At 69.7% G+C, this 115,343-nt stretch carries 91 protein-coding genes and 2 pseudogenes (2 of these 93 running past the window's edge); 65 read left to right on the top strand and 28 right to left on the bottom strand.

Going from position 1 to position 115,343, the window contains the following annotated elements; translation table 11 throughout:
• Positions 1 to 860: the 3' portion of an FAD-dependent oxidoreductase gene (locus OG266_RS40535; RefSeq protein ID WP_371551927.1), read on the top strand. 358 nt of this gene lie to the left of the window's left edge; the window shows 860 of its 1,218 coding nt (coding positions 359–1,218); its start codon lies off the left edge, out of view; it ends in the stop codon at positions 858 to 860.
• 69 nt (positions 861 to 929) lie between these two features.
• Here the strand turns inward: OG266_RS40535 and OG266_RS40530 are convergent, their stop codons facing one another.
• The 4 genes from OG266_RS40530 to OG266_RS40515 form a co-directional block, all read right to left on the bottom strand.
• Positions 930 to 2,480 carry a long-chain fatty acid--CoA ligase gene (locus OG266_RS40530; RefSeq protein ID WP_371551926.1) on the bottom strand — a complete coding sequence of 517 codons (1,551 nt, stop codon included), beginning with the start codon at positions 2,478 to 2,480 and terminating at the stop codon, positions 930 to 932.
• Between the two features lie 75 nt (positions 2,481 to 2,555).
• A complete protein-coding gene (hemA, locus tag OG266_RS40525; RefSeq protein ID WP_266469240.1) occupies positions 2,556 to 3,785 on the bottom strand; it encodes a 5-aminolevulinate synthase in 1,230 nt (409 codons plus the stop codon).
• A gap of 79 nt (positions 3,786 to 3,864) precedes the next feature.
• A complete protein-coding gene (locus OG266_RS40520) occupies positions 3,865 to 5,418 on the bottom strand; it encodes a class I adenylate-forming enzyme family protein (protein ID WP_371551925.1) in 1,554 nt (517 codons plus the stop codon).
• A gap of 281 nt (positions 5,419 to 5,699) precedes the next feature.
• Positions 5,700 to 6,275, bottom strand: a complete 576-nt coding sequence (locus OG266_RS40515) for a TetR/AcrR family transcriptional regulator (RefSeq protein ID WP_371551924.1) — start codon at positions 6,273 to 6,275, stop codon at positions 5,700 to 5,702.
• 161 nt (positions 6,276 to 6,436) lie between these two features.
• On the opposite strand from OG266_RS40515, the gene OG266_RS40510 reads away from it, so the two are divergent.
• Entirely contained in the window at positions 6,437 to 7,075 is a 639-nt protein-coding gene (locus OG266_RS40510; protein ID WP_371551923.1) for a DUF2218 domain-containing protein, read from the top strand.
• Between the two features lie 49 nt (positions 7,076 to 7,124).
• Here OG266_RS40510 and OG266_RS40505 read toward each other — a convergent pair whose 3' ends face one another.
• Entirely contained in the window at positions 7,125 to 7,856 is a 732-nt protein-coding gene (locus tag OG266_RS40505) for a hypothetical protein (RefSeq protein WP_371551922.1), read from the bottom strand.
• Between the two features lie 584 nt (positions 7,857 to 8,440).
• Between OG266_RS40505 and OG266_RS40500 the strand changes: the two genes are divergently transcribed.
• From OG266_RS40500 to OG266_RS40405, 20 genes and pseudogenes are all read left to right on the top strand, one after another.
• A complete protein-coding gene (locus OG266_RS40500; protein ID WP_371551921.1) occupies positions 8,441 to 10,309 on the top strand; it encodes a phage tail sheath family protein in 1,869 nt (622 codons plus the stop codon).
• Between the two features lie 54 nt (positions 10,310 to 10,363).
• Positions 10,364 to 10,888, top strand: coding sequence for a phage tail protein (locus tag OG266_RS40495; protein WP_266469221.1), 525 nt, complete (start codon positions 10,364 to 10,366; stop codon positions 10,886 to 10,888).
• Positions 10,889 to 10,987: 99 nt separating this feature from the next.
• A complete protein-coding gene (locus OG266_RS40490; RefSeq protein WP_371551920.1) occupies positions 10,988 to 11,809 on the top strand; it encodes a hypothetical protein in 822 nt (273 codons plus the stop codon).
• Entirely contained in the window at positions 11,802 to 12,554 is a 753-nt protein-coding gene (locus OG266_RS40485) for a hypothetical protein (protein WP_371551919.1), read from the top strand. Before OG266_RS40490 ends, OG266_RS40485 begins: the two co-directional genes overlap by 8 nt.
• Positions 12,555 to 12,720: 166 nt before the next feature.
• Positions 12,721 to 13,617, top strand: coding sequence for a Pvc16 family protein (locus tag OG266_RS40480; RefSeq protein WP_371551918.1), 897 nt, complete (start codon positions 12,721 to 12,723; stop codon positions 13,615 to 13,617).
• A gap of 33 nt (positions 13,618 to 13,650) precedes the next feature.
• Positions 13,651 to 16,011, top strand: coding sequence for an ATP-binding protein (locus OG266_RS40475; RefSeq protein ID WP_371551917.1), 2,361 nt, complete (start codon positions 13,651 to 13,653; stop codon positions 16,009 to 16,011).
• Positions 16,002 to 16,313 (top strand): hypothetical protein, encoded by a 312-nt coding sequence (locus OG266_RS40470; protein ID WP_371551916.1) that lies wholly within the window; start codon positions 16,002 to 16,004, stop codon positions 16,311 to 16,313. The genes OG266_RS40475 and OG266_RS40470 overlap by 10 nt, the downstream gene beginning before the upstream one ends.
• Positions 16,310 to 22,762: a DUF4157 domain-containing protein gene (locus OG266_RS40465; RefSeq protein ID WP_371551915.1), complete on the top strand. Its 6,453-nt coding sequence runs from the start codon at positions 16,310 to 16,312 to the stop codon at positions 22,760 to 22,762. The genes OG266_RS40470 and OG266_RS40465 overlap by 4 nt, the downstream gene beginning before the upstream one ends.
• A 30-nt stretch (positions 22,763 to 22,792) precedes the next feature.
• Positions 22,793 to 23,509 (top strand): hypothetical protein, encoded by a 717-nt coding sequence (locus OG266_RS40460; RefSeq protein ID WP_266469208.1) that lies wholly within the window; start codon positions 22,793 to 22,795, stop codon positions 23,507 to 23,509.
• Entirely contained in the window at positions 23,506 to 24,186 is a 681-nt protein-coding gene (locus OG266_RS40455; RefSeq protein WP_371551914.1) for a hypothetical protein, read from the top strand. The genes OG266_RS40460 and OG266_RS40455 overlap by 4 nt, the downstream gene beginning before the upstream one ends.
• A gap of 9 nt (positions 24,187 to 24,195) precedes the next feature.
• Positions 24,196 to 24,567, top strand: a complete 372-nt coding sequence (locus tag OG266_RS40450; protein ID WP_266469205.1) for a hypothetical protein — start codon at positions 24,196 to 24,198, stop codon at positions 24,565 to 24,567.
• The gene (locus tag OG266_RS40445; protein WP_371551913.1) at positions 24,560 to 25,699 is read left to right on the top strand and encodes a hypothetical protein; all 1,140 of its coding nucleotides are present in this window, start codon (positions 24,560 to 24,562) and stop codon (positions 25,697 to 25,699) included. Before OG266_RS40450 ends, OG266_RS40445 begins: the two co-directional genes overlap by 8 nt.
• 52 nt (positions 25,700 to 25,751) lie before the next feature.
• A complete protein-coding gene (locus tag OG266_RS40440) occupies positions 25,752 to 26,282 on the top strand; it encodes a phage baseplate assembly protein V (RefSeq protein WP_266469200.1) in 531 nt (176 codons plus the stop codon).
• A gap of 20 nt (positions 26,283 to 26,302) precedes the next feature.
• Complete coding sequence (locus OG266_RS40435) at positions 26,303 to 26,662, top strand: hypothetical protein (protein ID WP_326724787.1); 360 nt, start codon at positions 26,303 to 26,305, stop codon at positions 26,660 to 26,662.
• Entirely contained in the window at positions 26,659 to 27,045 is a 387-nt protein-coding gene (locus tag OG266_RS40430) for a GPW/gp25 family protein (protein WP_371551912.1), read from the top strand. The genes OG266_RS40435 and OG266_RS40430 overlap by 4 nt, the downstream gene beginning before the upstream one ends.
• Positions 27,042 to 30,185 carry a putative baseplate assembly protein gene (locus OG266_RS40425; RefSeq protein WP_371551911.1) on the top strand — a complete coding sequence of 1,048 codons (3,144 nt, stop codon included), beginning with the start codon at positions 27,042 to 27,044 and terminating at the stop codon, positions 30,183 to 30,185. Before OG266_RS40430 ends, OG266_RS40425 begins: the two co-directional genes overlap by 4 nt.
• Positions 30,182 to 34,000, top strand: coding sequence for a putative baseplate assembly protein (locus tag OG266_RS40420; RefSeq protein ID WP_371551910.1), 3,819 nt, complete (start codon positions 30,182 to 30,184; stop codon positions 33,998 to 34,000). Before OG266_RS40425 ends, OG266_RS40420 begins: the two co-directional genes overlap by 4 nt.
• Positions 34,000 to 36,141: pseudogene (locus tag OG266_RS40415) on the top strand (hypothetical protein). Before OG266_RS40420 ends, OG266_RS40415 begins: the two are co-directional and overlap by 1 nt.
• A gap of 72 nt (positions 36,142 to 36,213) precedes the next feature.
• Positions 36,214 to 37,773 carry a DUF6519 domain-containing protein gene (locus OG266_RS40410; RefSeq protein WP_371551909.1) on the top strand — a complete coding sequence of 520 codons (1,560 nt, stop codon included), beginning with the start codon at positions 36,214 to 36,216 and terminating at the stop codon, positions 37,771 to 37,773.
• Positions 37,773 to 38,660 carry a peptidoglycan-binding protein gene (locus tag OG266_RS40405; protein WP_371551908.1) on the top strand — a complete coding sequence of 296 codons (888 nt, stop codon included), beginning with the start codon at positions 37,773 to 37,775 and terminating at the stop codon, positions 38,658 to 38,660. Before OG266_RS40410 ends, OG266_RS40405 begins: the two co-directional genes overlap by 1 nt.
• Positions 38,661 to 38,711: 51 nt before the next feature.
• Here the strand turns inward: OG266_RS40405 and OG266_RS40400 are convergent, their stop codons facing one another.
• Both OG266_RS40400 and OG266_RS40395 read right to left on the bottom strand, forming a co-directional pair.
• The gene (locus OG266_RS40400; protein ID WP_371551907.1) at positions 38,712 to 39,953 is read right to left on the bottom strand and encodes a helix-turn-helix domain-containing protein; all 1,242 of its coding nucleotides are present in this window, start codon (positions 39,951 to 39,953) and stop codon (positions 38,712 to 38,714) included.
• A gap of 122 nt (positions 39,954 to 40,075) precedes the next feature.
• Positions 40,076 to 40,237, bottom strand: a complete 162-nt coding sequence (locus tag OG266_RS40395) for a hypothetical protein (RefSeq protein WP_371551906.1) — start codon at positions 40,235 to 40,237, stop codon at positions 40,076 to 40,078.
• Between the two features lie 214 nt (positions 40,238 to 40,451).
• Between OG266_RS40395 and OG266_RS40390 the strand changes: the two genes are divergently transcribed.
• The 12 genes from OG266_RS40390 (at position 40,452) to OG266_RS40335 (ending at position 56,825) form a co-directional block, all read left to right on the top strand.
• The gene (locus OG266_RS40390) at positions 40,452 to 41,633 is read left to right on the top strand and encodes an NADP-dependent malic enzyme (protein ID WP_371551905.1); all 1,182 of its coding nucleotides are present in this window, start codon (positions 40,452 to 40,454) and stop codon (positions 41,631 to 41,633) included.
• 49 nt (positions 41,634 to 41,682) lie between these two features.
• Complete coding sequence (locus OG266_RS40385; protein ID WP_266469181.1) at positions 41,683 to 42,969, top strand: adenylosuccinate synthase; 1,287 nt, start codon at positions 41,683 to 41,685, stop codon at positions 42,967 to 42,969.
• 104 nt (positions 42,970 to 43,073) lie between these two features.
• Positions 43,074 to 44,549: an FAD/NAD(P)-binding protein gene (locus OG266_RS40380; protein ID WP_371551904.1), complete on the top strand. Its 1,476-nt coding sequence runs from the start codon at positions 43,074 to 43,076 to the stop codon at positions 44,547 to 44,549.
• A gap of 50 nt (positions 44,550 to 44,599) precedes the next feature.
• A complete protein-coding gene (locus OG266_RS40375) occupies positions 44,600 to 45,511 on the top strand; it encodes a formyltransferase family protein (protein WP_371551903.1) in 912 nt (303 codons plus the stop codon).
• A 73-nt stretch (positions 45,512 to 45,584) separates the two neighbouring features.
• Entirely contained in the window at positions 45,585 to 46,667 is a 1,083-nt protein-coding gene (locus OG266_RS40370; RefSeq protein ID WP_371551902.1) for a thioesterase domain-containing protein, read from the top strand.
• Positions 46,668 to 46,724: 57 nt separating this feature from the next.
• A complete protein-coding gene (locus tag OG266_RS40365) occupies positions 46,725 to 48,026 on the top strand; it encodes an MFS transporter (RefSeq protein WP_371551901.1) in 1,302 nt (433 codons plus the stop codon).
• A gap of 49 nt (positions 48,027 to 48,075) precedes the next feature.
• On the top strand, positions 48,076 to 51,186 hold the full coding sequence (locus OG266_RS40360; protein ID WP_371551900.1) for an amino acid adenylation domain-containing protein: 3,111 nt from the start codon (positions 48,076 to 48,078) through the stop codon (positions 51,184 to 51,186).
• A gap of 54 nt (positions 51,187 to 51,240) precedes the next feature.
• On the top strand, positions 51,241 to 52,839 hold the full coding sequence (locus tag OG266_RS40355; protein ID WP_371551899.1) for an amino acid adenylation domain-containing protein: 1,599 nt from the start codon (positions 51,241 to 51,243) through the stop codon (positions 52,837 to 52,839).
• Positions 52,840 to 52,922: 83 nt separating this feature from the next.
• Positions 52,923 to 54,206 (top strand): FAD-binding protein, encoded by a 1,284-nt coding sequence (locus OG266_RS40350; protein WP_371551898.1) that lies wholly within the window; start codon positions 52,923 to 52,925, stop codon positions 54,204 to 54,206.
• Positions 54,203 to 54,691 (top strand): NUDIX hydrolase, encoded by a 489-nt coding sequence (locus OG266_RS40345; protein ID WP_371551897.1) that lies wholly within the window; start codon positions 54,203 to 54,205, stop codon positions 54,689 to 54,691. Before OG266_RS40350 ends, OG266_RS40345 begins: the two co-directional genes overlap by 4 nt.
• Positions 54,688 to 55,416, top strand: a complete 729-nt coding sequence (locus OG266_RS40340) for an HAD family hydrolase (protein WP_371551896.1) — start codon at positions 54,688 to 54,690, stop codon at positions 55,414 to 55,416. The genes OG266_RS40345 and OG266_RS40340 overlap by 4 nt, the downstream gene beginning before the upstream one ends.
• Complete coding sequence (locus OG266_RS40335; RefSeq protein WP_371551895.1) at positions 55,413 to 56,825, top strand: MFS transporter; 1,413 nt, start codon at positions 55,413 to 55,415, stop codon at positions 56,823 to 56,825. Before OG266_RS40340 ends, OG266_RS40335 begins: the two co-directional genes overlap by 4 nt.
• A gap of 77 nt (positions 56,826 to 56,902) precedes the next feature.
• Here OG266_RS40335 and OG266_RS40330 read toward each other — a convergent pair whose 3' ends face one another.
• From OG266_RS40330 to OG266_RS40310, 5 genes are all read right to left on the bottom strand, one after another.
• Positions 56,903 to 58,330, bottom strand: a complete 1,428-nt coding sequence (locus OG266_RS40330) for a cellulose binding domain-containing protein (RefSeq protein ID WP_371551894.1) — start codon at positions 58,328 to 58,330, stop codon at positions 56,903 to 56,905.
• An 81-nt stretch (positions 58,331 to 58,411) separates the two neighbouring features.
• The gene (locus tag OG266_RS40325) at positions 58,412 to 59,944 is read right to left on the bottom strand and encodes a beta-N-acetylhexosaminidase (protein WP_371551893.1); all 1,533 of its coding nucleotides are present in this window, start codon (positions 59,942 to 59,944) and stop codon (positions 58,412 to 58,414) included.
• A 41-nt stretch (positions 59,945 to 59,985) separates the two neighbouring features.
• Entirely contained in the window at positions 59,986 to 60,855 is an 870-nt protein-coding gene (locus tag OG266_RS40320; protein ID WP_371551892.1) for a carbohydrate ABC transporter permease, read from the bottom strand.
• Complete coding sequence (locus OG266_RS40315; RefSeq protein ID WP_371551891.1) at positions 60,852 to 61,844, bottom strand: carbohydrate ABC transporter permease; 993 nt, start codon at positions 61,842 to 61,844, stop codon at positions 60,852 to 60,854. The genes OG266_RS40320 and OG266_RS40315 overlap by 4 nt, the downstream gene beginning before the upstream one ends.
• A gap of 35 nt (positions 61,845 to 61,879) precedes the next feature.
• Positions 61,880 to 63,151 (bottom strand): extracellular solute-binding protein, encoded by a 1,272-nt coding sequence (locus OG266_RS40310; RefSeq protein WP_371551890.1) that lies wholly within the window; start codon positions 63,149 to 63,151, stop codon positions 61,880 to 61,882.
• Positions 63,152 to 63,414: 263 nt separating this feature from the next.
• Here OG266_RS40310 and OG266_RS40305 point away from each other — a divergent pair, with 263 nt between their 5' ends.
• Entirely contained in the window at positions 63,415 to 64,254 is an 840-nt protein-coding gene (locus OG266_RS40305) for a GntR family transcriptional regulator (RefSeq protein ID WP_371551889.1), read from the top strand.
• A gap of 120 nt (positions 64,255 to 64,374) precedes the next feature.
• Here the strand turns inward: OG266_RS40305 and OG266_RS40300 are convergent, their stop codons facing one another.
• From OG266_RS40300 to OG266_RS40285, 4 genes are all read right to left on the bottom strand, one after another.
• The gene (locus OG266_RS40300) at positions 64,375 to 68,124 is read right to left on the bottom strand and encodes an AAA family ATPase (RefSeq protein ID WP_371551888.1); all 3,750 of its coding nucleotides are present in this window, start codon (positions 68,122 to 68,124) and stop codon (positions 64,375 to 64,377) included.
• A gap of 299 nt (positions 68,125 to 68,423) precedes the next feature.
• Positions 68,424 to 68,765 carry a hypothetical protein gene (locus OG266_RS40295; RefSeq protein WP_371551887.1) on the bottom strand — a complete coding sequence of 114 codons (342 nt, stop codon included), beginning with the start codon at positions 68,763 to 68,765 and terminating at the stop codon, positions 68,424 to 68,426.
• A gap of 958 nt (positions 68,766 to 69,723) precedes the next feature.
• Positions 69,724 to 71,139 (bottom strand): DUF1254 domain-containing protein, encoded by a 1,416-nt coding sequence (locus tag OG266_RS40290; RefSeq protein WP_371551886.1) that lies wholly within the window; start codon positions 71,137 to 71,139, stop codon positions 69,724 to 69,726.
• Positions 71,140 to 71,404: 265 nt separating this feature from the next.
• A complete protein-coding gene (locus OG266_RS40285; RefSeq protein ID WP_371551885.1) occupies positions 71,405 to 71,911 on the bottom strand; it encodes a cupin domain-containing protein in 507 nt (168 codons plus the stop codon).
• 177 nt (positions 71,912 to 72,088) lie between these two features.
• On the opposite strand from OG266_RS40285, the gene OG266_RS40280 reads away from it, so the two are divergent.
• Positions 72,089 to 72,499, top strand: a complete 411-nt coding sequence (locus tag OG266_RS40280) for a helix-turn-helix domain-containing protein (RefSeq protein ID WP_266470942.1) — start codon at positions 72,089 to 72,091, stop codon at positions 72,497 to 72,499.
• Between the two features lie 297 nt (positions 72,500 to 72,796).
• Here OG266_RS40280 and OG266_RS40275 read toward each other — a convergent pair whose 3' ends face one another.
• Entirely contained in the window at positions 72,797 to 73,666 is an 870-nt protein-coding gene (locus OG266_RS40275; protein ID WP_371551884.1) for a LuxR C-terminal-related transcriptional regulator, read from the bottom strand.
• Positions 73,667 to 73,795: 129 nt separating this feature from the next.
• On the opposite strand from OG266_RS40275, the gene OG266_RS40270 reads away from it, so the two are divergent.
• From OG266_RS40270 to OG266_RS40245, 6 genes are all read left to right on the top strand, one after another.
• Positions 73,796 to 75,439, top strand: a complete 1,644-nt coding sequence (locus tag OG266_RS40270; protein WP_371551883.1) for an AMP-binding protein — start codon at positions 73,796 to 73,798, stop codon at positions 75,437 to 75,439.
• A gap of 18 nt (positions 75,440 to 75,457) precedes the next feature.
• Entirely contained in the window at positions 75,458 to 76,807 is a 1,350-nt protein-coding gene (locus tag OG266_RS40265; protein ID WP_371553134.1) for an alpha-L-fucosidase, read from the top strand.
• Between the two features lie 21 nt (positions 76,808 to 76,828).
• A complete protein-coding gene (locus tag OG266_RS40260; RefSeq protein ID WP_371551882.1) occupies positions 76,829 to 77,782 on the top strand; it encodes an alpha/beta hydrolase in 954 nt (317 codons plus the stop codon).
• Positions 77,783 to 77,991: 209 nt separating this feature from the next.
• Positions 77,992 to 79,464, top strand: a complete 1,473-nt coding sequence (locus tag OG266_RS40255; protein ID WP_371551881.1) for an FAD-dependent monooxygenase — start codon at positions 77,992 to 77,994, stop codon at positions 79,462 to 79,464.
• A gap of 38 nt (positions 79,465 to 79,502) precedes the next feature.
• Positions 79,503 to 80,765 carry an amidohydrolase family protein gene (locus tag OG266_RS40250; protein WP_371551880.1) on the top strand — a complete coding sequence of 421 codons (1,263 nt, stop codon included), beginning with the start codon at positions 79,503 to 79,505 and terminating at the stop codon, positions 80,763 to 80,765.
• Between the two features lie 2 nt (positions 80,766 to 80,767).
• Complete coding sequence (locus tag OG266_RS40245; protein ID WP_371551879.1) at positions 80,768 to 81,250, top strand: VOC family protein; 483 nt, start codon at positions 80,768 to 80,770, stop codon at positions 81,248 to 81,250.
• 8 nt (positions 81,251 to 81,258) lie between these two features.
• Here OG266_RS40245 and OG266_RS40240 read toward each other — a convergent pair whose 3' ends face one another.
• From OG266_RS40240 to OG266_RS40230, 3 genes and pseudogenes are all read right to left on the bottom strand, one after another.
• Entirely contained in the window at positions 81,259 to 81,873 is a 615-nt protein-coding gene (locus OG266_RS40240) for a TetR/AcrR family transcriptional regulator (RefSeq protein ID WP_371551878.1), read from the bottom strand.
• A 32-nt stretch (positions 81,874 to 81,905) separates the two neighbouring features.
• A complete protein-coding gene (locus OG266_RS40235; RefSeq protein ID WP_371551877.1) occupies positions 81,906 to 82,634 on the bottom strand; it encodes a transcriptional regulator in 729 nt (242 codons plus the stop codon).
• Positions 82,635 to 82,653: 19 nt separating this feature from the next.
• Positions 82,654 to 82,815: pseudogene (locus tag OG266_RS40230) on the bottom strand (AbfB domain-containing protein); the annotation flags it as partial.
• Between OG266_RS40230 and OG266_RS40225 the strand changes: the two are divergent.
• The 4 genes from OG266_RS40225 (at position 82,796) to OG266_RS40210 (ending at position 86,623) form a co-directional block, all read left to right on the top strand.
• On the top strand, positions 82,796 to 83,119 hold the full coding sequence (locus OG266_RS40225) for a hypothetical protein (protein WP_371551876.1): 324 nt from the start codon (positions 82,796 to 82,798) through the stop codon (positions 83,117 to 83,119). The pseudogene OG266_RS40230 and the gene OG266_RS40225 overlap by 20 nt on opposite strands.
• 530 nt (positions 83,120 to 83,649) lie before the next feature.
• The gene (locus tag OG266_RS40220; protein WP_266469121.1) at positions 83,650 to 84,654 is read left to right on the top strand and encodes a sugar ABC transporter substrate-binding protein; all 1,005 of its coding nucleotides are present in this window, start codon (positions 83,650 to 83,652) and stop codon (positions 84,652 to 84,654) included.
• The gene (locus OG266_RS40215) at positions 84,654 to 85,730 is read left to right on the top strand and encodes an ABC transporter permease (RefSeq protein ID WP_266469119.1); all 1,077 of its coding nucleotides are present in this window, start codon (positions 84,654 to 84,656) and stop codon (positions 85,728 to 85,730) included. Before OG266_RS40220 ends, OG266_RS40215 begins: the two co-directional genes overlap by 1 nt.
• A gap of 5 nt (positions 85,731 to 85,735) precedes the next feature.
• On the top strand, positions 85,736 to 86,623 hold the full coding sequence (locus OG266_RS40210; protein ID WP_371551875.1) for an ATP-binding cassette domain-containing protein: 888 nt from the start codon (positions 85,736 to 85,738) through the stop codon (positions 86,621 to 86,623).
• Between the two features lie 67 nt (positions 86,624 to 86,690).
• Here OG266_RS40210 and OG266_RS40205 read toward each other — a convergent pair whose 3' ends face one another.
• Complete coding sequence (locus tag OG266_RS40205; RefSeq protein WP_266470936.1) at positions 86,691 to 87,692, bottom strand: LacI family DNA-binding transcriptional regulator; 1,002 nt, start codon at positions 87,690 to 87,692, stop codon at positions 86,691 to 86,693.
• A gap of 208 nt (positions 87,693 to 87,900) precedes the next feature.
• Between OG266_RS40205 and iolC the strand changes: the two genes are divergently transcribed.
• The 10 genes from iolC to OG266_RS40155 all read left to right on the top strand — a co-directional run bounded on the left by iolC (position 87,901) and on the right by OG266_RS40155 (position 99,062).
• On the top strand, positions 87,901 to 88,884 hold the full coding sequence (gene iolC, locus OG266_RS40200; RefSeq protein WP_371553132.1) for a 5-dehydro-2-deoxygluconokinase: 984 nt from the start codon (positions 87,901 to 87,903) through the stop codon (positions 88,882 to 88,884).
• A gap of 4 nt (positions 88,885 to 88,888) precedes the next feature.
• Complete coding sequence (locus OG266_RS40195) at positions 88,889 to 89,761, top strand: aldolase (protein ID WP_266469115.1); 873 nt, start codon at positions 88,889 to 88,891, stop codon at positions 89,759 to 89,761.
• A complete protein-coding gene (gene iolB, locus OG266_RS40190) occupies positions 89,758 to 90,633 on the top strand; it encodes a 5-deoxy-glucuronate isomerase (protein ID WP_266469113.1) in 876 nt (291 codons plus the stop codon). Before OG266_RS40195 ends, iolB begins: the two co-directional genes overlap by 4 nt.
• A complete protein-coding gene (gene iolD / locus OG266_RS40185) occupies positions 90,633 to 92,510 on the top strand; it encodes a 3D-(3,5/4)-trihydroxycyclohexane-1,2-dione acylhydrolase (decyclizing) (RefSeq protein ID WP_266469111.1) in 1,878 nt (625 codons plus the stop codon). Before iolB ends, iolD begins: the two co-directional genes overlap by 1 nt.
• A 13-nt stretch (positions 92,511 to 92,523) precedes the next feature.
• Positions 92,524 to 94,014 carry a CoA-acylating methylmalonate-semialdehyde dehydrogenase gene (locus tag OG266_RS40180; protein WP_266469109.1) on the top strand — a complete coding sequence of 497 codons (1,491 nt, stop codon included), beginning with the start codon at positions 92,524 to 92,526 and terminating at the stop codon, positions 94,012 to 94,014.
• A 40-nt stretch (positions 94,015 to 94,054) separates the two neighbouring features.
• A complete protein-coding gene (locus OG266_RS40175; protein ID WP_371551874.1) occupies positions 94,055 to 95,005 on the top strand; it encodes a TIM barrel protein in 951 nt (316 codons plus the stop codon).
• 12 nt (positions 95,006 to 95,017) lie between these two features.
• Complete coding sequence (locus OG266_RS40170; RefSeq protein ID WP_371551873.1) at positions 95,018 to 96,445, top strand: sugar porter family MFS transporter; 1,428 nt, start codon at positions 95,018 to 95,020, stop codon at positions 96,443 to 96,445.
• Positions 96,446 to 96,468: 23 nt separating this feature from the next.
• A complete protein-coding gene (locus OG266_RS40165; RefSeq protein ID WP_266866314.1) occupies positions 96,469 to 97,485 on the top strand; it encodes a Gfo/Idh/MocA family oxidoreductase in 1,017 nt (338 codons plus the stop codon).
• Positions 97,482 to 98,348, top strand: coding sequence for a sugar phosphate isomerase/epimerase family protein (locus tag OG266_RS40160; RefSeq protein WP_371551872.1), 867 nt, complete (start codon positions 97,482 to 97,484; stop codon positions 98,346 to 98,348). Before OG266_RS40165 ends, OG266_RS40160 begins: the two co-directional genes overlap by 4 nt.
• 177 nt (positions 98,349 to 98,525) lie before the next feature.
• Positions 98,526 to 99,062 (top strand): hypothetical protein, encoded by a 537-nt coding sequence (locus tag OG266_RS40155; RefSeq protein ID WP_371551871.1) that lies wholly within the window; start codon positions 98,526 to 98,528, stop codon positions 99,060 to 99,062.
• A gap of 91 nt (positions 99,063 to 99,153) precedes the next feature.
• Here the strand turns inward: OG266_RS40155 and OG266_RS40150 are convergent, their stop codons facing one another.
• Positions 99,154 to 99,834, bottom strand: coding sequence for a TetR/AcrR family transcriptional regulator (locus OG266_RS40150; protein ID WP_371551869.1), 681 nt, complete (start codon positions 99,832 to 99,834; stop codon positions 99,154 to 99,156).
• Between the two features lie 326 nt (positions 99,835 to 100,160).
• Between OG266_RS40150 and OG266_RS40145 the strand changes: the two genes are divergently transcribed.
• Both OG266_RS40145 and OG266_RS40140 read left to right on the top strand, forming a co-directional pair.
• Positions 100,161 to 101,582 carry an MFS transporter gene (locus OG266_RS40145; protein ID WP_371553130.1) on the top strand — a complete coding sequence of 474 codons (1,422 nt, stop codon included), beginning with the start codon at positions 100,161 to 100,163 and terminating at the stop codon, positions 101,580 to 101,582.
• A 183-nt stretch (positions 101,583 to 101,765) separates the two neighbouring features.
• A complete protein-coding gene (locus tag OG266_RS40140) occupies positions 101,766 to 102,602 on the top strand; it encodes an SDR family oxidoreductase (protein WP_371551866.1) in 837 nt (278 codons plus the stop codon).
• Positions 102,603 to 102,628: 26 nt separating this feature from the next.
• On the opposite strand, the gene OG266_RS40135 is transcribed toward OG266_RS40140, so the two are convergent.
• Together OG266_RS40135 and OG266_RS40130 are read right to left on the bottom strand one after the other, a co-directional pair.
• On the bottom strand, positions 102,629 to 103,186 hold the full coding sequence (locus OG266_RS40135) for a hypothetical protein (RefSeq protein WP_371551864.1): 558 nt from the start codon (positions 103,184 to 103,186) through the stop codon (positions 102,629 to 102,631).
• Between the two features lie 63 nt (positions 103,187 to 103,249).
• The gene (locus OG266_RS40130) at positions 103,250 to 103,672 is read right to left on the bottom strand and encodes a secondary thiamine-phosphate synthase enzyme YjbQ (protein WP_266469096.1); all 423 of its coding nucleotides are present in this window, start codon (positions 103,670 to 103,672) and stop codon (positions 103,250 to 103,252) included.
• 122 nt (positions 103,673 to 103,794) lie between these two features.
• Here OG266_RS40130 and OG266_RS40125 point away from each other — a divergent pair, with 122 nt between their 5' ends.
• The 5 genes from OG266_RS40125 (at position 103,795) to OG266_RS40105 (ending at position 107,844) form a co-directional block, all read left to right on the top strand.
• The gene (locus OG266_RS40125; RefSeq protein ID WP_353962413.1) at positions 103,795 to 103,878 is read left to right on the top strand and encodes a putative leader peptide; all 84 of its coding nucleotides are present in this window, start codon (positions 103,795 to 103,797) and stop codon (positions 103,876 to 103,878) included.
• A gap of 126 nt (positions 103,879 to 104,004) precedes the next feature.
• On the top strand, positions 104,005 to 104,883 hold the full coding sequence (locus OG266_RS40120) for an ABC transporter permease (RefSeq protein ID WP_371551862.1): 879 nt from the start codon (positions 104,005 to 104,007) through the stop codon (positions 104,881 to 104,883).
• Positions 104,856 to 105,599 (top strand): ABC transporter ATP-binding protein, encoded by a 744-nt coding sequence (locus tag OG266_RS40115; protein WP_371551860.1) that lies wholly within the window; start codon positions 104,856 to 104,858, stop codon positions 105,597 to 105,599. Before OG266_RS40120 ends, OG266_RS40115 begins: the two co-directional genes overlap by 28 nt.
• A 53-nt stretch (positions 105,600 to 105,652) precedes the next feature.
• Positions 105,653 to 106,678 carry an ABC transporter substrate-binding protein gene (locus OG266_RS40110; protein WP_371551858.1) on the top strand — a complete coding sequence of 342 codons (1,026 nt, stop codon included), beginning with the start codon at positions 105,653 to 105,655 and terminating at the stop codon, positions 106,676 to 106,678.
• Positions 106,679 to 106,746: 68 nt separating this feature from the next.
• Positions 106,747 to 107,844: an FAD-dependent oxidoreductase gene (locus OG266_RS40105; protein ID WP_371551855.1), complete on the top strand. Its 1,098-nt coding sequence runs from the start codon at positions 106,747 to 106,749 to the stop codon at positions 107,842 to 107,844.
• Positions 107,845 to 107,860: 16 nt separating this feature from the next.
• On the opposite strand, the gene mltG is transcribed toward OG266_RS40105, so the two are convergent.
• Positions 107,861 to 108,703: an endolytic transglycosylase MltG gene (gene mltG / locus OG266_RS40100; protein WP_371551853.1), complete on the bottom strand. Its 843-nt coding sequence runs from the start codon at positions 108,701 to 108,703 to the stop codon at positions 107,861 to 107,863.
• Between the two features lie 43 nt (positions 108,704 to 108,746).
• On the bottom strand, positions 108,747 to 110,546 hold the full coding sequence (locus tag OG266_RS40095) for an ABC transporter ATP-binding protein (protein WP_371551852.1): 1,800 nt from the start codon (positions 110,544 to 110,546) through the stop codon (positions 108,747 to 108,749).
• 137 nt (positions 110,547 to 110,683) lie between these two features.
• Here OG266_RS40095 and OG266_RS40090 point away from each other — a divergent pair, with 137 nt between their 5' ends.
• Positions 110,684 to 111,139, top strand: coding sequence for a MarR family winged helix-turn-helix transcriptional regulator (locus OG266_RS40090; protein WP_266469088.1), 456 nt, complete (start codon positions 110,684 to 110,686; stop codon positions 111,137 to 111,139).
• A gap of 124 nt (positions 111,140 to 111,263) precedes the next feature.
• On the opposite strand, the gene OG266_RS40085 is transcribed toward OG266_RS40090, so the two are convergent.
• The gene (locus OG266_RS40085) at positions 111,264 to 112,721 is read right to left on the bottom strand and encodes a cation:dicarboxylate symporter family transporter (protein ID WP_371551849.1); all 1,458 of its coding nucleotides are present in this window, start codon (positions 112,719 to 112,721) and stop codon (positions 111,264 to 111,266) included.
• A 160-nt stretch (positions 112,722 to 112,881) separates the two neighbouring features.
• Positions 112,882 to 114,498, bottom strand: coding sequence for a peptide-N4-asparagine amidase (locus tag OG266_RS40080; RefSeq protein WP_371551847.1), 1,617 nt, complete (start codon positions 114,496 to 114,498; stop codon positions 112,882 to 112,884).
• Between the two features lie 268 nt (positions 114,499 to 114,766).
• Here OG266_RS40080 and OG266_RS40075 point away from each other — a divergent pair, with 268 nt between their 5' ends.
• Positions 114,767 to 115,343: the start of an ABC transporter transmembrane domain-containing protein gene (locus OG266_RS40075; RefSeq protein WP_371551845.1), read on the top strand. 1,256 nt of this gene lie beyond the right edge of the window; the window shows 577 of its 1,833 coding nt (coding positions 1–577); the start codon lies at positions 114,767 to 114,769; its stop codon lies beyond the right edge, outside the window.

Here is a 115,343-nt window from a genome sequence, read left to right as displayed (position 1 = left end):
AGGCGGCTCTCGCCGGGCTGCGGGGTGAACCGCGCGCGACCGTACGGACCGGCGAGGGTGTGGTCGCCGTCGAGCAGGACGACTCCGGAGTGCTGCTCACCGTCGCCCGCACGGACGGCTCCGACGCGGCCACGCCCGTCCGTGTCCGGGCCGCATACGCCGTCGCCGCCGACGGACGGAATTCCGCGCTGCGCGATCTCGTCGGAATCCCCCTCGACGTCTCGGCCTTCGACCGGCCCGCGTGGCTCGTCGTCACACCCGCCGTACCCGGCCGCGAACCCGTGCTGCTGGTACGGCACAAGGCGCCCAGCGCGCTCTTCACCATTCCCATCCCGACCCGGTCGCTCGCCGTGGTCTGGTCGCCCGACCGGGACCAGGAGGAGGCACTGGACCAGGGCGGGCCCGCCGCGCTGGCCGAACAGCTGCGGCAGATCGACCCGGAACTGTCCGGCTGGCTGGACGAGGCCGAGGACCGTGTCTCCCCGCTGATCAGGCTCAACTTCTCCCTCTGGCGGGCCGCCTCGTGGCGGGCGGGCAGGGTCCTGCTGCTCGGGGAGACCGCGCACGGCCTGCACACGCTCGGCGGGCAGGGGCTCAACCAGTCCCTGCAGAGCGGTGCCTCGCTCGCCCGGGCCGTCCACGACTCGCTCAGGTCCGGCGACCCGAGCCGGATCGACGACTACGAGCGGATCCGCCGCCCCCATGTGGAACAGCTCCAGGACTTCCAGTGGAACCTCCAGGCGCTCCGCTCCTACAGCGCCACCCCGCCCGAGCGTGGCGCGCACGAGGACTTCATCGACGTGATGACCGCCCTGCAGCCCGAACTCGCCGCCCAGCTCGCGCTCGCCAACTCCCGTTGAGACAAAGCGACTCCTGGTGGTACGGATGGCCCGAGCGGCGATCCGTACCACCAGGAGTTTCGCGTGCGGTCAGCGCCCGGCGGACGCTGCGGACGCTGCGGACGCTGCGGAGAAGAGTGTCACCAGCTCCCGCTTGAGGACCTTTCCGCTGGGGCCGAGCGGGAACGCGTCGACGAACTCCACCCGCCGCGGGTACTTGTACGCGGCGAGCCGCTCCCTGCTCCAGGCGGTGATCTCGGCACCGAGCGCCGGACCGGGTGCGAGACCCGGCCTGGTGAGCACCACGGCGCAGACCTCCTCGCCGTGCAGGGCGTGCGGGACACCGATGACGGCGACCTGGGCGATCGCCGGGTGGTGCACCAGTACGTCCTCGACCTCCCGCGGGTAGACGTTGTAGCCGCCGCGCAGCACGAGGTCCTTCTTCCGGTCGACGATGGACAGATACCCCTCACCGTCCTTCACCCCGAGATCGCCCGAGCGGAACCAGCCGTCGACCATCACCTCGGCGGTCGCCTCGGGCCGGTTGAGATAGCCGGCCATCACGTTGTGCCCCCGGATGACGATCTCCCCCACCTCACCGGTGGGCAGCAGCTCGATCCGGCCCTCCAGATCGGCTCTGGCGATCTCCACGTCGACACCCCAGACCGGCCGTCCCACGGTGCCCGGCCGGCAGGGCCACGCCCGCTGGTTGTAGGCGACCACGGGCGAGGTCTCCGTCAGCCCGTACCCCTCGTAGATCTGGCAGCCGAACGTCTCCTGGAACTCCTCGAGGACCGTGACCGGCAGCGCCGATCCTCCGGAGAAGGCGCGGTCGAGGGGTGGCCGTCGCGCGTCGGCGGCGGCCGCGTCCAGGAGGGCGAGATACATCGTCGGTACGCCCATGAGCACGGTGCACCCATGGGTCACCATGAGGTCGAGTGCCCGCGCGGCGTCGAACCTCTCCATCAGGACCATGGTGGCGCCGGCCCGGAAGCAGGTCCCCATCCCGCAGATCTGGCCGAAGGTGTGGAACAGCGGGAGACAGCCGAGCAGCACGTCATCGGGCCGGAAGTCGAACGGGGAGTCCATCCCGACCTGGATGTTCATCGTGATGTTGAGCTGGGTGAGCATCGCGCCCTTGGGCCGGCCCGTGGTGCCGGAGGTGTAGAGGATCACCGCGATGTCACCGGGCTCGCTCGGCGCGCAGCCGCTGACCGGTTCGGCCCGGGCGGCGAGCGCATCGACCCCGTCCGCGCCCGTGGTGAGTACCGGAACCCCAGTGGCCTCGGCTGCCTTGCCTCCCTCGCCGATCAACGGAGCGGCGCAGACCAGCAGTTGGGCGCCGGAGTCGCTCAGGACGTGCTCGATCTCCGCCGCCCGGAGCAGCGCGTTCACGGGCACCACGACCGCGCCGAGGGCCAGCACCCCGAAATAGGCGGCCGGGAACTCGAGCCCGTTGGGCAGCAGCAGCGCGACCCGGTCACCGGGGCTGATCCCCTGCTCGCGGAACACGGTCGCGTACTGCCGTGCCCGGAACCAGAGTTCGCTGTACGTCACCCGTTCCGTGCCGAAGACGATCGCCGGGTGGTCCGGGCGCCGTGCCGCGGATTCGGCGAGTACCGCCGCTACCGAGAGAGTCATCAGATCTCCACCTCCGCTGGGAACGGCCGACGGCGGCCGGACGCCAGAGCGCGTCCGACCGCCGACGACTCCGTGTCAGTTGCCGCGCGTGTGCTCGGTGCGGGGGATGTCGAGCTCCTGCCAGATGCCGTCGAGCGCCTCGGCGAACTTCTCGACGTCGCTGGACGTGTGCGTGGCGGAGGGTGCGACCCGCAGGATCTCTTCGCCGGCCTTGACGCTGGGGGCGTTGATGGCCTGCACGTAGATGCCGTGCCGCTGCAGGAGGAACTCGGAGGCCTTCCGGCAGAGGCTGTCGTCGCCGACGAAGACGGAGACGATGTGGGACATGGGCGAGACGAAGGGGATGTTCCGCTCGTCGAGAAGCCGGTGGAGCAGCTGCGCGTTGTCCCGGAGCCGGTCGCGCTCCTCGTCGGAGGACCTCAGGTGCCTGACCCCGGCGAGCGCGCCGGCGGCGATGGCCGGCGGCAGGGAGGTGGTGAAGATGAACGAGCGGGAGAAGCTGCGTACCGCGTCGACCAGGGCGGCGGGCCCGGCGATGTAGCCGCCCGCGGTGCCGAATCCCTTGGCGAGGGTGCCCATGATGACGGTGAAGTCGTCGGCGATGCCCTCCCGGGCGGCGATGCCCGCTCCTTCGGGACCGTACATGCCGACCGCGTGCACCTCGTCGAGGAAGGTGCTGGCGCCGTACCGCTTGGCTATGTCGGCGATCTCGGCGAGCGGTGCGATGTCGCCGGACATGGAGTACACCGACTCGAGCACGATCAGCTTGGGCCGGTCGGCGGGGTCGGCGGCGATCAGTTCCTCGAGGTGCGCGACGTCGTTGTGCCGGAAGATGCGCTTCTGGGCGCCGCTGTGGCGCAGGCCGTCGATGATCGACGCGTGATTCAGCGCGTCCGAGTAGACGATGGTGCCGGGCATCCGGCCGGCCAGGACGGACAGTGCGCCGTCGTTGGCGGTGTATCCGGAGCTGAAGAGCAGCGCGGCTTCCTTGCCGTGGAACGCCGCGAGTTCCTTCTCGAGGAGTACGTGGTAGTGGTTGGTCCCGCCGATGTTGCGGGAGCCGCCGGAGCCCGCTCCGAACGCGTCGATGGCTTCCTTCATGGCCTCTATCACGGAGGGGTTCTGTCCCATGCCGAGGTAGTCGTTGCTGCACCAGACGCTGATCTCCACGTCGGTACCGTCGTGCCCTTGTCGTGCGACGGCGCTGGGAAACCGTCCGGCGTTCCGTCCGATCTCCAGAAACTGCCGCTTGTGGTGGGCGAATTCCTTCATCTCTTGCGAGAAGAGGTCCACGTGAAGAGTCATTGCGTCAACTCGCTCTCTGGTGACTGTCGTTCGGGTTTGCCAGGTATTCGGCGGACCGGGGCCGGGCTCGTGGGTCCCGTCACGCTGCGGCGGAGCCGAGGGAACGCAGCCGGCGCTTGTCCGGCTTGCCGGAGTCGTTGAGCGGAAGCTCGTCGAGCAGCAGGATCACTTCGGGCGCGTGCTGGGCGGAGAGCGCGGCGGCGATCCTCGACCGGATGTCGTCGGGGCTGATCCGCGCTCCTGGCCGTGCGACGATCGCGGCGTTCAGGCGTTCGATGTTGTCGGCGTCGCGGACGCCGTAGACAGCGGCCTGTCCGACACCGGGCAGCGCGAGGATCTCCCGCTCCACCACCGCCGGATAGACCTTGACGCCCTGGGTCTTGACCACATCGGCGATGCGGTCGAGGAGACGCAGATACCCCTTCTCGTCGAGGCAGCCGATGTCGCCCGTGCGGTACCACCCGTCGCGCAGCACCTGCGCCGTCAGCTCGGGGTCCGCCCAGTACCCGTCCATCACATGCGGCGAGCGGAGCCACACCTCGCCGGTCCCGCCGACCGCCAGCTCCTGGCCGGAGTCGGGGTCACACACCTTGAGTTCGACTTCGGGAAACGGTCGCCCCACCGTGGACAGCAGCCGCGCGTCCTGATGGTCCCCGGGATCGAGAAGGGTGACGCGGCCGCCTTCGGTGGTCCCGTAGCCCTGCACCAGCGCGAACCCGAAGACGCTCACCGCCTCCGCGATTCTGGCGGGCGCGGCGGCGCAGCCGGTGTAGATCAGCTGCCGCAGGGAGGACAGTCGGGTCGTCGCGATGCTGTCGTGGTCGAGGAGCTGGTACAGGTGCGGAGTCGCCACGAGCGTCCGGGTGATCCGGTGTTCCTCGATGGCTCTCAGTGTCTCGGAGGGGTCGAACTCCTCGTGCAGGAAGACGGTTCCGCCGGAGGCGAGGACCGCGTCCGCCATCGGTCCGACCGTGTGGCTGAGGGGGGTGGTGACGAGCATCCGTGCGTGGTCCGGCTCGGTGATCGCGGTCATCGTGGTCCGTACGATGCTGTCCCAGATCCGTCCTGACTGACGAATCCCTTTGGGCCTCCCGGTGCTGCCGCTCGTGAACGCGATCACGGCGAGGGCCTGCGGATCCCAGACCCCGAACTCTTCGGCCCCCTCGACCTCCTCGGAGCCGCGGTCGTGGAAGCCGGCGAGCTCGAAGCCGCCCGGCGCGAGACCGGCCAACTCCTTTGCGCGTACGGCGTTTTCGTCGTCGGCATAGAGAACATCGGCCGACGTGTCGAGCAGGATCGTCAACTGGGCTTCCAGGGGCAGCACTTCCGCCGAGGATCCCGGGTTCGTGGACCGGAGATAGCAGACGGCCGCGCCGAGCTCGTGGGCCGCGTAGCGCACATAGAACATCTCGGGACTGTTGGGCGCCACCAGAATGCCGACCACGCTGCCGGCCCCGACCCCGAGACCACGCAGCTTGCGGGCCACGCCGTTCACCGAGTCGGTGAACTCTCCCGCCGTCACCTCCCGACCCCGCCAGTGCAGCACGGCCCGTTCCAGGCCGGTTGCCAGCACCGACATCACCTGGGCGACGTAGCCGCCCTCTTCCGCCTGCCGGTCGTCCGGATCCGCCATGCTCACCTCGATTCAGTGCGCGACGCTCCCGAACAGGGGCCGCTGTCCTCCACCGACGCACGCCAGCTTCCCCATGGCTGAAGAGACCAACAACCTGCGAACGGCGTGCCTGAAGGGCCGACTGACTCAGGCACCGATCAGGAGTGACCGATCAAGCACGCCGGGGACACCCCTGACCGGCCACCCCGAATGGAGCGCGGCAAGGCTTCCTCTGAACGGAGGGTCTGTTCGCACCGAGGTTCTGACGATGCATCAGGACCGCGACACCATCCCGCGAGAGGTCAGCTCGGGCGGCGCAGCCCGGCCACGGTGACCGCGACGAGCCGCCGGACCGCGGCCTCGGAGGGCAGACCGCCCGCCGCCGCAAGGGCGTGCAGGCAGTAGGTGGCCAGCTCGTCCGGCGCGACGTCGTCCCGGACCTCCCCCGCCGCCGCGGCTTCGGCGAGCAGATCCCGTACGAAGCCGTGGAGATGCCGCTCGGCGTGCAGGACGTGCTCACCGCGGTGCAGCAGGGCCGAGAGCTCCGCGCCGTGGCCGTGCCGCCGGTGCTGGATGAACGCGTACGTGTCCAATACCGCCGCCAGCCGTTCGCCCGCACCCCCGGGGCCGTCCTGGAGTTCGGCAAGCTGATGCAGGTGCCCGGTGATCTGCCGCTCGTGCCAGGCCAGCAGGATCGACTCGACGTCCGGGAAGTACTTGTACAGCGTGGCCCGGCCGATCCCGGTCTCCTCGGCGATCCGCGACATCGTCACGCCGCGCAACCCCTGCTCGGCCACCAGCGCCACCGTGGCTTCCAGCACCGCGTCGCGCACCGAGCGCCGGTGCTCCTCGATGGTCTCGTTCCACAGCTTCGGCACCGTCCAAGCATACAACGTGCCGATGACGATACAGAGTGGATTGACAGAGACACTGTGTATCGATAAAGCTGATTCCGTCATGAGGAGCCGGACAGCCACACGCGACGGGAAGCCCTCTCGTGAACGACCGGCCCTCTCCGACTCCCGAACCGGGGAACCCCATGCCGATCACCGAAGCCCAAGTCGAGACCGACCGTCCCGGCCGCTACCTCGTCCAGCTCTGCCGCCATTTCAGCAACAAGGGCCGCCACTTGGGCCACCGTCCACGCACCCGCCACGGCGGCGACGGATCCGCCGGAACCGACCCGAGCCCGGGGTTCCGCCCGGACGAGATCACCGTCGAGTGGTCGGAGACGCACGGCGTGCTGGACCTCCCCTGGGGGCGGTGCGCCATGCAGGCCGGCCCGGGCGTGCTGACGCTGCGCATCGACGCCGCGGACGAGGAGAACCTGCGGCGATTCCAAGACCTCCTCACAGCGCACCTCGACAGGTTCAGCAGGCGCGCCCCCTTGACCGTGGAGTGGCAGCGGCCGGAGGAGCCCGACGGTCAGCTCGAGACCGCTCGCCCAGTTCCTGGGACAGCCGTGGCGCGTCGTCGATGGCACCGTGGCTGGACTGGCTTCGGAGCTGCCTGCGCGGTGATCGTCGCCGTGGCCGTGCACTTGGGGCTCGGCGGAGCCGTTCTGGCTGACGCACGGTGGACCGGTTGGGCCATCGGCTTCATCGTGACGGCCGTCGTCGTGAAGGTCGCCGTCCTGGGCGTCTTCGCCGTACGTCACGGTCCGCGGCGCACGGACTAGGAGGTCGAGCCCTGCGACGGCGGGCTCACGCCGGGCGGGCGCGGTCCCTCTACTGGCCCGACCCGTCCGGGCGGTCCAGGAGGAAGACCGTCACCCAGTCGGCGTCCGCCGCGTGATAGCCCAGGCCGACCAGGGCATCGGCCGCGGCGCGCATGTGCTCGGCGCCGTAGACGACACCGATGGTGAAGGAACCGGGCCTGTCCGCGGAGGCGCGGTGGTAGTCCGTCAGCGCCCGCACGAGCAGCCGGTCGCGGCGCCGCATGACCAGATCGTCCAGGCCCGGCCAGAAGTCCGCCGCCGCCTCCTCGGCATCGCTCAGCAGGTCCTCGGTCGCCAGGTGCCGGGCGAGGTAGCGGCGGGTGCCGAACAGCCGCATGCCCGCTGTGACGGCGGGCACCACCGTGGCCAGCACCGCCCGTTCCCTCAGCGGCAGCCGGCGGAAGCCCTTCTCGAACTCCTCCCCGCCCATGTCGGGGCACACCACCTGCACTCCGAGCGTGTCGAAGTCGATGTCCTGCACGACGAGCCCCAGTTGCTCGTGCCCGTCCAGCCGCGCGTAGGACGCCACGAGCGCGTCGGCACCGGCCGATCCCTCGCCGACCCCCTCCGCGATCACCAGGCCGCAGCGGCGCCGCAGTTGGGCCGCCACCTCCTGGTAGAAGCCCGCCTCGCCCAGGTGGATCATCGGGAAGAGCAGGAACTCGAGCCCCGTCCCCGGCTTGCGAAACCGTATGACCGCCGAGCGCACCCCCGCCAGCTCGGTCACCTCGATGAACTGCATGCGACCCCCGTCGCCGCCCGGCCGAGGAATCGGCCCGAGACGGCATGTCGACCGTACCCGCAGCCCCACGCCCAATACCCCGTTACGGCAATCAGCTCGGTCCTGTGGTGGTCACTGCGGCGCGTACGCCGACGTAAAGGGACTACATCCGACCGACTCGGTGTCAAGCCTGAATTCAGCCCCGGCGCGGGCCAGTTGACCCGATCGCCGTCACAGCAGCTCCACAGCTCCATACGAACGCAAACTTTGCATTTGACGAACATCCCCTTCACAGAACCTCCCCCCGTGCTGTCCAGAACAGGCCTTGCCTTGTCAACTATGCGCACTCCAGAGTGTGTTGAGCACACACGCATCAGGAGTCACAAGCACTTTGCTTGACCCGGGTGGCCAACCGCCCGGGGACTGACGGGGGAAAACTGATGAAGCGTGGGCGATCGGCGTGCCCCTTGGACCTAGGGGCCCACACCACGGTCGCGCACGCCGTTTCGGGGCGGCCTGGCGACAGGACGACCCGCTGACGAGCCGCCTTCCTCTGCTGTCTCTTGGTGCCTTCAACTGGTGCCTGAGAAGGGATAGGAGGGGGAATGCCGACGAATGCAGTGAGCGCTGCCAAGCCGACGTATCCCGGCGTCTACGTCGAAGAGCTTCCCAGCAGTGTCCGCACGATCTCGACCGTGACCACCTCGGTGACCGCCTTCGTGGGTCACACTCGACGCGGCCCGCTCAACGAGCCGGTGCGCGTCACGAGCTTCACCGAGTTCGAGCGCCGCTTCGGGGGCCTCAGCGCGCAGAGCGCCGTCGGCTACGCGGTGCACCAGTTCTTCGGCAACGGCGGCACCGTCGCCGTGATCGTCCGGGTCGCGAAAGCGAACACCGGCAAGGCCGCCTGCGTGACACTGGAGTCCACCGAGGGCCACAGCGAGAGCGCGGTCCTCGAAGTACACGCCAAGGAGCCCGGCGTGTGGGGCAACGGCCTGCGCGTCGCCGTCGACTACGACACCCCGCATCCGGACGACACGTTCAACCTGCGGGTGTACGACGCCAGGGGCCAGGCCCGCGAGTCCTTCACCGGCCTCTCCCTGGACCCGGCCAGCGGCCGTTACGCCCCGACCCTGGTCAACACCGGCTCACGGCTGATCCGCGTGGACGTCGTCGGCGAGGGCCGCCCCGACCCGTCGGGTACCGTCTCCAAGCCGTTCGGGCATGAACTGCCGGACCTCGCGGTCGACTTGACCGTGAAGATCGGCGAGGTCGAGCGCGAGTTCACGCTGTACGACCCCGAGTGCGACGGCGAGGCTCCGCGCACCGTCACCGAGCTGGCGCTGCTCCTCGAGCGCAAGCTGCGCGCACTGCCCGACGCGCCCGGCAAGCATGCCTTCGCCGGCGCTGAGGTGACCGCGTTCGGCCGGCGGCTCCAGGTCGTCGCCGGGTCCACCGACCCCGAGGACGTCGTCCGCTTCGTCGGCGAGTGCGCCAACGACCTGGGCCTGGAGGCCTCGGTCAACCCGCCGGTGTTCCCGCTGGACGGCGGCCAGGACGGCGAGGCACCGGGCCCGCGCGACCTGATCGGCAGCGAGACGGACAAGACCGGCATCCAGTCACTGCGCGACGTCGCCGACGTCAACCTGCTCGCCCTGCCGGAACTCGCGGCGTACGAGTCGACCGACGACATGGTGACGGTCGTCTCGGCGGCGCAACGCCTGTGCGAGCAGCAGCGGATCTTCCTCCTGGTCGACGCCCCGGGCTCCTGGGGCAGTGTCGACGCGGCACGGGCAGGTCTGTCCGCGTTCGACGCGGTGCGCGGCAATCACGCGGGGCTGTACTTCCCGCATCTGCAGCTCACGGATCCGCTCACCGGGCGGCTCCGTTCCTTCCCGCCGTCGGGTGCGGTGGCGGGTGTGTTCGCCCGCACGGACTCCGAGCGCGGCGTGTGGAAGGCACCGGCCGGGACCGAGGCGCGCCTCGCGGGCGTGCACTCGCTGACGGTCCAGCTGACCGACCGCGAGAACGGGCTGCTCAACCCGCTGGGCGTGAACTGCCTGCGCACCTTCCCGATGGTGGGCCCGCTGGTCTGGGGAGCGCGCACCCTTGAGGGTTCCGACGCCCTCGACGGCGACTGGAAGTACGTGCCGGTGCGGCGGCTCGCCCTGCATGTGGAGGAGAGCCTGCAACGCGGCCTGCAGTGGGTGGTGTTCGAGCCGAACGACGAGAACCTGTGGCAGCAGATCCGCCTCAGCGCCTCCTCGTACCTCCACACGCTGTTCCGTCAGGGCGCCTTCAAGGGCAGCACGCCGCGCGAGGCGTACTTCGTCAAGTGCGACAAGGACACCACGACGGACGAGGACATCGCGAACGGCGTCGTGAACGTGCTGGTCGGCATCGCGCCGGTCAGGCCCGCCGAGTTCGTGATCGTCAAGATCCAGCAGACGTCCGGGCAGTTCGAGCTCCAGTGAAGCCGCGGCTGAGGAATCTGCAAGGAATCCACGGAATACCGAGGAAGTAATTCGATGGCTGAGTTCACGGTCAACGCCCATCGTTTCGATCCGTACAAGAACTTCAAGTTCCTGGTCCTGTGGGACGGTCGTACGGTCGCGGGCATCAGCAAGGTCAGTCCGCTCAAGCGGACCACCGAAGTCGTCAAGCACCGGCACGGAGGCGATCCGAGCTCCCCGCGCAAGTCGCCGGGACGCTCCGAGTTCGAGGGCATCACGCTGGAGCGCGGTGTGACGCACGACCCCGAGTTCGACCGCTGGGCCAACAAGGTCTGGCAGGTCGGCGCGGGGCTCGGCTCCGAGGTGTCGCTCGCCGACTTCCGCAAGGACATCGTCATCCAGGTCCTCAACGAGGCCGGCCAGGTGGCCGTCTCGCACAAGCTCTACCGGACCTGGCCGAGCGAGTACCAGGTCCTCGGCGAGCTGGACGCGAACGCCAACGCGGTGGCGATCCAGAGCCTGAAGCTCGAGTGCGAGGGCTGGGAGCGGGACTACGAGATTCCGGAGCCGGAGGAGCCGTCGTTCCTCAACCCGTCCTGAACACCGACGAGTTGAGCCGCGCGCACGTCGCATCACACGCAAGTTGAACCATCGGCCCGCACGGGAGCGGGTCGCGAACGGACAGGGGCGGGGGTACACATGGCGATCACTCAGGCCACTGAGCTGCTGGCCACCTGGGAGGCCGGGCTCGACCGGACCTTCGACGGGCGTGCCCTGCTGCTCCATCACGCGGCGCGCCCGGACACCGGTGGCGACAGCGAAGCACTGCTGTCGCTGCCGGTGGGCGCACGCGAGGCCGATCTGTTCGCGCTGCGCAGGTCCCTGTTCGGCGAGCGGATGCAGGTGCGCCTGCAGTGCGAGTCGTGCGGTGCGGACATGGAATTCGACCTGGACGCCGGGGAGTTCGCCCGGTCGCTGCGCGTGCCCGACGCGGCTCCGGTGCGGATCGCCGAGGACGGCTGGGTGGTCGAGTTCCGGGTGCCGAACGTCGCCGACCTCACCGCGGCGGCCCGGCACGCCGATGCCCGCCGGGCGCTGCTCGCGCGGTGTGTCGTGTCGGTGGTCCGTGACGGGGAGGTCGCGCCCGGCGGTGTTTCCAACGGCGTGGTCGATGGTGTGCCCCACGGTGTGGCCGATGGCGTGCCCACTGGCGTACCTGGTGGGGGCGCCCTCGTCGACGTACTGCCGCCGTCCGTCCAGCGGCGGATCGCCGAGGCCGCTGAGGCGGCCGATCCGGCCGCCGACGTGACGCTCAACATCAACTGTCCCGAGTGCGGCACGGCGACCCGAGCCGAACTGGACATCGCCTCCTACCTCTGGACCGAACTGGACGCATGGGCAAGGGACTTGCTGCTCGACGTCCATCTGCTCGCCACCGCGTACGGGTGGAGCGAGCCCGAGATCCTGGCGCTCAGCCCGCTGCGGCGCCGCTACTACCTGGAGCTGTGTGCGGATGTCTGACTCCTCCGGGCGCACGCCCGAGGGCCTCGGGGCCCCGGACTTCCTCGACCGGCTGATCGCCCGTCATGCCCTGGGCGCTGCACCGCGTCCAGGGGTGGTGCGGGTACGGCCGCGCCTCGCGGGCCCCTTCGAGCGCGTCGAGGCGGTACGGACCGGGGTTTCGGACGCGGAGGAGCCCGTATGGCCGACCGCGCCCCAAGTCCCGTCGGACAACGACGGGTTGGCGGTTCGGCCCACCTCCCGTGAGGTCCACTTCCGCACGGAGAGGGAGCAGACCGTCGTACGGACCGAGCGTGCGCCCGGGCCCACGCCGTCCACCTCTCGCCAGGCGGAGCGGGAAGCCCCTGTGGTGCCGCTGTTGCGGCCCGCCGCCACGGTGACGCCCGGGCTGAGGCCCGCCCCCGAGGCGGGACGCCGTTCGGCGCGTACCCGAGCGGGCGTTCCCGCCGCCCAGAGCGCGGCGTCCGTACCCACCCCCCCGGGTACGGACGTCGCTTCCACCGCCGTGTCCTCTCCGCTGCGGCCCAGCGCCGCCGACACGGCTGCAGCGCGGGATGCCGTGCGGCAGGTGGCGGGCAGGCGGGCGGGGCGGGGCGCTGAGCAGGTGGTGCAGGTGCAGATCGGACGGCTCGAGGTGACGGCGGCGCCGTCACCTTCTGCGGGCGGCCGGACGCAGTCGCCCGCGGTACGGCGGCCGGGGGCGGCCGTGAGCCTGGAGGAGTACCTGGCTCGGGGGCGCGAGTGAACGACGTGAGGGATGCGAGGGCGGCTGAGCGGTTCGCAAGGGGACCGGGGCCGTGGGATCGACCAGGGACTACGGGATCAGGGATATGGGGTCGATCGGGGATTACGGCATCTGGGATATGGGATCGACCGCGGATTACGGGATCAGGGACTGAGGAACCGACGCCATGAGCAACGCACTCGCCATCGCCCACGTCACCCAGGCCCTCGCCCTGTTGATCGAGGCCAATCTGCAGCCCGAGATCGACATGGCCGTCAAGGTCGAGACGCGCAAGCCGCCGGCCGATCCGCCCACCGATCCCACCATCACCGTGTTCCTGTACCAGGTCACGCCCAACACCTCGCAGCGCAACAACGACCTGGCCACACGCGCACCGGACGGCACGCTGCTCAAGCGGCCCGCCGCGGCCCTCGACCTGAACTTCGTGATCAGCGCGTACGGCGAGGAGACGGACCTCGTCGGACAGCGGCTCATCGGAACCGTGGTGCGCACGCTCCACGAGATCCCCGTGCTGCCCCAGGACATCATCGAACAGGCCGGTGAGCGGCCCTACTTGGCCGACAGCGATCTGGCTGAGGCGGCGCAGCGGGTGCGGTTCGTGCCGACGGTCATGGACATCGACGAGACGTCGAAGCTCTGGGGGATGCTCAACCAGACGCCGTACGCGCTGTCCGTGACCTACCAGGCGGCGCTGGTGCTGATCGAGGGTCGCGAGACACCGGTGCCGGCGAAGCCGGTGGAGCGCAGCACGGTTCGGGTGCTGCCGTTCGGGGCGCCGGGGGCGCCGGTTCCGCCGTCCCCGGCCGGGGACGGCGCCGGGCAGTCCCCCGGCAAGGCCCTCGCGGTTCCCGACACGAAGCCCGACGCGAACGGGCAGACCAAGGCGGACGCCCGGCCTGTCACGAAGGCCGTCGCCAAGAAGCCCGCGCGGGCCGTCACGAAGGCGCCCGGCAAGACCACGGCGCCCGCCCGCACCCGCAAGTCGACGACCGGTACCGCCAAGCGCACCTCTTCCGACGCTCCCGCCACCGAGACGGGCAGCGCCGAGAACGACGGGAGCTGAGGCGCGGTGCGGGAGACGGGGGCGGGTCAGGACATGGGTACGCGGGAGAGGGGCGCGCGGGCCGCGTCGGGTGACGCGTTGACGCTGTACACGGAGATTCGGCGTGTCCTCGCTCTGCTCGACGTGCACTCGGCCCGAGTGACACGGGTTGGCGCTGCGGCGTCGGAGGCGAGGGCGGGCACGGGGCGGGGCTCCGGCCACGGGCTCGGTGACGCACCGAGTGACCCGCCGGGGAGCGGCTCCGGCAGCGGCCTCGTCGGCGATTCCGCTGCCGGGGTCGACGGCGGTCCCGATGCGAGGCTCGATGGCGGCCTCAATGCCGGGGCCGATGACGGCCTCGACAGCAGTGCCGGGGCCGGCCTCGACGGCAGCCTCAACGCCGGGACCGATGACGGCCTCGGCAGCAGTGCCAACGGCGGCCTCGACCTCGGTTCAGATACCGGCCTCGACGGCGATCCCGAACCCGGCCTCGACGGCAGCCTCGACAACGCCCCCGAAGGTGCATCCCCCGCCGCAACTCCCACCACCGCGCCCACCCCCCACAGCACCACCCCTGCCCCCACCCCCAAGGGCTCAGCGATCAACGGTCCAAGCGTCGCTCCCCTGGACGCCCTCACCGCCTGTTTCGGGCTCACCCCGTTCGAGCGGGACCTCGTCCTGCTCACCGCCGCCTACGAGCTGGACCCCACCACGGCCGCCCGCTGCGCCGCCGCAGGTGGAGATCCCGAGCGTGCGCACCCCACCTTCTCCCTCGCCCTCGCCGCGCTGGACGGGGCCCACTGGAGTGCGCTGACGCCGGTCGCACCGCTGCGCCGGTGGCGGCTGGTCGACCTGGACGACGAGACGCGGCTGACCCGGTCCCGGCTGCGGCTCGACGAGCGCATCCTGCACTTCCTGCTCGGCTCGCCGTATCTGGACGCCAGGCTGCACGGTCAGTTGCGGCGCGCCCCGGTGCCGGACGAGCTTCCGGCGTCGTACGACCTCGCGGCGGGCCGCGTCACGGCGGGCTGGACGACGACAGCACGGCCGGGCGCGCCGCTGCTCGTCGAGGTCGTCGGCGGGGATCTGCGCAGCCGGGCCGACATCGCCGCCGCGGCGGCCGCGCGCTCGGGCCTCGGCCTGTACGAGATGAGCGCGGAGGACATCCCCACCGACCCCGCACAGCGCGATCTCCTCGCACGGTTGTGGCAGCGGGAGGCGATCCTGCTGCCCGCCGCGCTGCTGGTCGAGGTCGGCGAACTGGACCGCGATCAGCGTGCGGCAACGGAGGCGTTCCTGGCCGGTGCCGCCGTCCCCGTCGTCGTGTCGAGTGCCGATCCACGGCCGACAGAGCGGTCGCGCGGTGAGCGAGTGAACGTGCCGCGCCTGGACGACGAGGAGCAGTTCGGGCTCTGGGCGGGCGCGTTCGAGGACGTGGCCGACATCGACGAGGGTCAACTGCGGTCGCTGGTAGCGCAGTTCCAGCTGCCACCGCACGTCATACGTTCCGCGGCCGACACCGTACGCCGTGATCTGCCCGGCGAGGACGAGTTGGACGCCGCTTCGCTCGCCTGGCGGGCCGGGCTCGGCGAGGCCCGGCTCGGCATGGACGAGCTGGGGCGGCGGATCGAGCCGGAGGCGGGCTGGCACGACCTGGTGCTCCACGAGCGGCAGACCAGCACACTGCGCGAGATCGTCGCGCATGTGCGCAGGCGGGCGACCGTCCATCAGGAGTGGGGCTTCGCCGCCACGCTGCGCCGCGGCCTCGGCGTCACGGCCCTGTTCGCGGGCGGGTCGGGCACGGGAAAGACCCTGGCCGCCGAGGTGATGGCGAAGGAACTCGGGCTCGACCTGTTCGTCATCGACCTCTCGCAGGTCGTCAGCAAGTACATCGGCGAGACCGAGAAGAACCTGCGCAAGGTCTTCGACGCGGCCGAACGCGGCGGCGCACTCCTGCTGTTCGACGAGGCGGACGCCCTCTTCGGCAAGCGCAGCGAGGTGAAGGACAGCCATGACCGGTACGCCAACCTAGAGGTCAGCTATCTGCTGATGCGCATGGAGGCCTACCGGGGCCTGGCCATCCTCACCACCAACATGAAGAAGGCCCTGGACACGGCGTTCATGCGGCGTATCCGCTTCGTCGTCGACTTCCCGTTCCCCGCGGAGCACGAGCGCGCCGAGATCTGGCGCCGGGTGCTTCCGCCGCAGACGCCGACGAAGGGCATCGACCCCGAACTGCTCGCGCAGCTCACCGTCGCGGGCGGCTCGATCCGCAACATCGCCCTGTCGGGTGCCTTCCTCGCCGCCGAGGAGGGCGACCGGCTGCAGATGCGCCACATGCTCGCCGCGGCCCGTACCGAGTACGTGAAGCTGGAACGCTCCCTGACTGCCTCGGAGGTCCGCGGATGGGTGTGACGGGAGAGCGCGGCACCCCGGGAGCGAGCGGGCAGCCGCACACGATCCGGGTGGACGTCGGCGAACTGGTCCTGGACGGCTTCGGCGTGGACCCGGAGCGCGTATCCGCCTCGTTCGAGCGGGAGTTGACGCGCCTCGTACGCGAACGTGGTGTCCCGATCGCCGCGGACGGCGGCTTGAGTCTGGACACGCTCTCCGCACTTCCCCCGCTGCCGGCCGGCCTGTCCGCGCGCCGTCTGGGCCAGGAGCTGGCGCGCGCGGTGCACGCGGGCCTTTCGGGCCGGGGGGAGGTGACGCGATGAGCAACTCCCAGTCCCAGGACGCGCAGACCGACCAGGCCGCGGAGCAGCGCCGCCGCAAGCGCAAGGAGCGTGCCGCCAAGTCCCGTACGCCCGAGCCGAAGGACATCGTCAGCGGCGCGGGGCAGCCCCTCGACATCGGCGTACGAAGGGAGTTGGAGGAACAGCTCGGCCACGACCTCAGCCGCGTACGCCTGCACACCGACCGGGACGCTGGTGTCCTCACGGACCTGCTCGGCGCCGATGCCGTCGCGGTCGGCCAGGACATCTTCTTCCGCGCGGGCGCCTATCGGCCCGGCACGGTGGACGGTCAACGCCTGCTCGCCCACGAGCTGTTGCACACCGTGCAGAACCCGGACGGCCTGGGCGCCCTGCGCGCAGGCCGTGACCTGGGCGCGGTCAGCCTGCCGCAGCAGGCGATCGAGCGCGAGGCGGAATCGGCCGCGCAGGATCTCGTACGTCCTTCAGTGGGCGAGCCGGCCGAGGCGTCCGTCGAGGTGAGCGAGGGGCAGGCCACTCCCGGCTGGATGCGGTACGCCACCGTCGACGCCGACCGGAACCGGATCGAGCAGATCGATCCGGCGACCCTGGTGGACAGGCTGACGAACTCGGTCGTGCGCTCGCTGCGCGGCGACCCGGAGGACCGGTCGAAGCGCACGCGCATGCAACTCGCCCGGCTGCCCGAGGAGTTGCTGGACGGTGTGCTCGAGCACCTGGAGTCGAGGCTGCTCAGCTCGGAGCACGAGCGGGTGCTCGATCTGGTCGACGAGATCGAGCAGGTCGGCGCGGACGGTCTCGAGCAGAACTCGCTCGACGTCCCGGTGGTCGAGCGCGATCCGGCCGAGGAGTTGCGGTTCGAGCGGGAGGCCGAGCGGCAGTCGGCCGAGGAGAAGCGGGACGAGGAGGAGCGGGACGAGGAGCGGAAACCCGCGGGGAAGCCTGGCTCCGAGACGGACACGGCCGGCGCGGAGGGCGCCGACTCGGGTCGTGGCGGCGGGAGTTCGGAGTCCACCGGCCGGCAGTCGTCGGCTCCGGCAGCGCCGGCCGCTGCCCCGCAGCAACAGGCGTCGGGGCGGAGCGCGTCCTCGGGCGGCAAGTCCGACGGCGGGCAGCAGGGCGGTGAGAAGAAGGCCGCGGGCTCCGAGGGGGCCAAGGAGGGACAGGATCAGCAGGGTGCTCCGGCCGCGACCAAGGAGGAGTCCGCGGCCAAGAACCGTCCGGGAGCGGTCGACGCGCTCGTGGCGGGCCGGCAGCTGAAGCAGGAGGACAAGCTCGGGGCGGACAAACCGACGGGCTCGTCGACGGCGTCCGGCAAGGACACGCAGTTGCCCGGATCGGTCAGCACGCTGGACGGCGTACGCAATCAGGATCTCGACGGCCTCGAGGAGGAGACCGGCGAGGATCTGTCCGGCTCCGGCGGTGAGTCGGAGGTCGAGGTAGGGGGCGCGGAGAAGAGCGCCTGGGACACCAAGCTCCAGCCGGAGGACTTCCTCCCCGTGGAGGACCTCGACGTGTCCGCCGTACCGACCGCGGACGAGGCCGATCCGGGGTCGGCCGCCGCCGCGGTGCCCTCGTTCCCCGCGCCGCCCGCCACCAAGGCCGACAAGGTGCAGGCCGAGCGGGACGCGGAGGACGCCGAGGACGCTGCGGCGGAGTCCGAGTCCGAGGAGGAAGTCGCCGACGCGGCGGGCGATACGGAGACGGCGGCCGCGGCGGACGAAGGCGGTCCTGAGGGCGGGCCGTCCGGCGGCCTCGATCCGGAGCCGACCGCGGCCGCACTGCCGGTACCGGGAACGGTGTCGAAGGACCCGAAGAGCGGGGACGACCCGAAGGCCGGGCCCGTCGCCGCGCAGACCACTGTGCAGGAGGCGCCGGGCAAGGCCGCGGTCGGCGGTGACACCCAGGAGACCGCGGCCAAGGAAGCTTCCGCCAAGGAGGAGAAGGGCACTCCGGCCGCCGGTGACAAATCCGGGGGTGCGCAGGAGAAAGCCTCACCACAGGCCACCGGAGGCAAGGCGGCGACGTCGGAACCCGCGGGCGGGAAGTCCTCGGGGGCGGCGTCGGCCTCGGCCGGCAAGAGCGAGCCCGCCGCCGAATCGCAGGCACCTTCGGCCGCGCGGGACAGCCATGTCTCCGGCGGCTCCCCTGCCGGTACGTCGGGCGGCGAGAGCACTCCTCAGGCGGAGGCCCCGGCGGCGAAGGCGCCCGCCGCTCCGGAACCCGTGGCGGCGCCCGAGGCACAGACCACTCCGGCGCCCGCCGCTGAGGAGGCACCTGCACCCAGGGCGCCGGGCCGCGAGCAGGCTTCCGCACGACAAGCGTCGCAGGCATCGCAGGCATCCCGCGGTGGGAGCGGTGGCGGAGGTGGCGGCAGCAAGGCGGCCGCGCCGGGCAAGGGAAAGAAGGATTCCGCGGCCGCCACGAACCTCTCCCAGGTGTCTCCGGAAGCGGGCCTGTCCACCGCGGCGAAACTCAAGCCCCACAAGGCACTTCAGGCGATGTCCGGCGTGAGCGGCGCGGCGGATCGCACCGTCGGCGACGAACACAAGGCGCTCGCCGCCGCTCCGCCGCAGATGCAGCGCCCGGCGGGTGCGCCGCAGACCCTTGAGGGCAAGCCGAGGTCCGACGCGCCGGCCCAGTACTCCCAGGACCCCGCACAGAAGTCCGAGGCTCCCAAGGACGAGAAGGCCGAAGTCGAGGGCGCCAAGGAGCCCGAGGGCCAGATCGAGGCCGAGCAGGCGGAGGAGCCGGGCGGCTGGGACACCTTCAAGATGGCCCTGGGCTTCGGCCTGGGCTGGATCGCGAACAAGCTCGGTTTCGAGGTGGACGCACAGGAGCTGGCCGCCAAGTTCGCGGGCCTGCCGACGAAGGACGAGGCTCTCAAGAAGGCCCAGGCGGGCAACGCGCCGGGCGTACAGATGCAGGACACCGCCGAGCAGGCCGCCGGTGAACAGGGCGAGAGCGTCGACGCCAAGGGCCGGCAGACCGTCACGACGGCCCGTGACGACGCCGGGCGCCCGATGGGCGAGAACCAGGTCTACCCCAATGCCCCCAAGGAGCAGATGAAGGGGAAGGTGCCCGGTCAGCAGGGCGGCAAAGGCGGTGTGCCCGAAGGCGGTGCGTCGACCGGTGCCGTGCCTCCCGAGGCTGCCTCGGCAGTGGCGGAGCACGACCGTGGCCCGCAGTTCCAGGCGGCGTTCAGCCAGGGCCAGAAGGGCATGTCGGAGGGGCGGCAGACCAAGGACCGGGACTTCCGCGACTCCCAGCAGAAGCACAAGCAGCAGGTCGACGGCGAGATAGCGAAGAACACCAAGAGCCAGGCGGGCGAGCGCGACAAGGCCCTCAGCGAGGTGACCGGGCAGCGCACCGACTGGCGCACGGAGCAGGACGAGGAGCTCAAGAAGCTCGGGACGAAGAAGACCGAGCGGCACGACAAGGTCCGCAAGGACGTCCAGGACAAGGAGGAGAAGACCGACAAGGACGTCACCAAGGAGAAGGGCGACGGCGACAAGAAGATCCAGGACGCGAACACCAAGGCCGAACAGGACGCCGAGAAGGAGCGCGACAACAGCGTCCAGGAGTCCGGCAACTGGATCTCCAAGGCCTTCGACTGGATCAAGCAGAAGGTCATCGAGATCAAGAACGCGATCGTCCGCGTCATCAGAGCGGCACGTGACGCGGTCGTCGGCTTCATCAAGAACTTCAGGGAGACGGTCGAGCGCTGGATCAACGAGGCGCGCAGGTTCATCGTCGACACGGTCAAGAAGCTCATCGACGACCTGATCGAATTCGCCAAGGCGATGGTGCGGGCCGTCATCGAACTGGCCAACCGCATCCGGAAGTTCATCACTTCTCTGATCGCGGCGGCGATCGCCCTCGTCAACCGGCTGGCCACCCAGCTGAGGCAGATCGTCGCCGATCTGCTGAACGCCATCGCGAAGATGCTGAGCGACATCCTCAACGTCCTCAGGAAGATGCTCCAGGACGTCATCAAGGCCGTGATGGACGCGATCAAGACGGTCCTGGACTACGCCTCCAAACTCCTCAGCGCGCTCGGCGACTTCATGCTCATCGCCGTCGACTTCCTCTCCGATCCGGGCGGCTGGCTGAGCGGCGCCAAGAACTCGGCGGTGGACGGCGCGAAGAACCACCTGTTCCGGGAGGTCCAGGCAGCCGTCAAGCAGTGGTTCCAGTCGAAGATCGAGGAGATCATCGGCATCCCCAGGGCCATCCTGGACAGGCTGATCAAGGGTGGCATCACCCTGGAGAAGATCGTCAAGGAGACGTGGGACGCCATCGTCCCCCAACTCCCCTTCATCATCGGCGAGATCGTCATCACCAAGGTCATCGCCAAACTGATCCCGGGCGCGGGCTGGGCAATGGCCGTGATCGACGCCATCCGTACGGCCATCGGGGCGCTCGGCGAGATCCTGCGGGCGATCGGTGCGGTCATCGGCTGGCTCAAGGCGGTCCGCCAGGGCGGGGCGGGCATCCTCTTCGCGAAAGCGGTCGCGGCGGGAATCGTGGCGCTGCTCGAGCTGGCGTACGAGGCGCTGATCAGCGGCATCGGCAAGTACGTGGCCAAGGTGGGGAAGCGGCTGAAGGGGGTGGCTGCGAAGCTCGGCAACGGGGACAAGGGCAGAGAGAAGGGGCCTGCGGGTCAGGGCTCGGACGACAGGGGCGGCAACAACAAGGGCGATACGAACGGCAGGAGCGCGCCCACCGACACAGCGGCACGCCCGACGGCGGCGACGCCTGCGGCGCAACCGGCGAACAGGCCTGACGCGAAGCCCGGCACGGCGCCCTCCCCCAAGCAACCTGCCCCCAAGCAGCCCGCGACCAAGGGCGACGAGAAGCCCACGGAAAACAAGGGCGGCGGCAAGAGGCCCACGGGCAGCGAAAAGGACGGCAGGCCGAAGGGCGACAAGGAGCCCGAAGGTACGCCGACCCACACCAACAAGCCGGACACGCGCCCGACGCCGGCCCCCAAGTCGAAGCCCGAGCCCGCCCCGGCTTCGAAGCCCCAGCCGAGGGAGGACACCGGCCCGGCCGCCAGTCCCAAGCCCGACAAGGACGCGCCCGGCAGGTCCAAGCCGGACAAGGACGACGACAAGCCGGCTCAGCCGAAGGACGACAAGGACTCGACGAAGCCGAAGGACGGCACCCCGGGCAAGCCGGGGCAGGACATGGACGCGCCCGGCAAACCCAAGCCCAAGCCGGACAAGGACAGCCCTGGCAGGCCGAGAACCAAACCCGACAAGGGAGGTCCCGGCAAACCCAGGCCCAGGCCCGACAGGAGCGGCCCGGGCAGGCCCAAGCGCCAGCCCGACAAGGAAAGGCAGAAGAAGGAGGAGGAGTCCAAGGCCGAAAGGCTGGCGAAGATCATCGCCCGGATCCGCCCCCTGATCCGGAAGCAGCTGGCCAAAGGCATGGACCCGGCGGTCCACCGTCAGATGCTCGCTAGCATGCGGCGCCATTACCGGCTCACCAGCCTGAGCAAGGCGGGTCAGCCGGACTTCACGATCACCGCCAGGCTCAACCCTCAAGGCACTGTCACGGGCGGCTACACCAAAGCCGAGGATCTGGACACGAACGGCTACGAGGAACACACCGACTACCTCACGGACCAGCCGGACCCGAAGCTCCCAGCACCCCGTATACCGAAGTTCGTGAACGGTCAGTTGGCCAAGAACTTCAAGGCCGAACACCTCAACAAGGAATTCGTCGAGGCGCACGGCCAGAAGGCGAACTCGAGCCTGATCCAGGAACCCATCGGCTTCCGCCACATCAACAAGTACGACCTCAACACGGACGCCAGCAAGCGCTGGGTGCGGATGCACCTGCTCACCGAGAAACTCGGCGGCCCGTTCCTCGGCACGAATCTCGTGCCCGCCCAGAACTCGATCAACAACCCCACCTTCAAGTGGGGCATCGAGCAGTACCCGGAAAAGGAGGTACGACGGAAGGACGACAGTCGCGACGACAAACTGCGCATGGTCTGGTACCAGATCGGACTGACGTGGCACACCGGTCCGGTCAAGGGGTTCCCCCATTCCATATCCGCGGCGTGGGGGACGTATCGCTACGACCGTGATGCCAAGGCGTGGAAGGAGAAGGTTCCGACGGACCGCGGCCCTTTGAACTTCTCTGTCGGGCCACTGGATCAGCCACCCCAGCCCCAGGGCGCGCCCAGGAGGGTCCTCATCAATCGTGACTCGAACCGGCGCATGATGAGAATGCTGAACGTGTCGCCGGCCTTCGCCGAGGCCATCAGGTACGCCCGCACAAATCGCGGAGACGGGACTCCGGCCACCAAGCCTCCGGGCAACACAACAGAACTCGCCCAGCGTCTCAATGAACTACCCGAGAAGCGAAGGAACAGGATTCGGGACTTCACTGCGGGAATAGTCTCCCTGGCAGTGGCGGAACAAGAGAATCTGCTGGAGTACTGAACTCATAGATGAGAGTGGAGGCCGAAGGGAATGCGCAACCCGACCGAGATCGAGCAGAAGCTGTTCCAGACACAACAGGAAATCATTGACTGTACCGGGTTGGTGGTGGACCGCTCGGTCACGGGAGACCTCGGCGAGACGTTCGAGGAGGCACCGGCGCTCTTCACCTATCTGCCCGATTGGCAGGATGTGGTGTTCAGCCGCGATCTCTGCGTGCTGAGTCCTCGCATCTCCGAGATCGCCAACTGCTGGCACAGCGAGCGGGCATCCGGCATTCCAGAAATCCGCGGCGAGTTCCGAGTGACCGATCTTTTCACCGCGCTTCTGAAGCATCCGCCGGACCTGACCTGGGCCGGTTCCACGGACGAGGAGCGGGAGTTCTTCACACAGCTGCGCGTCATCGACGACACCCCGCTCGCCGCCACGGGCCAACTCGCGGCCATCCGGTCCCAGCCCCAGGTCGACCCGCTGGAGGTCTGGTACTACGACATGGAGTTGACCAGCGCGGAGGGCTGGACGCGGCAATACGTCAAGCTGGATCTCACCTATACCGAATACATGGAACAACTAGCCCTCACCAAAGGCACTTTGGGATGGCAGTACCTCTTCACCGATGAGGTCCCGCTGGGTCATCCGGACTTCGACGACGTCAGGAATCAGCTGACGACCATGTTGGACGTGTTCCCACGCCTTTTCCCTGCCTGGGACTACACGGAACTCGCCCACCGACTGGAGGCCCGCCTGTGACCCGCTACGCCGACATCCCCAAGCCCATCCGTTCCGGAATAGTCCTCATAGACCCCGAACGCGGCACGCCCCAGCGCATCATCGTCCTGCAATTCAATCCGGACACCCTGGAACGCAGCCTCGCGCCCCAATCGGCCGGCGGCAGCGGAGACTCAGGGGGAGGCGGAAGCGGGGACCGCAATGAGGCGCTCCGGCTCAAGGGCCCCGCCCAGGAGACCTGGAAGTTCACTGCCGAGATCGACGCCACCGACCAGTTCGAGGTCGCCGCGCCCGACGGTATTCACCCTCAACTGGCCGTCCTGGAAATGCTTGTGCAGCCGACCTCGGCCCAACTGCGCGAAGCGAGCCGCCTGTCCAGGACCGGGACGATCGAGATCAGCCCGATCGAGATGCCGCTGACCCTGTTCACGTGGGGCAGCAAGCGCGTCATGCCCGTGCGGCTCACCGAACTGTCCATCAACGAATCCGCCTTCGACGTGAACCTGAACCCGATCCGGGCCTCGCTGAGCATCGGCCTGAAGGTGCTCACGGTCAGCGACCTGCCGGCCGGACACCGCGGCGCCGAGCTGTACTTCGCGCACCTCGCGCAGAAGGAGCGGCTGGCCGGCGCCGCCCGTGCGGGAGGCCTCGGCACTCTCGGGCTCGCCCCCGGCGACATCGGCATGGGAAGGGGCTGACCGGACACCATGGCCGGCACGGAACCGTACGAGAACGCCCTGGACGCGATACCCGGCGCCCACCCCTACCCCCGCTCCAGCCGCTACCACGATGCCGAGATCGGCGTGCACCGGCAGCCGGACGGGACCGAAGTCCGGTACGCCAAGCGCCGGTTGCTGCCCCCGGTCGCGGACGACGCCGAGGACACCCAGGCGCACACCGTCAGCACCGGTGAGCGCCCAGACCTCCTGGGGCAGCGCTACTTCGGCGACCCCGCCCAGTGGTGGCAGATCGCCGACGCCAACCCCGTCCTCGACCCGCGCGAGCTGACCGCCGAGCCGGGCAGCGAGATCGACATCCCGCGCGCCGGCTCCTTCCCGCGGGGGGACCGGCGTGTCTGAACTGCCCGTGGGCCAGGGCCCCGTCCACATCACCCTCTCCATGGGGCCGCAGCTGGCCCGCCCGGTCCCCGCCGAGGTGGCCGAGGCGCTCCTGTCGGCGCAGATCACCGCGACGGCGGGCGAGCGGAGCGGGTTCCAGCTCGCCTTCGACCTGACCAAGAACGGGCTCATCAACCGGGCGCTGCTTCCGGAGGGGTTCTTCGATCCGAAGACCCGCGTCATCGTCACCGTCACGGTCAAGGGCACTCCGGAGGTCCTCTTCGACGGGCTGATCGTGCGCCAGGAAGTGGGCACCAGCAACCAGCCCGGTCACTCCACGCTGACCATCACCGGCGAGGACCTGACGCTGCTCATGGACCTGGAGGAGCGCACGGACCGGTATCCCAACCTGCCGCCGTCCGACCGCGTGCTCGCGATCCTGCGCCGCTACGCGGACTTCGGCATCCGGCCGGACGTGTACCGGGAGAAGATCGCCCAGCCGCCGCACGAGAACCTGCGCGTCCACTACCAGACCGGCACCGATCTGAGTTACGTGAACGAGCTGGCCCGCGCCAACGGCTACACCTTCTACCTGGAGCCGGGCCCCAACCCCGGCCAGTCGTCGGCCCGTTGGGGCCCCGAGGTCCGCCTCGGGATCCGCCAGCACGCCCTGAACGTGAACATGGACGCCAATTCCACGGTCGACCAGCTGACGTTCGCGTACGACGGAACGGCCCGCGAGGAGCCGCAGGCACGCTGGCAGGACCCGGGGACCCGGCAGTCCACCCTGCTCCCCCAGCCGCTGATCAGCCCCTTGCGCCCCCCGCTCGGCAGGCGGCCGACGCCCGCTCTCAAGCGCAAGACGCTCTCCGGTACCGCCAAGCAGCAGCGCGAGGCGGCCGAGGCCGAGCTGCTCGCACGCGCCGCCGTGTCCGCCGACGTCATCTCCGGTTCGGGCTCACTCGACGTCAACCGGCACGGCTACCTCCTGCAGCCGCGCCAGCTGGTCGGCGTGCGCGGTTCGGGACGGGCGTACGACGGCGACTACTACGTGAAGTCCGTGACGCACAACCTGCGGCCGGGCTCCTTCCAGCAGAACTTCACGATCTCCAGAGAAGGGCTCGAAGCGCGCAGCGCGTACGTCCGGCCATGACACGCAGCAGGCCGACAGCAGCCAACACCCCACGATCCAGGAGCAGTTCAGCATGGCGGCACCCAGTAATCGCTACCTCGGCAAGTTCCGCGGCCGGGTCATCGACAACAACGACCCGCTGCACATCGGCCGGGTCACCGTCGAGTGCCCTGACGTCCTGGGTGATGAACCGTCGACGTGGGCGCTGCCCTGCCTGCCCTTCACCGGACCGCAGGCGGGCCAGTTCGTGGTGCCGCCGCCCGGCGCGGGTGTGTGGGTCGAGTTCGAGCAGGGCGATCCGAGTTTCCCGGTGTGGACGGGGTGCTGGTACGGGACGGAGGCCGAGCTGCCGCCGGACGCGCGAGCCGCGGTGCAGCAGAACTCGCCGAACAAACCGGTCGTCGTCCAGACGCCGGGGGACCACAAGATCGTGATGAACGACGCGCCCGAGCAGGGGATTCTCCTCCAGGCGCAGGGCGGCGCGTACATCCGCATCACCAAGGAAGCCGTGGTCATCGCGACCGGCGAAGGCGCCGAGGTCATCCTGCGCGGCAAGGAAGTGACCATCAACAAGGGCCAGTTGACGATGGCCGCGAAGCGATAGAAGACGGGGGATCATCCAGCATGTCCGGGACATCCGGGAATCTACTCACCACCGGCGGCGGCTCCGGTGCCGCCATCAGCTGCCCGCACGGCGGCCGCGCCACCTCGACGACCGGCGCTTCGGACCGGGCGGTGCTCGTGAACGGCGCGCCCGTGGCGACGGCCACCCACAACTACGTCGTGACCGGCTGCCCCCACACGGTCGGTGGCATACCCGAGCCGTGTGTCGCCGTCCGCTGGACCGCGGACTCCTCCGGCATCACGGTCGACGGCGCGCCGGTGCTGCTCGACACCTCCGCGGCCCAGTGCGTGACAGCGGCGTTCGTGCCGCAGGGCCCGCCGTTCGTCCAGCCCGCGCAGCGAGAGGTGACCGTCCGATGAGCCCACGCACCCGCATCCGCAGTGATCTCGCCTTTCCGTTCCGGGTCGACCGGCGGGGGCGCAGTGCGCACGCCGACCGCGACGAGCATGTCCGCGACCTGATCGAGCAGTTGCTGTTCACCAGCCCCGGCGAGCGCGTGATGCGCCCCGACTTCGGCTGCGGCCTCCTCGATCTGGTCTTCACACCCAACAGCCCCGAGCTGGCGAGCGCGTTGGAGCTCTCGGTGCAGGCGGCTCTGCAGCGCTGGCTCGGTGATCTCATCGAGGTGGCGGCCCTGGACGTGGTGAGCGAGGAGAACGTCGTCCGCGTGTATCTGTCGTACGCCGTCCGCGCCACCGGGAGCCGTCGTGACGACGTCTTCGAAGGGAGGGCCGAGGCGTGACCGGTCCCCTGTCCGCCCGACGGACCAAGGTAAGAGCGGCGCAGCTCAACGGAGTTGACGCCGTGGAGGTGAACGACGAGGGGCTCCTGCTCACCGTCACCTTCCTCGGCAAGGCCCCGCACGGCCTCGGCGCGCAGAACGTACGGATCGACGGCGGCCGCCGGATCACGGGCATCGAGGCCGTCGACGTGAGCGTGGAGCGCGAGGAGGACCCCGAGCTCGACGACCGGCTGTACGTCACCCTCGACAAGGCCGGCGACACCTCCCGCTACCGGATCTCGCTCGTCGAGACCGACCCGTACGGGCGGCCCGGCACAGAGCCCTTCCGCGGCTTCGACCAGCGCTACCACAGCGCAACGTTCGCCTTCCGGCCCGACTGTCCCACGCCCTTCGACTGCGCGGACGGGGTGGTCGAGGAACCCGTCTTCCCGCTGACGCCGGTCGTCGACTACACGGCCCGCGACTACGACACCATCCGCAAGCTCCTCCTGGACCGGCTGGCCCTCACCACGCCCGACTGGATCGAGCGCAACCCGGCCGACCTGGGCATGACGCTCGTCGAGCTGCTCGCCTACACCGGCGACCAGATCAGCTACCAGCAGGACGCGATCGCCACGGAGGCGTACCTCGACACCGCGCGCCGCCGGGTCTCCGTACGCCGTCATGTCCGGCTCATCGACTATGCGATGCACGACGGCTGCACCGCGCGGGCGTACGTGACGGTGGAGACGGCCGGTGAACACACGCTGCCCGCGGGCACGTTCCGCTTCGCCTCCGTCGACATACGCGCCGTCGATCCGCACGACCGCCCGGCGCCCGGGACTGTGGTCGACGACCGGGACCTCGCCGACCTGGCCGAGCGCGGCGGCGTCGAGGTCTTCGAGCCGGTCGCGGCCGGAGATCCCCTCGAACTGCGCGCCGCGCACAACTCCATACGGCTGTGGACCTGGGGCGGCGACGTGTGCTCGCTGCCGAAGGGGGCGACAGCGGTCACCCTGCGCGACGAGTGGCGGGACGCGGAGACCTGCGAGGGTCGCCAACTCGGCCTGCGCGCCGGTGACTTGCTCGTCCTGGAGGAGGTGAAGGGACCTCGTACCGGAACTCCGGGTGACGCCGACCCCTCCCACCGGCAGGCGGTGCGCCTCACGTCCGTCACGCCGGGCATCGACCGCATCGAGGACCAGCCGGTCCTGGAGGTCACCTGGGCCGCCGAGGACGCGCTGCGTTTCCCGCTCTGCCTGGCCACGCGCGGCGGACGCGACTGCGCGCCGGTCGAGGACGTCAGTGTGGCGCGCGGCAACGTGGTCCTCGTCGACCACGGCCGTACCGTCCACTGGTGCGGCAGCACCCTGCCGGAGACCGTGACCGTGCCGCCGGCGCCCGCCGTCGTGGTCCCCTGCGACCCTCCCGCCTTCGGCTGCTGGAATCCCGACGAGGGCAACGCGACCGCGAAGCTCATCAACTCCCTGACGGACAAGGCGGAGTGCGGCGAGGCGCTCACCGCCGACGACGTCCGCGAGCTGTTCGACGTGGTGGGCGAGGACGCGACCGTACGTGCCGGGCTCGGCCTCGAACTGGCGGGCCAGCGGCGGGAACGCGTCGTGCCGGGCACCGCGTACGCACAGGCGGCGGCCCTGCGCACGCTGCTCGCGCAGTCCGTCTACCCGGGCATCGCGCCCCGCTTCCGGCCGCTGCTCGGCCGCTCGCCCGTGGTGCAGGCCGTGCCGTTCCCCGACCCGGGGGCCGTTTCGTCAGGGCAGGCCGAGCGGATCGGCGCCATCCCCAGCCGGGTGAAGCAGCGTCTGGTGGAGCTGTGGCGCAGCGCCCGCGACCGCGACGGGCTCGGTGACGAGGAGATCGCCGAACTGACCCTGATCTACGGCCTGAAGGTCCTGGAGCGGTTCGAACTGCGACTGCACCCGGTCCGCGCCTTGCGCGAACTCCTCTACCGCAGCGACCAGTTGCTCGACTCCAAGCTGCGCCGCATCGAGGTGCTGACCGCGCGCGCCCGCGCCGGAACAGTTCTCGACGGCCACATCGCCTGGGAGGTCGCCCACAGTTGGGGCCCGGCGTACGCGGAGGGCATCCACCCCGAGGAGCCGGTCCTGCGGGGTTCCGCCTCGGCCGGGCTCGCGCAGGACGCACGCCGCGCCCTTCCCGCCGTACGCCTCCACGAGGGCGAGCTGCGCTGGAGTCCGCGCCGCGAACTGCTCGAAAGCGGGCCCCGCGACCGGCACTTCGTGGGTGAGCTGGAGGACGACGGGCGGCTCGCGCTGCGGTTCGGCGACGGACGGCACGGCGCGAAGCCCATCCCCAGTGCACGCCTGGAACTCCACTACAGGCTGGGCGGCGGCCTCGCGGGCAACGTGGGCGCCGAGGCCATCAACCACCTGGTGCTGTGCCGCGACGACGATGGCGGCGACGTGCAGGTGGCCGGGGTACCGGTGGCCGGGGTGCGCAATCCCCTCCCCGCAGTCGGCGGCACCGAGCCCGAACCCATCGACCAGGTACGCCAGTTGGCGCCGCTGGACCTGCGCCGCACCCGGCTGCGTGCCGTGACCGCCGACGACTACGCCGCTCTCGCCTCGGCCCTGCCCGGGGTGCAGCGGGCGGCGGCGGAGCTGCGCTGGACGGGCAGCGTCCAGGAGGCGCACATCGCGATCGACGCGCACGGCACCGGCGCCCCGGCGCCCGCGCTGCTCGACGCGGTGGCCCAGTCCCTGGAGGCCTATCGGCGCATCGGCCACGACGTGGTGGTGAAGCCCGCGCGGCAGGCGCCGCTCGACATCGCGCTGACGGTGTGCGCGCAGCCCGGACACCAGCAGGGGCAGATCCTGGCCGAGCTGTACCGCGTACTCGGCCGCGGCCGGCTCGCGGGAGGGCGGCTCGGCTTCTTCCACCCCGACGCGCTGACATTCGGCGAGCCGGTCAGGCTCAGCCGCCTGGTCGCTGTCGCGGCGGCCGTCCAGGGCGTGGAGAGCGTTCAAGTCACCCGTCTGCGGCGGCTATTCGAAGAGGACCGAGGAGAGAGGGAGGACGGCGTGCTGCGGCTCGGCCCGCTGGAGATCGCCATCTGCGACAACGACCCCGACCGGCCGGAGAACGGCCGACTGGCGATATCCCTTGGGGGTGCCCGATGACGAGCGACGAGCTCACCCCGGACTGCGGTTGCGGCTGTGCCGGGACCTGCGCGGGCGGTCACGACGAGCGGGTGGCGCCCGCCGCGCCGCACAACCCGCCGGGCCGCACCGCCCTCGACTACCGCGTCGGCGAGTACGGCTCCTTCCTGTCCGCCCTGCACGACCGACTGGCGTCCCCCGCCTACCCGGCGCTCGGCAGGCTGACCGTCCGCACCCCGGACGACCCGGCGCTCGGCCTCCTCGACGCGACCGCCGTCCTCGGTGACCTGCTGACGTTCCACTCCGAGCGGATCGCCGACGAGGCCTATCTGCGCACCGCGAACGAGCATCGCTCGCTGGTGCTGCTCGGCCGCCTGGTCGGTCACCGGCCGCGTCCCGGTGTCGCCGCGAACACCCATCTCGCGTACACCCTCGACCGCGATCCACGGGCCGAGACCCTGCCCGTCGTCATCCCCCGTGGGGCGCGCAGCAACAGCGTCCCGGCGTCGGCCGACGAGGAGTCGCAGACGTTCGAGACCAGCCGGGACCTCACGGCCCGCTGGGACTGGAACGAACTCCGACTGCGCCGCAGGCGCCCCTCCCTGATCACCCCTCAGGACCTCACGCGCCGCTCGGAACTCTTCGTCGAGGGCACCGCGAACTCCCTGCAGACGGGAGACCAGCTGCTCTTCGTCTTCGGTGAACAGGCGGGCGGGGAAAGGCTGTTGCTTCCCGTCTCTCGCGTACGCATCGACCGCGACGACGAGATCACGGCGATCGGCCTGCCCCGGTCGGCCCCGCCGACCCTCAAGGAACTGCTCGACGAGGTGCGCCGCTGGACCACCGAGCCACCGGCTCCGGGTGTGCCGGGCGACGAGCCGCCCACGCCGGAGGTACCCAACCCCCGGCCGGTGAGCCGCCTGATCGACGACTTCGACGACCAGGTGCTGACTCCGCTGCGGGACGGCCTGGACGGCGTGAAGTCGCCGGAGCAACTGATGTCCGCTCTCACCGAGCCCCTCGCACGTCTCGCCGAGGCGCAGGTCCTGGCGACACCGTACGAGGACGTGGCCGACTGGTTCGCCCAGTTGGAGGCGATGCTGGCCGAACTCGCGGAACGAGCCGGGGAGCTGGCCCCGTCCCAACCGGAAGACCAGCAGGAGAACCCATCGGCTAGCCAATCGCAGCAGGGCACCGCCACCGTCACCCCGCTCCCCCGCCCGGACGAAGCCGCGCTGGCGGCCCTCACCGCCCTCCTCCCCGCGCTGAGCGGCAAGGCTCCCGCCTCGGGCACAGGCACCTTCGCCGCCACTCCGGGCGCGGACACGGCACGCCTGCTCAAGACCCTCGATCCGGCACTCGGGGCCCTCTACCCGGCGTGGCGGCAGGCGGCGGCGCCCACCGCGCCGAACCTCCTGCGCGAGCTGCTCGCCCTTCGCGCGAAGGCGACCCCCTTCGGCGCGACGGCCCCCTTGAAACCGGTCCAGGACGACCGCGGCCGGGTGATCCGCACCACCGACTGGCCGCTGACGGGCGCTGTCCTGACCAGCATGCGTGTGGTGTTCGACCCCGCGGGCAAGGTGCCGACGGCGGCCGAGTTCCAGTACATCGAGGGCGGCAGCTCCGATCAGCGGGCGAGGACGCTCCCGGTCACGCAGCCGGAGAGTTTCCCCCTGGGCCCCGGCCAGGTCGAGCTGTCCACCCGCAACAGCCAGGACCGCGAGCTGAACTGGCTGAGCCGCCGCCCCACCGACTCCCAGGAGCCGGGCGTCACGGCCCGCCTCCACTCGGGCCTGCCCGAGCGCACGCTCTTCGTGTCGCGCCCGGACGCGGAAGGGGTCGTCAACGTCGGCATATACAACGGCGCGGCCAGGGAGATCCCGCTCAGTCCCAACGTTCCGGTGCGATTCACGCACGGCGAGTACGAGGTGACGCTTCGCTACACGGTCGGCACCACCGCCCCCACCGTGGAAGTCGTCATCGCCACGAGGCCGGCCCCCGCCGACCGCCATGTGGTGCAGCTGGACACCGTGTACGACGGCATCACCGTCGGCAGCTGGGTCGCGATCGAGCGGCCCGCCAAGGGCGACGACGACGCACACCCCGGCGACAAGAAGTTCAAGCTCGTCACCACGAAGGTCACGGCCGTGCGCACAGCCGCGTACACCAACTACGGCATCACCGGCCGCGGCACCGAACTCGTCCTTGCCGACCCGTGGTTGGACGACAAGGACGTACTGCTCTCGCACATTCGCGACACCACCGTGCACGCGGCGGGTGAGCCGCTGCGCACGGCGGACGAGCCGCTCGCCGAGGACGTGTCCGGCAACGAACTCGAACTCGCCGAGCTGTACGACGGGTTGCGGCCCGGCCGCACCCTGATCGTCAGCGGCCTGCGCGGCGACATCCCCGGCACCGTCGGCGTCGAGGCCACCGAGGTCGTGGTGATCGCGGCAGCCGAACCCTCGCTCGACCCTCAGCTCCCGGGCGACCACGTCCACACGAAGCTGACGCTGACCGCCGATCTCGCACACCGCTACCGGCGCGAGACGGTGAAGATCCTCGGCAACGTGGTGGAGGCGACGCACGGCGAGGGCCGGGACGAGCCGATCGGCAGCGGCGACGCCGACCGCACGAACCAGACGTTCACCCTGTGGCAGTCGCCGCTCACCTGGATGGCGTCGGACACTCCGCTGGGCGCCACGCCCGTCCTGGAGGTCCGGGTCGACGGGCTGCTCTGGCACGCGGTCGACAGCCTCGCAGGGCGCGGGCCGCGCGACCGGGTCTACATCACGGGCACCACCGGCGACGGCCGTACGACGGTGACGTTCGGCGACGGTATGCACGGCGCGCGCCTGTCCAGCGGCCACGAGAACGTACGCGCCCGCTACCGCTTCGGCACCGGCAAGGCGGCGAACGTGGCCGCGCAACGCGTCACCCAGGCGCTGACCCGGCCGCTCGGCGTCACCGCGGTGACCAATCCGCGCCCGGCGACGGGCGGCGCCGACGCGGACGGTCCCGCCTTGACGCGGCGCACGGTCCCCCTCTCCGTCGCGGCCCTGGACCGCCTGGTGTCCGTGCCCGACTACGAGGACTTCGCGCGCTCCCGCGCCGGGATCGGCCGGGCCGCGGCGCGCGAACTCTTCGACGGGCAGCGGCGCGTGCTGCACGTGACGGTCGCGGGCACGGACGATGTTCCGATCGCCGAAGACGCCGACGTACTGCGCGCCCTGCGTGGCTCGCTCACCGAGTACGGCGATCCCCGACTGCCCGTCCGGGTGGACGTGCGCGAGCTCGTGCTGCTGCTGATAGCCGCGAAGGTGAAGCTCGCGGCCGATCACACCTGGGAGGTCGTCGAACCCCGCCTTCGAGGGGCCCTGTTGCGCCGACTCGGCTACGAGGGGCGGGAGTTGGGACACCCGGCACGCCTCTCGGAGGTCCTGGCGACGGCGCATTCGGTGCCGGGCGTCGACTACATGGACGTCGATGTCTTCACCGGGATCTCCGCGTCCGCCGTCGCGGGCGCCACCGCACAGGAGTTGACGCGGCTGCTCGGCACACCCGGCGAGCCGAGGTCCTCGGTGCCGGCGCGCGAGGCGACGTACGACGAGAAGATCCACACCGTGCGCAAGAAGGACGGCGAGACCCTGTCGGCGATCTGTGCCCGGCACGGCGTTCCGCTCGCCGAACTCCTGCGCCTCAACCCCGACATCACCGATACCCGGCGCCTCGCCAAGGGCCGCTCGGTGTTCGTCTTCCGCGGCATCCGCCCGGCACAGCTCGCGCTGCTGACGCCGAAGGCCGCGGACACCCTGATTCTGACGGAGGTCAAGTGATGTCCAGGGAGCCGGACGGGCTCGCTCAACTGCTCCCCCAGTGGCACCGCCTCAGGGACACCGACGAGGGCGAGCCGCTGCGCGCCCTGCTTGCGGTGATGGCCGAGCAGATCGACGTCGTACGCAATGGGGTCGAGCAGAGTTATGAGGACCTGTTCGTGGAGACGGCGGCGCCCTGGGTGCTGCCGTACCTCGGCGACCTGGTCGGCTATCGGACGCTGCCCGGCTACGAGCGGGTTCTCACCAACGGTCTGCGGGGCGGGAGTTCGGCCGCGCTGACGGAGGCGATCGCGCCGCGCCGCGATGTGGCCGCCACGGTCGCGAACCTGCGCCGCAAGGGCACGCTGCACCTGCTCGAAGAGCTCTGCGAGCAGGTTGCCGAGTGGCCGTCGCGGGCGGTCGAGCTGTCGCGGCTCGTCTCGCACCAGCAGCCGGTCAAGCTGTACGGGTCCGGGAGTGCGGGCCGTGAGCGACGCGGGCGGCTCGCCGATCTACGGGACGGTTCGGCGCTCGACCTGGCGGGCTCCGCCTTCGGGACGGTGGCCCGCTCGGTGGACGTCCGGAGCGCCAACTCCCGTCGTAGGCAAGGAGGTTCGACCCCGGCCGGGGTCGGCCTCTTCGTCTGGCGGCTGAAGGCGCACTCGCTGACGTCCTCCCCCGCGTACTGCATCGACCGGGCCCGCAACCTCTACACCTTCTCGATCCTCGGCAACGACAGCCCGCTGGTCACCAAGCCGGTCCCGGAGCCGTCGGCCACGCACATCGCGACGATCGACAACGTCCCGGCGTTCATCCGGCGCCGCCAACTCCACGACCGGCTCGCCGACTACTACGGACCCGGCAAGAGTTTCGTCATCCGCCGCGACGGCGAGGACAAGCCGGTGCCGCCGTCGGACATCGTGGTGGCCGACCTGTCGGACTGGCGCTACCGGCCGGGGCGCGGACAGGTCGCGGTCGATCCGGAGCTCGGGAGGATCGCGTTCGGGGCACGGTCGGCGCCCCGGCAGGGCGTCTGGGTCGACCACCACTACGCGTTCGGCGCCGACATGGGCGGCGGCGAGTACGCGCGGGACCGCACGGCGCGCCCGGACGCCGCGTTCTACCGGGTCGGACCCGGGCAGACGTACCGGCAGATCATGGACGCGTACCAGGCCTGGCAGCACGACCGGCGGGCCGGGACCTGAGGGCCCGAGGGCGTCATCGAGATCACCCACAGCGGCGCGTACCAGGAGCAGCTGGACTTCGATCTCGACCCAGGCGACCGCCTCGAAGTCCGTGCTGCGGAGGGCACCCGCCCGGTGATCCGCCTCCTCGACTGGTACAGCAACCGTCCGGACGCGCTCAACATCCGTGCCGTGTCCGAGGACTGCGCGCCGGGCGAGCGGCCGCGGATCGTCCTCGACGGACTGCTCGTCGCCGGACGCGGCATCAATGTGACGGGCCCGATGGGCGCGGTCGTCCTGCGCCACTCGACGCTCGTGCCCGGCTGGTCCCTGGAGCCCGAGTGCGAGCCGCACTCCCCGCAGGAGCCGAGCTTCGTCCTGGAACGCACCACTGCATGCCTGCAGATCGAGGACAGCATCCTCGGCACGATCGAGGTCATCGGGGACGAGGTGTCCGAGGAGCCGCTCGACATCCACATCCGCGACAGCGTCCTGGACGCCACGGCGAGCGATCGCCCTGCCCTGTCCGCCCCGGACTGCCGGCACGCCCACGCCGTCCTGCACGCCCACCGCACCACGGTCATCGGCGAGGTGCACACGCACGCGGTGGAGATCGCGGAGGACTCGGTCTTCACCGGCCGGCTCCACGTGGCGCGGCGCGGCATCGGGTGCATGCGCTTCTCGTACGTCCCGGCCGGCTCGCGTACGCCACGCAGGTACCGCTGCCAGCCGGACCTGGCCGGTCGCAGCGAGGCCGCGCGCGTGCGGCCGCTGTTCACGTCCGAGCGCTACGGGACGCCCTGGTACGGGCAGTTGGCGGACCGCTGCGCTCAGGAGATCCGGCGCGGCGCGCAGGACGGCGCCGAGATGGGCGCCTTCCACGACCTGTACCGGCCGCAGCGCGAGGACAGCCTGCGGGCGCGGCTCGCGCAGTACACGCCCGCGGGCACGGACGCCGGGATCTTCTACGTGACCTGAGCCGATACGTGACCTGATCCGACCGCGACAACCGACTCACCCGCACACATCTGAACCAGGGGGACTCCCTTCATGCACGCCGATCTCTCCCGCTCCACGTTCCGTCCGGAGCGGCACTATTCCGCGGTCATCGCCCAGCAGGGCCGCGTCCAGCTCGACGCCGACGCCAATGAGCAAACCGCGATCGAGCTCCACCGGGCGCGCACGCTCGCCGCCGACCTCATAGGCCGGCACGGCGGGCCGCGCGACGCCGCGGGCTTCCGCATCCAGTACGTGGGCGGCAAGCACGACATCGACACCCTGAACATCTACGGCGGCCGCTACTACGTCGACGGAATCCTGTGCGACGCGGACCGGCCCGCGCTCGGCGTGCCGGTGCCGGACGAGGACGCCGCGGACGATGGCGCGGAGGCCGTGGTGCCGCCCGCGTTCTGGACGTACTGGGACCAGCCGGACGGCTTCCGTGACCCGGAGAAGCCGGGCGACCGGCTGCCGTCACCCGCCCAGGCTCCCTTCGTGGTCTATCTGTCGGTGTGGGAGCGCGCGGTCACCGCTGCGGAGGACCCGGCGCTGCGCGAGGTGGCGCTCGGCTCGGCGATGCCGGACACGGCGGCCCGCTCGAAGGTGGTCTGGCAGGTCCTGCCGCTGACCCTCGCCGCGCTCGGCGTGGAGGAGACCGACCCCACCAAGGAGCAGGTGAGCGCCAAGTTCCTCCAGTGGGCGCGTGACCGGAGTGCCCCTTCCGCCAATCTCGCGGCCCGCGCCCAGCGGCCCGACCACGCGGACGAGGACCCTTGCCTGGTCAAGCCGGACGCCCGCTACCGCGGCCCGGAGAACCAGCTCTACCGGGTGGAGGTGCACGCCGGGGGACCGGCCGCCGACGCCACGTTCAAGTGGTCGCGCGAGAACGGCTCGGTCGTCTTCCCCGTCGATGAACTGGACGGCACCTGGGTGCGGTTGGCCTCGCTCGGCCAGGACGACAAGCTGGATCTGGACGTGGGCGACCAGGTGGAGTTCACCGACACCGCGTACGCCTCCCGCCTGGAGGCACTCCCCCTGCTGCGGGTCGAGGAGCTGGACCTGCCGGGCCGCCGGGTGCGGCTGTCCGCCGAACCGGAGCCCGGCGTCGGACGGCTGCCCCACCTGCACCCGTTCCTGCGCCGCTGGGACCACCAGGCGGGCCCCAAGCGCAAGGGCCGCACAGCCGGACTGCGGGACGGGGCGATCCGCGTCGAGGAGGGCGAATGGCTGCCCCTCGAGGACGGCGTCGAGGTGTACTTCGCCAAGGGCGGCAACTATCGCACCGGCGACCACTGGATCATCCCGGCCCGCACCGCGACCGGCAGCGTCGAGTGGCCCGTGAACGACGCGCGAAAGCCGCTGCTCCAGGCCCCCGCGGGCATCGCCCGGCACTTCGCGCCGCTGGCCCTGGTGAAGGGCGAGGACGCTCCCGTCGACCTGCGGCTCGCTTTCACCACGCTCGCGCACAGCATCCCGGCCGCGGACGAGGCCGCGCTCGCCGCGGAGGCGCTCGCGGCGGAGGAGGAATCCACGGCGGAGGCCGTCGACGCGCCCAATCCGCGCTCCCAGACCACGGCAGAGGCGGAAGCCGCAGCGGAAGGAGGCAAGTGATGGCCAAGCCGATGAGTGCGTCCAAACTGGTGGAGATCCTGCGCGCGGAGGGCGTGACGGTCCACGAGGTACGCAACTGGCGTACGCACAACCGCAATTCGAAGGGTCCGTGGGGCCCGATGAACGGCGTGATGATCCACCACACCGTCACCTCGGGCACCGACTCGTCCGTGTCCCTCTGCTACAACGGCTACTCGGCCCTGCCCGGCCCGCTGTGCCACGGCGTGATCGACAAGAAGGGCCACGTCCACCTGGTCGGCAACGGCCGCGCCAACCACGCGGGCCTCGGCGACGGCGACGTCCTGCGCGCCGTCGTCAACGAGACGAAGCTGCCGCCGGACAACGAGGCCGACACCGACGGCAACCGCCACTTCTACGGCTTCGAGTGCGTCAACCTCGGCAACGGCAAGGACCCTTGGCCCGAGGCGCAGAAGGAAGCCATCGAGAAGGTCTCGGCCGCGATCTGCCGCCACTACGGCTGGAGCGAGCGTTCCGTCATCGGCCACAAGGAGTGGCAGCCGGGCAAACAGGACCCGCGCGGTTTCACGATGGACGGTATGCGCTCCCGTATCGGGGACCGTCTGAAGGGCAGGCCGAGCGGTGGCTCGAGCCCCGACCCCAAGCCGCAGCCCAAGCCCTCGTACGAGCCGTTCCCCGGCGCCGGTTTCTTCCAGGTCGGCCGCCACGACCCGCTGATCACCGCCATGGGCAAGCGCCTGGTCGCCGAGGGCTGCGGCCGTTACGAGGATGGCCCGAGCCCCAACTGGACGGACGCGGACCGCAAGTCCTACACGGCCTGGCAGCACAAGCTGGGCTTCAAGGGCAAGGACGCGGACGGAATTCCGGGGAAGGTCAGTTGGGAGAAGCTGAAGGTACCGGCGTCGTAACGGCGGAGAGCGCGCGATCTGCCCGCCGGCAGGCGGGCAGACGATCGCCGTTCACGCACTTCCTGAAGGCTCGGCCGGCGACGCGGGGGCCTCGGCCACTGCGCGCCACACCTCCGCGGCGAGATCGAGCATTCCCGCCTGCTGGACCTGCGCGGCGAGACTCCGCACCCGTGGCAGAGCGCCCTCGTTTCCGGCGGCGGCGTCGAGCAGCCCGCGGAGCACCTCGAGCCGGATGCGGTCACGGTAGGAAAGCAGCTCGAGGCCTTCCTCCGCGCGCCGGCACAACTCGCACGCCTCGCCCGTTTCGCCCTTCTGGAAAGCGAGTTGGGCCCGCAGAAACAGATACTCGTGATGGTGTCGAGGGGTGCCGGCCAGACCGAGAGCGGGCTCGACGGCCCGCAGACAGGCATCGGCCTCCTCGATCCGGGGAGGACCGGCCTGCAGTGCGAGAGACGCCGCCGCCAGCCGCAGTCGCATCCACAGCGTCAGGTCCTCGCGGCTGTCGAGTGCGGCCAGGGCCCGCTGGAGCTGCGCAGTGGCCTGCTCGTAGTGGCCGAGACGCGTTTGGACCGTCGCCGCGACCCAGAAGGACTCCGCGGCGAGCGCGCCTTCGGTACGCGGGAGCGAGTCGATCACGTCGGAACTCTGCCGGACCGCCTCCGCGAGGTTGCCCAGTTCGGCTTCGACCGAGGCCAACAGGAGCTTGCTGCGCAGCAGTTCGGTGGCAGGCACATGAAGGCGATGCCGTTCGCTCAGCTCGAGAGCCTCGCGTACCCCTTGCCTGGCCGACTCCGCGTCACCCAGGTTGCGGACCGTCCGAGCGAACCTGATCCGTGAATGCACCCTGAGCAGCGGGCGCTCCATGACGTCGCTGAGATCCCTCATCTCCTGGAGCACATCACGCTCGTCCTCGTAGTCGCCGAGCGCCCCGTGCAACCGCGCGAGCTGGGAGAGAGCCTGCCAGCGGGTCTGCGGGTCGACGTCCACGGCCTCGTCGAGGACGTTCTGGAGCATGGTTCGCATCTCGGCGTCACGCTCCTTGTCGAAGACCGTGAAGCTCGCGGCGAGGATGTCCGCCAGGTCGGAGTCGGGCGGCACGTCGAACGACTCGGCCTGAACTCCCAGTCGGTCCACGAGGTACTCGATGGCTCGCTGCGTGGGCGGCCGAGCTCCGGATTCCAACCTGGAGAGGTAGGCGGCGGACATTCCGGGGCCGGTGAGATCCGCCTGTGACTTGCCCAGTTGTCGCCTCAGCTGGCGCAAGCGTCGGCCGAATTCAGGCTGCTCCAGCATCCGCTGCCACCACCTCATGAAATCTTCGCACTTGTCCGGCCCGGAGGGTTGCCAACCCCTGGCAAACATTGCCGGAATAAGGCAACGATTGTACCAGGGGTAGCACCCTCACTCAGCCGGTGCTAGGGCCAGTCGATGTTGCCGTACGCGGACGCCGCCTCGACGACCACCGAGGAACTCTCCGCGGAGACCTGACCGACCTCGGCACTACCGAGCTGAACAGCCACAAGGGCCAGAAGGACGGAAAGGCCGAAACCCGCCGCCACAGGCAGAACAGTCTTCACTTGTTCACTCTCTATCTCACGTCACTTTCAGGACCACACCACCCGCCGTCCCGCAGCGGGCACCCCCTGGGGTCACTGGTGCAGTGGAACGGTAATCGCAGGTCACGGCATCTGGCAAGCATTGACAACTTTCGGCAACTCCCCCTACCTTCAACGGCGACCCGCTGGGACCGCTGGCTCGATCCGGACGCCCGGCCACGACGAAAGGGCCCCGATGACGACCGAGCTGTCCCCCTCCGCAAAGCTGGAAGAACCGGTGCTGGCCTATCACCGCGCCGGAAAGATGGAGGTGTGCGCCACGGTGCCGCTGCGCGGCGCCGAAGACCTCTCACTCGCCTACACCCTGGGAGTGGCCCGGGTGTGCAGCGCGATCGCCGAGAACCCGGAGCTGGCGTACGAGTACACCTGGAAGTCCTCCTCGGTCGCCGTGGTCACCGACGGCACGGCCGTGCTCGGCCTCGGCGACATCGGGCCGGCCGCCTCGCTTCCCGTGATGGAGGGCAAGGCGATCCTGTTCAAGCAGCTCGCGGGCGTCAACGCGGTCCCGATCGCGCTGGACTGCACCGACCCGGACGAGATCGTGGAGACGGTGGCGAGGCTGGCCCCGGCCTTCGGCGGCATCAACCTCGAGGACATCTCCGCGCCGCGCTGCTTCGAGATCGAGCGCAAGCTCCAGGAACGCCTGGACATCCCGGTCTTCCACGACGACCAGCACGGCACGGCCGTCGTCACGCTTGCCGCGCTGTGGAACGCCGCCCGCGTCACCCACCGCGAACTGGCGGATCTGCGCGCCGTGGTGGCCGGGGCCGGCGCCTCCGGCATCGCGGTGGCCCGCATCCTGCTCGACGCGGGCATCGGCGACATCGTGGTCTGCGACAGCAAGGGGATCGTCCACGAAGGACGCGACGACCTCAACCCCGCCAAGCAGGCGCTGGCCCGCGACAGCAACCGTGCGGGCCTCACCGGCTCCATCGGGACCGCGATGCGCGGCGCGGACGTCTTCATCGGGCTCTCCGGCAGCCCGATGGCCGAGGAAGCCTTCCGGGGACTGGCCGCCGACGCGATCGTCTTCGCGCTCTCCAACCCCGACCCGGAGATCCTCCCGGACGCCGCGCGCCGCTACGCGTCCGTTGTCGGCACCGGCCGCTCGGACTTCCCCAACCAGGTCAACAACGTGCTGGCGTTCCCCGGCATCTTCGCCGGAGCACTCCAGGTGCGGGCCACCCGCATCACCGAGTCGATGAAGCTGGCCGCGGCCCGCGCGCTGGCCGACGTGGTCGCGGAGGAACTGACGCCCGACCGCGTCCTGCCCGACTCCTTCGACGCACGCGTGGCGCCGGCCGTCACCCGCGCGGTCGCGGACGCCGCCCGTCGCAGCGGTGTGGCCCGCGTCTGACCCGCGCCGCGCGCGACACAGCACCGAACCACCCGAGGAACGAGAACACATGACACTGCACGCGGTCGTCGGCATCAACTGGGGCGACGAGGGCAAGGGCCGGATGATCGACTACCTGGCCCGCGACGCGGACCTGGTGGTCAGGTACCAGGGCGGCAACAACGCCGGTCACACCGTCATCAACGACCTGGGCACCTTCAAGCTCAGACTGATCCCCTCGGGGATCTTCAACCCGGGCACCGTGAACGTGATCGGCCCCGGCACCGTGCTGGACCTGGAGTCCCTCGACGAGGAGCTCTCCCAGCTGCGTGAGAGCGGCATCGACACCTCCGGACTGCTCATCTCCGACCGGGCCACGGTGTGCTTCCCCTTCCACCGGGACCAGGACGCCTGGGAGGAGGACCGCCTCGCCGACCAGCCCTTCGGCTCCACCCGGCGCGGCATCGCCCCCGTCTACGGGGACCGCTACCTCAAGAAGGCCCTCCAGCTCGGCGAGCTCTTCGACGAGGAACTGCTGCGCCGGCGGCTCGCCCCGGTGATCGAGTGGAAGAACCTCGCGCACAGCGCGCTCTACCCCGAAGCACCGCCGATCTCCCTCGACGACATGGTCAAGTGGGGCCACGAGCACGCGGAGCGGCTGCGCCCGTACGTCCGCGATGTGAGCCCCGGACTCGTCCGCGCCGAGCAGGCGGGCAAGCACATCATGTGCGAGGCCCAGCTCGGCGCGCTGCGCGACATCCTGTACGGGATCTACCCCTACACCACCTCGTCCTCCTCGCTGGCCGGCTACGCCCCGGTCGGCTCGGGCCTGCCCGGCACACCGCTCACCCGGGTGACCGGCGTGATGAAGGCCTTCTCCACCTGTGTCGGCGAAGGCCCGTTCGTCACCGAGGAGTCCGGCCCCTGGGCCGACGCGCTGCGCATGTCGTCCGGTGAGTACGGAGTGAACACCGGACGCCCCCGCAGGATCGGCCACTTCGACGCCGTGGCCTCCCGCTACGGCGTGCTCGTCCAGGGTGCGGGCGAGCTCGCGCTCACCAAGCTCGACAGCCTGAGCGGTCTGCCCGAACTGCGGATCTGCACGGCGTACGAGATCGACGGAGTGCCGGTCGCCGACTTCCCCATGACGCATCTCCTGGACAGGGCCCGGCCGGTCTACGAGACCGTGCCCGGCTGGGACGAGGACATCACCGCGGTGCGGGACTTCGACCGGCTGCCCCCGGCCGCGGCCGCCTATGTGCTGCGCGTGGAGGAGCTCGTCGGCGCTCCCGTCCGGTACGTCTCCGTGGGCCCCGAGCGCGAGCAGCTCATCGACCGCGGTCCGCAGGGCCACTGAGCGCTCCTCCCGACCGCCACCACGAAAGGCTCGCCCAAGCAATGTCAGCCGAAAGCGGCGCAGTACCGCCCCCCGACCGGGCCCGGCGATTCGCGATCGCCGGAATGGGAGCGACCGGTGTCGGCGTCTTCGTCGCGCTGGTCCGCTCCCTGGCCGCGAGTGACCGCGCGGCGGGCGCGGAGATCCATGTCTTCGAGACCAAGGAGCGACTCGGCGCCGGAGTCGCCTACAGCACACCGCACGACTGTCATCTGCTGAACATGCGGGCGTCCACCATGAGCGTCCACGCCGACGATCCCGGCCACTTCGTGCGGTGGCTGACCGCTCACGAGGACGGGGCGCACACCCTCGCGGACACCGACTACGTGCCACGCCGGCTCTTCGCCGCGTATCTCCAGGAGTTCTTCGAGGAAGCGCTCGTCCAGGCGCGGCAGCACGGCACCAAGGTGATCACCCACAAGTCGGTGGTGAGCGACTGCCGCGAGGACTCCCGGGGCATCCATCTGATCGCCGGACTCGACCACTTCGTCTTCGACTACGCCTTCCTCTGCCTGGGCGACCTCCCCTCGACCGAGTACCTGGAGTTCACGAAGGTCCCCACCTACGTCCACTCGATGTGGCACGGCGCGGGGCTCGAAGGGATCGACCCGGACGCCACGGTGGGCATCCTCGGCACCAGCCTGACCGCGGTCGACGCGCTGCTTCAGCTGCGCGGCTCCGGACACCGGGGCGCGATCACCTGCTTCTCCCGGCGCCGCTCACTGCCCAAGGTCCAGGGCCCCCGGGTGCGCCACACCCTGCGCCATGTGACCGAGGAGAACCTGCGGCTGCTCACCGAGGACTTCACCAGGGCGCTGGAGTTCACCGAGGTCGCCGCGCTCTTCCAGCGCGAGCTGGAGGACGGTCTCGGGCTGGCGATCGACTGGTCGCGGGTACTGGCCGAGCCCTCCGCGGCCTTCACCGCCACGCTCGCCAAGGACATCGAACTGGCCGAGAACGGCCAGACGCTCTGGTACTCGATCCTCGACGCCACCTCCGAGGTCGTCCCGCAGGTCTGGCGGGCCATGTCCGCCGAGGCCCGCGCCGCGTTCATCCACAACCATCTGTCGATCTGGTCGATGTTCCGCCACTGCATGCCGCTGGACAACGCACGCAGACTGCTCGTGATGGCCACGGAAGGCGCGTTCGAGGTCGCCAGCGGACTGACGTCGGTGGCGTACGACGAGGAGCGCGAGCTCTTCCGTATCGAGGCGTCACCGGCCGGCGCGGAGGCGGCGGCCTACAAGGTCGACCATCTCGTCAACGCCACCGGCACCGGCTTCGCGCTCGACCGCAGCGACTCCTCGCTGATCCAGAACATGCTGATGCGCGGCGACATCAGCCCCCACCCGCTCGGCGGGATCGACGTCGACTTCGACACCATGCGGGTCGTCCGGCGGGGCGGCTCCCTGTCCGAGCGCGCGCTCTACGTCGGGCCGCTCACCCGCGGCGTGCACTTCTACACCAACTCGTTCGAGACGAACCTCGCGAACGCGCACTGCGCCGTGGCCGCCGTCGTCACCCGGCTCGGTTCGGCCTGAGGCCGCCGCTCCCCACTTCCCGTACACCCATCAGGAGATCCCTTATGCGGGTGGCGTTCTTTGTCGGCAACGACATCACGTCCCACTTGATCGTCGGCCAGGTACTCAGCGACGTACTGCGGGCCGGGCACACCCCGTACATCTGCTACACCCACCAGCAGCCCGGCGCCCGTGCCGAGCCCGAGCTGCGTGAGCTGTTCCGGTACGAGCGGACCCTGCTCAACAGCTGGGTCCACCCCTATCTGGACAGCTTGCCCGCGCCCTTGCACGGGACCCTGCTGTCCCCCGCGGGCATCGCGAAACTCCACCGGGACAAAGCGGTGGTGCGTGTCGTCGAGGACGTCAACGACCCTGCCTTCATCGCCTACTTGGCCGCCGAGGACGTACGCGCCGGATTCTCGGTGCGCTGCTACCAGAAGTTCCGGGCGCCGCTCATCGACCACTTCCGGCCCGAGCCCGGCGAGCCCGCACTCTTCGCGAACCTGCACCCCGGGATCCTGCCGCGGTACCGCGGAGTGCTGACCTTCGCCCGCTCCATGCTCCAGGGCGAGACGGAGGCCGGCTTCACACTGCACCGGGTCAACGAGGACTGGGACGCGGGCGGCATCGTCTCGCTCTCCACCGCCCCGCTCCGCTACGACCGCTCGGTGCTCGAGAACATGACCGACCAGCGCGGGCAGGCCGCCGGACTGCTCCTCGACGCGATCGAGCAGGCCGCGGCCCACGGCCGGTGGACGGACCGCCCCCAGGACCCCGCCGAGGCCGGGTACTACTCGCATCTGCGCCGTGCCGACCTGGACGAGCTGCACCGCAAGGGCATCGAGCTGTTCCGGCCGCGCGCCGTCATCGAGCTGCTGGTCGACGCCTTCACCCGGGCCGGGTCACCGGAGAGCTTCGAACTCCGCGGAATTCTCTCGGGAATCACCAGCCGCCGCCCCGAGGCCGTCGGCGCTCCGGTCTGACCGGCCGCCCGCACCTGCCACCCCTCGGATCCCGATCCCGGATCCGGACTCCAGAACCAGAAGGGACGCCCCCATGGCGTTGGAACGCAATAACATCGAACAGATCCTCAGCGAGATCTGGGAGGACCTGCTCGACGTCGACGTCGAGCCGGACGACGACTTCTTCGAGCTCGGCGGATACTCGCTGCTCATCGTCAACGTCGTGACCGAGGCCCGTAAGCGCGGCCTGGAGATGGCGGCCAACGACATCTACACGCACAAGACACCGTCCGCGATCGCCTCCGCGCTGGGCGGCTCCGGCACCGCCGCGAACGCGGTCCCGGCCGGCGCCGACCCCGACTTCAGCACGGTCTGGGAGACGGGCCTGAGCCCGATGCGGACCGCGCCCTCCCCCACCCTGGTCCCGCTGGCCCCCGAAGGCACCGGCACCCCTGTCTTCTGCTTCCACTGGGGTACCGGCAACGTCCGGTTCATGGCCGACCTTGTCGACAGCTTCCGTGGTGAACGCCCGGCGTACGGACTGGAGATGGCCGGCCTGTGGGGCCGCGAGCGGCCCGCGCTCTCCATCGTGGAGATGGCCTCGCGCTATCTGAAGGAGATCCGCACGGTCCAGCCCGAAGGCCCCTACCTCTTCGTCGGCCCCTGCGCCGGCGGCCGTATCGCGTACGAGATCGCACGACAGCTGGAGGAGAGCGGCGAGCGGGTCGCCGTGCTCGCCGTGATCAACACGATGCCGCCCGGCACCACCGAGCTGGACGCGGCGTGGGGCCTGCGCGAGCTGTACGACTTCCGGCTCACCTCGCTGCGCGACCGCTACGAGGTGCCCGACCTGTTCACGGACCAGGAGCGCGTGATGCGCGGCATGGTCGACATCGCCTGGCTGGACGAGGGCGTCGACCCGGCCGACCTGCACTGGCGCCAGGCGGTGTGGGCAGCGGGCGTCTTCGCCCAGGAGCACTACGAGCCGCGCCCCTACGGCGGTGAGGTCACCGTCATCCAGCTGGCCGAGGACGCGGACCGGCCGGAGGCGGACTGGAGCAGCCTGGCGGGCTCGACCGAGACGCACGCCTTCACCTCGGCCGGAACGCTGGCGCTGCTCCGTGACGCGGCCGTCGCGGAGATCATCGCCAAGAAGCTGGCCGCCCACGGCGCCTGAACGCCCGCGAGCAGATACACCCCTCCCGACCGACGAGACCACGAGGTACACCCAACTGTGGCAAGCAACCCGGCCGTCAACGCGGTCCGCTCCTGGGCGAGCGACCTGGTACCCGCGCGCGGTCCTGCCCGACGGCTCGCCGTACTGACAGTCGTGCAGGCGACCGGATTCGGCCTCTTCCTGAGTTCCAGCGCCATCTTCTTCCGGAGCACCATCGGACTGTCGGCGGGCCAGGTCGGCTTCGGTCTCTCCGCCGCCGGCCTGGCCGGGATGCTCTTCACGGTGCCCATCGGCCGGCTCGCCGACCGCTTCGGTCCCCGGCTGCCACTGCTCGTCTCCTACGCCGCGCTGGCCGTGCTGTTCGCCGCCTACTGCGGTGTCACGGGGTTCGCCGGATTCCTGGTGCTCGCGGCGCTCATCTCGGTCTGTGAGACCTCGTCCCATCCGCTGCGGATGGCCCTCACCCACCAGGTGTTCCAGGAGGACGAACGGGTCCGCGTCAGCGCCCAGATGCGCAGCGTCTTCAATGTGGGCTTCATGCTCGGCGCGGCGATCGCGGGCGGCGCGCTCGCGGTCGGCAGCCGTACCGCCTTCTACGCGGTCGCCCTGATCACCGCGCTGGCCCACGCCTGCTGCGCCCTGATCACCTGGCGACTGCCGGCCCAGAAGCAGGAAGCCGAGGCGGTCGGGGCGCCCAAGGGGGCTCAACCCCGTTCCGGGCTACGGGACTTCAGGTTCGTCTCGCTCGCGCTGCTGTGCGGCGTGCTCGAGTTCTACCAGCCCATCCTGACCGTCGCCCTGCCTCTGTGGATCATCACTCACACCGAGGCCCCTAGCTCGGTCAACGCGGTTCTCCTGCTGCTCGACACGGTTCTGGTCATCGCCTTCCAGGTGGCGGCCAGCCGGGGTGCGGAGACCGCTCCGGGCGCGGCCCGGATGCTGCGCCGCTCCGGGCTGCTGCTCGCGGCCTGCTGTCTGGTGTTCGCCGTGACGCAGGACATCCCGGCCGTGGTGGCCGTGCCACTGCTGCTCGTCGGGACCGCCGTGCTCGTACTCGGCGAGCTCAGCCAGGCCGCCGGTTCGTGGGGGCTCTCCCTCCATCTGCCCCCGGAGGGGAAGCAGGGCGAGTACCAGGGGGTGTTCGCGCTGGGCCGTGGTCTGCAGCAGACCGCGGGCCCCTTCCTCGTGACCGCCCTCGCGGTCGGCCAAGGCCGGCTCGGCTGGATGATCCTGGCGGCCGTGCTGCTGCTCGCGGGCCTGGCCTGCCCTCCGCTGGCCCGTTCGGCCGAGGCGGCCAAGGCGAAGGCCGCCTCCGCTGCCGAAGGGCGGAACGCCGCCGAACCGGAGCCCGCGCGCTGACCCGGAGTCCGCGCCCACCGTGCCTTCTCCCGAGAACTGTGAGACTCGCATGAGCAACACCACCAACGTGCCCCGCCTCGATGTCGCCACGTCGTTGCCCGAGTTGTTCCGCCTGGTGGCGGCCGACCACCCAGACGCCGAAGCCATCCACGACGACGGCCACACACTCACCTACGCCGAACTCGACACCGCCTCCGACCGACTCGCCGCCCGACTCACCCAACAAGGCCTCCACCAAGGCGACCTCGTCGGCCTCCTCCTCGAACGCTCCGCCGACATCCCCGTCGGCATCCTCGCCGTGATGAAGGCCGGTGCGGCGTACGTGCCGCTCGACCCCACCTACCCGCACGAACGACTCCGCTACATGGTCGAAGACGCAGGCGTCACCACCGTCATCGGCGACCCGGAACAGGCCACCGAACGCGGCCTCGACAACGTCACCGTCCTCACCCCCTACGACGACGGAACCATCCACCTCACCGCTCCCGCACTTGAGTTGACCGGCAGCGAGCCCGCCTACGTCATCTACACGTCGGGCTCCACCGGCAACCCCAAGGGCTGCGTCGTCACACACCACAACGTGCTGTCGCTGCTCCGCGGGGCGCTTCCGCTGTTCGACGTGACCGCCGACGACCGCTGGGCCCTCTTCCACTCCTTCAGCTTCGACGTCTCCGTCTGGGAATTCTGGGCCTCCATGGCAACGGGTGCTACGGCGGTCACGGTGCCGCTGCGCATCGCCCAGTCCCCGGCCGAGTTCCTCGGTCTTCTGGCGCGGCAGCGGGTCACCGTACTGGGCCAGGTGCCGTCCGTCTTCCGCTCAATGGCCATGGCGTTCGAGGAGTCCGGGCGCCCCGAACTCGCCCTGCGCTACGTCGTGTTCGCCGGAGAGAGCGTCGATCTCGACGTGGTCAGCGAGTTCCTGCGGTCCGTCCCCGGCACCGCACCGACCGCCGTGAACATGTACGGGCCGACGGAGACGACCGTCTACGCCACGCACCGCATCCTCACCCAGACCGACTTCGACGGCACCGTCCGCTCCCCCATCGGCGCCGGACTCCCCCACCTCCAACTCGAAATCCGCGACGAGGATCTGCGAATACTCCCGGACGGCGAGACCGGCGAACTCCTCATAGCGGGCACAGGTGTTGCCGACGGCTACCTCGGCCGACCCGAACTCACCGCCGAACGATTCACCACCCTCGACAGCCCCCAAGGCCCCCAGCGCTACTACCGCACCGGCGACCTCGCACGGAAACTCCCCGACGGATCCTTCGAATACCTCGGCCGCAACGACCAGCAGATCAAACTCCGCGGACATCGCATCGAACTCGGCGAGGTCGAAGCCGCACTCCGCACCCACGAGTGGATCCGCGATGTGGCCGCCACGGTGACCACCACCACGGCAGGCGCGACGTTCTTCGTCGCCTGCGCGGTGCTCGGCGAGGACGCACCCGCCGATCCGGCGAGTGCGCTTCGCCGCCACGCCATGGCCGTACTGCCGCGCTACATGGTGCCCGACCGCTACCTGGCCGTCCCGGAACTCCCGCTCACCGGCTCGGGGAAGCTCGACCGCAAAGCCCTGACCGCGCTGGCGCTGGAGCCGCCGCGGACCGAGCAGGCATCGGCGGAGCCGACGGGCGACCCGTACATCGACCTGGTCGCGGAGGTCTTCGCGGAGATACTCGACCTGCCCGGCGTCGCACCGGACGCCGACTTCACGTCCCTGGGCGGCAGTTCGCTCGGCGCGGGCCGGGTCTGCGCCCGACTCGCGGCGCGCAGGAAGCACCCGGTACCTGTTTCCGCGTTGTATCTGCATCCGACGCCGGCGGCGCTCGGCGCCTGGTTGCACACCGTGGAACCCACCGCCGCCGTGGACGACCCCACGCAGGGTGCCACCGGCCTGACGCCGCTCACCCCGGCCCAGGAGGGCTTCCTCGTCCGGCAGCTCATGTCACCGGCCGATCTGGCCGGGCACTGCCTCGGCGCCTGGCTGATCGAGGGTGACCTCGACCGGCCTGCGCTGGCGCTCGCCCTGGCCGACGTGCACGGCCGGCACCCCGCGCTGCACTCCACGTATGCGACGGAGCGAGGACGTGCCTATACGGAGCCCGGCGAATCGTCGGCCCCGGACCTGGTGCCGCTGCCCACAGCCTCGTCGGCGGCCGAGGCGCTGACGTCCGTACGCGCCGCACTCGCCGTGCCGCTCGACCCGACGGCGGGCCGACTGTGGCATGCCGTCCTCGCACCCGTCGCAGACGGCAGCGCTGTGTTCGGCTACGTCGTGCACCACGTGGCGTTCGACGGCTGGTCCGAGTCCGTGCTGACCGCCGACCTCGCCACCGCCTACAACGCGCGGCGCGCCGGAAACGTACCCGACCACCCCGCCGTACCCTCCGCCGCCGAGGCCTGGGCGATGCGTGCGGCGCACCTGCGGTCCGCCGACCTGGACGACCAGCGCGCACGGCTCAAGGCCGAACTCCAGGGAGTGCCCGAGCTCAACTTTCCCGGGACGCCGGGAGTCACAGCAGCGGCGGACGTGCCCGAGGTACTGCGCGTCGAAGTGCCCCTCGGGGCGGCGGAGACCGCCGCACTCGACCGGCAGGCAGCCGCGGCCGGGCTCACCCGCTTCCCGCTGCTCCTCGCCCGCTACGCCCAGGCCCTGGCCGAGCTGACCGGCCAGGACGACTTCGGTATCGGGGTCCCGGTGGCCCAGCGGATCGACACCCGGCTGGAGTCGGCCGTCGGCTGCCATATCGGCACGGTCTGCGTCCGCGTGCGGGGTGCCGTGACGGCCGGGGACGGTGCGGCCGTGACCGAGGCCGGACGGCTGGTCCGGGAGGCTTTCGCCTGCCAGGACGTGGGGATCCCCGAGGTGGTCCGGCTGGTGAACCCGCCGCGTTCCGACCGCTCGCCGTTCTTCCAGACCCTCTTCGCCTACCAGGACAACGCGCAGGCGCAGCCGGCGCTCGACGGTGTGCGCGCCGAGTTCGTCCGACTGCCCTACCTCGGTATCCCGGCGGAGATCCAGGCCGAGGTGTGGCCCGTCGGCGATGGTCTGCGCGTCGTGATCAACGCCTTGGTGCCGCAGGTCCCCGCCGACTTCGCACACGGTCTCGCCAAGACGTTCGCCGATCTGCTCCGGGCCGGCAGCTCCGCGTGACACGCGCCGCGGAACACACATCACCCGACCCCAAAAAGAAGCTGTGAGACTCGCATGAGCAACACCTCCGACGTGCCCCGCCTCCGGCCGCACCTCGATGTCGCCACGTCGCTGCCCGAGTTGTTCCGCCTGGTGGCGGCCGACCGTCCGCACGCCGAAGCCATCCACGACGACGGCCACACACTCACCTACACGGAACTCGACACCGCCTCCGACCGACTCGCGTCACGACTCACCCAACAGGGCGTCGGCCGCGGCGACTTGGTCGGCCTGCTCCTCGAACGCTCCGCCGACATCCCCGTCGGCATACTCGCCGTGATGAAGGCCGGTGCGGCGTACGTCCCACTCGACCCCACCTACCCCCACGAACGACTCCGCTACATGGTCGAAGACGCCGGAGTCACCACCATCATCGGCAACCCCGAACAAGCCACCGACCGCGGCCTCGACAACGTCACCGTCCTCACCCCCTACGACGACGGAACCAGCGAACTCACGCCCCCTGCCCTTGAGTTGACCGGCACTGACCCCGCCTACGTCATCTACACGTCCGGCTCGACCGGCAACCCCAAGGGCTGCGTCGTCACCCACCACAACGTGCTGTCACTCCTACGCGGAGCCCTCCCCCTCTTCGACGTCACCGCCGACGACCGCTGGGCCCTCTTCCACTCCTTCAGCTTCGACGTCTCCGTCTGGGAATTCTGGGCCTCCATGGCCACCGGCGCCACCGCGGTCACCGTCCCCCTGCGCATCGCACAATCCCCGGCCGACTTCCTCACCCTGCTGTCCGAACAGCAGGTCACCGTTCTCGGCCAGGTGCCATCCGTCTTCCGCTCACTGGCCATGGCCCACGAGGAAGCAGGACACCCCGAACTCGCCCTGCGCTACCTGGTGTTCGCCGGAGAAAGCGTGGACCTGGACGTGGTCAGCGCCTTCCTCAAGACCTACCCGGGCACCGCGCCGACCGCGGTCAACATGTACGGGCCGACGGAGACGACCGTCTACGCCACCCACCGCATCCTGACGGAGGCCGACTTCGACGGCTCCGTCCGCTCCCCCATCGGCGCCGGACTCCCCCACCTCCAACTCGAAATCCGCGACGAGGATCTACGAATACTCCCGGACGGCGAAACCGGCGAACTCCTCATAGCGGGCACAGGTGTTGCCGACGGCTACCTCGGCCGACCCGAACTCACCGCCGAACGCTTCACCACCCTCGACAGCCCCCAAGGCCCCCGCCGTTACTACCGCACCGGCGACCTCGCACGGAAACTCCCCGACGGCTCCTTCGAATACCTCGGCCGCAACGACCAGCAGATCAAACTCCGCGGATACCGCATCGAGCTCGGCGAGGTCGAGGCCGCACTCCGCACCCACCCCACCGTCAAGGACGCCGCCGTCACGGTGATCACCACTGCGGCAGGCGCGACGTTCTTCGTCGCCTGCGTCGTGCAGGCGGAGGGCGCACCCGAGAAGCCTGCGAACGAGCTTCGCCGCCACGCCCAGACCGTACTGCCGCGGTACATGGTGCCCGACCGCTACCAGGTGGTGGAGGCACTGCCGCTCACCGGTTCCGGAAAGCTCGACCGCAAGGCTCTCGACGTGCTGGCGTCGACCCGCCCGTCCCGTTCCGCCCGCCGCTCGGTCTCCTAGCCGTTCCCCGGGTCGACGGCTCTCGCACCCCCTCACCCGCACGCCCTGAGGCGACACACCAACTCCCTCAGGGGCACACCATCATGCCTATTTGGAGCATCGTGAACACCTTCGACCTGGCCATCATCGGTGCCGGGCCCGCCGGACTGGCCGCCGCCCAGCGGCTGGCCGGCTCGCCGCTCAGTGTCGCGCTGATCGACAGCGGCAAGCCCGTCACCGAGCGCGACCGGTACGCCGCCGCCGACATGACGCGCGGCCATGGAGGAGCGGGGCTCTTCTCGGACGGCAAGTTCTCGTTCTTCCCCTCGGCCAGCGAGCTGTGGACCCTGCCGCGCGCCGGCGATCTGCGGGACGCGTACACCTGGACCTGTGAACTCCTGGGCTCCTACGGGCTGGACACTCCTCCGTTCCCGTCCGATCCGACCGCCTACACGGTCGGCGCCGGAGAATGGATCCTCAAGGAGTACCCGTCGGACTACCTGTCTCTGGAGGCACGGCTGCGGCTGACCGCCGACATGGTCGCCGCGACCGATGCCACGGTCCTCGACGAGTTCGAGGTCGAGAACGCGGAGTACGACCGCGACGCGGACCACTTCCGGCTGGCACTGCGCGACTCCAAGGGCCAGGAGTCGGAACTGGTCGCCCGTCGACTCCTCCTGGCCAGTGGCAGGTTCGGCCCGCTCGGCCTGCGTGAACTGACCCAGGAGCGGTCCTTCCGCCGACTTGAGGTGGGGTTCCGGATCGAGCAGCCGGCCGACAAGGCGTTCTTCCGGGACATGAAGCAGCTCGACCCCAAACTGCGCTTCCGCGAAGGCGACGGCAGTGTGGAGTGGCGGACGTTCTGCGCCTGCCGTGACGGTGAGGCGGCGCTCACCGAGACCCAGGGTCTGTGGACCGTCTCCGGCCGCTCGGACTGCCCCGCCACGGGCCGTTCCAACGTGGGCTTCAACACCCGGATTCTGGACGAGACCGTGGCCAGGCGGGCGCTGGCGCCGGCGCTCGCCGCGATGGGCGACGAGGAGTCCTACTTCGTCCTGTCGATGGACGCGATCGTGAACGAGGAACCGGAGCAACTGGCGGCCTTCGACCGCGTCTACGGGCCGGAGCTGCGCGAGATCATGCTGCGCGGCTTGTCCCGCCTCGCGGAGGCCTACCCGGTCCTGCGGGACAACAGGACCCGGCTCATCGGCCCCACCCTCGAAGGCGTGGGCTGGTATCCGAAGGTGGACGGTGACCTCCGGCTGCTCGACAGCCCGGCGTGGGTCGCCGGTGATGCCTGCGGTCTGTTCCGGGGCATAGTTGCAGCCATGATCAGCGGTCACTACGCGGCGGATTCGGCGCTGCGGGAACTGGCGGGATCCCTGTGACGACCGCGTCTCCTGGGCGCCGTACTCCCGTTGTCGGCGTCGGAGCCTTGCTGCTGCGGCCCGACGGCGCCGTGCTAATCGGCCACCGGATCAAGCAGGGGGAGCCCGAGACCTGGTGCCTGCCCGGAGGCCACGTCGAGGCGGGCGAGTCGTTCGAGGCGGCCGCGGTCCGGGAGATCGCGGAGGAGAGCGGCATCCGCGAGGTGACGGACGCGCGGACCTTCACCGTCGTGCTGCACACCGCGGCCGACCGTACCCAGGTGACCGCGGGTGTCGTGGCCCGGGTGACGGCGCGGGAGGCGGTACCGGCCGCCCTGGAGCCGGAGGTCTTCGACCGGTGGATCTGGGCCCGCCCCAAGGACCTCCCCGCTCCGCTGTTCCCGGCCAGTGCCGCACTGCTCGCCGTGTGGCTGGGCAGCCCGGTCCCGGAGGGCTGGATGCCGTACCCGGCAGTGCTTCCGCACGGCGGGCCGGGGCTTCGATGAGCCGGCTGCACGTGTTCGACATGGACGGCACGCTGCTGCGTGGCACCACCGCCAGTCTGGAGATCGCGCGCCGACTGGGGTGCGCGACCGATCTCGTACGCCTGGAGGAATCCTTTGCCACCGGGGCCGTCGACCCGTTCGGCTTCGCCTCCGAGGTCTGCCGGCTCTGGCGGGGCCTCACGCCACGGATCACTCAGGAAGTGTTCGACCGCGCGCCATGGATCGGCGGACTGCACGAGGTACTCGCGGACATCCGGCGACGCGGTGAGCGCTCGGTCGTGGTGACGCTGTCGCCCGACTTCTTCGCCGACCGACTGGCGGCCTTCGGGGTGGACGAGGTCGTGGCATCCCGTTTTCCCCCACTGCCGCTGACCACCGCACCGGACCCGGCAGGGATCCTCACCCCGACGGGCAAGGTGACGGCCGTTGACCGGATTCGCCGGGTCCTGGGCATCGACCGCAACTCCTGTGTCGCGTACGGCGATTCAGGGTCCGACATCCCGCTGTTCCGCGAGCTCGGGCACACCGTGGCCGTGAACGCCACCGCAAGCCTGCGCGAACTCGCACGGTTCCACTACGACGGCGACGACCTGCGCGAGGCCTACCGCTTGGCCAGGGCCGATCCGCCGACTCCCGATCCCGTGCCCTCGCCCACGCTGCCGTCATCCAAGTTGCCGTCGCCCACGCTGCCGTCGCCCACGTCCAAGGAGCCCACGTACCCATGAGTCCGGCAATATCGCAGGAGAGTCCGGAAACGTCAGTGGACGGATTCCGTTTCGACCTGCGGGCGTGGGCGGCCCTGCTCGTGCTCTGCACAGCGATCCTCTTCGAGGGGATGAGCCTGTCGAGCATCAACGTGCAGCTGGCCGGCATCCAGCACGGCCTTGAACTCCGCCCGGATCAGCTGCAGTTGGTGGCCGGAGCGTTTCTCACCACCTATGCGGGGCTGCTCCTCCTCGGCGGCAAGTGCGCCGACCGGTGGGGGCGACGTCGTACGTTCCTCATCGGCGTGGCGCTCTTCGGCGTGAGCTCGCTCGCCGCGGCGCTCGCCCAGGAACCAGTACTGCTCATCACCGCCCGGGCGCTGCAGGGAGTGGGCGCGGCCCTCACCTCCCCCGCGGCCGTGGCACTGATCGTCACCCGCTTTCCGGAGGGCGCCGCACGCAACCGGGCCCTGGGGGTCTTCAGCGCCATGGGCGCGGCGGGCTTCTCCCTCGGCGTCGTCATCGGCGGCGCGCTCACCCAGGGTTTCGGCTGGCGGGGCGCGTTCTTCCTGTACGTACCCCTGAGCCTGCTGGTCCTGGCTCTCGCCCCCCGTGTCCTGGACCGCGACAGCCACAGCACGACAGCCCGGAGCCGGATCGCATGGCTGCCCGCGCTGCTGATCACCGGCGGGCTGATCGCCATGGTGTACGCCGTGGGGCGGCTCGGCACCGGATCCACCACCGGGATCGCGGTCGTCGGCGGTACGGGCCTCGCGGCGACCGTCGCGTTCTTCGCGAGCCAGGCCCGGTCCTCGACGCCCCTGCTGCCGCTGTCCCTCCTCGCCGACCGCCGTATGGTCGCGGCCTGTGTCGCACTCGGCGGTGCGTTCGCGGGAATCACGGGCGCGATGTTCCTGGTCGCCATCGATCTGCAGGACCGCCAGGGCTATTCCGCCCTGGCGGCGGGCCTCGCCTTCCTGCCCCAGGGACTGGCGGTGGGCATCCTCTCCACCCCTGCGGCGCGCCTGGCGAACCGCCATCCCGCAACCCGGCTGCTGCTCGTCGGACTCAGCGTCGTCACGGCGGGGCAGCTGCTCTACACCACTGTGGAGAACGGCAGTTACCTGACGCAGCTGCTGCCCGCGGCCCTCCTGGTCGGAGCGGGCATCGCCGTGACCTACCCGGCCGCGGTCATGCTGGCCAGTGCCGCCGCGTCCCTCGACGACCAGGGCACCGCGTCCGGCGCCCTCACCGCTGCCCAACAGGCCGGCGGCGCACTGGGAGTCGCGGCGGTGACCGCTCTCCAGAGCATCGCACCCGGCAGCTTCTGGACCGGATCGATCAGCCTGTGGGGATGCTTCGCCTTCGTCGCCGTCGCGCTCCTCGGCTGCTCCGCGCTGCTCCGGCACGGCGACGGACGGAACAGCTGACCTCCACCACGAGAGCAAAGCGTGTGGGGCGAGTGCGACCCCGCGGCACTCGCCCCACCCTGCTCACGACACCGCAATCAACTGCTGGGCACCGTGTCCTGGAAGGTCGTGCCCGCCGAGCGGTAGGCGTTCACCTTCGTGGCGACCTGCGCCGGGGTGAGGACCTGGTCCTTGATGTGCAGGACGTAGTCGACCTGTTGGTCGTACGACCTCGCGGTCGTGCTGGTCTGGCCCGCGAGGTCGATCAGCCACTGGTTGAAGTTGATCGACATCGGCCGCTCCGGCAGGTAGGCGGCATCATGCGTGCCGAACAGCTGCCCGTCGATGTAGTACTTGATGGAGCTGCCGTCGATGGTGAGCACCAGGTCGTGCCAGCCGCTGAAGCTCTGCCGCGACTCGGTGTGCTGGTTGACGGCCTGCCACGGGTCCGGGTTGTAGGTCTCCCAGGACGTCGTGTAGAGGATGTTGGCCGGCTCGCCCCAGCCGCCGTTGGGGAGGTACTCGAAGTCGTACTCGGCGTAGTTGTCCGCCATCGGCGCCGTGAGGTCGTTGATGGTGAAGAACGTCTGGACGAGGCGGTCGCCGTCCGGTCCCGACCTGGGAGCGTCGCTGAACTTGACGCGGGCCGCGTAGGTGCCGTTCTTGAACTTGGTCGCCTTGGTGAGGACTTCGGTCTGCTCGGTGGTCGCTGCGGTGCCCGCGGTCGAGGTCTCCAGGTTCATGATGGAGTTGCCGCCGGTGGTGGAGAACGTGACGTTCTCCGGGGCCCAGGTGGCTCCGGGCACGCCGGGTCCGCCGGAGTTGGAGCGCACGTTCCAGCCGTTGGCGGAGATCCTCGGATCGCTGTATCCGCTGTAGTTGAAGTCGTCGAACAGCGTGGCGCCGCCCGCCGGAGGATCGGTCGGCGGGTCGGTGGGCGGATCCGTCGGTCCGTTGCCCGCCGGTGCCGTGCCCCACAGTGTGGTCCCCGCCAGCTGTGCCGTGATCTTCGACCAGGACCCGTACGACGTCTGCGCGGCGCCGAAGGAGTAGTCGTCGCTCTGGTTCAGCGGCTGCCACGACGACTGGTAGAAGCGCAGCTGCATGTCGCCGGTGTCGGTGCCCGCGGCGAGTGAGCCGGCGCCGGAGGTGAAGCCGATCTCGAGGTAGCGGTCGGCGGTGGCAGTCGGGCTGGTGAGGGTGCCGAAGGTGCCCGTGACGTTGGCGCAGCCCTTGACCGCCCAGGAACAGGCGAAGCGGTAAGTCGCGCTCGCCGAGTCCGCCTTGAAGTAGTAGCGGACCTTGACGCCGCTCAGCTGCACGCTGCTGTCGCCGGTGTTCTTCACCTTGATCCAGGGCTCCGCCTGGTCGGCGCTCGCACCCGTCGCGCTGGTGCGGTACTGGACGTTCAGCCCGGCGGTGGCCGCGCTCGCGGTGGCCGGGAGTGCGGCGAGTCCCGCCGCGCCCAGGGCCACTGCCGTGGCGGTGGCCGCGGCGGTGCGCAGCCGGTTCTTCGCGAATCTCATCGTTTTCCTCCAGAACGGTGGGGGGATTACCTGCGGATCGCGCTGTCGGTGCTGCCGCGGTGCTGTGCTGGAACCGCGGGGTCAGGGGTGGTGGCGGACGTCGAGGGCGTCGAGGCGTTCCATGTGCGTGTCGAGGCGCGCCTCGAAGTCGGCCCAGTCGGTCGCGCCGCTCCAGCCGCGGTCGGCGAGCGCGCACAGCCGCGGAAACGTGAGGTATTCGATGTGCGCGGGCGTCGTGACGAACTCGGTCCACAGCTGGGTCTGCGTGCCGAGCACTCGCGCTGCCTCCTGGGCGTCGGCCTGCTCGGGGAGTGGGTCGTGGCCGTGTACGGCGCGCAGGTCGACGACGCCTCCGGGCTGGGCCTGCGGCTCGCGGGGGTCGGCGGACTGGGCGTAGTCCAGATAGGTGGCCCGGTGGTAGGCGCTGATCACGGGGTGACCGCGGCGCGCCGCGGCGAGTGTGTGGCCGGGGTCGCGCCAGGTCATCGCGGTGAAGTCGAGGGGCAGTTCGGTGCCGGTCTCGGCCCAGGCGAGGGGGTGGCGGCCGTGCCGGACGAGGAAGTCGCCGATCCGGCCGAGGAACCAGCCGTGAAGTGCTTCGGGGCCGGACAGCCCTTCCGCGGCGGCCCGTTCACTTGCGGCCACGCTTCGGGTCCACTCGGTGGTGGGGCATTCCTCGCCGCCGATGTGGATGTGCGGCGAGGGGAAGACGTCCATGACCTCTTCGAGGACTCCGCGGCAGAAGTCGAGGACCTGGTCGTGAACGCCGAAGACGGTGTCGCACACGCCCCACCGGGTCCACACGTCGAGGCTGCGCCCGGGACTGTTGCCCAGCTCGGGGTATGCGGCGAGGGCCGCCCGGACATGGCCGGGCATCTCGATCTCGGGTACGACGGTGATACCGCGGTCGGCCGCGTATGCGACCAGGGCGGAGAGTTCGGCCCGCGTGTAGGCCCCTTCGTGCGGGATCCCGTCGTAGGTGTCGCTTCCCGCCGGCCCCTTCATGGACTGGGCGCGGTGGCCGCCGATCTCGGTCAGCTTGGGGTAGGCGGCGACCGGCATGCGCCAGCCCTGGTCGTCGGTGAGGTGCAGATGGAACACGTTCATCTTGTGCAGGGCCAGCAGATCGACGTACCGGCGCAGATACGACACGGGCTGGAAGTGGCGTGCGACGTCCAGCATCGCGCCCCGCCACACGTGCCGTGGGACGTCCGTGATCTCGGCGCAGGGCAGGAGCCATCGCGTGCGGCGTTGCGAAGTCTCCGACAGGGCCTGAGCGGGCAAGAGTTGACGGACTGTCTGGATGCCGCGCAGCAGCCCGGTGAGGTGCGCGGCGCGCAGCAGCACGGCGTTCGGGCCGACGGTGAGCCCGTACCCCTCCTCGCCGAGGCCGCCGAGCTGTGGGTCGAGCGTGAGGACGAACTGTCCGTCGTGGGAGGGCCGCAGGGGCAGTCCGGTGGCGGGGGCGAGCAGGGTGCGCAGCAGGTCCGCGGCCGGTTCGGCTCCGGCGCTGATACGGAGGGTGGTGCCGGCGTCGAGGGTGAAGTGGCCGGGCCGGAGCGCGGCCTTGGCGGGGCGGGGTACGAGGTCGGGTTCGGGGTGGTGTGCGGGCACTGGTCGGCCTCCGGAGTGGGTCGCGTGGGGGACGCTCGGGGTCAGCCCTTGACGGCTCCGGCGGCGAAGCCGGAGGTGACGTGGCGCTGGAGCAGCAGGAACACCACGAGCGCGGGGAGGGCGAAGAGCGTGGAGGCGGCCATGGTGGCGCCCCAGTCGGTGCCGAAGATGTTCTGGAACGAGGACAGCCACACGGGCAGGGTGCGGTTGTCCTGCTGCTTGATGATCAGGAAGTTGGCGTACGTGAACTCGTTCCAGGCGGTGATGTAGCCGAACAGCGAGGTGGCCATGAGCCCGGGGGCGAGCAGCGGGAAGGCGATGTGCCGGAAGGCGCCGAGCCGGGTGCATCCGTCGACCTGGGCGGACTCCTCGAGTTCCGGCGGGATGGTGGCGATGAAGCCGCGCAGCACGACGATGGTGAACGGCAGCGTCATCATGAAGTAGACGAGGGTCAGGGTCGGCAGCCGGTCGAGCATGTCGGTGTCCCGGGAGATGATGTAGACCGGGATGATCAGTGACTCCCAGGGCGCCATCTGGGCGATGAAGACCATGAGCATGAACTGCCGGCGCCCCTTCCACCTCATCCGGGCCACCGCATAGGCGGCGCCGAGCGCGATGAGGAGGGCGAGGAGCACGGCGCTCAGCGTGACGAGGATGCTGTTGCGCCAGAACAGGCCGAAGCCGTCGGCACCGACGGCGGTGCCGAAGTGGTCGAGCGTCCAGGACTCCGGGAGGAACCGCGGGTTGTCGGACTGGATGTCGCGGGTCGGGGTGAACGCGGTCGCGACCATCCAGTAGACCGGGAACAGACAGACCACGACCGTGACGACGGCGGCGACGTTCAGGGGCAGACGGCGAATACGGGGCCGGGTGCCGCGCGGACGAGCCGTGTTGATGCGAGTCGTGCTCATGCGAGCTCGTCCTCCTGGCGGAACATCTGGCGGAAGTAGAAGACGAGCACGCCCGACATCAGCACGACGGTGACCATGGAGGCCGCCGAGCCGAGGTCGTAGCGCTGGCTCGACAGAGCGGTCTGCACCGCGTACACGGGCAGGATCGTGGTCGCGTCGCCGGGCCCGCCGTTGGTCATCACCCAGATCTGGACGAACGCCTTGAACGTCCAGATCACTTCGAGCGAGAACACGAGCATGAAGATCGGCCGGACGATCGGGAAGGTGATGGAGCGGAAGATCCGCGGGCCCGACGCTCCATCGAGCCGTGCCGACTCGTACAGCTCGGTGGGCACGGTGGTGAGGGCCGAGTAGAGGGTGATCGCCGCGAACGGCACCGACTGCCACACGATGAGGGTGACGATGATGGCGAAGGCGGCCGGCCCGTGCGCGAACCAGGGGTAGCGGTCGAAGGACGAGAACCCCAGGTCGGTCAGGACCGCGTTGACGATGCCGAACTCCGAGTGGAACAGCCACTGGAAGACGGTGGTCGCCGCGATGACGGGCATCGCCCAGGTCAGCACCAGCGCGCTGAGGACCGCGGTCCGGCCGAACCGGCCGAGCCGCTCGATCATCAGCGCCACCAGCGTGGACAGCGTCATGATCAGTACGACGTTGATCGCCATGAAGACGAAGGTGCGGCCCACGACCTCCCAGAAGCGGCTCTCGCTCAGCAGCGTCCGGTAGTTGTCGAGTCCGACGAAACGTGCGTTGCCCAGGATGAGCTGGCGCAGCCGGAAGTCCTGCAGTGAGATCACCACGGCGCGGACCAGGGGATAGACGAGCAGGTAGAGCGTGCCGAGGACGGCGGGCGCGATCAGGACGTACGGCCAGATCCCGCGGCTGCCGTCCTTCGACGGGCGGCGCGGTCCCGAGCCGGTGGAGCGCCGGGGCGGCCTGGTGCCGAGCGGGGGGCGGGGGGCGGTCTGTTCTCGGACGGCGGCCGACACGGCGCTCCTCCTTCCGAAGCGTGGACGGTGACGGTTCAGGAGCCGGAGTTCAACGCGGTGGTGATGGCCTCGGACGCCGTGGCGGCCTGCTTCTTCGCGTCGCCGCCGGTGAGAACGGCGGTCATGTAGTCCTTGATCGGGTTCTTGGCCTCGACGGCGGCCCAGCCGGGCGTGTTGGGCGTGGCGTGGCCTTCGGCGGCGCCGACCGCCATGGCCGCGGCGCCCGGGTCGGAGGCGACCGCGGAGGCCAGGGTGGTCTTGTTCGGGACGTAGCTCATGGCGACGGCGAGCTTCTTCTGCCAGGTGTCGCCGGCGAGTTCCTTGATGAAGGTGTAGGCCGCGTCCTGCTTGCCGGAGGCGGTGGGGATGACGAGGTCGGAGCCGCCGGTGAAGACGGCGCCGGGGGTATCGGCGGTCTTCCCCGGGATCGGGAAGAAGCCGAGCTTGCCCTCCAGCTCGGGGTTGTTCTCGATGACGGTGGTGGCGCCGCCGGGAGACGAGACGACCTGGGCGACCTTCCCCTTGGCCATGACGTCCGCCTGCGGGGGGTTGGCCTCGTCGGCGTCCTTGGGACCCTTGCCGAGGGCCTGGAGCTGCTTGTAGAACTCCATCCCGCGGATTGCCTCGGGCGCGTCCAGGCTGCCCTTCCACTCGCCGCCGGACTCGGTGGCGAGATCGCCGCCCTCGTCCCAGACGAAGCCCGCGAGGGTGTACCAGTTCTGGCCGGGCAGATAAATGCCCTGGGTGCCGCCGGAGTTGAGCTTCTCGGTGGCGGCGATCCACTGGTCGCGCGTCTTGATGGCGGCCGCGTCTATGCCCGCCTCCTTGAAGAGGTCGGTGCGGTAGATGACCACGCGGTTGGCGGCGTAGTACGGGATGCCGTACTGCTTGCCCTCGTAGGCGCCCGGCTCGGCGAGGCCCTTGAGCCAGTCCTTGCCGCCGAGTTCGTCGACCTTGTCGCTGAGGTCGAGCAGCCCCCCGCTCTGCGCGAACTGGGCGACCTGGGTGTTGCCGGTCTCGATGACGTCCGGAGCGTCGCTGCTGGCGAGGGCCGCCGTGACCTTCTCGCCGATGCCGTCCCACTCCTGGATCTGCACCTTGACCTTGATGTCCGGGTGAGCGGTCTCGAAGCCCTTGACGAAGTCCTTCTGGAACTGGGCCGAGACGCTGTCGCGCATCAGCCAGACGTCGATCGTCGTCTTCCCGCCGGCGGAGGCGCCGTCGGACGTGTCGGAGGAGCTGCTACAGGCGCTCAGCCCGGCGGTCATCAGGAGCACGGACAGGCCGGCAAGCAAGCGGAGCTTCACGGTTCACCTCGGAGGAGACATGACCAAACCACCTGACCAGTGAAGCCCACTGGACAGCTTACCTCTTGCTGGTCGTTGAAGGTGGCATAGACCAATGAGGCCGTCAACCCTTCCCGCATCAAAGGCTGTTGACCTGCATACCTGTCGAGATGCGCTGACCTCACACACGAGAGCGACTACACTCCTGTTGACCAGCAGGCCACCCGAAAGGGTCAGGCAACAGGTCAACTGGTCAAGGGAATCCGCACAAGAGAGGGCACACCATGAACGCCGACGCACCAGGGGCGGTGCTCAAGCGGGAGCGGGTCCGCGACTTCATCCTCGAGCTCATCGAGTCACATCGACCGGGGGACGCGATTCCCTCCGAGCGCTCGCTCTGTGCCCGCCTGGGAGTGTCCCGCCCGACGCTGCGCGCGGCCGTCGACGAGCTCGTCGCAGCGGGCCTTCTGGTACGGGAACACGGCCGCGGCATGTTCGTGGCACCGGAGAAGATCACCCAGGAACTCGTGTCGGGCCAGCAGAGGCTGACGGTCCCTCAGGCCTCGGGAGCCTGGTCGAGCCGACTGCTGGAGTTCACGACCATCCAGGCGGGAGCGCGCGTGGGCCGCAAGCTGCGCATGTCCCCGGGCGCCGACATCGTGTACGTGGCACGGCTGCGTCTGGTCGACGGCGCCCCGATGGCCATCGAGCATCTGCACATCAGGGCCGACCTGGTCCCCGATCTCTCGGCCCAGGAACTGGAAGAGGGCGATCTGTACGAGCATCTGCGGGAGCAGCACGGGGTGCACGTCCACGAGGCGGTACAGGCGATCGAGCCGACCGTGGTCACACAGGCCGAGGCCGAACTCCTCGACGTGCCCGAGCTGTCCCCCGCGCTGCTCTTCGAGCGGCTCACCACGGACACCGCGGGCCTGCCCGTCGAGTACGTGCACTCCATCTACCGCGGCGACCGCTACCGCATCGTCTCCCGGCTCACCCTGGGTTCGTCGGTCGCGGCCTCCCCGGCCCGGCTCGGACACCACCCGGGAATCCCCCCGGGCGATTTCACACACCGCGACCCCGTCGCCGCCTCCACCAGCGGGGACATCCAGTCGGCACCCTGACGCCGCCCGGGGCCGGGCGAATCACCGACGCTCAATTCATGGCACGGTTCGCGCAGAAGGACATAACCCGACTCCTAGGGGCCCCTGGCGACGGCCAGTGCGCGCGATCGGACGCCAAAGCTACGGTCCGATGAAGCGGTCGAAGGACTGGGAACCAAGCTCAATGGCCATGATGCCGCGTGATCCGACCATGACCACTCGATGTGGGGGAAGGACCCTGGTTCGCCACAGGGGTGACCCGACTCGCACGTGGTACTCCTGTCCGCCCGCCAAGGACCACAGCCCTACGGAACACGTATGACCACCCGTGACGGCAATCGATCGCTCGCCGTAGTGAGCCAGGTCGACATCCGTCAATTCCATGTGGTGTCCGAGCTCCAGTTGGGCCTGGGTCATCAATGAACCGTCTTCGGCGCTCCAGACAGCCAATCGAGAGTAGGACCCGACTCCGACGACGATTGGTTCATGGCCCGAGCGGCCGAAGGAAACAGCCGTGATCCGGAATGGGTCTTCGATGCCCGTACGGGCGGAGAGAGCCAGATCCTCGAATCGCGCGTCATCGCCGGTCACGGTCCAGAGGCGTGTTTGGTATTCCTCCCAGTCCCACGTGACGAATCGCAAGGCGTCGTCCGGCTGCTCGGGAAGCGGGGCCACCACGAATCTGCCGGCGTGGCATTGAAGCGGTGACCGAACCGGCTCGCCCGAGGTCAGGTCGAAGAAGCCGAGCCGACCGCTGAAGGCGGTGGCGAGCAGCAGCGGCCGTTCACGCTCGATGACCGCGACACGGGCCCATTCTTCTTCCGCTGGAAGTCGGTGGTCGTACGACACTTGACCGTTCGGGAATCGTCGCAGCGCAAAGCGCCCTTCTGCGTCCAAGGTGACGAAGGACGTCGGATCACCAGGCACTGCCGCCGCACTGCGGTAGCGACTCTCGGCCGGAGATTCGAGTCTCGCAAGGACGTTGCCCATTTCCGTGTCGAAGATCGCGAACCCTCCGTCTGCGCTGAGCGCTGCGACGCAGTTGTCCTCCATTTCCCCGACACCCGCGACAACCAGGTGGTACTCGTTGGCCTGCGTTTCCGGCCAATCCGCTCGGCTGTCCCAGACACGTACAGCACCATCGCGTCCGCCCGTGACGACCCAGCGGGTTCCGTCCAGTTCACACTGAACGATGGACTCCACGCCGCCGTCGTGAATGGCAAGTCGCCTTGTTTCCCCCTGTCCTGATGGGCGAATGAAAACGTCCCCGTTCCAATCGCCCCAGCACCACAGATCGCTGTGATGACCGGCGATGAGAGTGGAGAACACGCCGGCTCCACCGTGATACGGATCGCCGATTGTCGTCCCTCGCACCAGATCCCATGCGATCACCTGGCCGGCCTGTGTCCCAAGAAGCAGAACTGGTCCGCCCTCCCCTTCCGCGATCGAAACCGTCCAGATATGCAGGTCGGCACGCCAACCGGATATCTCCACACTGGCTCTGAACGGCTCGCCGATCCGCCGGGCGGACTGCACGTCCCACGTGCTGACTTCGGCCTCCTCCGTGGTGACCACGGCTAGACATCGATCGCCCGCATTGCCCACCGCGAGTACTCGTTCCTGTTCTCCGAGAACAATGCGCGGAAGATCCAACAACCCGCCGTGCTCGGCGGACAGAATCTGGATGACGCCCTCCTCGCTGACGGTCGCGACTGCGGCGTCGCCCCCGATGACGACGGGCCAAACGCCATGCAGGGCACGCTGATCCGCGAGAACAGCCTGGCCGTCGGTCGCGTCCGGCACCGTACGCAGCAGACGACCGTCCTTGTGCAGCGTGATGACGGCGATGCCGTCACTCTGCATGAACGCAGCCATGTCGACGATGGCCGATTCGGGTTCGTGCACTCCGGACGCCAACGGCGCGCCGTCCCTGAGGAACCATGCCTGGACAGCCCACGCGCTCGCCGAGAGCACCACGGCTCCCCTCGGGTGCTCAACGGTGGCGAGGGCGAGGACGTAGTCGTCGTGGTGGCCGAGCATACGAGTCGCGACGAGGTCGTCCCAGTGCGCCCAGCGCACCGCCCAGGGACGGTCGGGAAACGCCGCGGCCAATGAGGCGGCCAACTCCTCGTCGCCGGCCATTCGCGCCGCCATCTCGAGGTAGCAGACACGCTCGTCCTCGGACGCCATGAGCAGTTGCTGTCCGACTCTCTGAACGGTGCGGGCCGCCCTCCGGCCCGACGGGGTGGACGCCGTCGGCAGAGCTGCCAGCAGGCGGGCAGGATCCATCGCGGCCAGGAACCTCGCGTCCCGCAGCAGCCTGTCGAGCACTTGGCCCTCGGCTGCGTGGAAGGGCAGGTACGTGCGCGTGTAGGCGTCGGCGTCCGCCCAGAGCAGCCCCTCGGCAGACGTCGCCCCCAGGCGCTCGAGAAGTACTTCTGTGAGACGCCGGTGGATCTCGGCTGGTGGACGCTGCCGGGCGCTGAGCTGGCGCAGGTGTTCGCCAAGTGCCTCGTGGAAGAGCCGGAACCGGACTCCCGATCCGCGTTCGGTGCGGTGCAGCAGGTCGATCGCCGTGGTGTCCAGAAGCAACCGGGTGACGTCGCGTTCCGAGTATGTGTCGGTGCCCAGTGCTGTGGCCGCGGCCGCCCAGGTTCGCGGGTCGTCGAAGCCGTCCCCCTGGGACCAGGCCAGTGCCATCAGCAGGTCGCGCAACCACGGTCCGCCTGGCTGCACGTCACGCAGATAGCGTTCCATCGCAGCACCGACGGTGGTGGGAAACGTCTCCTGCCAGCCCGCGCTGTTCGTATCGACGGGTTCGCTCGCTGCCATGAGGGACAGCGCGGTGAGCTGTGCCACCAGGAAACTGCGGCCGGAGCGAACCGCCACGGCAGCGCCGACCGATGCCGCGAGTTCAGGGCGGGACCGGTAGGGCGTGGGGATCTGCGGATCGCTCTCGGCGAGCATCGTGAGGCGGACGTACTCGGCGATGTCACGCCGGTCCAGATAGCAGGCCTCGTCCAGGTCGATGACTCGTGCCGAGCCTCCGAACAGGCGCAGCAGATCGTCCTCGCCTCCCGGACGGGTGCCGACGAGGAGGCGTATGCCCGTTCTGCCGGAAGCCGCCGCAAGGGGTTCCAACAGGTCGACGATGAGTCGCTGAGCGTCCACTGCCTCGTCGACCCCGTCCACGACCACCACGGTCGCCCGATGTTCCCGGGTCTCTCGGAGGTGGGCGAGCAGTCCACCGGCCGTCGACTCGTCGATGTTCAGCGCCCGTGAGATCTCAGCGGCGACCTCGTCGACCGTGCTGCCTCGCACGTGTACGGCGGCGCAGAGGGCGCCGATCTGCGGTAACGCCTGGTCCACCGCGATGGGTGTCTCACCACGTAGCTGGGCGTCGGCCAGGCTCACCAGCCGTCCGAGAACGGCCGACTTGCCTGATCCAGGCGCCCCGGTCACTACTCGGGATCGCGTGGTGTCCGTACCTTCGGTGTTGATCCACGCGGTCAGCTCGCTCAGGACCTGCACCCGGCCCGCGAAGTAGGAACCTTCCCGGAGGCTGGACGGTAGAACACCGCGCCCTCTCGGACGAAAGTGACTGCGCAGTTGCTCCGCACGTTCCGCGGCCGCACCCTCCTGCCTTTGCGCGAGAAGGAGTTGATGCTCGGTCTGCCGCGCGGCTCTTTCCCGAAGCCGGTCGACGATCGGCGGTACCGCGATACCGCTCACCACCGCCAGAGCGGTGAGAACGACCATGACGGGTGTGACTCGGTCGGAGGAGACCAGTCCGAGCACGGCCCCGATCGCGATCGCCACACCGGGTAGCAGGTGGCTCAGCAGCCGAACCGTCAGTGACCATCGGTTGTCGCGCCGGCGCAGTGAGTGCACAGCATCATTCGTATAGCCAACTCGGTCCTGTCGTACATGATTTCCGTCAATGAGCACCCAGTCCGGCAGAGCCGTGGATGCGGAGCCAAGGTCAGGAACCGGCAGGGACAGCGAAGATCAGGGGCAACCTCAGACGATCCGGTTGCACGCACACCAGGCCGGTGCGCCGGCCACCCTCTGGGGATGGCCATAGCGGACGGAGCGCCATTGAGGAACAGGAAGCTCGACCGTGGCTGGTCCACCGCCCTGGGCCACGCCATCCTTGCCGGCGCCCCGGTCAAGACTCGTAGCGGGCTTGGTTACGCGAGGGTGAGTGGCAGCGATGCTCCGACACTCGATGGCGTTCCGGACGAAGGGAAGGGGACGCCGTTGCCGTGGTCAACGCGCGGTGTAGACGGAGCTGCCCAGTCGTCGTTGGTGTCCTGGGCCGCGCCGAGCACCTTCCAGGTACCGGCGAGGCCGTTGTGGTCGAAGTCGCGCAGGGCATCCACGGTGAAGCTCACCCTGCACGTGGAGGTGGTCGGGTCGGCGGGCGACACCGCGCATGTTCCCTCCGGTGAGTACAGCGGCAGGATGCCATCGGCGTCGTCGGTGTTGGGGCTGTGCGACAGGTAGGCCCTGGACGCGGCAATACCCTCCACGTGATCGTGACGGTCTCTCTGGTGGTCAGGCCGAGCACGATGTCCTTGCCTTCGTTGACCACAATGTTCGAGAACATGGTGTCGTTGGAAGCGGCCTTGTCGGCTGCTTGGGCCGTGGCCGGAAGCACCGATGCGGAAAGGGCGATCGTCCGGAAAGCGACGGCGACGGCGACGGCCGGACACATGCGCATGAAGTCCCCTTCGAGACGCTGGGTTCACCGCCTGCCCGCACGGCGAAGCCTGATGGTGTGTCATCAGTGGCTAGACCCGTGAGGGACGGTCCCGGCTGTCCCGCTCTTCGGACCCATGGCCCGCATCCGCCGCTTGGCGGGGAGTCGGCCGGTACCCGCGTTGATCAGAGCTCTGAACTCCCACCGAAAGAGCGACCGAAGCCAGTGTCGAGCGCAAGGCTCCGGTACCTCGTCTTCGACGGCGACTCAAGCCGTCACTTTCACAACAGGCCCTGGTGATCGCTGCGGCGCGCCCCCTCGCACGGTACGGAGCGCGGACAGGCCGCCGCGGGCCCAGCAGGTCAGCTGTTCTGCTCCGACTTCGGCTTCGGCGCGGTGTCGCCCGTAGGGGCGGTGCGGAGCATGGCCCTGTAGAGGTCGTCGTGCGCGGGCGAGGCGGGGAGGGGGGCCCGAGCCGGGGTCCACGCTGCGGCGCGATCCCAGGCCGATCAACTCTCGCCCATCTACTGGGACTTGCACGCCATTCACCGCGACCAGGCCGATTGCGTCTTCAGAGGCTGACCCACACGTGATCGCCCGGCCAGGAGCACCACACTCAAGTCAGCCCAGCATCTGCCCACCGAGGACACGCCATGACCTACGCGTACGCGCGCGATCGCGGGATCACACCGCGAGAAGCGCGGTTACCGTTCGGAACGCATCGAGAAGATCCTCGGCAAGAACCTCGCGGACTACGCGGAGCGCGTCTGGACTTCTTGATACCGGCGTCAGAGGGGACCGGCCGTCGTGATCGGCGGCATTTCATAGCTGCCGTCGAGCAGCGCCGCGCCGGGCTGATAGGTGCGCAGGACCAGGATGAAGGAACCAGTCGGCGCCGGAAGCCAGTTGGCCTGGCCTTCCGACGGCTCGTCGTTCTGGATGAGCAGTTCGAGCGAGCCGTCGGTACCGTAGGCCAGGCCTGCGGTGCGGTCGCCGATCGAGTAGCGCTGGATCGGATTCTCCACGAGGCGCCAGTCCTGGCCGTACAGCGTGAGGGACCAGAACGCGTCGACCGGCGGCAGCTCACCGGGCTCGAAGCGCAGCGCGTAGCGGTTCGCCCCGTTCAGCGTCTGGCCGTCCGGGCCGCTCCGTGCGGTGAAGTACAGCGCTTCCTCGGACACATGCGTACCCGGGCCGTACTGGGTGATCGCGGCGCGGTACAGCGGGTCCTTGATGAAGCCGGTGATGCCGGTGGCGACCGTCCAGCCGTTGACGCCAACGGCGAAGACGTACTGGGTGATGCGCTTGTTGGCGTCGAGCGCCGCCTGGGCCAGGACGGGGACGGCGGCCGCGTTCCGCGTCGGCTTGCGTCCCGGACCGATGCCGATCTTCGCGAACCTGGCAAGCCGCGCCCGGTCACTGGGCGGCGGCGGGGCAGCCACCAACCCCTGGCACAGCTTGTCGAAGTAGGCGGCGCCCTGCGCGCTGAGGTCGAGGATGGGGAACTTGAGCGGCTCGTCGACCGCCTCCGCCGGGACGGCGCGCTCCGGATAGCAACTGAGCGGCGCCAGCGCGTACTTCGCCTGTACGGCCTTTGCCGCGGGCAGATCGGCTTCGCCCTCGACCAGCGTGCGGGTGAGGGCGAGCACCTGGGCGGTGGGCGCGGCGATGCGGGTCACACCGCGCGGCAGCCTGCCCCTCCAGCCTGGTGCGGTGAGCGCGTAGGCGCCGGCGCGGGTCCCTGTGGTGCGGCGGCCGATATAGGCAAAGGTGTTGGTGTAGACGTCCTGCAGCTGTATCGAGTAGTAGCGGTCATCAGTGTCCGGGACGATCACCACCTGCGGTTCCCTGGACAGATCCAGCCAGGCCGAGCCGAACAGGGTGTCGTTGTTCGGGCCGCCGGCCTTGGTGGCCGGCGTGGCAAGCGAGTTGGCGACGAACAGGCGGTTCACGGGGACCTTCTGCTCACGCGCGGACGCGAGATAGGTCTCCATCATCACCAGCGGGAAGCCCCATATGTACGCCTCCTGCGCCAACGCCGCCCGATCCGTGCCGGCCGCCGACACCGCTGACGCGGCGGGGGCCGGGACCCCCAGGGCGAGCGCCGCGGCTCCGGCAGGAGCGAGTGCCAGAAGCCGACGCCGGGTGAACTGCTGCGCTGCGAAAGCTTGTTCCGGCAACGAAGGGTCCTGCTGTGCACACATGGCGGGCTCCTCGGACTGACCGTGCTTGATCATGGATCGTGCACGGCACGGAGCCCTTGCGGGAGTCCTGGCGCGAACTGTTCATACGACTGCAGCAATGCCGGACGAGCCAATGGCGCGTGGCCCCTGTCGTAGCTCGGCATCCTGATCGAAGCCGCCATCCGCAGCCTCGGCAGGGGGTGCGGTACGCGGCATCGCGGTCCGCACCCTCGCCTCGTGTCACTTGGCAGCAGACATCAACTTACGAACGGCCGTCGGCGTTCCGTCATTTGTCCCGGCCCATCATGACGACCGCGATGACGGCATCCACGGAGTACGGATTGCGCCAGTTGTGCGGGGTGCCCAGCTGGGCGAACGCCTCCCCCGCCGACAACTCCGCGGACGTCCCGTCCTCCATCTCCAGCACGATCCGTCCGGAGAGGACGATCCCGACGTCGAGCGAAGAGGTCTGGTGGAACTCCGCGGGCGGCGGAGTGCCCGGGGTCTCGGGGGGCACGGTCACCGACCAGAACCGCACTCCCCCCGCCTCGGGGAAGAACGGCGACTCCACCGCATCGTCCCCTGATGTCGCCGCGTCACCGCCCGGCAGCACCCCGTCGGCCTCCCAGAGCCGGCTGAGGCCGCGCCCGTCCGGGACGGTGTTGACGGGCACGACGTTGTCCTTGGCGATCGTCGAGAGTCCCGTCTCCGTCACCCCGGTTTCGACCACTCGGTAGCTGCTCGGCAGCGACATCTCGTCCTGCTGCGCATGAGTCGGTGCGGATCCGGTCATGTGGTGCCTCCATGGTGAGTCAGGGCGCCTCCGCGGCGCACGATCGAGGACTGGTCTGCACCAGGCAGAACGGCGTGACCTCGATACATACGATTGGTATGTAGCGCCACGATAGGCCAGTATGGGAGGGCCTACAAAACACACATCCATGTCCGCTACCGAAGGGGGATGTCCGCAATGGACGACGTCGCGATCCAGAGGGAAACAACCGGGCTCCCAGGGCCCTGCGCCCGTATCCCGGTCGAGGACGCGGACTTCGTCCGCCAGATCATGGATCGGGTCGGGGACAAGTGGACGCTGATGGTGATCGCGACCCTGCAGGACGGCGTGATGCGCTACACCGAACTGCTACACGCCATCCCCGGCATCTCCCAGCGCATGCTCTCGCGCACCCTGGCCCAGCTCCACCATGACGGCCTGATCACCCGGACCGCCTATGCCGAAGTGCCGCCACGGGTGGAATACGCCCTCGCCCCGCTCGGCGCCAGCCTCAAAGACATCGTGGCCTCCCTGATCGACTGGGCCATCACCCACCATGCCGAGATCCGCCGGCACCGGGCCCTCACCGGGACAGCCGACAACCATTAGCGGGCCGCACCCACACGGTCGCTGCGAGCTGGAGCTGGAACAGTCGGCTACGACCGACCCGGGTTAGCGAGGTCCAACGGCTACAGCAGATCGCCGATGATTCATGTGCGCACCGACAAGTCCGCGACGGCCTTCGAAGCACGGGCCAATACCAGCCGTGGATCGCACTCTTGCCGCGTCAGCCGCTACTGCACTCGTGCCGCGCCCGGTCGCGGCAGCAGCTGCGGCCACCGCTCACACGCAGGCCAGTCGCCTCTCTGAGCTCCACCGCCGTAAGCGGTCAGGACTCGATGCATCTCACGGCAGGAGGCCCAGGCGGCGAGCGGCCACGACCGCTTCCAAGCGCGAGCGGGATCCGAGTTTGCGTGTCGCGCTGCGCAAGTAGCTCTTCACCGTCTCGACACCGATGCCGAGTTCGATCGCCGCGTCGGCGTTGCTTCGCCCGACGGCGACGCACGCCAGGACGTCCAGCTCCCGGGGAGAGAGCATCGGTGCGCGGGAAACTCCGGGGGCCGAATGCCCCGCGGCGGCGAGCTTTTCGCACGCGACATCGAACTGCTGCCTGGCCTCAGAATCTGTGAGCTGTCCCGCGAGGCTCCGCAGATCCGCGTACGCCTCTCTGACCAGCTCCCACTGGGGCGTCATCGGCCCCGGCGCCGGCTCCGCCGCAGCGGTCCGTTCACTCAACCAGGCCAGGCGCCGGGCCACTTCATCGCGTACGGCGAGTTCCTGTTCCAGGTCGCGGGCCGCGTCGGCCACCGCCTGTACGGCGCGGTCTCCCAGCGGCACGACCTGGCGGACCGCCCCGTACAGCACCCCGCGCACCGTCCGGCACACCACCACCGGCACCGCCACCATCGCGCGCAGGCCCTCGGCGGTGATCACCCGGTCGTAGTGGTGGCTGATCCGCTCGCTCGCGACGTAGTCGTTGACCGCCATCGGGCGCCGCAGGGCGACCACCTTGCCGCCGAGTCCCTGGCCGAAGGCCAGGCCGACGCCGCGCAGCGCGCCCTTGGTGACTCCGGCGAACTCGTCGAGCCGCACCTGCCCTTCGGCGGTCACCACGCCGCCGAAAGCGAGGCCCAGCCCGGTGGCGTCACGCAGCTCGGCCAGGGCCCGACCGATCAGCCTGCTGTCCTCGGCGACAGAGGTCGGCCTGGTGGTCATGACGCCTCCTCGAAACGGTGCGGCGCTGTCCGCGGCGCCCCCCTCATCCGGGGGTGCCGGACTCGGAGCGGTCCGAGGAAACATCGCGTTAACGGTACGCGCCGATCAACGCCCCCTTCAAGGAGCAAGATGACCAGTCCGGAACACCACATGGCGGACCTGCTCGCGATCTTCGGTTCGCCGACAGCGTGCACGGCGGAGCTGCTGTGCGACCGGCACCCGGCTGACGCCGTCGCGTTCACGCTCGTCGAACCCGACCTGACCGGCCGGAACCTCACGTTCGGAGAGCTCAAGGAGTCCTCGGCCCGGATGGCGAGCGCGCTGGCCGACCTGGGCGTCGGCCCCGGCGACCGCGTCGCCACGCTGATGGGGAAGTCCGCCGAGCTGGTCGTCGCCCTGCTCGCCATCTGGCGCCTCGGCGCGGTGCACGTCCCCTTGTTCACGGCCTTCGCGCCGCCGGCGATCGGGGTCCGGATCACCGGCAACGGCACCAAGGCAGTGTTCGTCGACGCCGACCAGCGTGCCAAGCTCGCCCCCTCCCCGGCGTTCCCCGCGGACGCCGGACGGCGGATCATCACGACCGGGCCGGCCGACGACGGGACGCTGGCCTTCGCCGACCTGATCGCGGCACATCCACCGCTGGAACACGCCGTGGCCGCGGGCGGCGACGCGCCCGTGATCGAGTTGTTCACCTCCGGCACGACCGGATCGCCCAAGGGCGTACCGGTGCCGCTGCGGGCCGTCGCGGCGTTCGCGATGTACCAGGAATACGGCTTGGACCACCGACCCTCGGACGTGTTCTGGAACGCCGCCGATCCGGGCTGGGCCTACGGCCTGTACTTCTCCCTCGTCGCCCCGCTCGCGCTGGGCCGCACCGCCGTCCTCCTGCACTCGGGGTTCAGCCCCGAGCTGACCTGGTCGGTGCTGTCGCGGTTCGCCGTCACCAACTTCGCGGCCGGGCCGACCGTGTACCGCGCCCTGCGTCACGCCGACACCCCGGTCCCCGAGAACCTGCGACTGCGGCACTGCTCGTCCGCGGGTGAGCCCCTCACGCAGGATGTGATCCCCTGGGCCGAGCGCACGCTCGGCGTGCCGGTCCTCGACCACTACGGCCAGACCGAACTCGGTATGGCGGTCGCCAACGCCTGGCACCCGGACCTGCGCGGCGAGGTGCGACCCGGATCCATGGGACGCGCCCTGCCGGGCTGGACCGTCGAGATCCTCCGACCGGACGACGACGTCCCCGCCGGGACCGGGGTAACCGGCCGGGTCGCCGTCGACTGCGCCCACAGCCCGCTGATGTGGTTCACCGGCTATCAGGACGCCGAGGGCCGCACGGCGGAGCGGTTCAGCCCCGACCGGCGCTGGTACTACACCGGCGACGTCGCGACGAAGGACGAGGACGGATATCTGTTCTTCGCCGCCCGCGACGACGACGTCATCCTGATGGGCGGCTACCGCATCGGGCCCTTCGACGTGGAGAGCGTGCTGGCCGCCCACGAGGCCGTCGCCGAGGCGGCTGTCGTCGGCGCCCCCGACGAGCTGCGCGGTGAAGTACTCGTGGCCTTCGTGGTGCTGCGTCCCACCGCCCGGCCCGGCGACGAGCTCGTCGCCGAACTCCAGCAAGCGGTCAAGACCGGCTTCGCCGCCCACGCCTATCCCCGTGCGATCCACTTCGTGCCCGAACTTCCCAAGACGCCGAGCGGCAAGACCCAGCGCTTCCTGCTCAGGCAACGGCTCCAGGCCGGTTCGGCGCATCCCACCACACACTGAGAGGCTCACTCCGTGGCCATGTTCCAAGAGGCGCCGCAGCGACCGGAGCAGTACCGCAGGTTCGAGCGGGAGACACCGGGCTGGTTCCGTGACGCCAAGCTCGGCATCTTCGTCCATTGGGGACCGTACTCGGTGCCCGCCTGGGCCGAGCCGACCGGGACCTCCGGCACGATCGACCCGGACAGGTTCTTCATCCACAACCCCTACGCGGAGTGGTATTTCAACACCATCCGCATCGCCGGCAGCCCCGCCGCGGAACACCACCGCGAGACGTACGGCGACACTCCGTACGACGACTTCCTCGACCGGTGGACGGCCAAAAACTTCGACGCCGCCGATCTCATGGAACTGGTCGCCGCCACCGGCGCGGGCTACTTCGTCCCGACGACGAAACACCACGACGGCGTCACCTTGTGGGACGCCCCCGGCACCGGCGACCGCAACACGGTGCACCGCGGACCGCGCCGGGACCTCGTCGACGAGCTCAGCGTCGCGGCCCGCGCAGCAGGAGTCCGCTTCGGCGTGTACTACTCGGGCGGCCTCGACTGGCATGCCGGGAGCACGCCGCCCATCGTCGACGTCGAGAGCTTCGGCGTGCGCCCGGTCGACCGGGCTTATGCGGACTATGCCCACGACCACGTGGCCGACCTCATCGCCCGCTATCGGCCGGACGTGCTCTGGGGCGACATCGAGTGGCCGGACGCCGGAAAGGCCGAGGGCCCCAAGAGCCTGGTGAGCCTCTTCGAGAGTTTCTACGCCGCGAACCCCGAGGGTGTCGTCAACGACCGGTGGGGTGAGACGCACTGGGACTTCCGGACGAGCGAATACCAGCACGGGGGCGCCGTCGAGGGCAGCGAGATGTGGGAGAACACCCGCGGCATCGGCTACTCATTCGGCTACAACCAACTGGACGACGAGAGCACCTCCCTCAGCGGACCCGAGGCGATCAAGCACTTCGTGGACGTCGTCTCCCGCGGAGGCAACCTCCTGCTCAACATCGGCCTGACCGCCGAGGGAACCGTCCCCGACCTGCAGCGGCGGACGCTCGTGGAACTGGCCGAGTGGAATGCCCTCAACGGCCCGTCCGTGTTCGGCTCGACCCCGGTGGCCGCAGAGCTGGCCAAGCCCGACGAGACGCCGTGGGTTCGCTGGACACGGACCGGCGACCGGCTCCACGCGTTCATCTGGACCACCGAGGCCGCACCGGTACTCACCGTGGACGCGGCCCGCGTGGACCCACGATCCACCCGCCTCGCCGACGGAACGCCGGCCCCCGCGCGGGTCACCGGCGAGGGTGTGGCCGTCGGCCTGCCGGTCACGGGTTCCCCCGTCCCGATCCAGGTGACGTTCGACCTGCGCTCCGCCTGACCCACGAAGAGAGGAAACGGCATGTCAGGGACCACACCTCCTCGCCCCAAGCCACCGCTGATCGCGCGCGCCATCTGGAAGATCCCGCTCATCGCCGGGCCGCGACTGGCCACGGCCACCGCCGCACAGCTGGAGAAGCAGCAGGAACGGACGCGGGCGAGAGCCGACCGGCTGGGGCCGTCGACACATCAGCGGGTCATCGACGGGCCCGCCGGTGACATCACCCTGCGCATCCACACCCCCAGCGCCGAAGCCCTGGACAAGCGCGCCGTCATCGTCCACTTCCACGGCGGCGGATGGGTGTCGGGAAGCCCTCGGGAAGCCGACTTCATCTGCTCGACGGTCACCGAGGGAACGGGCGCGATCGTCGTGTCGGTCGACTACCGCCTCGCTCCCCGAAACCGCTACCCGGCGGGACTCGACGACTGTTACGCGGCCCTGGTCTGGGTGACCGGGCACGCCGCGGAACTAGGCGGCGACGCGACACGCCTCGGGCTGCTCGGCGAGAGCGCCGGCGGCAACCTGGCCGCGGCCGTCTCCCTGCTCGCCCGGGACCGCGGCGGCCCGACGATCCGCCACCAAGGGCTCCTGTACCCGGCGACCGACGCCTCGATGACAGCACCCTCGCACCGCACGAACGCGAACGCCCCCTGGCTCACAGCCGCCGGCGTGCGCAACGCCTACCACCACTACCTGCCGGAGGACGCCAACCCCCTGGAACCGGGGATCTCCCCCCTGCACGCAGCCGATCACACGGGTCTCCCGCCCACGACGATCGTCGTGGCCGGCCACGATCCGCTCCACGACGAAGGCGCCATGTACGCCGAGCGCCTGCAGCAGGCCGGCGTCCCCGTGGACGTGTTCGACTACCCCCGCATGGTGCACGGTTTCGCGAACGTCCCCCATCTGTTCGGCGAAACAGCCGCCGCCCTGGGCGAGGTCGTGACGGCACAGCGCCGATATCTGACGTACTAAGGCGGCCCGGCCCCGGATTCCTCATCGTCAGGCGACCGGGCGATCAGCAAGGCGTCCGCCCTCCGACACCCAAAGAGAAACGATCGTTTGCACTGTGAGTTACGGAGTGCTACTTTCAGCATGAAACGCAAACGAACGTTTTCGTTTGGTGATGCCGACGCCTCGAAGCCTCTTCGGGCGCCGCCGCGCCGGACGGCGAGGAGCGCGTCATGCCAAAGTCGCCAACTACCCCTGTTCTCCCGTGCCACACGGATGTCCTGATCTCCGGGGCAGGCCCCACTGGACTGACCCTCGCGGCGAGCCTGGCCCAACTGGGCGTGGACCATGTGCTGATCGACCGGAACGCCGAGATCCAGCCCGGTTCCAAGGCTGCCGCCGTGCAACCGCGAACACTGGAGTACCTGGACCGAATCGGTGTAAGCGCGGACTTGGTCGACGGTGGAAAGAAGGGGCGCGGCTTCTGTCTGCACGACCGTGAAAGGGCGCTCCTGCGGACCAGTTACGACCGGCTGAGCACGCCACACCCCTACATGCTGCTCGCGTCCCAGCAGACCACCGAGGAACACCTGGCGCGGCGGCTGGAGGACCTGGGCGGCACTGTCCACCGAGGGCATCGGCTTCTCGGCTTCGCCCCGGACTTTCCCGGCGTCACCGCCACGGTCACCACGCCGGACGGGACACTGCGTGCGGTGTCGGCCCGGTTTCTGGTCGGCTGCGACGGCGTGCACAGTACGGTGCGCACCGCTGCCGACATCGGCTTCCCCGGGGACGCTCCTGAGCAGTTGTTCGCGCTCGCCGACGTACGTCTGAAGCCGGGATCGCAGGCGGCGGCGTCCGAGGATGCCACGTTCTTCCTGTCCGACGCCGGGCTGCTGCTCCTGTCCCCGCTCATGCAGGGACTGCACCGCCTGGTCGCACCGGTGCCGCCCGGCTCGGCCGCACCGGATGCGGGAGAAGTCGAAGCGTTGCTCGCCGCGCGCGGTCCCACGGGCGAGAGCGCGGCCGTGGACGAGGTCGTCGCGGCCGCCACCTACCGGGCCCAGGAACGGCTGGCCGAGCGCTTCCGCTCCGGGCCGGTCTTCCTGGTCGGGGATGCCGCCCACACCCACAGCCCGGCCGGAGGTCAGGGCATGAACACCGGCATCCAGGACGCCGGGAACCTCGCCTGGAAGCTGCACGCCGTCCTCACCGGCGCCGCACCGGACGAACTGCTGGACAGCTATCACCACGAGCGGCAGCCGGTCGCGGCCCAACTCGTCGCTTCCACAAGCCAGTTCGCCCGGATCGCCACCCTGGCCGACCCGGCCGCGGGCCGACGCCGCAACGCCCTGCTGTCCGCGGCGGCCGCCACCCCGGGCATCACCGACTGGCTGGCCGACGCCCTCGCCCAGCTCGACATCAGCTACACCCGCGAACCCGACCTCGGCGCCCCACGCATCGGCACACGCGTCTCACCCCTGACCGTCCCGCCGGACGGCCTGCGCTGGACCCTGGCGGTGCCCAGCTCCGGCGAGCCACAGCCCGACCACCAGGTGAGCCGGCGCGGGCCACTGACCGTCCGGCACGTCCCCGGCCTGCCGACCACGCTCCTCGTACGCCCCGACGGCTACCTGGCCGCTGTTGGAGTCCCGACGGACCAGAGCGACGTCACCGACCTTCTCGGCCAGTGCGTACCCCAGTAAGTCCCCCTGAAAGACAGCGAGTTCAAGGAGACACGGACATGACCCCTGCTACCTCTTCACCCACCCTCATCCGCCAGGTCGCCGTCTTCGACGGCCGTCGGCCGCAGCCGGTGCAGGACGTCCTGATCGACGGCACCGTGATCGCCGCCGTCGGCGCGGATCTGGTCGCACCGGCGGGAGCGACGGTCCTCGACGGCACCGGCCGCACCCTGCTGCCCGGCCTGATCGACGCCCACACCCACACCACCGACACGACACAGCTGCGTCAGGCGCTGATGTTCGGCATCACGACCGAACTCGACATGGGCGGCGCTCCCGACACCGCCCGACGGATGCGCGCCGCCGCCGACGAGCGGGACGACCTGGCCGACGTGCGCGTAGCCACCACCGGCGCCACCGCGCCGGGCGGACACCCCTGCCAGCTGGTCGAACTCGGCATGATCGAGCCCTTCCCCACCGTGGCCGGACCCGACGATGCCGAAGCGTTCGTCGCGGCCCGGGTCGCCGAGGGCGCGGACCACCTCAAGATCTTCATCGAGGACGGCACCGCCATCGGCAAGCCCCTGCCCCTCATGTCTCCGGAAACGCTCCTCGCCCTGATCAGGGCAGCCCACGATCGCGGGCTGCGGACCGTCGCCCACACCCTCACCCGCACGGCGGCACGCCAGGCGATCGCCAGCGGCATCGACGGCCTGGCCCACGCCCCCGCCGACGGCACCAGCGACCAGGCCCTGATCGAAGTGGCGGCGGAGAACGGCGTGTTCGTCGTGCCCACCTTGACCACGCTCACCGGGATGACCGCCACCCCGGCCGAGTACGAACTCGCCGAAGACCCCAGGCTGCGCCCCTACGCCGATCCGCAGTGGTTGGCGGACCTGGAGAAGATCCGCGCCATCGCCCCTGAACAGCGCGTCGGGCCCGTCGGGGTCGACCCTCGGCACGCCGCCGACGCCGCCGTACGGATGTTCCGCCTCGGTGTACCACTGCTCGCGGGCACGGACGGTACGAGCGGCCACGGGCACCCCACCACCCACGGCATCAGCTACCACGGCGAACTCGCCCTGCTCGTCGCCGCCGGCCTCACCCCGGCCGAGGCCCTGACCGCCGCCACCGCCGCGCCCGCCGACGCGTTCGGCCTCACCGACCGAGGCCGGATCGCCCCCGGACTCCGGGCCGACCTGCTGCTCGTCGACGGCGACCCCACTCGGGACATCACCGCGCTGCGCGACATCACCGCCCTGTGGCGTCGTGGAGCCCGCGTCGAACGCTCCGCCCACCTCGCTACGCAGACCCAGGAGTGACGATGAACATCGCCGGCACCTCCGCGATCCCGACGCCCTCGGGCATCCACCACATCAAGCTGCCTGTCACCGACCTGGAGCGCAGCGTCCGGTGGTACGCCGCGGTGCTGGGCGCCAGCCGTCTGACACAGCTGGACCACCGTCGCCCCGACGGCACTCTCTTCGCCGTCATCCTCGACGTCCCCGGGCTGGGCACCCGCCTGGAACTGCGCCTAGATCCGGCGACCGCGACCGCCTTGGCGGGGTATGAATTCCTCACCCTGGCCGTCGACGACCGCGCGGCCCTGGACCGTTGGATCACTCACCTGGACAGCCGCGGCATCACCCACTCGCCGCCGGTCGTCGCTCTGGTGGGCTGGGTGCTGGTCATCCCCGACCCCGACGGCCAGCGCCTGCGCCTCTACACCACCGCGCCCCACGGACTGGACGCCGACCGGATCGAGTACGACTCCCCCTGGCTCAGCACCGGCGCGGCCCGGATCTGACCCCGCCCTCACATCGGCGCGTCGTCGAAGGCCGAGGCGAGGGACGAGAAGCCACCGATCAACTGCTCGGTGGCGACCGGCTCCACGAGGTGTCGTCCCACCAAGAGCCCGGGCATGAGCGTCATCAGCACGGTCGCGATCTGCGCCGGGTCCGCCGTGGGCGGCACCTGTCCCTCGTCGCGCCAGCGGCGGGCCAGTTCGACGAGGTTGTCCCGCATGCTGAGGTAGAAGGTCCGGGTGCGTCCTTCGAGTTCCGGACTGCGCAGTGCCTCGCCCCACGCCTGGATCGCGATGCGGCTCAGATCGTACGACTGTCCCTCGCCCCGGTCGCGGGCCTCGGCCGCCATCGCCTCAAGTACCGCGGACGGTGAAGGGGTGGGACGGCGTTCCAGGAGCCGACGGAACAGGTCGCGGATCAGGGTCAGGGCCTCGTCCGCGGCGGCGTCGATGAGGTCGTCCTTGCTGCGGAAGTAGCGGTAGACGGCGCTGGAGGACATGCCGGTCGCGGCGATGACATCGTCCATCGACGTGGCGTGGAAACCGTTGCGGGAGAAGCAACTCCAGGCACTGGTGAGAATGTGGCGCCGCCGTTCTTCCCGGCGCGCCTCGCTCAGACGGGGCATGTCCTCACCCTAAACGCAAACGATGGTTTCCGTTACAGGAGGGCGCTGGAAGCCTGTCGATCATCGAGCGACTGCGGAGCACAGAGCAGGGCCAGGCGGTCGGCGTCCTTGCTGCCCGGTTCGGCGGTGCCCACGAGCAGGCACTGGCCCGGCGCGTCCTGCACCTCGAAGGTCTGATACGAGAGGGTCAACCGTCCCGCTACGGGGTGGTCAAAGGTCTTGTCCCTGCTGCCTAGCCGATTGACGTCCTGGCGCCCCCATAGTTCCGCGAACTCGTCGCTCTCCGCGCGGAATTCATCGATCAGGGCGGCGAGCCGGGGATCGTGGCGCTCGTGGCCGTAGGCGAGCCGTAGGGCGGCGACGGTGTCGCGAGCCACTGTGCCCCAGTCCGCGAACAGCGTGCGTGCGGCCGGGGCACAGAAGAGGGAGCGGACCATGTGGCGCGGGTCGGTCAGCGGGGAGAGCAGGGCGGCGGCCGACGCGTTCGAGGCGAGAACATCCAGCCGCCGATTGACCACGTAGGCGACGGCCGCCACGAAGCCGTCCATCGGCCGCCGCAGCCCGGGCGCCACCCGCTCCGCATCAAGGTCAGGGGCCTCCGGTCTCGGTACCAGCCCAGCCAGACGGTAGGCATGCCAGCAGGCGTCGGAGTCCAGCCGAAGCGCCCGCGCGAGAGCGTCGATGACCTGGCCGGACGGTTTCCGTTCGCGGCCCTGCTCCGGCCGATCCGTCGTTGGCGTCCAGCCGGATGCGGAAGGCATAGTGACGCAGGCACCTGCCCGAGGCCTCCTTGAGCGAGTAGCAGTGGGAATCGGCCAGTCCGGTGACGAATCGGAAGGTGGCCTCCTGCTTCGCAAGCCCGGAACTGGTCGCGGCGACGGAACCGAGGACGCCTAAGATTGCCGGCCTCGACGCGCTGTACGTGAGCGAGATGGCGGCCAAGGTCAGGCCCGAGGGCGGCGGCGGTGACTACGGAACCGGTGGCGGCCTGGACCATCTCGGCTTCGGCACCCTTACCTTCACTCGTGGCAAGGCGATCGTCGCGGCCACCACACCGACGCCGTCCGCGAGTACGTCCGACACGACGTCCTCCTCCGACGCCGGCGCCGCACCCCCTGCCGCCGATGCCAGCGACGGGACCCAGCCGCAGGGCGGCCGGGGCGACGGCCTCGCCGCCACCGGCGCGGGTGGCATCGCCGGGACCAGGCCCTCGCCAGCGGCGACACCGTGGTGGCCCGCAGGCTGACCCTGCGCCTGCTAGAAGGCTTCACCCTGCACCTTTCCCTGGGCAAACCAAGTGCCACGCACCCCCTCGCCTCACCCAGCCGATCCAGCGCGAGCGCGAAGCCCAGAGGACATCGTCGCCCGAACCGGCACACCTCTGATCCGGAGACCATGAGCCCCGGCCGTCCGTCCGGCGCCGATCAGCCCTTCGCCCAGGGCGGTCAGGTGGCCAGTACAACCAACCCTATGACCGGATCCGGGACTCAATTTCATTCCGAACACTTTGTTGGTACGTCCTGACATACCTGTTGACATCCCCGCAGAGACGGCCTCATAGTCTCTCCAACTAGAGCGCGCTACTAAAGCGCTCCAGTCGCTGAACAGGCGGTCTACACCAACGACCGCCACAGAAGACGAGCCGCCACACACGGCACATACACACCACTCGCGCACCACGTCGCCACTCGTTGAACATGCATCGGCCGCCGACGCGGGACGCGCTTCCGACCACCACAGACTCCACCCTGACAAGCACAGCGAGGTGCAAGGGACATGCGCAGAAACCACCGAGCCGCAGTTTTCACCGCCACCGTTCTGGTCGGCACTCTGTTCGCCGCCGGCTGTTCCAGCAGCTCGGGCGGCAAGAAGTCCGAGGAAGGAGGTGCGGACGCCTCGGCGGGCAAGGCCACCACCCCGCGCATGACGGTGGCCATGGTCACCCATGCCGCCCCCGGCGACACCTTCTGGGACCTGGTCCGCAAGGGCGCCCAAGCCGCTGCCGCCAAGGACAACGTCAAGCTCGTCTACTCCAGCGATCCCAGCGCCGGTAACCAGGCCAACCTCGTGCAGAACGCGATCGACCAGAAGGTCGACGGCATCGCGCTCACCGCGGCCAAGCCGGACGCCATGAAGGACGTGGTGGCCAAGGCCAAGTCGGCCGGCATCCCCGTGGTCGGCTTCAACTCCGGTGTGAGCGACTGGAAGAAGCTCGGCATGCTGGAGTACTTCGGCCAGGACGAGAACATCGCCGGCCAGGCATTCGGCGAGCGCCTCAACCAACTCGGCGCCAAGCACGCCCTCTGTGTCATCCAGGAACAGGGCCAGGTCGCCCTCGAGGCCCGTTGCGCCGGTCTGAAGAAGGGCTTCAGCGGCAAGACCGACATCCTCTACGTCAACGGCACCGACATGCCGTCCGTGAAGTCGACCATCACCGCAAAGCTCACACAGGACTCTTCCATCGACCAGGTGGTCACCCTCGGCGCCCCGATCGCGCTGACCGCGATCCAGTCGTTGACCGACTCCGGCAGCAAGGCCAAGCTCGCCACCTTCGACCTCAGCAAGGACCTGGTGAAGGCCGTCCAGGACGGCAAGATCGAATTCGCCGTGGACCAGCAGCCGTATCTCCAGGGCTACTTGGCGGTCGACTCACTGTGGCTCTACAAGACCAACGGCAACTACAGCGGCGGCGGCACCGCGCCCGTCCTCACCGGACCGGCTTTCATCGACAAGACGAACGTGGACAGCGTCGCCAAGTTTGCCGCCAACGGAACCCGGTGATGAGCATGACCCAGCACGCCGAGCCGGCGGTGACCACACCGCCGGCCCCCGGCCCCAAGGAGGTTGACGGCCGCACGGCCGAACGTCCACAGGCGCTACGGCTGTTGGCCCGCCCCGAGGTGGGCGTCTTCCTCGGTGCCGCCGCGGTGTACGTGTTCTTCCTGATCGCCGCCCCGCCGGTGCGCGAAGGCGCCTCAATGGCGAACATCCTCTACGGCTCGTCGACGATCGGCATCATGGCGTTGCCGGTCGCCCTGTTGATGATCGGCGGGGAGTTCGACCTCTCCGCCGGTGTCGCGGTGATCACCTCGGCGCTGACGGCGAGCATGCTCAGCTACCAACTGACCATGAACGTATGGGTCGGTGTGATCGCGGCCCTGGTCGTGTCGCTGGCAATCGGCTTCCTCAACGGCTGGCTGGTGGTCAAGACCGGGCTGCCGAGCTTCCTGATCACGCTGGGCAGCTTCCTGATCCTCCAGGGCGTCAACCTCGCGGTGACCAAGCTGGTCACCGGCAATGTGGCGACCGACGACATCAGCTCCATGGACGGCTTCAGCCAGGCCAAGAAGGTCTTCGCGTCGTCCTTCGACGTCGGCGGCGTGCAGGTGAAGATCACCATCGTGTGGTGGCTGGTGTTCGCGGCGATTGCGACGTGGGTGCTGCTGCGGACGAAGTACGGGAACTGGATCTTCGCGGTCGGCGGGAACAAGGACAGCGCGCGGGCCGTCGGCGTGCCCGTGGCATTCACGAAGATCTCGCTGTTCATGCTGGTCGGGTTCGGCGCCTGGTTCATCGGGATGCACCAGTTGTTCTCCTTCAACACCGTGCAGTCCGGCGAGGGCGTGGGCCAGGAGCTCATCTTCATCTCCGCGGCGGTGATCGGCGGCTGTCTGCTGACCGGCGGCGCCGGCAGTGCGATCGGCCCGGTCTTCGGCGCGTTCATGTTCGGCATGGTGCAGCAGGGCATCGTCTACGCCGGCTGGAACCCCGACTGGTTCAAGGCGTTCCTGGGCGTGATGCTGCTCGGCGCCGTTCTCATCAACTTGTGGGTGCAGCGCACCGCGACCCGGAGGTGAACACAATGACAAGCAAAGAAGCCGGCACCCATGGCGCGATCCTCCAGGACACGGAGCCGGAGGACGGGGACCGCCCGACCGTCCAGCTCCGCAACGCGGGCAAGTCCTACGGCAACATCCGTGCCCTGCACGGGGTGGACCTCGCCGTGCGCCCGGGTCAGGTGACCTGCGTGCTGGGTGACAACGGCGCGGGCAAGTCCACCCTGATCAAAATCATCTCCGGGCTGCACCAGCACACGGAGGGCGAGTTCCTCGTCGACGGGGAACCGGTGCACTTCACCACCCCGCGCCAGGCGTTGGACAAGGGCATCGCGACGGTCTACCAGGACCTGGCCGTGGTGCCGTTGATGCCGGTGTGGCGCAACTTCTTCCTCGGCTCCGAGATGACCAAGGGCCCCTGGCCCATCCGCCGTCTCGACATCGAGAAGATGAAGAAGACCGCGGACCAGGAACTCCGCAACATGGGCATCATCCTGGACAACCTGGAACAGCCCATCGGCACCCTCTCCGGCGGCCAGCGCCAGTGCGTGGCGATCGCCCGCGCCGTCTACTTCGGGGCGCGTGTCCTGATCCTGGACGAGCCGACCGCGGCCCTCGGTGTCAAGCAGTCCGGTGTGGTCCTCAAGTACGTGGCCGCCGCCCGCGAACGCGGTCTCGGGGTCATCTTCATCACGCACAACCCGCACCACGCCTACATGGTCGGCGACCACTTCAGCGTGCTGCGCCTGGGCACCATGGAACTCTCCGCCGAGCGCAGCGAGATCACGCTGGAGGAGCTGACCAACCACATGGCCGGCGGCACCGAACTCGCCGCCCTCAAGCACGAGTTGTCCCAGGTCCGCGGCGTCGACGTCGAAGAACTCCCCGACGCGAGAGACCTGACAGCGCTGTAGCGCCATGTCCCCAGCAGGCAAGGCCAAAAGCCCCAACTGCTGGGGGACATGCCCTGTCGCCGATGCCTCAGGCCGACGTCTCCGGTGCCTTGTCACTCGTACCGCGCACCACGAGCTTCGGATCCAGGACGACCTCTCGGACCTCCAGATCCGGATTCTCCAGCCGTTCGACCGCGAACCGCACGGCATGCTCCGCCATCAGCGCGGCGTCCTGACGGACGGTGGTCAGGCCGATCGGCATGAGATGGGAGAGGTGACTGTCGTCGTACCCGACAACCGAGACATCACGCGGGACATCGACGCCTGCCCGCGTCAGGGCCATCAACAAGCCCCACGCACACCGGTCGTTGCCCGCGAGGACCGCCGTCGGAAGAGCTTGCCCCCGATCGCGCTCCGCCAGGAACAGGCGGCCCGACTCGATGCCCGATTCCTCCGTGTGCTCCCCGGGGATGACCCGCACCTCGGCCTCCAGCCCGTGCCGGCGCATCGCGGCCCGGTAGGCACGCCGCCGCTCGACCGATCCGGGACCTCGGCCGCCGTCGATGTGCACGATTCGGCGGTGCCCCAGTTCGACGAGATGCTCCATGGCCTGGTGCACCCCCTTACCCTCGGCGCTGTGGACGAAGTCCACGCGGGCGCGGGGCACTCGGCGGCTGACCGAGACTGTCACCGCTCTGTGTCCGAGTTCGTCGAGATAAGTGGCCTCCGCCTCGGGGCCGAGCAGGATCAGCGCCTCGCAACGGTGGCTGAGCAGCGCCTCGGCCGCCTTCGCCTCGCTGCGGCCGTGGGTGGCTGCGGAGAGCAGGACGTCGTAGCCGAGGCGTTCGGCCTCGGGGTAGATCCCCGCGATGAGGTCCGCGTGGAAGGTCTGGTGCACGGTGAACATCACGCCGAGCGTGCGGCTGCGGCCGCGGGCCAGCAGCCTGGCCGCGCTGTCGGGGTGGTAGCCGATCTCGTCGGCCACCCGCAGCACCCGCTGCCGCGTCTCATCGCTCGCGCCCGGCTGACCGCGGAAGATGATCGAGACGAGCGCCCGCGACACGCCCGCTTTCGCAGCGACGTCCGCCATCGTGGGCCGCTGCTTTCCTGACGCATCCACCTGTGAATCCACCTTCCGCCGCGGCCAACCCTACGGGCCTCTCGAAATCTCCTGGCAACAAGGTATTGACATGACATTTGGACAGGAGTCATCGTACACAGACTAGAGCGCGCTAGTAGAGCGCGGCAGTGAATCTCCTGAACGCCTCCGTCTCCGGCACGAAAGGGAAACCAGCGTGATGCCGTTCGAAGTGCTGACCATGGGCCGCGTAGGGGTGGACGTATATCCGCTCCAGACCGGTGTGGGCCTGGCCGAGGTCACGTCGTTCGGCAAGTACCTGGGCGGGAGTCCGACCAACGTCGCCGTCGCCGCGGCCCGTTACGGGCACTCCGCGGCCGTGATCACGAAGACGGGCCGGGACCCGTTCGGGGACTTCGTCCGCACGGCCTTGGAGGGGTACGGCGTCGACAGCCGGTTCGTCGGTACGTCGGACATCGCGCCGACGCCGGTGACGTTCTGCGAGATCTTCCCTCCGGACGACTTCCCGCTGTACTTCTACCGCCTGCCCAAGGCCCCCGACCTGGACATCCAGCCGGACGAACTGGACCTGGACGCCGTCCGCGACGCCCGGATCTTCTGGGTCACCGGGACGGGGCTGAGCAAGGAGCCGAGCCGCTCGGCCACGCTCGCCGCGCTGGCACACCGGGCGAAGTCCGGCCCGACCGTCTTCGACCTGGACTGGCGGCCGGCGTTTTGGAAAGGCACAGCCTGGACCGACGCGGATCAGGCGCGGGCGTACTACGTCGAGGCCTTGCGCCACACCACGGTGGCCGTCGGCAACCTCGACGAGTGCGAGGTGGCGACGGGTGAGCGCGAGCCGTACGCCGCCGCGAAAGCACTGCTCACGGCCGGGGTGGAGCTGGCGGTGGTGAAGCAGGGCCCCAAGGGTGTCCTGGCCGTCGGCCGCGACGGTTCGGCCGTCGAGATACCGCCGGTACCGGTGGACGTCGTCAACGGTCTCGGTGCCGGTGACGCCTTCGGCGGCGCGCTCTGCCACGGTCTGCTCGCCGGCTGGGACACCCACCGCACGGTCTCCTTCGCCAACGCCGCCGGAGCCCTGGTCGCGGGCCGGCTCTCCTGCTCCGACGCGATGCCCACCGAGGCCGAGGTCGAGGCCAAGCTCCGCGAGGCCACCACCGCTTCCATCGAACGAAAGGCGTGACGACGTGCCGTCCGACAACGTGAGCCGGATCGTGGAGGCCCGGGTCAACGACCCCGGCGCCATCGCGACGGCGGCAGCGCGCCGCGTGAAAGCCTCCTCGCTCCTCGGCGCCCACGGCAAGGCGATGATCGTCGCGGCCGACCACCCGGCCCGCGGTGCCAACGGTGTCGGCGCCGAACCCACCGCGATGGCCGACCGCTTCGAGCTTCTCGACCGCCTGTGCACAGCGCTGGAGCGGCCCGGCGTCACGGGTGTCCTGGGCACCGCCGACATTCTGGAAGACCTGCTGCTGCTCGGCGTTCTGGACGGAAAGAGCGTTTTCGGTTCCATGAACCGGGCCGGGCTCGCGGGCTCCGTCTTCGAGATCGACGACCGCTTCACCGGCTATGACGCCGAGACGATCGCCGCGATGGGCTTCGACGGCGGCAAGATGCTCACCCGTATCGCCCTCGACGACCCGGCGACCCCGTCCGTCCTCGAGAACACCGCTCGCGCCGTCAACGAGCTCAACGACCGACAACTCATCGCCATGGTCGAGCCGTTCCTGTCCGAGTGGCAGGACGGCAGGATCCGCAACGACCTCTCCACCGACGCCGTCATCAAGTCGATCACCATCGCCTCGGGCCTGGGCCGCCGCACCGCCTACACCTGGCTGAAGCTCCCGGTCGTGGCGGACATGGAGCGGGTGCTGGCCTCCTCGACGCTGCCCGCGCTGCTGCTGGGCGGCGAGGTCAAGGATCCCGAAGCGGCCTTCGCCTCGTGGGGCAAGGCCCTCAAACTCCCCACCGCACAAGGCCTGATGGTCGGCCGTTCCCTGCTCTACCCCTCGGACGGCGACGTCGCCGGCGCCGTGGACCGGGCGGTGAACCTCCTGTGAGCGACACCAGCAAGTACCACCTGCCCAAAGGAACTTCGGCCGACGGCCCCTACGATCTCCTGGTCACGCCCGAGTCGGCGGGCTGGGGGTACTCCGGCCTCAGGATCCTGACCCTGGGGCCGGGCCAGGCGCACACCCTGTCCACCGGCGATTCCGAGTTCCTGGTCCTGCCGCTGACGGGTTCCTGCACCGTCACCACGGACGGCACGGCCTTCGAACTCACCGGCCGGACAGGCGTGTTCGCCTCCGCCACCGACTTCGCCTACCTCCCCCGCGAATCGGTGGCCCTGATCAGCAGCGCGCACGGCGGGACGTTCGCGCTGCCCTCCGCCCGTACCGAGCGGAGCTCACTCTCCGCTCGGTACGGGCCCCAGAAGAACGTGCCGGTCGAACTGCGCGGCGCCGGGCCGTGTTCGCGGCAGGTCAACAACTACTGCCTGCCGGGCACGTTCGAGGCCGAGCAACTGCTGGTGTGCGAGGTCCTCACCCCCGGCGGCAACTGGTCCTCCTACCCGCCCCACAAGCACGACGAGGCCCGACCGGGCCAGGAGTCGGAGCTGGAGGAGATCTACTACTTCGAGGTCTCGGGCGAGGACGGCTTCGCCTACCAGCGGGTCTACGGCACACAAGAGCGGCCGATCAACGTGCTCGCCGAGGTCCGCTCCGGCGACACCGTGCTGATCCCGCACGGCTGGCACGGCCCGTCGATCGCGGCGCCCGGCTACGACCTCTACTACCTCAACGTCATGGCGGGCCCTGGACAGGACCGTGCCTGGCTGATCTGCGACGACCCCGCCCACGGGTGGGTGCGGGGGACCTGGGAGTCCCAGGACGTCGACGACCGGCTTCCCTTCGAAGGGCTCACGCAGTAATGAACACCCTCCGACTCACCACCGCGCAGGCCCTGGTCCGCTTCCTGGCCAACCAGTACAGCGAGCGCGACGGCCAGGAACAGCGGCTGATCCCCGGCGTCTGGGGCATCTTCGGGCACGGCAACGTGGCCGGGATCGGCCAGGCATTGCTGCAGGCCGCTGTCACCCAAGAGGCCGACCTGCCCTACTACTTGGCCCGCAACGAACAGGGCATGGTCCACGCGTCGGTGGCGTACGCCAAGATGCGCGACCGGCTGGCGACGTTCGCCTGTACGGCTTCGACGGGGCCCGGCTCGACGAACATGATCACGGGTGCGGCGCTCGCGACGACCAACCGCATACCGGTCCTGCTGCTGCCCAGCGACATGTTCGCGACCCGCGCCGCCGACCCGGTGCTCCAGCAGCTGGAGGACACCCGCGGCGGGGACGTCACCGTCAACGACGCCTTCCGTGCCGTATCGAAGTACTTCGACCGGATCTCCCGGCCCGAACAGCTGATCCCGGCCGCGCTGGCCGCGATGCGGGTGTTGACCGACCCGGTGGAGACCGGCGCTGTGACGCTGGCCCTGCCACAGGACGTACAGGCGGAGGCGTACGACTGGCCGGTCGCCTTCTTCCGGCGCCGGGTCTGGCACGTGGGCCGTCCGGTGCCGGAACCGGCCGCCGTGGAGCGGGCCGCGCGTCTGCTGCGCAACGCACGCAAGCCGCTGATCGTGGCGGGCGGCGGGGCCGTCTACTCCGGTGCCGAGACCCAGCTGCGGGCCTTCGCCCAGGCCACCGGCATTCCGGTCGCCGACACCCATGCCGGCAAGGGCGCGGTCCCCTGGGACCACCCCTGCGCGGTCGGCGGCATCGGCTCGACCGGCTCGTACGCGGCCGACGAGCTGGCGAAGGAGGCCGACGTCGTCCTCGGCATCGGCACCCGCTACAGCGACTTCACCACCGCGAGCCACACCGTCTTCGGCAACCCGGACGTCGCCTTCGTCAACCTCAACGTCGCCCGCCTGGACGCCGTCAAGCACTCCGCGGAGCCGCTGGTGGCCGACGCCCGGCTCGGCATCGAGGCCCTCGCCGAAGCGCTGACCGACTGGGAGGTCTCAGCGGAGTACCGCGAGCGGACCCGTCAACTCATCGCCCTCACAAGGGAGATCGAGGACCGCTGCTTCACCGTGGGCCACGGCCCGCTCCCCGCGCAGACCGAGATCCTCGGCGCCCTCAACGACGTACTCGGCGACCGTGACGTCGTCATCAACGCCGCCGGCTCCATGCCCGGCGACCTGCAACAGCTGTGGCGGGCAAGGGATCCGAAGGCGTACCACGTCGAGTACGCGTATTCCTGCATGGGCTACGAGGTCGCCGCCGGCCTCGGTGCCAAGATGGCCGACCCGTCGCGTGAGGTCGTCGTCCTGGTCGGCGACGGCTCGTATCTGATGATGGCTCAGGAGATCGTGACCATGGTCTCCGAGGGCCTGAAGGTCATCGTGGTCCTCGTCCAGAACCATGGCTTCGCCTCGATCGGCGCGCTGTCCGAGTCGCTCGGTTCTCAGCGCTTCGGCACCAACTACCGCTTCCGGAACGGTGGTTCGGGCCTGCTCGACGGAGACGTCCTCCCCGTCGACCTCGCCGCCAACGCCTCCTCGCTCGGCGCGGACGTCCTGCACGCCACCTCCGTCGACGAGTTCCGTACGGCGATGGAGAAGGCGAAGGCAGCGACCCGCACCACCGTCGTCCACGTCGAGACCGACCTGTACGGGCCGAACCCGCCGGGCCACGGCTGGTGGGACGTCCCCGTCAGCCAGACCTCCGACCTGGACACCACCCGCGCCGCGTACGAGACGTACGCCGCCCATAAGCAGGCCCAGCGCCACTACCTGTAAGGACACCCAACCCGTGAAGACCATTCAGCACTGGATCGACGGCACGGCCGTCCCCGGCACGGACACCGCTCCGGTGTTCGACCCGGCCACCGGACGACAGCAGGCCCAGGTGGTCCTGGGCGGGTCCGCCGACGTCGACACCGCCGTCACGGCCGCCGCGCGGGCCTTCGAGACCTGGTCCGAGTCGTCTCTCACCCAGCGCACCCAAGTGATGTTCGCCTTCCGGCAGTTGCTCGTCGAGCACGAGGAGGAGTTGGGCCGGATCATCTCCGCCGAACACGGCAAGACCGTCGACGACGCACGCGGCGAGATCACCCGCGGCCGGGAGGTCGTCGAATTCGCCTGCGGTCTCGGCGATGTCCTGAAGGGGTCCTTCTCCGACCAGGTCTCCCGCGGCATCGACGTGCACAACTTCCGTCAGCCGCTCGGCGTCGTCGCCGGCATCACCCCCTTCAACTTCCCCGCCATGGTGCCCCTTTGGATGCACCCGATCGCCATCGCGACCGGCAACACCTTCATCCTCAAGCCCAGCGAACGCGACCCGTCCGCGGCGAACTTCGTCGCCGAGCTGTACCAGAAGGCGGGCCTGCCCGACGGGGTCTTCAACGTCGTGCACGGCGGCAAGGACGCGGTCGACGCGATCCTCACCCACCCCGGCATCGAGGCCGTCTCCTTCGTCGGGTCGACCCCCATCGCCAAGTACGTGCACGAGCAGGGCACTTCGGCCGGCAAGCGCGTCCAGGCCCTCGGCGGGGCCAAGAACCACGCTGTCGTCCTCCCCGACGCCGACCTGGAGTTCACCGCCAACCACATCACCGCCGGTGCGTACGGCTCGGCCGGCGAGCGCTGCATGGCCGTCTCCGTCGCCGTGGCCGTGGGTGACGCGGCGGACGGGCTGGTGGAGGTGCTGGAGCGCAAGGCGCGCGAGGTGAAGGTCGGTCCCGGTGACGCCCCGGGCGTGGAGATGGGACCGCTGGTCACCAAGGCCGCTCAGGAACGCGTCGAGAACGCCGTCGGCACCGCCGCAACGCAGGGCGCCACCGTCGTCGTGGACGGCCGCGGGCTGAAGATCGACGGTCACGAGGAGGGCTTCTTCACCGGCCCGTCCCTGCTCGACCACGTCACGGTCGAGATGGACGCCTACAAGGAGGAGTTGTTCGGCCCGGTCCTCGCGATCGTCCGCGTCGACACGCTCGACGAGGCCATCGCCGTCATCAACGCCAACCCGTACGGCAACGGCACCGCCCTGTTCACCGCCTCCGGTGAAGCCGCCCGCCGATTCCAGCGCAACGTCAAGGTCGGCATGATCGGCGTCAACGTGCCGGTGCCCGTCCCGATGTCGTACTACTCCTTCGGCGGCTGGAAGGACTCCCTCATCGGCGACTCCCCCATCCACGGCCCCGAGGGCATTCGCTTCTACACCCGCCCCAAGGTCGTCACCACCCGCTGGCCGCAGCCCGCCCAGCAGGTCGCCGCCGGCTTCAACTTCCCCACGTCCAACTGATCCACAGAGTTCCCCCTCCCCCCTTCGCAAAGGACCGACCATGGCAACGGCGCCAACTCCCCTCCGTACCGTCGCGGGCAACCTCTGCCTGGGCTCCGCCCCCGACTCCTGGGGCATCTGGTTCCCCGAGGACGAGCACCAGGTGCCGTACACCCGCTTCCTCGACGAGCTGGCCACAGCCGGCTACGAGTGGCTGGAGCTCGGACCGTACGGCTATCTCCCCACCGACCCGCAGCGCCTGAAGGAGGAGCTGGACGCCCGTGGGCTCCAGGTCTCCGGCGGCACCGCCTTCGGCGCCCTGCACCGCCCGGAGGCGTGGGACGAGATGCTCGCCCATGTCCGGCAGGTCGCCGCACTGACGGCCGCCGCCGGCGCGCACCACCTCGTCCTCATCCCGCCCATGTACCGGGACGAGAAGACCGGCGCGTTCACCGAGTCGCCCGAGCTGACCGCCGACCAGTGGGCGGGCTTCGGCCGATCCGCGGACCGGCTGGGCAAGTTGCTGCTCGACGAGTACGACGTACGGCTCGTCATCCATCCGCACGCCGACAGCCACATCCAGACCCAGCCGGAGATCGAGCGGCTGCTCAACGAGTCGGACTCCCGCTACACCAACCTCTGCCTGGACACCGGGCACGTGGCGTACGGCGGCGGCGACAATCTCGATCTGATCCGCCGCTTCGGCGAGCGCGTGGGCTACGTCCACATCAAGCAGATGGATCCCGAGGTGCTGGCCCAAGTCGCGGTCGAGGACCTGTCGTTCGGGGAGGCGGTCAAGCGCGGGGTGTGCGTGTCACCTCCCGCGGGCGTACCGAATCCGGCCGACGTGGTGGCCGAACTCGCGCGCCTGGACGCCGAGTTGTTCGTCATCGTCGAGCAGGACCTGTACCCGTGCGCTCCCGAGGTGCCCTTGCCCATCGCGGTCAGCACCCGTGAGCACCTGGCCGGTTGCGGACTGACGGGTACCAGCCGCCCGCACCTCGACCGATAGGAGGCGGCGGCTATGGACGTCAGGGACGACACGACCACAGCCCCGGCCACCGCGTTCGCGGACGACGCCCCTCTGGCGGTGTCACGGCGGCTGCGGCTCATCACCGTCATCGCCACCTTCGGCGGACTGCTCTTCGGCTACGACACCGGCGTCATCAACGGCGCCCTGCCCTACATGACCGACGACCTGGGCCTGACCCCCTTCACCGAGGGCATGGTCACCAGCTCGCTGCTGCTCGGCGCGGCGGTGGGCGCGGTCACCGGCGGACGGTTCTCGGACGCGCGCGGACGGCGCCGCACGATCCTCGTCCTCGCCGTGGTGTTCTTCGTCGGCGCACTCGGCTGCACGCTCGCACCGAACACCGCCGTCATGGTGGTGGCCCGCTTCGTGCTCGGCCTCGCGGTCGGCGGCGCCTCGGTGACCGTGCCCGTCTACCTCGCCGAGATCTCGCCCGCCGAGCGGCGCGGGGCACTGGTCACCCGCAACGAACTCATGATTGTCAGCGGGCAGTTGCTCGCGTTCACCTCCAACGCGGTCATCGCGCGGGTGGGCGGTGAGTCCGGCGGGGTGTGGCGCTACATGCTCGTGCTCGCCACGATCCCGGCCGTCGTGCTCTGGTTCGGCATGCTGGTCATGCCGGAGAGCCCACGCTGGCTGGCCTCCAAGACCCGCTTCGCCGAAGCCCTCGAAGTGCTCAAGCAGGTCCGGTCCCAACAGCGGGCCGAGGCCGAACTCGCCGAGGTCTCCGCGCTCGCCGTCAAGGAGGACCAGGCGAAGCTCGGCGGCTGGCAGGACATGAAGTCCACGCCGTGGCTGCGCAAGCTCATGTTCGTCGGCTTCGGCATCGCGATCGTGCAGCAGATCACCGGCGTCAACACGATCATGTACTACGGCACCCAGATCCTCACCGACGCCGGCTTCACCGCCGACAGCGCCCTCACCGCGAACATCGCCAACGGTGTCATCTCGGTGCTCGCCACCTTCGTCGGCATCTGGCTGCTGGGCCGCGTCAACCGCCGCCCGATGCTGATGACCGGTCAGATCGGCACGACAGCAGCCCTGTTGCTGATCGGTGTCTTCTCACTGCTGCTGCCTTCCGGTGACGGCCGGGCGTTCGCCGTGCTCGCCATGACGGTCACCTTCCTCGCCTTCCAGCAGGGCGCGATCTCGCCGGTGACCTGGCTGATGCTCTCGGAGATCTTCCCGATGCGGATGCGCGGCTTCGGGATGGGTGTCGCGGCCGTGGTGCTGTGGCTGACCAACTTCGCGATCGGGCTGGTCTTCCCGTCCCTGGTCTCCGCCATCGGGGTCTCCAACACCTTCTTCCTCTTCGTGGTGGCGGGCGTCTTCTCGTTCACCTTCGTCAAGCTCTACGTCCCCGAGACCAAGGGCCGCACCCTCGAAACCCTCGAAGCCGAACTCCGGGCGCGCTTCTCCTGACCTCGTCTGCATAAGGAATGACCATGACCGTACGTGTAGGAGTCATCGGCGCCGGCTGGATCGGCAAGGAACACATCCAACGCCTCACCCACACCGTCACAGGCGCCCGCGTCACCGCGGTCACCGACATCGACGCCGCCCGTGCCGAGGAGGCGGCGGCGCCGGTCGGTGCCCGCGTGCTGCCCGACGGCGCCGCCGTGATCGCGGCGGACGATGTCGACGCGGTCCTCGTGACGTCCTGGGGCCCGACCCACGCCGAGCACGTGCTGACCGCGATAGCCGCCGGGAAGCCGGTGTTCTGCGAGAAGCCGCTGGCCACGACCGCCGAGGACTGCCTGCGGATCATCGAGGCCGAGACGGCACACGGCCGCCGCCTGGTCCAGGTCGGCTTCATGCGCCGCTACGACGCCGGCTACCGGCAGTTGAAGCAGGTCATCGACTCCGGGCGCATCGGCCAGCCGCTGATCGTGCACTGCGCCCACCGCAACCCGACCGTGCCCGAGTCGTACACGTCCGACATGGCTGCCCTGGACACGGCGGTGCACGAGGTGGACGTACTGCGCTGGCTCCTCGACGACGAGATCGTCTCCACCCAGGTGGTCACCCCGCGCGCCACGAGCAAGCGGTTCGCCCACCTCAAGGACCCGCAGATCATGCTCTTCGAAACCGCCAAGGGCGTCCGCATCGACCTGGAGGTCTTCGTCAACTGCCAGTACGGCTACGACATCCAGTGCGAGGCGGTGGGCGAGGAAGGGCTCGTCCGCTTGCCCGACCCGGCCGCCGTCGGCGTGCGCAGCGCGGGGCAGCACAGCACGGAGGTGCTCACCGACTGGGTGGGCCGTTTCGCGGACGCCTTCAACACGGAGTTCCGCGAGTGGATCGCGGGGATCGCCGCCGGCAACGAGCCCACCGGCCCCTCGGCCTGGGACGGCTACGCGGCCACCGTCATCACCAGCGCGACCGTCGAGGCCCTGGAATCGGGCCACGTCGTCGCCACCGACCTCAAGCCCCGTCCCGCCTTCTACGGAGGTGCCGCGTGAAGATCGCCCTCGACCCCTACATGTTCCGCGCCCTGCCCATCGACGACATGGTGCGCACGGTCGCCGAACTCGGCTACGACTACATCGAGTTGTCGCCCCGCGACGACTTCATGCCGTTCTTCCTGCACCCGCGTGCGGACGACGCCCGCGTGGCGGAGCTGAAGAACTCCCTGCGTACGCACGGAGTGAAGCTGTCCTCCGTACTCCCGCTGTACAAGTGGTCCTCGCCCGACGAGACCGAGCGGCAGACCGCCGTCCGCTACTGGAAGCGGATGATCGAGATCACCGCCGAGCTCGAATGTCCGCTGATGAACTCGGAGTTCAACGGCCGCCCCGAACATGCCGCCGAGAGCGAAGCCGCTTTCTGGCGCTCGCTGGAAGAACTGCTCCCGGTCTTCGAGCGGGAAGGCATCGCCCTCAACCTGGAAGCCCACCCGGACGACTTCTGCGAGGAGAACACCCCCGCCGTCGACCTCGTCCGCGCGATCAACAAGCCCTGGGTGAACTACCTCTACTGCGCCCCGCACTCCTTCCACCTCTCGGGCTCCGACCCGACGGCGGACATCGCGGCGATGATGCGCTACGCCGGCGACAAGCTCCAACACGTGCACATCGCCGACTCCTTCAACCACAAGGGCTCCAGCGGCCTGCGCTACATCCTCAACCCGCCGGGCACCACCGCCCGCATCCACCAGCACCTAGACATCGACCAGGGCGAGGTCGACTGGAACGCCTTCTTCGGCACCCTGCGCGAGCTGAACTTCGACGGCGTGGCCACGGCCTGCGTCTTCGCCTGGGAGGAACGCGCCCGCGACTCCTCGGCGTTCATGCTCGACCGCATCACCAAGGAACTCACCGTGTGACCGACCGCCCCATCAGGCCGACTTGAGATGATGCTGGGAGGTGGTCGAGGGCGGCCGGGGCACCGAGTCGTCGTCGCACGCGAAGGTGTTCGTCAAACGGGCCGCACGCCGTGCCAGTACCGCCGAACACGGAAGCGGGGTCGGCCCCTGAGCACCGATCTGCCCGGACTGGCGGCCGTGGACATCGAGAAGTGGCTGCGGGAAACGCTGCCGGATCTGTTGGACGGCGGCCCTTGGCAGGACGACATGGCGGTGCTGGTGAGCTATACCTCCGGCGCCACCCTCACCTACCACCTCAACGCCTACGCCCCCTGGGAGGGCTACCGGATCGCCTTCAACGGCAGCGCGGGCCGCCTCGAACTCCTCGTCGAGGAATCCACCTGGACCCGGCCCCGGGCACGGACGGACGGCACGAGCGCGGTCATGCACGGGACGGCGGTCGGTGACGACCCCGGTCGTACGCAGCTGTTGCTGCGCCGGTTCTGGGAGCAGCCGGCCGAGGTGAAGGTCGCGACGGGAGAGGGCGGGCACGGCGGGGGCGATGTCCGCATGCTCGAGGACCTGTTCGGCGGGCCGCCCACCGGCGGTTCGGACCCGCTCGGCCGGGCGGCGGGCGCGACCGACGGGGCCCGGTCCCTGGTCACCGCGCTGGCCGCGAACCAGTCCTTCGAGACGCGGCTCCCGGTGAAGGCCCGGGATCTATCGGAGGTGTGACCGTCGAGGGCTGGTGTTCGTCACACAAGCGGCTGCCGACTGCGGGCGCCCCTTGCCGCACCTCGGTTGTCGGTCTCGTACGCCCAGGGCACTACCGTTCGGCGGCGGAGCCGACCGGTGCGAGGGCCTCGATCGCGGCGACGGTCTGGTCGAGGACCACGTCGTAGAGGCGGGCGAAGGCGGCGGGCATCCGGGGCAGGAGCGGCGCGAGAGCCTCGCGCTCGCTCTCGGGGCGGACCGAGAGTCCCGCCTGGAGCTGGGTGACGATCTGTTCCGTGGGGCTGCGGCGTGTCTCGTACGACGCGTAGCCAATGGTCGTCGAACTGATGAGAAGGACGGCCACGGCGAGGTCCTCGTCGTGGAGACCGAGCGGGCGAAGAACCTCGGCCAACTTGGCCAACGACCTCACTCCGACGGGCTGTTGTGTCGAGGCCATGTACGGCAGGAGCTGCGCGTGCGGACGCAGCCGCTCCCGGCTGTTGCGCATCCACTGGCGGACCTGCTCCTGCCAGGTTTCCCCGGTCAGGGTCACCGGCTGGATGCGGGACAGGACACGGTCCGCCACGGCCTGGAGCAGCGCGTCGCGGTCCGGGAAGTAGCGGTACAGGGCCATCGGGGCGGCGCCGGCGGCCTCGGCGACGCGCTTGATGGTCAGGTCGGAGTCCGGATCGCGCTCCAGAAGGCCGACGGCGGCCTCGACGATCTGCTCCCGCGAGAGGCGCGGCGGGCGTCCCCTTCCGCGGGTTGCGGTCCCGGTCGCTGACTGCGCCATCGGCTGCGTCCTTCCTTGCGCCCGCCGTCGTGCGCGCGCCGTCGTCAGGTTACGCGGCCGACCGGCGTCGGGGCTGTCGGCCCGATGGCGGGGTTAGCGGTATTTAGCGTATGCCTTACGAAAAATATGGGAGACTCGCGGCCACAGACTCAGCGGGTTCGACATGAGCGCACCAAGGCGCCATCTGACGCACCCTCAGGAGCGGAGGTACCCCCGTGTCCGCAGTGACGACTTCACCGCTGGCGGAGAAACCGGCGAGCGACAACGGGCCGAGTGCCGGCGCTGTTACAGCCGTACTGGCCTTCGGCGGGATTGTCGTCGCGCTGATGCAGACCCTCGTGGTGCCGCTCATCTCCGAGCTCCCGGCGCTGCTCCATGCCTCGACGGCCGACGCGACCTGGGTGATCACCGCCACGTTGCTCTCCGGCGCTGTGACCACGCCGGTCGTGGGGCGGCTCGGAGACATGTTCGGCAAGCGGCGGATGCTGCTGGCCAGCCTGGGCATGCTGGTGATCGGCTCCGTGGTGAGCGCGTTCTGCGACTCGCTGGCCCCGATGGTTGTCGGGCGGGCACTTCAGGGCTGCGCCATGGGCGTCATCCCACTGGGCATCAGCATCATGCGGGACGAACTCCCGCCCGAGAAGCTCGGCGCCGCCATGGCTCTGATGAGCTCGTCGTTGGGGGTGGGCGGTGCCCTGGGTCTGCCCGGGGCAGCGCTGCTCGCCCAGCATGCCGACTGGCATGCGCTGTTCTGGGTGTCCGCGGGCCTCGGCGCCGCCGTGCTCGCGCTGGTGCTGGTGTTCGTGCCGGAGTCCCGGGTCCGCAGTGGCGGACGGTTCGACCTGGTGGGAGGTGTCGGGCTGACGGCCGGGCTGCTCTGCCTGCTGCTGGCCGTCTCCAAGGGCGCCGACTGGGGCTGGGCCAGTGGCTCCACGGGCGGGCTGTTCGCCGCGGGAGTGGTCATCGTGCTGGTGTGGGGATGGTGGGAACTTCGTTCCGCCCAGCCCCTGGTGGACCTGCGGACCACCGTCGACCGCCAGGTGCTGCTCACCAACCTCGCTTCGATCATGGTCGGGTTCGCGATGTTCGGGATGTCCCTCGTCCTGCCGCAACTGCTGCAGATGCCGAAGGCCACCGGATACGGCCTCGGGCAGACGATGCTGGTCGCGGGCCTGTGCCTGGCCCCGGCCGGACTGGTGATGATGGTCGTCGCGACGCTCTCCGCGAAGGTTACGGCGGCCTTCGGTCCCAAGGTCTCGCTGATGATCGGCGCCGCGGTGATCGCGACCGGCTACGGCCTGGGCATCGTCCTGATGGGCGCCGTATGGCAGCTCATCCTCGTCGCGGCCGTGATCGGCGCAGGAATCGGCTTCGCCTTCGGCTCCATGCCCGCGCTCATCGTGGCGGCCGTACCCCGGTCCGAGACGGCCTCCGCCAACGGCCTCAACGCCCTCATGCGCGCCATCGGCACCTCGGTCGCCAGCGCGGTGCTCGGCGTCGTACTGGCCCACATGACCACGGACTTCGGCGGCCACGCCCTCCCGTCCGAGGCCGGCTTCCGCACCACGATGGGCATCGGCGGTGGGGCAGCGATCGGCGCCCTGCTCCTCACCGCCTTCCTGCCGGGCCGACGTGCCAACGGCCTCGCGACGGCGCCGGACGATGAGTCGGCGTCGGAGAAGCCGACCGCGAAGGAGCGGAGCTCGGCGCAGGACGCCACGGCCCGTCACGGGGCTGACGGGGCGTAGACGCCTCGGCGTACCAGGCTCCGGGCCCCCTCCCCGCCGCTCTTCGCAGGCTCCGTCCGAAGGGCATCCGCCACCCAGCGGCCGGCTTCGACTTCCAAATCCGAGCCGACGGGGTGACGTCAACTCGCCATACACAGCAAGTCGTAACCAGCACAGCCAGACACAGTCAGCCAAGGAGTCGAGATGAGCCCCCAAGTCCCAGCACGCAACGTCCTCGTAGTCATCGGTACCGGCGGTATGGGGCTGGCCGTCGCACGCCGCCTGGCCGCCGGGCGGCGGGTTCTGCTGGCCGACTGGTCCGCCCCAGGCCTGGAAGCGACTGTCGGTACGCTGCGCGGCGAGGGCCACGAGGTCGAAGGCCACACGGTGGACGTCACGCAGCGGGACTCGGTCGAGAGCCTGGCCGTAGCCGCCGGGGCCGCCGGCCGGGTGGACGCCGTCGTCCACACCGCCGGGGTCTCCCCCGTCATGGCGACCGCCCGGCAGATCTACGAGGTGGACCTGCTCGGCACCGCCCATGTCATCGACGCGTTCCTTCCCGTCGCCTCCGCGGGTACGTCACTGGTCTGCGTGGCGAGCATGGCCGGGCACTTCGCATCGCTGTCCGCGGACCTCGAACGGCACCTCGCGACCGCCCCGACCGATGAACTCCTGGAGCACAAGGAGTTCGACCTCGAATCCGAGCCCGCTCTGGCCTACGTGGTGGCCAAACGCGCCAATCAGCTGCGCGTACAGGCCTCCGCCCACGCCTGGGGGGCCAAGGGGGCACGACTGAACACCATCAGCCCCGGAGTGATTTCCACGCCGATGGGCGCCCAGGAACTTCAGGGCCCGGCCGGCGTCCACATCCAGGCCATGCTCGACCTTTCCGGCGCGCGCAGGGCAGGTACCCCCGACGACATCGCGAGCGCCGCCGCGTTTCTGACGGGACCGGACTCCGCCTTCATCACGGGGAACGACCTCTTGGTGGACGGCGGGACGGTCTCCGCACAGCGCTGGAACACGACCCCCGCGGCCTGAGGTGGCTCTGCCGCCACCGCCGCGCGTCAGGCATGTCCCGCGTCGCCGAAGTGGGCGGCGCGCAGCCCACGGAGGACCAGGTCGAGGAATTGTTCGCAGACGCCGTGCGCGCTGATGCCGGGGCGCAGTTCGCCGCGTCGCCATGCGTCGTCGCGGAGTTGGAGGGTACAGCGGGCCGCAAGCAGTCGGCGGAGGCTGTCGAGGGTGCGCTTGGCCACCTTGGCGCGGGCGGCGACGGAGTTGACACGGAAGCCGGCGACGCCGGTCTCCGCAAAGTTCGTCGACGAAGGCGGCACCACCTTCACCGCAGCCGCGACGAGTCCGTCATACGGGCCACGCTCGTAGCGGAGCCAGGGCCCGAGCTTGGGTCGCGTCATGGGATCGGTGGCGCCTGAGACTTCCCAGTCGTCGGCCCAGCCGATGATGTGGCCGCCGACCGCTTCCGCGGCCGTGAGGACGTCCTCTCGCTGTCGCTCAGGCGACGAGGTTGCCGCCTTCATGCGCGAGAGCCGTCGTACTCCCAGCAGGCACTTTCCGCATCCGTCGTAGGAACGCTCGATCTTGTCCCATCTGGTGGTGGGCATCCCCTTCTCCAGTTCCGCACGCAGGGTACGGAGAATGGACGGCCACCCCCAGGATGATCTTGCCTACCCCAGGAAGCTCAACCGCACGTGCCGGTTGGCATTGTCAATGTTGGTGTCCACCAGACACACCGACTGCCACGTCCCCAGCTCCAGCCTCCCGCCCAGCACCGGCAGCGTCGCGTGGGGCGGGACGATGGCGGGGAGTACGTGGTCGCGGCCGTGGCCGGGGCTGCCGTGGCGGTGCTGCCAGCGGTCGTCCCCAGGGAGCAGGGAGTGCAGGGCGGCGAGGAGGTCGTCGTCGCTGCCGGCGCCGGTTTCGATGATCGCGATGCCGGCGGTCGCGTGGGGCACGAAGACGTTCAGAAGGCCGTCGCGGCCGGCTGCCGCCTCCCTGAGGAAGGCCTCGCAGTCGCGGGTGAGGTCGACGACGGTCTCCGAGGAACCGGTGGCGACGTTCAGGACTCGGGTGGTGAAGGCATCGGGCATGCACCAATCCTCGCCCACACGCCGGGTTCCGCATCCGGTCGGCCGACCGTCATGTGATACGAGGGGTCCATCCCGCGAGACACCATTGACCGTACGCGAACGAGCTGGCTACTTTCAGGCGCATGTTGCGTTCAGTCATGCTCACCACGCGCGGTCACATCGACCTGCTGCGGGTGGCCTCCGCCGCGTGTCGCCGCGGCTGCTGACGCCCTTTCACCAGCCTTCTTCTCCCGCCTGGGCTCCGCCCTGACCGCACGTCTGAGCTGACGTAGCGGCACCGAGGCGCATCCCTCTCCGGTCGCTCTCTCCCCGTCTCTCCCCGTGGAGCACTCATGAGCATCAGCCATGCCCCGCCCAGCTCCCCCGAGCCGGATATTTCACCTATATCAGAAGATGAACCTGACCCACCCGAGCTCGTCCCCCTGGTCCCCACCTCCACCCGCCGCTCCCGCGTGCCACGCTGGCTGCGCCGTACCTCCGGCCCCGTCCTATTGCTCGCCCTGTGGCAACTCCTGAGCGCCACCGGTGCGTTGGCCCCCGACATCCTTGCCTCGCCGGGCACCATCGCGCGGGTCGGGAGCGATCTGATCGCCGACGGTTCGCTGCCCAACGCGATGGGCGTATCACTGCAACGCGTCGCCGTCGGGCTCCTGCTCGGAACCGTCGTCGGTACGGGGCTCGCCCTGGTGTCAGGGCTGTTCCGCATCGGCGAGGATCTGGTGGACGCGAGCGTCCAGATGCTGCGGACCGTGCCCTTCGTCGGGCTGATCCCGCTGTTCATCATCTGGTTCGGCATCGGCGAGGCCCCGAAGGTCGCGATCATCACCCTCGGCGTGTCCTTCCCGCTCTATCTGAACGTGTACGCCGGTATCCGCGGCGTCGACTCCCAGCTGATCGAGGCCGGGGAGTCCCTCGGGCTGTCCCGCTGGGGGCTGGTCCGCCATGTCGTGCTGCCGGGCGCACTGCCCGGCGCGATGACGGGGCTGCGCTACTCACTGGGTATCGCCTGGCTGGCCCTCGTCTTCGCCGAGCAGATCAACGCGGACGCCGGGATCGGCTTCCTGATGGTCCAGGCGCGCGACTTCCTGCGGACCGACGTGATCGTGGTCTGCCTGATCGTCTACGCCTTCCTCGGCCTGCTCGCCGACTTCATCGTCCGCACCCTCGAAAGGCTGCTGCTGCAATGGCGACCGACGTTCACGGGCCGATGAGCGCCCAGAAGGCCAGGGCCTCAGCCGTACGAGTGCAGGGCCTCACCCGCTCCTTCGACGGCCGCGCCGTCATCGACAACCTCCAACTGGACGTCAGGCCGGGCGAGTTCGTGGCCCTGCTCGGGCGCAGCGGCTGCGGCAAGTCCACTCTGCTGCGGATCCTCGCGGGGCTCGACCGCGACATCGAGGGAACCGTCCTCGTTCCGCGCCGCAAGGCTGTCGCGTTCCAGGCACCGCGGCTCATGCCGTGGAAGAAGGTGTGGCGCAACGTCCTGCTCGGCCTGCCCGGGAAGCCCGAACGAGCCGTCGCCGAACAGGCGTTGACCGAGGTCGGCCTCACCCACCGTTCGGACGCCTGGCCGAAGACTCTTTCCGGCGGCGAGGCCCAACGTGCCTCGCTGGCCCGTGCGTTGGTCCGTGAACCCGATCTGCTGCTGCTCGACGAGCCGTTCGGCGCGCTCGACGCCCTCACCCGGATCAAGGCGCAGCGCCTGGTCGGTGAACTGTGGCTGCGCCGCGGCTGCGCCGTGCTGCTGGTCACGCACGACGTCGAGGAGGCGGTCCTGCTCGCCGACCGTGTCCTCGTGATGGACGACGGCGTCATCGCGTACGAGACACAGGTCGACCTGGACCGCCCGCGCGACATCGCCGACCCCCGCTTCGCCGAGCTGCGCGCCGGCCTCCTCGAACGTCTTGGCGTCGGCACCGCCGCCTGAACCGCCCCGCTCGCCTCTCAGTTGCACCAAACCCTCACCTGAACGGATTCGCCATGCGACGACGCCTCGCCCCCGCTGCCCTGCTCCTCCCTCTGGCCCTGCTCCTCTCCGCCTGCGGTGGCAACTCGGCGGCCGACACTGGTTCCGGGACCGACGGCAAGGGCTCCGTCACGCTCAACGTCGGTGACCAGAAGGGTGGTTCGGAGGCGGTGCTGCGTGCCGCCGGAGAGCTCGACAACCTCACCTACAAGATCAAGTGGTCGACGTTCACGTCCGGCCCGCCGCTCCTGGAGGCCGTCAACGCCAAGGCCGTCGACGTCGGTGGGGTCGGCAACACCCCGCCGGTCTTCGCGGCGGGCGCGAACTCGAAGATCTCCGTGGTGGCGGCCTGGCACGGCACGTCCAAGGGCGAGGCCATCCTCGTACCGAAGGACTCGTCGCTGAAGAAGCCGGAGGAGCTCAAGGGCAAGTCGATCGCCGTGGCTCAGGGTTCCTCCGCGCACTACCAGCTGATCGCCTCGCTCAAGGAAGCCGGGCTGGGGCTGAGCGACGTGCAGGTGAAGTACCTCCAGCCCGCCGACGCGCTGGCCGCGTTCACCAGCGGCAAGATCGACGCGTGGGCGGTGTGGGACCCGTACACCTCGCAGGTGCTGCAGGGCGGGCAGGGCCGGATCCTGGCGGACGGCGACGGTGCGGTCAACGGACTCAACTTCCAGGTGGCGGCGCCCACCGCGCTCGCGGACAAGGAGAAGGCCGCGGCCATCAAGGACTACCTGGACCGGCTGCGGCGCGCACAGGACTGGGTCTACGACCACCCTCAGGAGTGGGCCGAGGTCTGGGCGAAGGACACCGGACTGCCGTACGAGGTGGCGCTGGCCTCGGTGAAGCGCACCCACGCCTCCCGCGTCCCGGTGGCCGTCGACCAGCCGCTCATCGACTCCGAGCAGCAGATCGCGGACACCTTCACCAGCCTGAAGCTCATCCCGAACAAGGTCGACTTCGCCGACTTCGTGGACACCCGCTTCAACGGCGACCTGCCGCCGTCCACGACCGCGCCTCGCGTCTACAAGGAGTCGTAGCCACGGCTGGGCCCTCCGGGAAGATCCCGGACCCCGGTCCGGTTGGTAGAAGCGTGAACAACACCGGGGTGCAAGCACGCGAAGTCGACGCCGAGGTCGCCACCGAGGTCGATGTCGTGGTGATAGGCGCTGGACAGGCCGGACTGTCCAGCGCCTATCACCTGCGGCGCGCCGGTTTCGAGCCCGGGCGTGACTTCGTGGTCCTGGACCACGCGCCGCGTCCGGGCGGCGCCTGGCAGTTCCGCTGGCCGTCACTGACGTACGGCAAGGTGCACGGGATGCACTCGCTGCCCGGCATGGAACTGACGGACTCGGACCCGGCGCGCCCGTCCGCCGAGGTCATCGCGGAGTACTTCGACGCCTATGAGCGCGCCTTCGAGCTGCGGGTGCGCCGGCCGGTCGACGTGCGTGCGGTGCGCGAGGGCTCCGCGGGCCGGCTGCTTGTGGAGACCTCGGCCGGGACCTGGTCGGCGCGTGCGCTGATCAATGCCACCGGGACATGGGACCGGCCCTTCTGGCCGCGCTATCGAGGGCAGGAGACCTTCCGCGGGCGGCAGTTGCACACCGCGCAGTACCCGGGCCCCGAAGAGTTCGCCGGTCTGCGGGTGGTCGTCGTGGGCGGCGGCGCCTCCGGCACCCAGCATCTGATGGAGATCGCCCCGTACGCTGCCGCGACCACCTGGGTGACACGTCGGCCGCCCGTTTTCCGTGAGGGGCCCTTCGACGAGGAGTTCGGCCGGGCGGCCGTCGCGCTCGTGGAGGAACGGGTTCGTCAGGGGCTGCCGCCGAAGAGCGTCGTCTCGGTGACCGGACTGCCGCTGAACGACGCGATCCGGCAGGCCCTGCACGACGGCGTTCTCGACCGGCAGCCGATGTTCGACCGGATCACACCGGACGGTGTCGCGTGGGACGACGGGCGTCACGTGGACGCCGACGTCATCCTGTGGGCGACCGGGTTCCGGGCCGCCATCGACCATCTGGCGCCCCTGCGGCTGCGCGAGCCGGGCGGCGGCATCCGCGTCGAGGGGACGCGCGCGGTCGCCGATCCTCGGGTCCATCTCGTCGGGTACGGCCCCTCGGCCAGCACCATCGGCGCCAACCGGGCGGGGCGCGCCGCGGTGCGGGACATCAGGCGGCTGCTGGCGGGGGCGCCGGTCGCCGCGTGATGCCCCGTACGACGGATCAGCGGGTGGGGCTCGGGGAAGTGCTCTTCCGGTTCTGGTTGAACTCCGCGACGTTCTTCAGATGCTCCTCGTAGCTGGCGGTGAAGCGCGTGTCGCCCGGCTTGACCGTGACGAAGTACAGCCAGTCGCCCGGGGTCGGGGCGATCGCGGCACGCATCGCCTCCTCGCCGGGGTTGGCGATCGGCGTGGGCGGCAGACCCATCCGCTGGTACGAGTTGTAGGGGCTGTTGATCTTCGTGTCGTCCTGGCTCGTGTTCAGCGTGGAACGGTTCAGCGCGTAGTTGATGGTGGAGTCCATCTGGAGCGGCATGCCCCTCTCCAGGCGGTTGAAGATGACCCGGGCCACCTTCCCCATGTCCTCCTTGGTCGCCGCTTCGGCCTGGACGATGCTCGCGATGGTGACCGCCTGGTAGACGTTCATCGCGTTGCGCTGCGCCCCGGCGGCGACCGGGGCCTTGTTGAACTTCTGGTTCGCGGTGCTGACCATGAAGGACAGCAGCGACTCCGGAGTCGCCTTCTTGTCGATCGGATACGTCGCCGGGAAGAGATAGCCCTCCGGGTTGCCCTCCGCGTCGTTCGGCAGCTTCAGGTTGGCCTTCCCGAGCGACTTCTTGGCGGTGCCCGGCGGCACCCGGAGGACCTTGTCGACGGCGTCGTAGATCTGGCCCGCACGCCAGCCCTCCGGGATCACGAGGGCCGTCGGCGGCGCGGCCTCGCCCCCCGTTCTCAGCAGCGGCACCGCCACGGCGGTGGCCGCCACGACGGCTCCGGCCGCGATGAGGGCGCCCCGGCCCCGGCGCGTCAGTCGAATCGTGCTCCGTGGCGGAGTGTTCATCTGCATGCGGGCACGGTAACCCGCTAATGCACATAAACCCGACATATCTTTATCTTGTCGGCTCCAATTGGGCGTCCCGGTGGACGAGGGCGGCATAGCGCCCCTCCTGCCCCAACAGCTCCTCGTGCGTGCCCCGTTCGACCGCATGGCCGGAGTCGAGGACCACGATCTGATCGGCGCCACGAATGGTGGACAGGCGGTGCGCGATGGTGAGCGTGGTCCGGTTGGCCGACAGCGCGTCGATGGCTTCCTGGACGGCGTGCTCCGTACGGGTGTCCAGAGCACTGGTCGCCTCGTCGAGGATGAGCACCGGCGGGTCGCGCAGGATGGTCCGGGCGATGGCGAGCCGCTGCTTCTCGCCGCCCGAGAACCGGTGGCCGCGCTCACCGACGACCGTGTCGTACCCGTCGGGCAGGGACGCGATGTGGTCGTGGATCTGGGCCGCCCGCGCCGCCGCCTCCAGCTCCTCGTCGGTGGCGTCCGGCTTGGCGAAGCGCAGGTTCTCGGCGACCGAGGCGTGGAAGAGGTACGTCTCTTGCGAGACGACGCCGACCGCGCGCGCGAGCGTGTCGAAGTCCAGGTCGCGGACATCGACCCCGTCGAGCGTGACTCGCCCGCCCGTGACGTCGTACAGCCGCGGCACCAGATAGCTGAGCGTGGACTTGCCGGCGCCGGTCGGGCCGACGACGGCGAGGCTGCCGCCCGCGGGGACGGTGATGTCGATGCCGTCGAGTATCGGACCGCTTCTGTCGTCGTAGCGGAACTCGACGTCCTCGAAGCGGATCTCGCCCTTGACCCGGTCGAGGTGGACGGGGTTGTCCGGCTCGGTGATGTCTATGGGGAGGTCGAGGTACTCGAAGATGCGCTGGAAGAGGGCGAGCGAGGTCTGGATCTGCACGCCGGTGGACAGCAGGCTGACCGTCGGCCGGAACAGGCCCTGCTGGAGCGAGACGAAGGCGACGAGTGTGCCGATCGACACGGTCGAGCCGCTGAGCTGGAAGGCGATGCCGGCGGTCCAGTAGATGACGGCGGGCATCGCGGCCATGACGATGGTGATGACGGCCATGCGCCAGCGGCCCGCCATGTTCGACCTCACTTCGAGGTCGACAAGGCTCTCGGATTCGTCCCCGAAGGACTTCGTGAGCGAGTCGGCGCGGCCCATGGTGCGGCCGAGCAGGATGCCGCTGACGGAGAGCGACTCGGTGACGGTGGCGGCCATCGTGGCCATCTGCTTCTGGCGCTGCGTCGCGATCTTCTTGCGCTCGCGGCCGACCCGGCGGCTGATCCAGACGAAGATCGGCAGCAGGAGCAGCGACACGGCGGTGAGCCGCCAGTCCAGCGCGAGCATCGCCACGATCGTGGCGACGACGCTGGTGAGGTTGGAGACCAGCGAGGTGGCGGTGGAGGTGACGGTCGCCTGCATGCCGCCGATGTCGTTGGCGATGCGGGACTGGACCTCGCCCGTGCGGGTCCGGGTGAAGAAGGCGAGCGACATGTGCTGCAGGCGGCCGTAGACGGCGGTGCGCAGGTCGTGCATGACGCGCTGGCCGACGGTCGTGGAGATCAGGGTCTGCAACACGCCGAAGACGCTGGTGACGACCGCGCTGAGGATCATGCCGAGCGCGAGCAGGCTCAGCAGACCGGTGCGGCCCTGCGGGATCGCCACATCCAGGATTTCCTTCAGCAGGAAGGGCGTGGCGACGGAGACGAGGGAGGCGGCGCCGACCAGCAGGCCGACGACCCCGAGGCGGCCACGATAGGGCCGGAAGAGTTTCAGGATGCGACGCACCTGCCGCGGCTGTTCCTTGTCGGCAGGTGACGGGGTCCAGGTGGGTCGTTCGGGACGCATGGGCTCCTACGGGAGATGAGACGACGATGACTTGCAGTGATCAGTGATCACGACTTGCGGAAATTTGTGACGCCTGGCGGAGCATAGCTCATTGTTACCTATACTCACAATGAACAAGGTCCTGATATTGTTCCCACATGACCACCCCCGATGCCGACGGCCTGCTCGCCGAGCAACTGCTGCGGCTGACCCGCCGAGTGCACCGCATCCAGAAGCGCCATCTGGAGCATCGTGAGCTGGGCATCACACCGGCCCAGTCCCGGTTGCTGCGCACGCTCGCGCACTACAGCTCACCGCCCCGCATGGCCGATCTGGCTGCGCGCCTCGAGGTGGTGCCCCGCGCCGTGACCACCCTGGTCGACGGCCTGGAGGCGAGCGGCATGGTGCGCCGGGCGCCCGATCCCACCAACCGGCGGGTGATCCGCATCGAGGTCACGGAGGAGGGGCGCAAAGCCCTGGGGGAACTGCGCGCCGCGCGCCGCTCGGCCGCGGAGGAGATCCTCGCCCCCCTGACGGACGGGCAGCGCGAGGTACTCGGCGGGCTCCTGAACACGCTGGTGGACGGGGTGCCGAGGCGGGACCACGACTGCTGAGGTCACGCACTCGACACGACGTGGGCCCGGACCACGAGAGACCGCGCAACGGGCCGCGGCGCCGACTCCGTACTGCTGGAGTCGGCGCCGCGGCCCGTTGCGGGCCCACTTCGGTCAGCTGCGGTCAACTGACCTCGGACGCAGGCTCCTTGGTCATCCGAGCGGGTACGTCGGTCCCGGCAGCCTGCTCGGGTATATCGGCCTCAGCGGCCTGCGCAGGGATGTCGGCCTTGGCCGAGCGAGGCACCTGCACAGGCGCCCCCGGCTCGTCCGCTTCGTCTTCCTCCACGAACACGATCTCCCCGTCCAGCACCTTCTTCGCCCGGTCCAGGTCCAGCGCGCCCTCCCAGCGGGACACCGCGAAGACCGCGACGCAGTTGCCGAGCAGGTTCGTCACGACACGCATCGAGTCCATGATGCGGTCGACCCCCAGCAGCAGGGCGACGGCGCCGGCCGGGATGGCCCCCAGGGAGGACGCGGTCGCGGACAGCGCGAGGAAGGCCGAACCGGGAATGCCCGCCATGCCCTTGCTGGTCAGCATGAGCACGAGGATCACGGTGATCTGCTGGCCGAGACTCAGGTCCACACCCACGGCCTGCGCGATGAACAGCGTGCCGATGGACAGGTAGAGCGAGGCTCCGTCGAGGTTGAAGGAGTAGCCCGTCGGCAGCACCAGACCCACGGCGTCGTCGCGGGCGCCGGCCCGGCGCAGCTTCTGCATCACGCGCGGCATGACGGACTCGGTGGAGGCGGTGCCGAGCGCGAGGAGCATCTCCTCGCGGATGTAGCGCAGGAACTTCCAGAGGCTGAGCCCGGTGACCACCTTGAGGGCGACTGCGAGGAGCGCGATGAAGAGCGCGGCGGCCGCGTAGCACAGGATGATCAGCTTGGCGTACGTCTCGATCACGCCAAGTCCGTACTGTCCGATCAGGACGGCCATCGCGCCGAACACCGCGATCGGGGCCAGCCGCATGATGAAGCCGACCACCGCGAAGATGATCTCCTGGGCCTGCTCGATGGCGGGCAGGACCTTCGGCACCTTGGTGTGGCCGAGGTGGAGCAGCGCGGCACCGACCAGACAGGCCAGAATCAGCACCTGGAGCAGGGAGTTCTCGGCGAAGGCGCCGATGAAACTGGTGGGGATCGCGTTGACGATGAACTCGGTCGTCGAGGGCAGCGAGCCGCCGCCCGTCTTCGCGTCGACCGCCGAGGTGTCGAGCGTGGACGGGTCGACGTTCATGCCCGAGCCCGGCTGGACAACGTTGGCAGCGATCAGACCGATGAGCAGAGCGGCCGTGGACGCGACCTCGAACCAGATCAGGGCCTTCAGCCCGATCCGGCCGAACGCCTTCAGGTCTCCGGCCTTGGCGATACCGACGACGACCACGCAGAACACGAGCGGCGAGATGATCGTCTTGATGAGCCGGGTGAAACCGTCGCCGAGCGGTTGAAGGTCCGTGGCCACGTCGGGCCACAGCTTTCCGACGATGATTCCGAGCACGAGCGCGCAGGCGACCTGCGCGAACAGTGAGGTACGCAATATGTGTGCGACGCGTCGCGGGGACGGTACAGACGGCGGCACGGGGCACTCCTCCGAACGAATTCTGGGATGCGGAAAAGCGCTTCCGCGTTGATCACTATTGAGGAGTGATTGATTCCGCTGGAGACCTCCGTGTCACGTCCACGTAAATCATGCACGTGACACGGAGTTCCTTGCCGGGACCTCTGCGGCCGCCGTCGCCTCAGCAGTTGCGGCGGTCCTCCGTCAGTACGCCCTGCGCGGTGGCCAGGGTGCGGTCGTAGCACCCGGCCGAGCCGTACAGGCGGTAGCGCTCACTCGTCGTACCGACCGCGTGGCGCTGGTCACGCGGCACGTTCGCCGTATACGTCGTGTCGCCCGCGTAGGTGTCGTCGAGCCGTGACCACACTGTGCGCCGCCCGCCGCGTGTCTCGTCGACCGCCGCCCGGTCGCCGAGTGTCAGGACGGTGCGCAGCCGGTCGTCCGCGCCGAGCGTGGTCGTCCCGTCCATCGTGTAAGTGCGCTGCGTGCGCGTCGCGGTGGCCGGCCCCCGCCCGTCGACGGTGACCGTCTCGTCGTCGGTCCAGGTGGCCTTGAGCCCGTCCGTGTTCTCGCCGTCGGTCCAGCGGTGCACGGAGGTGTTCGCCAGCTTGCGGCTCACCGTGGTCTTCACCCGGCCGTGCGAGGTGTCGACGTACCCGGCGACCGTCAGCCGGTGACTGCCTGCGGTGTCGAGGCGGTGTTCCGAACCGGGCGTGTACGTCGAGGAGTCGGCGAGAGTGCCCGCCTTGACCTCCGTGAGCGCACCGCTCACGTGCTCCCTCTTCGCGTCCTGCCAGACGAGGACGTTGACCGGGGTGCTCCAGCCGGTCTGCCCCTCGGGGACGCCCACGACGGAGACATCGATCCGGTGCGGGCGACCGTCGTTGAGGAGTCCCGCGAACGGCGTCAGGTCGTACTCGATGGGCTTGATGTCAAAGGCACGCGGACCCGGAATCACGTACCAGAGGAAGGGGTTGGACCAGCCGCCCGTCCACACGGTCGGGAACGGCTCGGCGATACCGGCGAGTTGGCCGTCGACCTTGATCTGCACCTCCCGGTAGGGGCCGTTGTCGGCCTTGCAGGAGTACGGCGCCGGGTCGGGCACCGTCAGATACCAGTACTCCTCGCAGCCGCCGCCGGACCCGGTCGCGTACACCTCGGCGACGATGCGCTCGCTGTTGCGCGGCGTGGTGAGGGCGCCGTCCTGAAGAGTGAGGACACGGTCGGGGGTCGCGGCCTCGGCCTTCTTGGCGGTGTCCTCGGCGGCGTAGAAGGTCAGCGTGACCTTGACGTCGATGATGCCGGTGTAGGTGTCGTTGACGACGTTGCCGATGAGCATCTCGACGGGCTGTTCGGTGCGCAGGGTGTCGCTGTACCGCGTGACGTCCTTCTCGACGGACCACTCGATGCCGTCCGGCGAGGGCTGCGGAGTGGACGTACGGAACACCTCGACGCCATCGATGTGGAGGTAGCCGAGACGGTCGTACTGCCGTCCCTTGACGTTGCCGTCGAGCCGCAGCACGACCTTGCTCCAGCGGTCGCCACAGTCGCCGGGCGGCGCGTAGCTGCCCTGGTACGGCGTGAAGTCCCTGAACTGCGCCTGAGCGACGGTGACTTCGCACGATCTCGTGTCGGGCTTGGCGACGGGCGGCGCCGCGGTCAGCGGGTCGTGCCAGTCGGTGCCGAACTCCGCGGGCGGGTCGGCGAATTGGGCGGCGGACGCCGGGCCCGCTCCGAGGAGGGCGCTCGCCACGAGGGTCACTCCGGCGAGCATGGACATGATGATCCGACTTCTCATGGGCGGTGTTCTACGGGGTGTTGGCCCCGGCCGCAATGAGGCACTTCCCTCACACCCATCCCTCAAGCCTTCAGGTCCATCTTGTCGCCCATCACCACTGCCGGGGTGGGGCCGATTCTTTGCCCTGAGGCGAAAAATCGTTTGCTTTCGACCACGCTGCGACGCGAACCTTTCACGGTTTGTTGCCGACTGCTGTCGAGCTCCGCGGTCGATCGGCTGCGGATTTCACGGTTACCTCCACCCCCCTGACACGAGCCGCTGGGACGTCATGCAGATTCAAGACCTTCCGTATCCCGACCCGGGAGTGCCTGACGCACGCTCGGGTCCCCGATTCCTGTGGTGGCTCTTCCGGAATCAGCTCGGTGGGCAGCTCAAAGCCCTCGCCTGGGGGCTGCTGCACTTCGTGTCGGTCTCCGGGCTGCCGTTCTGCGTAGGCCTCGCCGTCCAGGCCGTCGTCGACCGCTCCGGCACTCGGCTGGCGCTGACCGGCGGGCTGATGGTGCTGTGCGGCGCGGGCATCGCGCTGGGCGAGACCATGCTGCACCGCGCCGCGGTCACCAACTGGATCCTGGCCGCCGCGCGCGTCCAGCAGCTGCTGGCCCGCAGGACCGCCCAGCTCGGCTCCGCGCTGACCCGCCGGGTCGCGGCCGGCGAGGTCGTCGCGGTCTCCACCGGCGACGTCGAGAAGATCGGCTGGTTCGTGGAGGCCGTGTCCCGGTTCACGGCGGCGGCGCTCACCATCGTGCTGGTCTGTATCGGCCTGGTCGTCTACCAGCCGGCGCTGGGTGTGATCGTCGCCGTGGGCGTGCCCGTCCTGGCACTCGCCGTGCTGCCGCTGCTGCCCC

This window comes from Streptomyces sp. NBC_00554 (assembly GCF_041431135.1).
Classification (GTDB): Bacteria; Actinomycetota; Actinomycetes; order Streptomycetales; family Streptomycetaceae; genus Streptomyces.
The sequence above is the reverse complement of the archived record's forward strand: the minus strand, read 5'-3'. Positions and strand labels throughout refer to the sequence as shown.

Excerpts from the sequence above, each read along its gene's own strand:
- OG266_RS40530 (WP_371551926.1), bottom strand. The coding sequence starts at position 2,480 with ATGACTCTCTCGGTAGCGGCGGTACTCGCCGAATCCGCGGCACGGCGC.
- hemA (WP_266469240.1), bottom strand. The coding sequence starts at position 3,785 with ATGACTCTTCACGTGGACCTCTTCTCGCAAGAGATGAAGGAATTCGCC.
- OG266_RS40520 (WP_371551925.1), bottom strand. The coding sequence starts at position 5,418 with ATGGCGGATCCGGACGACCGGCAGGCGGAAGAGGGCGGCTACGTCGCC.
- OG266_RS40510 (WP_371551923.1), top strand. The coding sequence starts at position 6,437 with ATGCCGATCACCGAAGCCCAAGTCGAGACCGACCGTCCCGGCCGCTAC.
- OG266_RS40505 (WP_371551922.1), bottom strand. The coding sequence starts at position 7,856 with ATGCAGTTCATCGAGGTGACCGAGCTGGCGGGGGTGCGCTCGGCGGTC.
- OG266_RS40500 (WP_371551921.1), top strand. The coding sequence starts at position 8,441 with ATGCCGACGAATGCAGTGAGCGCTGCCAAGCCGACGTATCCCGGCGTC.
- OG266_RS40495 (WP_266469221.1), top strand. The coding sequence starts at position 10,364 with ATGGCTGAGTTCACGGTCAACGCCCATCGTTTCGATCCGTACAAGAAC.
- OG266_RS40490 (WP_371551920.1), top strand. The coding sequence starts at position 10,988 with ATGGCGATCACTCAGGCCACTGAGCTGCTGGCCACCTGGGAGGCCGGG.
- OG266_RS40485 (WP_371551919.1), top strand. The coding sequence starts at position 11,802 with ATGTCTGACTCCTCCGGGCGCACGCCCGAGGGCCTCGGGGCCCCGGAC.
- OG266_RS40480 (WP_371551918.1), top strand. The coding sequence starts at position 12,721 with ATGAGCAACGCACTCGCCATCGCCCACGTCACCCAGGCCCTCGCCCTG.
- OG266_RS40475 (WP_371551917.1), top strand. The coding sequence starts at position 13,651 with ATGGGTACGCGGGAGAGGGGCGCGCGGGCCGCGTCGGGTGACGCGTTG.
- OG266_RS40470 (WP_371551916.1), top strand. The coding sequence starts at position 16,002 with ATGGGTGTGACGGGAGAGCGCGGCACCCCGGGAGCGAGCGGGCAGCCG.
- OG266_RS40465 (WP_371551915.1), top strand. The coding sequence starts at position 16,310 with ATGAGCAACTCCCAGTCCCAGGACGCGCAGACCGACCAGGCCGCGGAG.
- OG266_RS40460 (WP_266469208.1), top strand. The coding sequence starts at position 22,793 with ATGCGCAACCCGACCGAGATCGAGCAGAAGCTGTTCCAGACACAACAG.
- OG266_RS40450 (WP_266469205.1), top strand. The coding sequence starts at position 24,196 with ATGGCCGGCACGGAACCGTACGAGAACGCCCTGGACGCGATACCCGGC.
- OG266_RS40440 (WP_266469200.1), top strand. The coding sequence starts at position 25,752 with ATGGCGGCACCCAGTAATCGCTACCTCGGCAAGTTCCGCGGCCGGGTC.
- OG266_RS40435 (WP_326724787.1), top strand. The coding sequence starts at position 26,303 with ATGTCCGGGACATCCGGGAATCTACTCACCACCGGCGGCGGCTCCGGT.
- OG266_RS40430 (WP_371551912.1), top strand. The coding sequence starts at position 26,659 with ATGAGCCCACGCACCCGCATCCGCAGTGATCTCGCCTTTCCGTTCCGG.
- OG266_RS40420 (WP_371551910.1), top strand. The coding sequence starts at position 30,182 with ATGACGAGCGACGAGCTCACCCCGGACTGCGGTTGCGGCTGTGCCGGG.
- OG266_RS40410 (WP_371551909.1), top strand. The coding sequence starts at position 36,214 with ATGCACGCCGATCTCTCCCGCTCCACGTTCCGTCCGGAGCGGCACTAT.
- OG266_RS40405 (WP_371551908.1), top strand. The coding sequence starts at position 37,773 with ATGGCCAAGCCGATGAGTGCGTCCAAACTGGTGGAGATCCTGCGCGCG.
- OG266_RS40400 (WP_371551907.1), bottom strand. The coding sequence starts at position 39,953 with ATGCTGGAGCAGCCTGAATTCGGCCGACGCTTGCGCCAGCTGAGGCGA.
- OG266_RS40390 (WP_371551905.1), top strand. The coding sequence starts at position 40,452 with ATGACGACCGAGCTGTCCCCCTCCGCAAAGCTGGAAGAACCGGTGCTG.
- OG266_RS40385 (WP_266469181.1), top strand. The coding sequence starts at position 41,683 with ATGACACTGCACGCGGTCGTCGGCATCAACTGGGGCGACGAGGGCAAG.
- OG266_RS40380 (WP_371551904.1), top strand. The coding sequence starts at position 43,074 with ATGGGAGCGACCGGTGTCGGCGTCTTCGTCGCGCTGGTCCGCTCCCTG.
- OG266_RS40370 (WP_371551902.1), top strand. The coding sequence starts at position 45,585 with ATGGCGTTGGAACGCAATAACATCGAACAGATCCTCAGCGAGATCTGG.
- OG266_RS40360 (WP_371551900.1), top strand. The coding sequence starts at position 48,076 with ATGAGCAACACCACCAACGTGCCCCGCCTCGATGTCGCCACGTCGTTG.
- OG266_RS40355 (WP_371551899.1), top strand. The coding sequence starts at position 51,241 with ATGAGCAACACCTCCGACGTGCCCCGCCTCCGGCCGCACCTCGATGTC.
- OG266_RS40350 (WP_371551898.1), top strand. The coding sequence starts at position 52,923 with ATGCCTATTTGGAGCATCGTGAACACCTTCGACCTGGCCATCATCGGT.
- OG266_RS40340 (WP_371551896.1), top strand. The coding sequence starts at position 54,688 with ATGAGCCGGCTGCACGTGTTCGACATGGACGGCACGCTGCTGCGTGGC.
- OG266_RS40335 (WP_371551895.1), top strand. The coding sequence starts at position 55,413 with ATGAGTCCGGCAATATCGCAGGAGAGTCCGGAAACGTCAGTGGACGGA.
- OG266_RS40330 (WP_371551894.1), bottom strand. The coding sequence starts at position 58,330 with ATGAGATTCGCGAAGAACCGGCTGCGCACCGCCGCGGCCACCGCCACG.
- OG266_RS40320 (WP_371551892.1), bottom strand. The coding sequence starts at position 60,855 with ATGAGCACGACTCGCATCAACACGGCTCGTCCGCGCGGCACCCGGCCC.
- OG266_RS40305 (WP_371551889.1), top strand. The coding sequence starts at position 63,415 with ATGAACGCCGACGCACCAGGGGCGGTGCTCAAGCGGGAGCGGGTCCGC.
- OG266_RS40290 (WP_371551886.1), bottom strand. The coding sequence starts at position 71,139 with ATGTGTGCACAGCAGGACCCTTCGTTGCCGGAACAAGCTTTCGCAGCG.
- OG266_RS40285 (WP_371551885.1), bottom strand. The coding sequence starts at position 71,911 with ATGACCGGATCCGCACCGACTCATGCGCAGCAGGACGAGATGTCGCTG.
- OG266_RS40280 (WP_266470942.1), top strand. The coding sequence starts at position 72,089 with ATGGACGACGTCGCGATCCAGAGGGAAACAACCGGGCTCCCAGGGCCC.
- OG266_RS40275 (WP_371551884.1), bottom strand. The coding sequence starts at position 73,666 with ATGACCACCAGGCCGACCTCTGTCGCCGAGGACAGCAGGCTGATCGGT.
- OG266_RS40270 (WP_371551883.1), top strand. The coding sequence starts at position 73,796 with ATGACCAGTCCGGAACACCACATGGCGGACCTGCTCGCGATCTTCGGT.
- OG266_RS40265 (WP_371553134.1), top strand. The coding sequence starts at position 75,458 with ATGTTCCAAGAGGCGCCGCAGCGACCGGAGCAGTACCGCAGGTTCGAG.
- OG266_RS40260 (WP_371551882.1), top strand. The coding sequence starts at position 76,829 with ATGTCAGGGACCACACCTCCTCGCCCCAAGCCACCGCTGATCGCGCGC.
- OG266_RS40255 (WP_371551881.1), top strand. The coding sequence starts at position 77,992 with ATGCCAAAGTCGCCAACTACCCCTGTTCTCCCGTGCCACACGGATGTC.
- OG266_RS40250 (WP_371551880.1), top strand. The coding sequence starts at position 79,503 with ATGACCCCTGCTACCTCTTCACCCACCCTCATCCGCCAGGTCGCCGTC.
- OG266_RS40245 (WP_371551879.1), top strand. The coding sequence starts at position 80,768 with ATGAACATCGCCGGCACCTCCGCGATCCCGACGCCCTCGGGCATCCAC.
- OG266_RS40240 (WP_371551878.1), bottom strand. The coding sequence starts at position 81,873 with ATGCCCCGTCTGAGCGAGGCGCGCCGGGAAGAACGGCGGCGCCACATT.
- OG266_RS40235 (WP_371551877.1), bottom strand. The coding sequence starts at position 82,634 with ATGCCTTCCGCATCCGGCTGGACGCCAACGACGGATCGGCCGGAGCAG.
- OG266_RS40220 (WP_266469121.1), top strand. The coding sequence starts at position 83,650 with ATGCGCAGAAACCACCGAGCCGCAGTTTTCACCGCCACCGTTCTGGTC.
- OG266_RS40215 (WP_266469119.1), top strand. The coding sequence starts at position 84,654 with ATGAGCATGACCCAGCACGCCGAGCCGGCGGTGACCACACCGCCGGCC.
- OG266_RS40210 (WP_371551875.1), top strand. The coding sequence starts at position 85,736 with ATGACAAGCAAAGAAGCCGGCACCCATGGCGCGATCCTCCAGGACACG.
- OG266_RS40205 (WP_266470936.1), bottom strand. The coding sequence starts at position 87,692 with ATGGCGGACGTCGCTGCGAAAGCGGGCGTGTCGCGGGCGCTCGTCTCG.
- iolC (WP_371553132.1), top strand. The coding sequence starts at position 87,901 with ATGCCGTTCGAAGTGCTGACCATGGGCCGCGTAGGGGTGGACGTATAT.
- iolD (WP_266469111.1), top strand. The coding sequence starts at position 90,633 with ATGAACACCCTCCGACTCACCACCGCGCAGGCCCTGGTCCGCTTCCTG.
- OG266_RS40175 (WP_371551874.1), top strand. The coding sequence starts at position 94,055 with ATGGCAACGGCGCCAACTCCCCTCCGTACCGTCGCGGGCAACCTCTGC.
- OG266_RS40170 (WP_371551873.1), top strand. The coding sequence starts at position 95,018 with ATGGACGTCAGGGACGACACGACCACAGCCCCGGCCACCGCGTTCGCG.
- OG266_RS40165 (WP_266866314.1), top strand. The coding sequence starts at position 96,469 with ATGACCGTACGTGTAGGAGTCATCGGCGCCGGCTGGATCGGCAAGGAA.
- OG266_RS40150 (WP_371551869.1), bottom strand. The coding sequence starts at position 99,834 with ATGGCGCAGTCAGCGACCGGGACCGCAACCCGCGGAAGGGGACGCCCG.
- OG266_RS40145 (WP_371553130.1), top strand. The coding sequence starts at position 100,161 with ATGCAGACCCTCGTGGTGCCGCTCATCTCCGAGCTCCCGGCGCTGCTC.
- OG266_RS40140 (WP_371551866.1), top strand. The coding sequence starts at position 101,766 with ATGAGCCCCCAAGTCCCAGCACGCAACGTCCTCGTAGTCATCGGTACC.
- OG266_RS40135 (WP_371551864.1), bottom strand. The coding sequence starts at position 103,186 with ATGCCCACCACCAGATGGGACAAGATCGAGCGTTCCTACGACGGATGC.
- OG266_RS40130 (WP_266469096.1), bottom strand. The coding sequence starts at position 103,672 with ATGCCCGATGCCTTCACCACCCGAGTCCTGAACGTCGCCACCGGTTCC.
- OG266_RS40125 (WP_353962413.1), top strand. The coding sequence starts at position 103,795 with ATGTTGCGTTCAGTCATGCTCACCACGCGCGGTCACATCGACCTGCTG.
- OG266_RS40120 (WP_371551862.1), top strand. The coding sequence starts at position 104,005 with ATGAGCATCAGCCATGCCCCGCCCAGCTCCCCCGAGCCGGATATTTCA.
- OG266_RS40115 (WP_371551860.1), top strand. The coding sequence starts at position 104,856 with ATGGCGACCGACGTTCACGGGCCGATGAGCGCCCAGAAGGCCAGGGCC.
- OG266_RS40110 (WP_371551858.1), top strand. The coding sequence starts at position 105,653 with ATGCGACGACGCCTCGCCCCCGCTGCCCTGCTCCTCCCTCTGGCCCTG.
- mltG (WP_371551853.1), bottom strand. The coding sequence starts at position 108,703 with ATGCAGATGAACACTCCGCCACGGAGCACGATTCGACTGACGCGCCGG.
- OG266_RS40095 (WP_371551852.1), bottom strand. The coding sequence starts at position 110,546 with ATGCGTCCCGAACGACCCACCTGGACCCCGTCACCTGCCGACAAGGAA.
- OG266_RS40090 (WP_266469088.1), top strand. The coding sequence starts at position 110,684 with ATGACCACCCCCGATGCCGACGGCCTGCTCGCCGAGCAACTGCTGCGG.
- OG266_RS40080 (WP_371551847.1), bottom strand. The coding sequence starts at position 114,498 with ATGAGAAGTCGGATCATCATGTCCATGCTCGCCGGAGTGACCCTCGTG.